The sequence below is a fragment of the Pseudoalteromonas marina genome, assembly GCF_000238335.3.
GTDB classification, from domain to species: Bacteria; Pseudomonadota; Gammaproteobacteria; order Enterobacterales; family Alteromonadaceae; genus Pseudoalteromonas; species Pseudoalteromonas marina.
Map to the genome: position 1 here is coordinate 692059 of NZ_AHCB03000005.1, position 115343 is coordinate 807401.

107 protein-coding genes, 1 tRNA gene and 1 other RNA gene (2 of these 109 only partly in view) are annotated in these 115343 nt (G+C 40.0%); 62 read left to right on the forward strand and 47 right to left on the reverse strand.

Translation table 11 applies throughout. The features are described from left to right. The 4 genes in view from PMAN_RS03275 to PMAN_RS03290 are tightly spaced (at most 9 nt apart) and all read left to right on the forward strand, a layout consistent with a single transcriptional unit that may run on beyond the window. Window positions 1-469, forward strand: partial view of a PilW family protein gene (locus PMAN_RS03275; protein WP_010555935.1) — the 3' end only. The gene continues 539 nt to the left of window position 1, outside the view; 469 of the gene's 1008 nt are visible here — the last part of the coding sequence; its start codon lies beyond the left edge, outside the window; its stop codon occupies window positions 467-469. After that, window positions 457-960 carry a hypothetical protein gene (locus PMAN_RS03280; protein WP_010555936.1) on the forward strand — a complete coding sequence of 168 codons (504 nt, stop codon included), beginning with the start codon at window positions 457-459 and terminating at the stop codon, window positions 958-960. The genes PMAN_RS03275 and PMAN_RS03280 overlap by 13 nt, the downstream gene beginning before the upstream one ends. Before the next feature lies 1 nt (window position 961). Beyond that, on the forward strand, window positions 962-4213 hold the full coding sequence (locus PMAN_RS03285) for a PilC/PilY family type IV pilus protein (protein WP_010555937.1): 3252 nt from the start codon (window positions 962-964) through the stop codon (window positions 4211-4213). Window positions 4214-4222: 9 nt separating this feature from the next. Further along, the gene (locus PMAN_RS03290; RefSeq protein WP_006792787.1) at window positions 4223-4639 is read left to right on the forward strand and encodes a type IV pilin protein; all 417 of its coding nucleotides are present in this window, start codon (window positions 4223-4225) and stop codon (window positions 4637-4639) included. Window positions 4640-4641: 2 nt separating this feature from the next. Here PMAN_RS03290 and PMAN_RS03295 read toward each other — a convergent pair whose 3' ends face one another. Beyond that, the gene (locus tag PMAN_RS03295; protein WP_033034931.1) at window positions 4642-5169 is read right to left on the reverse strand and encodes a GspH/FimT family pseudopilin; all 528 of its coding nucleotides are present in this window, start codon (window positions 5167-5169) and stop codon (window positions 4642-4644) included. A gap of 78 nt (window positions 5170-5247) precedes the next feature. Continuing rightward, entirely contained in the window at window positions 5248-5799 is a 552-nt protein-coding gene (locus PMAN_RS03300) for a GspH/FimT family pseudopilin (RefSeq protein WP_008132542.1), read from the reverse strand. A 159-nt stretch (window positions 5800-5958) separates the two neighbouring features. On the opposite strand from PMAN_RS03300, the gene glnB reads away from it, so the two are divergent. Next, window positions 5959-6297 (forward strand): nitrogen regulatory protein P-II, encoded by a 339-nt coding sequence (gene glnB, locus PMAN_RS03305; protein WP_006792790.1) that lies wholly within the window; start codon window positions 5959-5961, stop codon window positions 6295-6297. A 56-nt stretch (window positions 6298-6353) separates the two neighbouring features. Here the strand turns inward: glnB and PMAN_RS03310 are convergent, their stop codons facing one another. Next, window positions 6354-7118 (reverse strand): outer membrane protein assembly factor BamD, encoded by a 765-nt coding sequence (locus PMAN_RS03310; protein ID WP_006792791.1) that lies wholly within the window; start codon window positions 7116-7118, stop codon window positions 6354-6356. Window positions 7119-7259: 141 nt separating this feature from the next. Between PMAN_RS03310 and rluD the strand changes: the two genes are divergently transcribed. The 3 genes from rluD (at window position 7260) to clpB (ending at window position 11642) form a co-directional block, all read left to right on the forward strand. Continuing rightward, window positions 7260-8237 carry a 23S rRNA pseudouridine(1911/1915/1917) synthase RluD gene (gene rluD, locus PMAN_RS03315; protein WP_006792792.1) on the forward strand — a complete coding sequence of 326 codons (978 nt, stop codon included), beginning with the start codon at window positions 7260-7262 and terminating at the stop codon, window positions 8235-8237. Next, window positions 8237-8968, forward strand: a complete 732-nt coding sequence (gene pgeF / locus PMAN_RS03320; RefSeq protein ID WP_010555939.1) for a peptidoglycan editing factor PgeF — start codon at window positions 8237-8239, stop codon at window positions 8966-8968. Before rluD ends, pgeF begins: the two co-directional genes overlap by 1 nt. Window positions 8969-9065: 97 nt before the next feature. Then, entirely contained in the window at window positions 9066-11642 is a 2577-nt protein-coding gene (gene clpB, locus PMAN_RS03325; protein WP_006792794.1) for an ATP-dependent chaperone ClpB, read from the forward strand. Between the two features lie 64 nt (window positions 11643-11706). On the opposite strand, the gene PMAN_RS03330 is transcribed toward clpB, so the two are convergent. Next, window positions 11707-13254, reverse strand: a complete 1548-nt coding sequence (locus PMAN_RS03330) for a methyl-accepting chemotaxis protein (protein WP_010555940.1) — start codon at window positions 13252-13254, stop codon at window positions 11707-11709. A gap of 441 nt (window positions 13255-13695) precedes the next feature. Between PMAN_RS03330 and gshA the strand changes: the two genes are divergently transcribed. Beyond that, the gene (gshA, locus tag PMAN_RS03335; RefSeq protein WP_010555941.1) at window positions 13696-15273 is read left to right on the forward strand and encodes a glutamate--cysteine ligase; all 1578 of its coding nucleotides are present in this window, start codon (window positions 13696-13698) and stop codon (window positions 15271-15273) included. A gap of 133 nt (window positions 15274-15406) precedes the next feature. Then, a complete protein-coding gene (locus PMAN_RS03340; protein ID WP_010555942.1) occupies window positions 15407-16021 on the forward strand; it encodes a transglycosylase SLT domain-containing protein in 615 nt (204 codons plus the stop codon). A 43-nt stretch (window positions 16022-16064) separates the two neighbouring features. Here the strand turns inward: PMAN_RS03340 and PMAN_RS03345 are convergent, their stop codons facing one another. Together PMAN_RS03345 and PMAN_RS03350 are read right to left on the reverse strand one after the other, a co-directional pair. After that, the gene (locus PMAN_RS03345; RefSeq protein WP_008132535.1) at window positions 16065-17336 is read right to left on the reverse strand and encodes an HlyC/CorC family transporter; all 1272 of its coding nucleotides are present in this window, start codon (window positions 17334-17336) and stop codon (window positions 16065-16067) included. Between the two features lie 61 nt (window positions 17337-17397). Continuing rightward, window positions 17398-18204, reverse strand: coding sequence for a cytochrome C assembly family protein (locus PMAN_RS03350; protein WP_006792799.1), 807 nt, complete (start codon window positions 18202-18204; stop codon window positions 17398-17400). Between the two features lie 249 nt (window positions 18205-18453). Here PMAN_RS03350 and ffh point away from each other — a divergent pair, with 249 nt between their 5' ends. From ffh to tyrA, 6 genes are all read left to right on the forward strand, one after another. Next, window positions 18454-19833, forward strand: a complete 1380-nt coding sequence (ffh, locus tag PMAN_RS03355) for a signal recognition particle protein (RefSeq protein WP_006792800.1) — start codon at window positions 18454-18456, stop codon at window positions 19831-19833. Window positions 19834-20093: 260 nt separating this feature from the next. After that, entirely contained in the window at window positions 20094-20342 is a 249-nt protein-coding gene (gene rpsP / locus PMAN_RS03360; protein ID WP_006792801.1) for a 30S ribosomal protein S16, read from the forward strand. Between the two features lie 17 nt (window positions 20343-20359). Beyond that, entirely contained in the window at window positions 20360-20896 is a 537-nt protein-coding gene (rimM, locus tag PMAN_RS03365) for a ribosome maturation factor RimM (protein ID WP_006792802.1), read from the forward strand. After that, on the forward strand, window positions 20896-21663 hold the full coding sequence (trmD, locus tag PMAN_RS03370) for a tRNA (guanosine(37)-N1)-methyltransferase TrmD (RefSeq protein WP_033019178.1): 768 nt from the start codon (window positions 20896-20898) through the stop codon (window positions 21661-21663). The genes rimM and trmD overlap by 1 nt, the downstream gene beginning before the upstream one ends. 33 nt (window positions 21664-21696) lie before the next feature. After that, window positions 21697-22056 carry a 50S ribosomal protein L19 gene (rplS, locus tag PMAN_RS03375; protein WP_008132530.1) on the forward strand — a complete coding sequence of 120 codons (360 nt, stop codon included), beginning with the start codon at window positions 21697-21699 and terminating at the stop codon, window positions 22054-22056. Between the two features lie 445 nt (window positions 22057-22501). Then, the gene (gene tyrA, locus PMAN_RS03380; RefSeq protein ID WP_006794677.1) at window positions 22502-23635 is read left to right on the forward strand and encodes a bifunctional chorismate mutase/prephenate dehydrogenase; all 1134 of its coding nucleotides are present in this window, start codon (window positions 22502-22504) and stop codon (window positions 23633-23635) included. Window positions 23636-23696: 61 nt separating this feature from the next. Here the strand turns inward: tyrA and PMAN_RS03385 are convergent, their stop codons facing one another. Continuing rightward, window positions 23697-24854, reverse strand: coding sequence for a chorismate mutase (locus PMAN_RS03385; protein ID WP_008132528.1), 1158 nt, complete (start codon window positions 24852-24854; stop codon window positions 23697-23699). Window positions 24855-25213: 359 nt separating this feature from the next. On the opposite strand from PMAN_RS03385, the gene PMAN_RS03390 reads away from it, so the two are divergent. Next, a complete protein-coding gene (locus tag PMAN_RS03390) occupies window positions 25214-28225 on the forward strand; it encodes a bifunctional diguanylate cyclase/phosphodiesterase (protein ID WP_010555943.1) in 3012 nt (1003 codons plus the stop codon). A gap of 15 nt (window positions 28226-28240) precedes the next feature. On the opposite strand, the gene PMAN_RS03395 is transcribed toward PMAN_RS03390, so the two are convergent. After that, window positions 28241-28570 (reverse strand): SUI1 family translation initiation factor, encoded by a 330-nt coding sequence (locus PMAN_RS03395; protein ID WP_010555944.1) that lies wholly within the window; start codon window positions 28568-28570, stop codon window positions 28241-28243. A 134-nt stretch (window positions 28571-28704) separates the two neighbouring features. Between PMAN_RS03395 and PMAN_RS03400 the strand changes: the two genes are divergently transcribed. From PMAN_RS03400 to PMAN_RS03415, 4 genes are all read left to right on the forward strand, one after another. Beyond that, window positions 28705-29010, forward strand: a complete 306-nt coding sequence (locus PMAN_RS03400; protein WP_006794681.1) for an STAS domain-containing protein — start codon at window positions 28705-28707, stop codon at window positions 29008-29010. Next, on the forward strand, window positions 29010-30662 hold the full coding sequence (locus PMAN_RS03405) for a fused response regulator/phosphatase (RefSeq protein ID WP_010555945.1): 1653 nt from the start codon (window positions 29010-29012) through the stop codon (window positions 30660-30662). Before PMAN_RS03400 ends, PMAN_RS03405 begins: the two co-directional genes overlap by 1 nt. Window positions 30663-30718: 56 nt before the next feature. Then, entirely contained in the window at window positions 30719-31378 is a 660-nt protein-coding gene (locus PMAN_RS03410) for a GAF domain-containing protein (protein WP_033034933.1), read from the forward strand. An 80-nt stretch (window positions 31379-31458) separates the two neighbouring features. Beyond that, entirely contained in the window at window positions 31459-32649 is a 1191-nt protein-coding gene (locus PMAN_RS03415; protein WP_006794684.1) for an amino acid aminotransferase, read from the forward strand. An 86-nt stretch (window positions 32650-32735) separates the two neighbouring features. Here the strand turns inward: PMAN_RS03415 and PMAN_RS03420 are convergent, their stop codons facing one another. Continuing rightward, window positions 32736-33941 (reverse strand): aromatic amino acid transport family protein, encoded by a 1206-nt coding sequence (locus tag PMAN_RS03420; RefSeq protein WP_010555947.1) that lies wholly within the window; start codon window positions 33939-33941, stop codon window positions 32736-32738. 326 nt (window positions 33942-34267) lie between these two features. Here PMAN_RS03420 and PMAN_RS03425 point away from each other — a divergent pair, with 326 nt between their 5' ends. Continuing rightward, window positions 34268-35155, forward strand: a complete 888-nt coding sequence (locus PMAN_RS03425) for a DMT family transporter (RefSeq protein ID WP_010555948.1) — start codon at window positions 34268-34270, stop codon at window positions 35153-35155. A 98-nt stretch (window positions 35156-35253) separates the two neighbouring features. Here the strand turns inward: PMAN_RS03425 and PMAN_RS03430 are convergent, their stop codons facing one another. Then, entirely contained in the window at window positions 35254-36132 is an 879-nt protein-coding gene (locus PMAN_RS03430; RefSeq protein WP_006794687.1) for a flagellar protein MotY, read from the reverse strand. A 205-nt stretch (window positions 36133-36337) separates the two neighbouring features. Between PMAN_RS03430 and rnt the strand changes: the two genes are divergently transcribed. Continuing rightward, entirely contained in the window at window positions 36338-37021 is a 684-nt protein-coding gene (rnt, locus tag PMAN_RS03435; RefSeq protein WP_010555949.1) for a ribonuclease T, read from the forward strand. Here the strand turns inward: rnt and PMAN_RS03440 are convergent. After that, window positions 37005-38630, reverse strand: coding sequence for a DUF342 domain-containing protein (locus PMAN_RS03440; RefSeq protein WP_006794689.1), 1626 nt, complete (start codon window positions 38628-38630; stop codon window positions 37005-37007). The two genes, rnt and PMAN_RS03440, sit on opposite strands and share 17 nt — an antisense overlap. Window positions 38631-38897: 267 nt before the next feature. On the opposite strand from PMAN_RS03440, the gene ssrA reads away from it, so the two are divergent. After that, window positions 38898-39254, forward strand: a transfer-messenger RNA (tmRNA) gene (gene ssrA / locus PMAN_RS03445). A gap of 95 nt (window positions 39255-39349) precedes the next feature. Here the strand turns inward: ssrA and PMAN_RS03450 are convergent. From PMAN_RS03450 to mnmC, 4 genes are all read right to left on the reverse strand, one after another. Then, complete coding sequence (locus tag PMAN_RS03450) at window positions 39350-40408, reverse strand: hypothetical protein (RefSeq protein WP_010555950.1); 1059 nt, start codon at window positions 40406-40408, stop codon at window positions 39350-39352. Window positions 40409-40879: 471 nt separating this feature from the next. Then, window positions 40880-41515, reverse strand: coding sequence for an SDR family oxidoreductase (locus PMAN_RS03455; RefSeq protein WP_010555951.1), 636 nt, complete (start codon window positions 41513-41515; stop codon window positions 40880-40882). Window positions 41516-41687: 172 nt separating this feature from the next. Further along, the gene (locus tag PMAN_RS03460; protein ID WP_006793328.1) at window positions 41688-42017 is read right to left on the reverse strand and encodes a hypothetical protein; all 330 of its coding nucleotides are present in this window, start codon (window positions 42015-42017) and stop codon (window positions 41688-41690) included. A gap of 59 nt (window positions 42018-42076) precedes the next feature. Beyond that, window positions 42077-44086, reverse strand: a complete 2010-nt coding sequence (gene mnmC / locus PMAN_RS03465; protein WP_010555952.1) for a bifunctional tRNA (5-methylaminomethyl-2-thiouridine)(34)-methyltransferase MnmC2/FAD-dependent 5-carboxymethylaminomethyl-2-thiouridine(34) oxidoreductase MnmC1 — start codon at window positions 44084-44086, stop codon at window positions 42077-42079. A 178-nt stretch (window positions 44087-44264) separates the two neighbouring features. Between mnmC and fabB the strand changes: the two genes are divergently transcribed. Then, a complete protein-coding gene (gene fabB, locus PMAN_RS03470; RefSeq protein WP_010555953.1) occupies window positions 44265-45476 on the forward strand; it encodes a beta-ketoacyl-ACP synthase I in 1212 nt (403 codons plus the stop codon). A 70-nt stretch (window positions 45477-45546) separates the two neighbouring features. Here fabB and PMAN_RS03475 read toward each other — a convergent pair whose 3' ends face one another. Next, on the reverse strand, window positions 45547-45915 hold the full coding sequence (locus PMAN_RS03475) for a hypothetical protein (RefSeq protein WP_006793331.1): 369 nt from the start codon (window positions 45913-45915) through the stop codon (window positions 45547-45549). A gap of 50 nt (window positions 45916-45965) precedes the next feature. Here PMAN_RS03475 and PMAN_RS03480 point away from each other — a divergent pair, with 50 nt between their 5' ends. Beyond that, the gene (locus PMAN_RS03480) at window positions 45966-46511 is read left to right on the forward strand and encodes a GNAT family N-acetyltransferase (protein WP_033034936.1); all 546 of its coding nucleotides are present in this window, start codon (window positions 45966-45968) and stop codon (window positions 46509-46511) included. A 139-nt stretch (window positions 46512-46650) separates the two neighbouring features. Beyond that, entirely contained in the window at window positions 46651-48324 is a 1674-nt protein-coding gene (gene ggt, locus PMAN_RS03485; protein WP_010555955.1) for a gamma-glutamyltransferase, read from the forward strand. Between the two features lie 64 nt (window positions 48325-48388). On the opposite strand, the gene PMAN_RS03490 is transcribed toward ggt, so the two are convergent. Genes PMAN_RS03490 through PMAN_RS03525 form a run of 8 tightly spaced genes read right to left on the reverse strand, consistent with a single transcriptional unit; the run spans window position 48389 to window position 56618 of the window. Continuing rightward, on the reverse strand, window positions 48389-49141 hold the full coding sequence (locus PMAN_RS03490) for a DUF3379 family protein (protein WP_006793334.1): 753 nt from the start codon (window positions 49139-49141) through the stop codon (window positions 48389-48391). After that, window positions 49141-49698, reverse strand: a complete 558-nt coding sequence (locus PMAN_RS03495; RefSeq protein ID WP_021032391.1) for a sigma-70 family RNA polymerase sigma factor — start codon at window positions 49696-49698, stop codon at window positions 49141-49143. Before PMAN_RS03495 ends, PMAN_RS03490 begins: the two co-directional genes overlap by 1 nt. A 60-nt stretch (window positions 49699-49758) precedes the next feature. After that, window positions 49759-51414 carry a BatD family protein gene (locus PMAN_RS03500; RefSeq protein WP_010555956.1) on the reverse strand — a complete coding sequence of 552 codons (1656 nt, stop codon included), beginning with the start codon at window positions 51412-51414 and terminating at the stop codon, window positions 49759-49761. Continuing rightward, complete coding sequence (locus tag PMAN_RS03505) at window positions 51408-53297, reverse strand: VWA domain-containing protein (RefSeq protein WP_010555957.1); 1890 nt, start codon at window positions 53295-53297, stop codon at window positions 51408-51410. Before PMAN_RS03505 ends, PMAN_RS03500 begins: the two co-directional genes overlap by 7 nt. Next, window positions 53297-54283, reverse strand: coding sequence for a vWA domain-containing protein (locus PMAN_RS03510; protein ID WP_010555958.1), 987 nt, complete (start codon window positions 54281-54283; stop codon window positions 53297-53299). The genes PMAN_RS03505 and PMAN_RS03510 overlap by 1 nt, the downstream gene beginning before the upstream one ends. Beyond that, window positions 54276-54710 carry a DUF4381 domain-containing protein gene (locus PMAN_RS03515; RefSeq protein ID WP_010555959.1) on the reverse strand — a complete coding sequence of 145 codons (435 nt, stop codon included), beginning with the start codon at window positions 54708-54710 and terminating at the stop codon, window positions 54276-54278. Before PMAN_RS03515 ends, PMAN_RS03510 begins: the two co-directional genes overlap by 8 nt. Before the next feature lie 3 nt (window positions 54711-54713). After that, entirely contained in the window at window positions 54714-55658 is a 945-nt protein-coding gene (locus tag PMAN_RS03520) for a DUF58 domain-containing protein (RefSeq protein WP_010555960.1), read from the reverse strand. A gap of 3 nt (window positions 55659-55661) precedes the next feature. Beyond that, on the reverse strand, window positions 55662-56618 hold the full coding sequence (locus PMAN_RS03525) for an AAA family ATPase (RefSeq protein WP_010555961.1): 957 nt from the start codon (window positions 56616-56618) through the stop codon (window positions 55662-55664). Window positions 56619-56924: 306 nt separating this feature from the next. Between PMAN_RS03525 and fadI the strand changes: the two genes are divergently transcribed. Then, window positions 56925-58235, forward strand: coding sequence for an acetyl-CoA C-acyltransferase FadI (gene fadI / locus PMAN_RS03530; protein WP_006793342.1), 1311 nt, complete (start codon window positions 56925-56927; stop codon window positions 58233-58235). Then, entirely contained in the window at window positions 58235-60454 is a 2220-nt protein-coding gene (fadJ, locus tag PMAN_RS03535) for a fatty acid oxidation complex subunit alpha FadJ (protein ID WP_010555962.1), read from the forward strand. The genes fadI and fadJ overlap by 1 nt, the downstream gene beginning before the upstream one ends. A gap of 84 nt (window positions 60455-60538) precedes the next feature. Here fadJ and PMAN_RS03540 read toward each other — a convergent pair whose 3' ends face one another. Then, window positions 60539-60934 (reverse strand): MmcQ/YjbR family DNA-binding protein, encoded by a 396-nt coding sequence (locus tag PMAN_RS03540; RefSeq protein ID WP_006793344.1) that lies wholly within the window; start codon window positions 60932-60934, stop codon window positions 60539-60541. A 194-nt stretch (window positions 60935-61128) separates the two neighbouring features. Here PMAN_RS03540 and efpL point away from each other — a divergent pair, with 194 nt between their 5' ends. Together efpL and PMAN_RS19100 are read left to right on the forward strand one after the other, a co-directional pair. Continuing rightward, entirely contained in the window at window positions 61129-61701 is a 573-nt protein-coding gene (efpL, locus tag PMAN_RS03545; protein ID WP_006793345.1) for an elongation factor P-like protein EfpL, read from the forward strand. A gap of 403 nt (window positions 61702-62104) precedes the next feature. Next, window positions 62105-62299, forward strand: a complete 195-nt coding sequence (locus PMAN_RS19100; RefSeq protein WP_010555963.1) for a hypothetical protein — start codon at window positions 62105-62107, stop codon at window positions 62297-62299. Here PMAN_RS19100 and PMAN_RS03550 read toward each other — a convergent pair. Both PMAN_RS03550 and PMAN_RS03555 read right to left on the reverse strand, forming a co-directional pair. Beyond that, a complete protein-coding gene (locus PMAN_RS03550; protein WP_010555964.1) occupies window positions 62296-64554 on the reverse strand; it encodes a putative bifunctional diguanylate cyclase/phosphodiesterase in 2259 nt (752 codons plus the stop codon). The two genes, PMAN_RS19100 and PMAN_RS03550, sit on opposite strands and share 4 nt — an antisense overlap. A 53-nt stretch (window positions 64555-64607) precedes the next feature. Beyond that, a complete protein-coding gene (locus PMAN_RS03555) occupies window positions 64608-67331 on the reverse strand; it encodes an insulinase family protein (protein WP_010555965.1) in 2724 nt (907 codons plus the stop codon). Between the two features lie 190 nt (window positions 67332-67521). On the opposite strand from PMAN_RS03555, the gene sixA reads away from it, so the two are divergent. Genes sixA through PMAN_RS03570 form a run of 3 tightly spaced genes read left to right on the forward strand, consistent with a single transcriptional unit; the run spans window position 67522 to window position 69104 of the window. Beyond that, window positions 67522-67992, forward strand: a complete 471-nt coding sequence (sixA, locus tag PMAN_RS03560; RefSeq protein ID WP_010555966.1) for a phosphohistidine phosphatase SixA — start codon at window positions 67522-67524, stop codon at window positions 67990-67992. Between the two features lie 14 nt (window positions 67993-68006). Beyond that, entirely contained in the window at window positions 68007-68360 is a 354-nt protein-coding gene (locus PMAN_RS03565) for a RidA family protein (RefSeq protein WP_010555967.1), read from the forward strand. Between the two features lie 6 nt (window positions 68361-68366). Then, the gene (locus PMAN_RS03570) at window positions 68367-69104 is read left to right on the forward strand and encodes an SDR family oxidoreductase (RefSeq protein WP_010555968.1); all 738 of its coding nucleotides are present in this window, start codon (window positions 68367-68369) and stop codon (window positions 69102-69104) included. 1 nt (window position 69105) lies between these two features. On the opposite strand, the gene PMAN_RS03575 is transcribed toward PMAN_RS03570, so the two are convergent. Continuing rightward, entirely contained in the window at window positions 69106-70035 is a 930-nt protein-coding gene (locus PMAN_RS03575) for an AEC family transporter (RefSeq protein WP_010555969.1), read from the reverse strand. Window positions 70036-70062: 27 nt separating this feature from the next. Continuing rightward, window positions 70063-70620: an endonuclease SmrB gene (smrB, locus tag PMAN_RS03580; protein ID WP_006793353.1), complete on the reverse strand. Its 558-nt coding sequence runs from the start codon at window positions 70618-70620 to the stop codon at window positions 70063-70065. 152 nt (window positions 70621-70772) lie between these two features. On the opposite strand from smrB, the gene prmB reads away from it, so the two are divergent. From prmB to PMAN_RS03620, 8 genes are all read left to right on the forward strand, one after another. After that, window positions 70773-71708 carry a 50S ribosomal protein L3 N(5)-glutamine methyltransferase gene (gene prmB, locus PMAN_RS03585; RefSeq protein WP_010555970.1) on the forward strand — a complete coding sequence of 312 codons (936 nt, stop codon included), beginning with the start codon at window positions 70773-70775 and terminating at the stop codon, window positions 71706-71708. Between the two features lie 103 nt (window positions 71709-71811). Beyond that, window positions 71812-72909, forward strand: coding sequence for a chorismate synthase (gene aroC / locus PMAN_RS03590; RefSeq protein WP_010555971.1), 1098 nt, complete (start codon window positions 71812-71814; stop codon window positions 72907-72909). A 121-nt stretch (window positions 72910-73030) separates the two neighbouring features. Beyond that, complete coding sequence (locus tag PMAN_RS03595) at window positions 73031-73423, forward strand: DUF4112 domain-containing protein (RefSeq protein WP_010555972.1); 393 nt, start codon at window positions 73031-73033, stop codon at window positions 73421-73423. Between the two features lie 68 nt (window positions 73424-73491). Further along, the gene (locus PMAN_RS03600) at window positions 73492-74145 is read left to right on the forward strand and encodes a glutathione S-transferase family protein (RefSeq protein WP_008126950.1); all 654 of its coding nucleotides are present in this window, start codon (window positions 73492-73494) and stop codon (window positions 74143-74145) included. Window positions 74146-74246: 101 nt separating this feature from the next. Next, complete coding sequence (locus PMAN_RS03605) at window positions 74247-74801, forward strand: elongation factor P hydroxylase (RefSeq protein WP_010555973.1); 555 nt, start codon at window positions 74247-74249, stop codon at window positions 74799-74801. Next, window positions 74791-75954, forward strand: a complete 1164-nt coding sequence (locus PMAN_RS03610) for an ATP-NAD kinase family protein (protein WP_010555974.1) — start codon at window positions 74791-74793, stop codon at window positions 75952-75954. The genes PMAN_RS03605 and PMAN_RS03610 overlap by 11 nt, the downstream gene beginning before the upstream one ends. Further along, window positions 75951-76226 (forward strand): YfcL family protein, encoded by a 276-nt coding sequence (locus PMAN_RS03615; RefSeq protein WP_006793362.1) that lies wholly within the window; start codon window positions 75951-75953, stop codon window positions 76224-76226. The genes PMAN_RS03610 and PMAN_RS03615 overlap by 4 nt, the downstream gene beginning before the upstream one ends. Before the next feature lie 145 nt (window positions 76227-76371). Next, window positions 76372-77928: an AbgT family transporter gene (locus tag PMAN_RS03620; protein WP_006793363.1), complete on the forward strand. Its 1557-nt coding sequence runs from the start codon at window positions 76372-76374 to the stop codon at window positions 77926-77928. A gap of 229 nt (window positions 77929-78157) precedes the next feature. Here PMAN_RS03620 and PMAN_RS03625 read toward each other — a convergent pair whose 3' ends face one another. The 3 genes from PMAN_RS03625 to PMAN_RS03635 form a co-directional block, all read right to left on the reverse strand. Continuing rightward, on the reverse strand, window positions 78158-79960 hold the full coding sequence (locus PMAN_RS03625; protein WP_006793364.1) for a DEAD/DEAH box helicase: 1803 nt from the start codon (window positions 79958-79960) through the stop codon (window positions 78158-78160). 159 nt (window positions 79961-80119) lie between these two features. Continuing rightward, window positions 80120-80383: a GrxA family glutaredoxin gene (locus tag PMAN_RS03630; RefSeq protein WP_010555975.1), complete on the reverse strand. Its 264-nt coding sequence runs from the start codon at window positions 80381-80383 to the stop codon at window positions 80120-80122. Window positions 80384-80591: 208 nt separating this feature from the next. After that, the gene (locus PMAN_RS03635) at window positions 80592-81005 is read right to left on the reverse strand and encodes a TlpA family protein disulfide reductase (RefSeq protein ID WP_010555976.1); all 414 of its coding nucleotides are present in this window, start codon (window positions 81003-81005) and stop codon (window positions 80592-80594) included. Between the two features lie 300 nt (window positions 81006-81305). Between PMAN_RS03635 and PMAN_RS03640 the strand changes: the two genes are divergently transcribed. Beyond that, complete coding sequence (locus PMAN_RS03640) at window positions 81306-81833, forward strand: redoxin family protein (protein WP_010555977.1); 528 nt, start codon at window positions 81306-81308, stop codon at window positions 81831-81833. Window positions 81834-82142: 309 nt separating this feature from the next. Next, window positions 82143-82589, forward strand: a complete 447-nt coding sequence (locus PMAN_RS03645) for an Hsp20 family protein (RefSeq protein ID WP_010555978.1) — start codon at window positions 82143-82145, stop codon at window positions 82587-82589. Window positions 82590-82656: 67 nt separating this feature from the next. On the opposite strand, the gene PMAN_RS03650 is transcribed toward PMAN_RS03645, so the two are convergent. Both PMAN_RS03650 and PMAN_RS03655 read right to left on the reverse strand, forming a co-directional pair. Beyond that, window positions 82657-84213 carry a cryptochrome/photolyase family protein gene (locus tag PMAN_RS03650; protein WP_010555979.1) on the reverse strand — a complete coding sequence of 519 codons (1557 nt, stop codon included), beginning with the start codon at window positions 84211-84213 and terminating at the stop codon, window positions 82657-82659. A 164-nt stretch (window positions 84214-84377) separates the two neighbouring features. After that, the gene (locus PMAN_RS03655) at window positions 84378-84839 is read right to left on the reverse strand and encodes a globin (protein WP_010555980.1); all 462 of its coding nucleotides are present in this window, start codon (window positions 84837-84839) and stop codon (window positions 84378-84380) included. Between the two features lie 392 nt (window positions 84840-85231). On the opposite strand from PMAN_RS03655, the gene PMAN_RS03660 reads away from it, so the two are divergent. The 17 genes from PMAN_RS03660 (at window position 85232) to PMAN_RS03740 (ending at window position 103224) form a co-directional block, all read left to right on the forward strand. Then, window positions 85232-85308: transfer RNA gene (locus tag PMAN_RS03660), tRNA-Met, on the forward strand. Window positions 85309-85590: 282 nt separating this feature from the next. Beyond that, window positions 85591-86046: a ribosome maturation factor RimP gene (gene rimP / locus PMAN_RS03665; RefSeq protein WP_006793371.1), complete on the forward strand. Its 456-nt coding sequence runs from the start codon at window positions 85591-85593 to the stop codon at window positions 86044-86046. A 39-nt stretch (window positions 86047-86085) separates the two neighbouring features. Further along, a complete protein-coding gene (nusA, locus tag PMAN_RS03670; RefSeq protein ID WP_006793372.1) occupies window positions 86086-87585 on the forward strand; it encodes a transcription termination factor NusA in 1500 nt (499 codons plus the stop codon). 25 nt (window positions 87586-87610) lie between these two features. Further along, on the forward strand, window positions 87611-90268 hold the full coding sequence (gene infB, locus PMAN_RS03675; RefSeq protein WP_006793373.1) for a translation initiation factor IF-2: 2658 nt from the start codon (window positions 87611-87613) through the stop codon (window positions 90266-90268). A gap of 109 nt (window positions 90269-90377) precedes the next feature. Continuing rightward, the gene (rbfA, locus tag PMAN_RS03680; protein WP_006793374.1) at window positions 90378-90824 is read left to right on the forward strand and encodes a 30S ribosome-binding factor RbfA; all 447 of its coding nucleotides are present in this window, start codon (window positions 90378-90380) and stop codon (window positions 90822-90824) included. Window positions 90825-90838: 14 nt separating this feature from the next. Continuing rightward, on the forward strand, window positions 90839-91783 hold the full coding sequence (gene truB / locus PMAN_RS03685) for a tRNA pseudouridine(55) synthase TruB (protein WP_010555981.1): 945 nt from the start codon (window positions 90839-90841) through the stop codon (window positions 91781-91783). Between the two features lie 109 nt (window positions 91784-91892). Next, window positions 91893-92162, forward strand: a complete 270-nt coding sequence (gene rpsO / locus PMAN_RS03690; RefSeq protein WP_006793376.1) for a 30S ribosomal protein S15 — start codon at window positions 91893-91895, stop codon at window positions 92160-92162. A 330-nt stretch (window positions 92163-92492) separates the two neighbouring features. Further along, window positions 92493-94619, forward strand: a complete 2127-nt coding sequence (gene pnp, locus PMAN_RS03695; RefSeq protein ID WP_010555982.1) for a polyribonucleotide nucleotidyltransferase — start codon at window positions 92493-92495, stop codon at window positions 94617-94619. A 209-nt stretch (window positions 94620-94828) separates the two neighbouring features. Further along, the gene (gene nlpI, locus PMAN_RS03700; RefSeq protein ID WP_010555983.1) at window positions 94829-95707 is read left to right on the forward strand and encodes a lipoprotein NlpI; all 879 of its coding nucleotides are present in this window, start codon (window positions 94829-94831) and stop codon (window positions 95705-95707) included. 1 nt (window position 95708) lies between these two features. Next, complete coding sequence (locus PMAN_RS03705) at window positions 95709-96818, forward strand: hypothetical protein (protein WP_010555984.1); 1110 nt, start codon at window positions 95709-95711, stop codon at window positions 96816-96818. A gap of 200 nt (window positions 96819-97018) precedes the next feature. After that, window positions 97019-99811, forward strand: a complete 2793-nt coding sequence (locus PMAN_RS03710) for a monovalent cation/H+ antiporter subunit A (RefSeq protein WP_033025209.1) — start codon at window positions 97019-97021, stop codon at window positions 99809-99811. Then, window positions 99811-100164: a Na+/H+ antiporter subunit C gene (locus PMAN_RS03715; RefSeq protein WP_006793383.1), complete on the forward strand. Its 354-nt coding sequence runs from the start codon at window positions 99811-99813 to the stop codon at window positions 100162-100164. The genes PMAN_RS03710 and PMAN_RS03715 overlap by 1 nt, the downstream gene beginning before the upstream one ends. Then, the gene (locus tag PMAN_RS03720; RefSeq protein ID WP_010555985.1) at window positions 100161-101678 is read left to right on the forward strand and encodes a monovalent cation/H+ antiporter subunit D; all 1518 of its coding nucleotides are present in this window, start codon (window positions 100161-100163) and stop codon (window positions 101676-101678) included. The genes PMAN_RS03715 and PMAN_RS03720 overlap by 4 nt, the downstream gene beginning before the upstream one ends. Then, window positions 101678-102214, forward strand: coding sequence for a Na+/H+ antiporter subunit E (locus PMAN_RS03725; RefSeq protein ID WP_006793385.1), 537 nt, complete (start codon window positions 101678-101680; stop codon window positions 102212-102214). Before PMAN_RS03720 ends, PMAN_RS03725 begins: the two co-directional genes overlap by 1 nt. Continuing rightward, the gene (locus tag PMAN_RS03730) at window positions 102208-102477 is read left to right on the forward strand and encodes a K+/H+ antiporter subunit F (protein WP_006793386.1); all 270 of its coding nucleotides are present in this window, start codon (window positions 102208-102210) and stop codon (window positions 102475-102477) included. Before PMAN_RS03725 ends, PMAN_RS03730 begins: the two co-directional genes overlap by 7 nt. 9 nt (window positions 102478-102486) lie before the next feature. Next, the gene (locus PMAN_RS03735; protein WP_006793387.1) at window positions 102487-102819 is read left to right on the forward strand and encodes a Na+/H+ antiporter subunit G; all 333 of its coding nucleotides are present in this window, start codon (window positions 102487-102489) and stop codon (window positions 102817-102819) included. A gap of 189 nt (window positions 102820-103008) precedes the next feature. After that, on the forward strand, window positions 103009-103224 hold the full coding sequence (locus tag PMAN_RS03740; protein WP_008128120.1) for a TIGR02450 family Trp-rich protein: 216 nt from the start codon (window positions 103009-103011) through the stop codon (window positions 103222-103224). A gap of 156 nt (window positions 103225-103380) precedes the next feature. Here the strand turns inward: PMAN_RS03740 and PMAN_RS03745 are convergent, their stop codons facing one another. Continuing rightward, complete coding sequence (locus tag PMAN_RS03745) at window positions 103381-103623, reverse strand: RNA recognition motif domain-containing protein (protein ID WP_006793389.1); 243 nt, start codon at window positions 103621-103623, stop codon at window positions 103381-103383. 220 nt (window positions 103624-103843) lie between these two features. Here PMAN_RS03745 and PMAN_RS03750 point away from each other — a divergent pair, with 220 nt between their 5' ends. Next, window positions 103844-105121: a VCBS domain-containing protein gene (locus tag PMAN_RS03750; RefSeq protein ID WP_033034973.1), complete on the forward strand. Its 1278-nt coding sequence runs from the start codon at window positions 103844-103846 to the stop codon at window positions 105119-105121. 84 nt (window positions 105122-105205) lie between these two features. On the opposite strand, the gene lipA is transcribed toward PMAN_RS03750, so the two are convergent. From lipA to PMAN_RS03810, 12 genes are all read right to left on the reverse strand, one after another. After that, window positions 105206-106171 carry a lipoyl synthase gene (lipA, locus tag PMAN_RS03755; protein WP_010555987.1) on the reverse strand — a complete coding sequence of 322 codons (966 nt, stop codon included), beginning with the start codon at window positions 106169-106171 and terminating at the stop codon, window positions 105206-105208. Continuing rightward, a complete protein-coding gene (gene lipB, locus PMAN_RS03760) occupies window positions 106168-106821 on the reverse strand; it encodes a lipoyl(octanoyl) transferase LipB (protein ID WP_010555988.1) in 654 nt (217 codons plus the stop codon). The genes lipA and lipB overlap by 4 nt, the downstream gene beginning before the upstream one ends. 19 nt (window positions 106822-106840) lie before the next feature. Next, window positions 106841-107119, reverse strand: a complete 279-nt coding sequence (ybeD, locus tag PMAN_RS03765) for a DUF493 family protein YbeD (protein ID WP_006793392.1) — start codon at window positions 107117-107119, stop codon at window positions 106841-106843. 169 nt (window positions 107120-107288) lie between these two features. Continuing rightward, the gene (locus PMAN_RS03770; RefSeq protein ID WP_008128128.1) at window positions 107289-108452 is read right to left on the reverse strand and encodes a serine hydrolase; all 1164 of its coding nucleotides are present in this window, start codon (window positions 108450-108452) and stop codon (window positions 107289-107291) included. Between the two features lie 100 nt (window positions 108453-108552). Further along, window positions 108553-109317: a septal ring lytic transglycosylase RlpA family protein gene (locus PMAN_RS03775; protein ID WP_033034943.1), complete on the reverse strand. Its 765-nt coding sequence runs from the start codon at window positions 109315-109317 to the stop codon at window positions 108553-108555. Next, window positions 109317-110423 (reverse strand): rod shape-determining protein RodA, encoded by a 1107-nt coding sequence (rodA, locus tag PMAN_RS03780; RefSeq protein ID WP_006793395.1) that lies wholly within the window; start codon window positions 110421-110423, stop codon window positions 109317-109319. The genes PMAN_RS03775 and rodA overlap by 1 nt, the downstream gene beginning before the upstream one ends. Then, the gene (gene mrdA, locus PMAN_RS03785; RefSeq protein ID WP_010555990.1) at window positions 110420-112300 is read right to left on the reverse strand and encodes a penicillin-binding protein 2; all 1881 of its coding nucleotides are present in this window, start codon (window positions 112298-112300) and stop codon (window positions 110420-110422) included. The genes rodA and mrdA overlap by 4 nt, the downstream gene beginning before the upstream one ends. Before the next feature lie 9 nt (window positions 112301-112309). Beyond that, a complete protein-coding gene (gene rlmH, locus PMAN_RS03790) occupies window positions 112310-112780 on the reverse strand; it encodes a 23S rRNA (pseudouridine(1915)-N(3))-methyltransferase RlmH (RefSeq protein ID WP_002958522.1) in 471 nt (156 codons plus the stop codon). A 37-nt stretch (window positions 112781-112817) separates the two neighbouring features. Next, a complete protein-coding gene (gene rsfS, locus PMAN_RS03795; RefSeq protein WP_010555991.1) occupies window positions 112818-113135 on the reverse strand; it encodes a ribosome silencing factor in 318 nt (105 codons plus the stop codon). 55 nt (window positions 113136-113190) lie between these two features. Continuing rightward, window positions 113191-113826: a nicotinate-nucleotide adenylyltransferase gene (gene nadD, locus PMAN_RS03800; RefSeq protein ID WP_010555992.1), complete on the reverse strand. Its 636-nt coding sequence runs from the start codon at window positions 113824-113826 to the stop codon at window positions 113191-113193. A gap of 24 nt (window positions 113827-113850) precedes the next feature. Next, a complete protein-coding gene (gene holA / locus PMAN_RS03805; RefSeq protein WP_010555993.1) occupies window positions 113851-114888 on the reverse strand; it encodes a DNA polymerase III subunit delta in 1038 nt (345 codons plus the stop codon). After that, window positions 114888-115343 carry the 3' portion of an LPS-assembly lipoprotein LptE gene (locus PMAN_RS03810; protein WP_006793400.1) on the reverse strand. It continues 36 nt past the right edge of the window, so 456 of the gene's 492 nt are visible here — the last part of the coding sequence; the start codon falls outside the window, past its right edge — the gene reads right to left on this strand; the stop codon is at window positions 114888-114890. The genes holA and PMAN_RS03810 overlap by 1 nt, the downstream gene beginning before the upstream one ends.

The window sequence follows — 115343 nt, forward strand, 5'->3', positions numbered from 1 at the left end:
TGGTGCGCTAAATATTAATGCAACGGTTTGGCCTTATAGCCACCACGTTTATTACATTTCAGAGCAAACGTACAAAGTTAATAATAAAAATATTACTGTTCCCGCATTGATGAGAAAACGCTTGGTGGGGGCTAATATTTCTACAGAGACAATAATGGAAGGCGTAGAAAATATGCGCTTTGTTTTTGGCCTCGATACAAATAACGACAGCCGCATTGATACCTATAAAAGTATCGGCGATATGGAACATTCAGACTGGGAAGACCGAAAGGGTATTTTAACTGTTCAAGTATTCTTATTGATAAGAGCTTTACAAGAAGACCCCGGGCTTAAATTAAAGAATCAAACATATACCTTGGGCGAAGACGATAATAAGCGCCAGTTAACATTTAATGACAGTTACAGACGCACCGTATTTACTACCACAATTCGATTAAACAACGTTGGATCAAACTTATGGCGTATTTAAAAAACTCACCTAACAAACAGCAGGGTGTTGTGCTCATTACTGCATTAATTATGGTAATAGCCGTCACTGGTATTGCTGTAACACTGATGAGTAGCAGCAGTATTGACGTTAAAATTACAAATGCAGCGCAAGAACGAGAAGTCGCTGAAAACGAACTTATTGGTGAAGTTCAAAGAATGATTTCTGATGAGGCTAACAAAGGGGCTGCAAACCAGTTTTTTTTAACACCCGATGAAGTCTCACACCATTCTGGAGACAACGGTGAAGGTATGACAATTGCAACGCACGGCGATATGCAAAGTAAAATGATTAACTTAAATCAAGGTGCACTTGATTTAGAATGCCCAAGGCGCTTTAACTTCACAGCGGGTATATCGTGCAACATGGTACAAGTTGCTACTACCGTTGAATATGGATCTAAAGCAAAGCATTCACTCACAATTGTGACAGGTGTAGCACAAGAAATGGCTAGTATGAGTAAGGGAATTTAAGATGAATTTTAAATTAAACAAAGTGCTAGCGGCATTACTTGGTTTAGCGGTCAGTACAACGGCAAGCGCAGAAGACATTGAGTTATATGTAAACCATGATGTGGACCTTGATGAAAAACCCCGTGTTTTACTCATTTTCGATACCTCCGGAAGTATGGCTTTTTCATCTACTAATGGCAATGACTGTGGTTTTAATGAAAGTACTAATTTATTCATTCATTGTCCTGATAGCCGTCTATCAGCTGCAAAAACTGCAATGAAAAAAGTAGTTAATGATAATGAAGAGATTGACTTTGGTTTAATGCGTTTTGTGGGGACATCGGGGGGCTATGTTGTTGAAGGTATAGGGAGTCCGCATTCCGACATAACCTCATCAATTGATAGGTTGCCTGCCGATGGTGGTACGCCCTTATCTGAAACTCTTTGGGAAGCATATCTTTACATTACAGGCGGTAGTTTAGAATACGCAGAACCAGTAGAACGATCAAATAGAGATACGTCAATAGAAAACGAGGTATTAACTGGAAGAGAGCTTGTCCGACGGTGTAATAGAGGAGGAAGACGGTGCTGGAATGAATGGCAAAATACGTATAGCTACAATTATATTTCTCCTTTTGCCGACTCAACAGCTGAGGCAAAACGTTGTGATAACTCAGTAAACATTATCTATATGACCGATGGTGATCCTTCTCCTAGGTATGTGTTTGATCGTTGGGGAAGGCGTTATATCAATGAAAATAGCGATAACGCTAGTGATAGTTCAATAAGTGACGCCCATAATGATTTTTTCAACACGCCCTTAGTTGAGAGTGATTATGTTTATAATAATTACCTGCACCAATTGGCTAAGATAATTCACGGTACTAGTGATACAACAGTTGATTTGTATCCATCAACGCCTGATATTCATGAAACTGGGCGCCTATATACGATAGGCTTTGGTTCAGGTATGAGTGAGGATGGACAAGAATTATTGCGTCAAGCCGCTCAATTAGGTGGTGGTGAAAATTTACCGGCCAGTACACCAGATCAACTTTCGGCATCATTAAACAGCGCAATTTCTCGCATTCGAGAGGTAAACGATAGTTTTTCATCTCCTTCAGTGGCCAGTAATAATGTAGACCAAACAAGAAGCCGTGACGCTATTTATTTTGCAATGTTTTATCCAGAAACTAATACTCGTTGGGGCGGCAATTTAAAAAAATTAAAAGTGTCTGGGAGCCAAATTGTTGACTCTACAGGAGCCAACGCACTTGACTCAAATGGTTTAATTGATACGGATGCAAAAACTTTCTGGTTACCTTCTGGGCAATCAGCGGACGGTAACCTTGTTGCGCAGGGCGGTGTTAATTATCACTTAAGTAGTTTAACAGGCAGTGATTTGGAAAACCGCCGTAAAATATATACTGATAAGCAAGGAGATATTGTCAGGTTTACTTCATCTAAAGTTAATGAAGTTTTAGACTTAGTTCCAGATAACTCTATTTTATTATCGGATTCTGATATCAAATGGACTATGGGAATAGACGTTGATGATGAAGATAGTGACAACAGTACTACAGATCAAAGGCAAAATATTTTTGGCGACCCGCTTCATTCTAAACCTGTTGCATTAGATTACGGTAATAATGATATTCGTATTCTAATTGGCACTAATGCCGGTTTCTTACATATGTTTAAGGATGATGATGTTAATAACACAGTAAGTGAAAGCTGGGCTTTTATTCCCTCTGAACTTTACGACATAATAAAACCCTTACGCACCAAAGAAACGGGTAAGAAATATGGCATGGATGGCCCTATAAGCGTTTACTTTAATAACAAAAGCTTAAACAGCGATGGGTTAAATGATGGAATTATTGACGCCAGTGGAGACGATAAAGTATGGGCGTTTGCGGGTATGCGTCGCGGTGGAGAAAACTACTATGCGCTTGATATTACCAACCCAGATGAGCCTAAAAAACTGTGGGATAACCCAATTGAAGGCGGTAAAGGTCAATTTCAAGAGCTGGGGCAAACATGGTCTAAGCCGCAGATTGCTTATATTAAAGCATTTGGTGATAAACCATTACTTGTATTTGGAGCAGGATACGACACAAATAAAGACGCGGTTATTAAAAGTGAAGATAGTGTAGGCCGAGGCATATACATTGTTGAGGCCGAAACCGGTAAACGAGTGTGGGCATTAACGCCTAACATTAATGGGTTTAAGGGCAAACACAGCATTGCTGCAAATATTACTACGTTAGATTCTGACTATGACGGCTATATAGACAGAATATACGCAGCCGATACAGGCGGTGATGTGTGGCGTATAGATATGCCAGGCACAAATACCAATGATTTTAGTCATTTTAAACTGGCAGAACTTGGCAGTAACAAAGCAACAGAAGACAGACGCTTTTTTTACAAGCCACTTGTTGCGCGTACTATTTACAGTAAAGTTTCAGAAACGACGGTTAACGGTAAAAAAGTGATTACACGTTTGGATACACCGTATGATGCAATAGTTATAGGCAGTGGTAACCGCTCTAAACCAACTGGTACAAATGAGCAAGACCAACTCTTTATGATAAGAGATGAAAATACAGTTACACAAACGTTTAAAACTAACGCACCAGACACCATTAAACCAGATGATTTAATGCTGATGAATTCAGACCCGTTTGGTAATGCACTTGATGATGTGGACGATTTTGTAGACTTAGAAATAGATTTAGCAAAATTCAATGGCTGGCGTTATGAGTTAGGCACAGGAGAGAAATCGCTTGCCGCTTCAACGGTAGTGGGTGGTGTTGCGTACTTTACTAGCTTTACTCCGGCGTCAGATTCATCAACAGAAAACCAATGTTCGCTTAGTGGCGGGGGAGGCTCATTGTATGCTTTCCACCTGCATTACGGTACAAAAGTGTATGACGACCTAAAATTTTCAACCAGTTACGATGTACCAGATACACCGCAACTTTACTTTGGAGAAGGTCCTTCATGTGCGGATGGTAATGGCGATGGTAAGTGTGATGACAATCCAACATTATCTGTAACACAAGAAAGTCAATTTTACCTTATTGGACCGGGTATAAAAGGGGAAAATGCACAAAACCCAATGAAGCCAGTGGAGATCACAGGCCCAGGTTTAAATGTGGTTGATGGTAAAGTGCAGCTTGTTAACCCTGATAATACATTAGGCTTTGGATTTAGAACGCAGCAAACGTATATCTATAAGCGTGAAGAAAATGATGAAGTTGGAAATTAAGGACCAAAAATGAATAAGCAACGTGGATTTACCTTGATTGAGCTGATGATAGCGGTGGCTATTGTTGGCATTATAGCGGCGGTTGCAGTGCCCAATTATACTGAATATGTAAAACGGGCATCAAGAGCGGAAGCTGCTGCAGCACTTTTGGATACGGCTAATAAGCAAGAGCAGTTTTTTGTTGATAACCGTGAATACACAGAAACATTTGCAGACTTAGGACTTCAAGATAAAACCGAAAATGGACATTTTGAATTATCCATTGATGTCGTCGATGGTAATGCATTTACAATAAAAGCAAAGCCAATAGCTGGTGCTGTAAAAGGTGATAACGACTGCAAGGAGTTATCTGTTACCGATACAGGTCTAAAAGGCGCTAAAGGTGCTAAAGGTAACTCAGATATTGACTATTGCTGGGGCCGTTGAGTTTAATTTTTTTGACACTTATCGGTTGATTTAATTCTTATTCTGCCAGTTTGGCTCACCGACAAAGCCAACCCTTCGAGGTTGGCTTTTTCATTTGGGCAGTAAACAAACGTCCCATTTTGAAAGCCGTTTAATGAGCCATCAGGGCGAAACGTGATTGCAGTGCGAGGGTATTCAAGCGCATCAGCCTCATTTATTCTTTCAAAGGTACTAAGTAACAATTCATCGTCATCTAATGTTGTTGATTTATCTAGATCGATAAACAAAGACATTTGACCATCCCATTCATCTTTTGAGCATTCGCCTTCGTTTAACGAGCAAAGAGTAACGTAAGTACTATTTTCAATTGCGTAAAGTCGACCATAATTGATAGTTCGGTGCAGAAGGTTAACGTGGTTCTCTAGCCGGTTTTTTGCTAGAAATTCTGGGTAGTACCACATAGAGATTTGACTGATAATGCTTACAACAGCGAGTGTAAGCATTAATTCAAGAAGCGTGATTCCTTTACATTTCGATATTGATAACCTCATCCCTGAAGTCCTAAATTGATTATCTTTTAATTTAGTTTAGTAAATGAATAAAATATGACAAGCTAAATTGATTGTTTTTTAACCGCAGGTTTTTGCACTATCACCTAAATAAAACGCCGTACCAGATTGAGAAACGCTGAGTGCTTTATTGTTATCTGTGCCGTTGTTAGGACAAAAAACAAACTCTCCTGGGTTTGTTGTAATTCGACCACTGGTATTAAACCGTAGCCGCCTTGAGTTACCTGTAAATTTAACTTTATCTTCCAGGCTAATTTTTTCCATAACGCGTAATAATGAGTCGGTGGATTTGTTGTAGTGGCCACTGTTATCAGAGTCGATAAAAACAATAATAATTTTATTCCTATCCCATCGGTTTCGGCATTGCATATTATCGTTTTGGTTTTTTACTTCACCATGTTGCGCTGCACATATTACAACTATTTCATCGGTGCTTGCAGCTTGAGAACGCGCGTAGCTAATGTTTCTTTTCAGCTCAAGTAAAAAGTTTTCAGCACGGTTTTCTTCTAACATGTCGCTACTATTCCAAAAAGCGATAGATGCTATAATGCCAACAATTGCGACGGTTACCATTAATTCTAAAAGTGTGAATCCTGATTGTTTAATCTTCATAACGATCTCATTTACAGCTAATTTTTATATTACGATTCTTATATGGCCAAAATTATATCATGGCTGATTAATTTATCACCGTAATTCAATTGCTTTGTTTGCTATGAACCTTATGATTGTCTAAAATCGTGGCATCTAAGGCTTTAAAAAGTAATTAATATGAAAAAAATAGAAGCAATTATAAAACCGTTTAAACTTGATGATGTACGCGAGGCGCTGTCAGAGGTGGGCATTAACGGCATGACCGTGAGTGAAGTAAAAGGCTTTGGTCGTCAAAAAGGGCACACTGAGCTTTATCGTGGTGCTGAATATATGGTTGATTTTTTGCCAAAAGTGAAGCTTGATATAGTACTTGCTGACGAAAGTGTAGATCGCGCGATTGAAGTTATTGTTAAAACTGCACAAACCGGAAAAATTGGTGACGGTAAAATATTTGTCACTGAGGTTGAGCGTGTAGTTCGTATTCGTACCGCAGAAGAAGACGAAGACGCAATCTAATTTAAGCTTAAATAGCTTAGGCAGTAAAAAGGCGCTTTAAAGCGCCTTTTTTGTATTTACTGTGTTCTTTTATTCAGCGCTTGTGCTTTTTTAGCGTTTTGACTTAATTCGGTTAAACCTAATTTTTCATAGCTTTTTTGCATCATATCAAGGGCTGCATTTAAATAACTACTTTGCGAGTAGTGTTCAACTACAAATTTACCACGGTTAGCAGCTGCTAAGTACGCTTCGCGCTCATAGTAGTATGTAGCTACTTTTAGCTCGTAACGTGCCATTCGGTTTAATAACCATACTAAACGACGTTTTGCTTCTGGTGCGTAACCGCTTTGTGGAAAACGTTTTACAAGCGTTGATAAATCAGTAAAAGCAACGCGGGTTCTGTTCGCATCCCTGTCTGCTCTATCAATACCAAAGTATTCTTGGAACGCGTTTTTGTCTGCTTTAATATTTACCAAACCACGCATGTAATACATGTAATCTAGATCTTTATGATTTGGATTCAAACGGATAAAACGGTCAATGGTTGCTAATGCTTGTTCAGTGTTACCCGACTGGTAATGAGCATACACTAAATCCATTTGCACTTGTTTTGAAAATGGCCCAAATGGGTAGCGCGAATCAATCGCTGATAAAAGCTCAATTGCACGGGCATATAAACCTGAATCTAGTGTTTCTTTTGCATCTTCGTATAAAGCTTGTGCTGATCTATTTGGTACACGTTGAATGTCTTCTTGGTCAGGTGCTGACGAACAGGCACCTAAACTAAGTACCGAAACTGAAAAAACGATGGCAAATGCACGTTTCCCTATTTTATTTATCATTTTATTTGTTACCTTCGATGTCTTCGGCTAGGCCAAGTCGGTAAAACCGAGTAAACTATACGTATTATATTATGCTTTTATTAAAAGCGATTCTAACCCAGTCGAGCAAAGCTTGCACTGGTAAATTGGGTAAAGTTACGAATGACAGAGCAAATTTCTCTTCAAGCCGAGGTTCCAACCGACTTAGGTGGTAAACGTCTAGACCAAGTATTAGCGCAATTGTTCCCTGATTATTCACGTTCACGTATAAAAACTTGGATTTTGGATGATAAAATCACCGTTGATGGCGAAATATTAAACACACCGCGTACAAAACTGTTAGGCGGTGAAGTGTTAAATGTTGAAACAACCATTGAAGCACCGCGTGAATACCTTGCACAAAATATCGACTTAAACATTGTTTATGAAGATGACCATATTTTAGTTATTAATAAACCTATGGGATTAGTGGTTCATCCTGGTGCTGGTAACCCAGATGGCACAGTGCTTAATGCATTATTACACCATTACCCTGACATTATTAATGTGCCACGAGCAGGTATTGTGCACCGCTTAGATAAAGATACAACAGGTTTAATGGTTGTTGCTAAAACAATTCAAGCGCAAACACACCTTGTTAAGGCACTACAAAAGCGTGAAAACTTCACTCGTGAATACGAAGCGCTTTGTAACGGCACTATGACAGCGGGTGGTATGGTTGAAAAACCAATTGGTCGCCATGCAACACAGCGTACTCATATGGCTGTACATGAAATGGGTAAGCCTGCCATTACTCATTACCGTGTTGCTGAAAAATTTCGTGCGCATACGCGTTTGCGCTTGCGTTTAGAAACAGGCCGTACTCACCAAATTCGTGTACACATGGCTTATTTGAACCACCCATTAATTGGTGATCAGTCATACAACGGTCGTCCGCGTCCACCAAAGGGTGCAACACCGCAATTGTTTGAACTGCTTAGAAGTTTTAAACGCCAAGCGTTACATGCGGTAAAACTAAGTATTGCGCATCCAATCACGGGCGAAATGATGACGTGGCAAGCACCTATTCCAGATGATATGGTAGAAATGACGTTAGCACTTCGTGAAGATACTCAGGCTAACCCAGATATAGATAGATAATGCAGTTGCTATCAGCAACATGGCAAAGCCTTCATAATGTGAGTACCCTCAGTACCACACGTGAAGGCGGCGTATCAAAGGCACCCTATAACAGTTTAAATTTGGGGCTTCATGTTAATGATAGCCAAGCTAACGTTTTAAAAAATCGCTCAGTATTAAATAACTTCCTTCCAAATCCAGCTATCTGGCTAAATCAAATTCACAGCGCAGATGTAATTACAGTTGATCAGCAGTTTGATTTTAATAAATTACATAATGCCGATGCACTCTATACGCGCCTAGTTGATCAACCTTTGGCTATAATGACTGCCGATTGCCTACCTATATTGCTTGCAAGTAATGATGGGACTGAGGTAGCAGCTATTCACGGCGGCTGGCGAGGGCTAAAGCAAGGTATTATTCAAAATGCACTTAAATGCTTTAACGCTAAACCAGAAAATATATATGCTTGGCTTGGTCCGGCAATAGGGCCGGATCAGTTTGAGGTTGGTGTAGAGGTTTTTGAAGCATTTAATAATCAATCGCCTTTATTCTCAGATGCATTCAAGCCGCATCTCAATAACAAGTATTATGCTGATATATACGGTATAGCGCGTACTTTATTATCGCAGTTAGGGGTAATAACTATTGCTGGTGGTGAGTACTGTACAGTTTCTCAATCACATTTATTTTTCTCTTATAGAAGAGATGGGCAAACAGGGCGAATGGCTAGTTTGATCTGGCGCAAGTAATTAAACATTTAGCGAATATATTTTCTTTCGTACCTTGAACAAATCGTGCAACATACCCATTTATTAATCAATTAGATTTTTTAATAGGTAACCCCTCATGCGTTTAGATAGATTTACAAGTAAATTTCAATCTGCGCTTTCTGATGCGCAATCACTTGCCCTTGGCCGCGATCATCAATTTATTGAACCCGTTCACCTAATGTATGCACTCCTCCAACAGAGTGGTTCAAGCGTTCGTGCCTTGTTTGCTCAAACAGGTGTAAGTGCCGATGAGCTTAATACAAAGTTATCCCAAGAAATAGAAAAGCTATTCAAAGTTGAAGGGGTTGGGGGCGATGTACAGTTATCTAATAATATGGCTACGCTTATAAATTTATGTGATAAGTACGCTCAAAAGCGCAAAGATAAATTTATTTCTAGTGAGTTATTTGTTCTTGCTGCGTGTGATGACAAAGGCCCGCTTGGGGATATTTTGAGATCGCTTAATATCACTGCAACAAAAATAGAAAGCGCCATAAAAGCAATCCGTGGGGGTCAAAAAGTTGATGATCCGAATGCGGAAGAAACGCGCCAAGCTTTAGAAAAATATACGATTGATTTAACCGAGCGTGCAGAGCAAGGCAAGCTTGACCCCGTTATAGGTCGAGACGACGAAATACGCCGTACTATCCAGGTATTACAGCGCAGAACTAAAAACAACCCGGTACTTATTGGCGAGCCTGGGGTGGGTAAAACCGCCATAGCAGAAGGCTTAGCGCAGCGTATTATTAATGGTGAAGTACCAGAGGGATTAAAAAATAAACGTGTATTGTCACTTGATTTAGGAGCCTTGGTTGCTGGTGCTAAATTTAGAGGTGAATTTGAAGAGCGTTTAAAATCGGTTTTAAACGAGTTGGCTAAAGAAGAAGGCCAAGTCATCTTATTTATTGATGAAATTCATACCATTGTAGGTGCAGGTAAAAGCGATGGCGCAATGGATGCAGGCAATATGCTTAAGCCAGCGCTCGCACGTGGCGAGCTGCATTGTGTAGGGGCAACCACACTAGACGAATACCGTAAATACATAGAAAAAGATGCAGCCCTTGAGCGCCGTTTTCAAAAAGTATTAATCGAAGAGCCTTCAGTTGAAGACACTATTGCAATATTGCGTGGTTTAAAAGAACGTTATGAACTGCACCACTCAGTTGAAATCACCGACCCTGCAATTGTTGCTGCCGCGCAGTTATCGCATCGTTATATTAGCGACCGCCAGCTTCCCGATAAAGCAATAGATTTAATTGATGAAGCAGGTTCTTCTATTCGTTTGCAAATTGATTCGAAGCCTGAGTCATTGGACAAGCTTGAACGCCGCATTATTCAGTTAAAACTTGAAGATAATGCTCTCGCTAAAGAAAAAGATGAGGCAAGTCAAAAGCGCCGCAGTGAAATGCAAGAGCTTATAACCGATCTTGACGGCCAATACCGCGAACTCGATGAAATTTGGAATGCAGAAAAAGCATCACTGCAAGGTACGCAAGTAATTAAAGCTGAGCTTGAGCAAGCTCGGCTCGACTTAGACGTTGCTCGCAGAGCAAGTGATTTACAGCGCATGTCTGAGTTGCAATATGGTCGTATACCCGAGCTTGAACGCAAATTAGACTTAGCGTCACAAGCCGAAATGCAAGACATGACGCTGCTTAAAAACCAAGTAGGCGAAGATGAAATTGCAGAGATACTCTCTCGTTGGACTGGTATTCCAGTGTCACGCATGCTGCAAGGTGAACGTGAAAAACTGCTGCAAATGGAAGATAGATTGCACAGTAAAGTAATAGGGCAAGACGAGGCAGTTGTTGCGGTGTCTAACGCTATTCGTCGCTCCCGAGCAGGGCTTGCTGATCCAAACCGACCGATTGGCTCATTTTTGTTTTTAGGGCCAACAGGCGTAGGTAAAACAGAGCTTACAAAAGCCCTTGCTGGGTTTATGTTTGACACAGAAGATGCCATGGTGCGTATCGATATGTCTGAGTTTATGGAAAAACATTCTGTTGCCCGTTTAGTAGGTGCGCCTCCTGGGTACGTAGGGTATGAAGAAGGGGGCTACTTAACAGAAGCTGTTCGCCGTAAGCCATACTCGGTCATATTGCTTGATGAAATAGAAAAAGCACACCCTGACGTGTTCAATATTTTATTACAAGTACTTGATGATGGTAGGCTAACCGACGGACAAGGGCGTACTGTTGATTTTAAAAATACCGTAATCATCATGACCTCAAATTTAGGTTCAGATATTATTCAAGAGCAGGCGGGTAATAATGATTACGCAACACTTAAATCAAAAGTAATGGATGTATTGATCAGTGAATTCAGACCTGAGTTTATAAACCGCATTGACGAAACCGTGGTATTTCATCCGCTAGCGAATCAGCACATTAAAGAGATTGCTGATATTCAGTTAATGAAGTTACGTGAACGTTTAACTGAGATGGGGTACTTACTAGAAATTAGCGATGCGGCGCTCGATACTATTGCTGCAAGTGGGTTTGATCCTGTATACGGCGCACGTCCATTAAAGCGGGCCATTCAACAAACAATTGAAAATCCGTTGGCGCAAAAGTTACTTAATGGTGATTATATTCCGGGATGTGTCATTGTTATTGATGCTGGCAGTGATGGGTTAGTATTTACTAGCCGGTAAATAATTATAAAAACCGCTTAGTTGCCTATCTCCTGAAACTAAGCGGTTTTTTAACCTATAATGTTTATACTTTAAAAGTTAATAGCAAGTCATTTACTTTTCGTGAGCCTTCAACCAGTTCTGCTGCACCTTTAGCTACTTCAAAGCTTAAACTCAAATTGTTATCGCCAAAGGCTTTAATATCAGTCACATTGTTGCTGATATCGTTACTTACCATTTGTTGCTCTTCTGCTGCAGACGATATTTGAATGGCTAAATGCGATATTTCACTAATTTGAGAAAAGATACCTTCTAGCTCCACTTGCGTTTTTTCTGTGGTAATTACGCAATTATCGGCTTGCTCTTTTGTGTCTTGCATCACTTTTGACCAGCTAAATAAAGTATCTTGTATTTCTTTTATTGAGCTGTGAATTTGTGTTGTAGCACTTTGTGTACGAGACGATAAAGTTCTTACTTCATCGGCAACGACAGCAAACCCTCTGCCATGCTCACCCGCTCTAGCTGCTTCTATTGCTGCGTTAAGTGCAAGTAGGTTTGTTTGATCTGCAATGCCTTCTATTTCACTCATTACCTGACCAATCTTATCAGCTTCTGAGGCCAAGCTACTTGCGGTGGTTGCTGCATGCTCAACTTGCACTGCTAGTTCAGAAATCATATTACTATTATCAGCAATGTGTATTTTGATTTCAGAGCAACTGCTATGCGTTGCGTTTACTTTATCTGCCGTTTCAGCAGTGTTTACTGAAATTTCGCCAATGGTCGATCCCATTTGAGTCATGGCAGATGCAATCTGTTCCAAGCGCTCACCCTGAGAAGCAATTCCTTGCTCTGTAAGTGTTGATTGTTTGTCTAAATTAGTCGCAATACTATTAAAGCTAAGAGTTGAGTCTTTCATACGCCCAAGAACAGTTCGTAACTTGGCATTTAGCAGTTGTTCTTTGAAGTCACTAACGCTATGGGCTGTGGTGCCGCTGTAAATATAGCGAGAAACAGAGTCCGATTTAGCTTTATGCTCACGCAATATTTTTGGGGTTGCAACAAGCTCATCGTAATTTAGGGCGATTACCAATATACAAACAATAACGTTAAGTAAAGCAATGGCTATTGGAGCAAATACTAAAGAGCTTATTAACCAAAGTAACACACACGCTATGGTGATACTCTGCCTAACTCCAGTTTGTTCGCGAATACTGAACAATGATTTATTAGCATTAAGGGTGTTGTATAAGCTTTGCGCTTTATTTTTGAGTGCTTGACTCGGTTTTGTTCTTACTGATTGGTAGCCAACCAGCTGGCCATGTTCAAAAATTGGCGTAACAAAAGCGTCAACCCAATAGTAACGGCCATCTTTACAGCGATTTTTTACCATGCCGCGCCAAGAGTGACCTTGTTTTAATGTTTCCCACATTTCTTTGAACGCTGCTTTAGGCATATCTGGGTGGCGAACTATATTATGGTTTTTGCCAACAAGCTCTTGTATTGAGTAACCAGCAACTGTACAAAATTCTGTATTAGCGTAGGTAATAACACCGCGTAAATCGGTTGTTGAAACAAGCTCTTGTGACTCATCAAAATGAACTTCTTCATTAATTAGTGTTTTATTACTGTGCATTGCATTCACTATCATCCTTTTTAATTAACTGAAGTATATTCAGTTATTTACACAAAGCAAAATTAAAGCTCGATTATGTTTATATTGACGATGAATTGAATGCTTTATTGATCTATATCAAGATTTCTGTGGTTAATAACGTCAGCGAAATAAAATTGAATTCTTTAATCGAAATAACAGGTCTCCTATCCGCATTGGTTTAATGCTTCATTGCATACCGTGTTATTAGTAAATACCTTCGTAAAGCAATTGTATAAAGTAAATAGCAATGGCAAGATTACAACATAATTTTACGAAGATAGTTAAATCAAGCGTATGCTCAAATTAGGGATTTTAAGACTAATTGAAAAAACTAAGTGGTTCTTAACAATTTAATCTTGAGTAATCGGTAATTAGCCCCCATAACCGTATGATTACGCCACGTGGCCCGAGGAAATATTTTTGACAACACAAGATCTAACAAATGCGCTTAACGCGTTATCGACTGGTGAACACCAAAACGCAATTAAAGGCATTAAACGTGGCATTGAACGAGAGTCGCTAAGAATACAAAGCAACGGTGCTATATCTCCTACAGGTCATCCTAAAGGGGTAGGGAGTGCACTAACCAATGGTCATATAACGACTGACTTTTCTGAATCTTTACTTGAATTTATTACACCGGTTAGCGAGTCATCAACGCAAACATTAAAGCAGCTGCGCGATCTTCAAAAGTTCACGCTTGAAAATATGGGTGACGAACTGCTTTGGCCTATCAGTATGCCGTGCTTCATCAACCACCAAGACGATATCGTACTTGCTCAGTTTGGTAGCTCGAATATAGGCAAAATGAAGACGCTTTACCGTGAAGGGCTAAAAAATCGATACGGGAGTATGATGCAGGCTATTGCTGGCGTGCATTTTAATATCTCTTTTCCAGAGTCACTTTGGAAGTCTCTGCACTCGTTAAAGCAAAGTAATGCGAGCTTGCAGGATTTTATATCTGATGGTTATTTATCGCTGATAAGAAACTTCAAACGCGAGCTGTGGCTTATTAGTTATATGTTTGGCGCATCGCCTGCCCTGTGTAACTCATTTTTGCAGGGTCGTAAAACAGATTTACCGTTTAAAAAATTAGGTAAAGGTACCTTGTACTTAGAGGTCGGCACTGCATTGCGTTTAGGTAACTTAGGTTACACAAACAGCGCACAATCGTCCTTGCGTGTCATGTATAACTCGCTTGATGAATATGTTGCTGGTTTGAAAAAGGCCATCAATACGCCATCAGATATATACAGCGACATTGACGACTACACTAGCGAACAGCCAAAACAGTTAAATAAAAATATTCTGCAAATAGAAAATGAATTTTATTCGCCAATTCGCCCTAAACGTAATGCGAACAGTGGTGAGACGCCAACAGATGCACTATTGAGAGCGGGTATAGAATATGTTGAAATTCGTGCTCTAGATGTAAACCCATTTAGTGAAGTGGGTATCGATATAGAGCAAATTCACTTTTTAGATGTATTTTTAACGTATTGCTTATTAAAAGATTCACCAAACATGGATTGGAAAGAACAGGCTCGCAGTACTGAAAATTTAGATGCGGTTGTAAATCAGGGGAGAGAGCAAGGGTTGATGCTCAACGATAATAATACTCCGCGTAGCCTGCAATCTTGGGGGAATCAAATATTTGCTCAATTGACTGATGTTGCAAAATGGATGGATAAAGCTTACGGCGTAAGTTATTACTCTGAAACAATTGAGCGAATGAGTATGTGGGTTAATGATCCTTCGCTTACTTACTCTGGGCGATATGTAGCAAAATTAAAAGAGTCAGGTTTAGACAATGGTCACTTTGCCTTAGACTTAGCAAACCAGTATAAGCAAAGCCACATAGACACAGATTACAGTGAGTTTTTAAAGCCGTGGCTCGAGCAGCAAGTTGAGCAGTCAAATGAAGCGCAGCGTAATATAGAAAATGCAGATGCGCAGTCGTTTACAGCGTTTTTAGATGAGTATTTTCATAAAAACTGATACCCAACATGCACAAAAAAAACGCAGCCTAATATGGCTGCGTAAATAATATTCAGGGATGAAACAATGCTATACGGCTGCATTAATCACTACGACCGACACTTCTTATAAAAGTTCAGTGAGAACACAAAAAATGAACAAAAAAGCACTTATTTTATCTCTCACTCTCGCTTTATCCCTTGCCGGGTGTGCTACAGCGCCACCTAAACAGCCAAATGATCTTTGCAAAATTTTTGAAGAAAAGCCTGATTGGTATTTTGATGCAAAAGACGCGCAAGACAAGTGGGGCTCTCCGAAACATGTACTCATGAGCATGATGTATCAAGAAAGTTCGTTTAAGCACGATGCAGCTCCGCCTATGGAATATTTTTTATGGATTATACCAACAGGTAGAGCAAGCTCAGCCTACGGTTATTCACAAGCTAAAACGCCTACTTGGGCTGATTACGTTCGTGAAACAGGTAACAGCGGGGCAGATAGGGATGACTTTGATGATGCAATCGACTTTATGGCGTGGTTTGTTTATAAAACGCATAAAGTAAACGGCATTTCAAAATGGGATGCTTACGCTCAATATCTTAATTATCATGAAGGCTGGGGCGGATATAAACGTGGCACATATAAGAAGAAAAAATGGTTAATGAGCGTAGCCAACAAAGTAAAAAATAGAGCAAGTCGTTATGGCACGCAATTAAAGCGATGTGAAGATGAGCTCGATAAAGGCTGGTTAGAGCGGTTATTTACTTAATCGCACAACAGCGTGAATAAGGAGCCTTATGGCTCCTTATTTGTTATTGACGAGTACGTTTTTTAGGTTGTATTTTAACCTGTTTAATCATGTTTTCTTTTACTTCGAGTACTTCTAATGGGTATCCCGCAATACGTAAACTGATATTTGCGTCAGGAATATCTTCTAAATATTCAACAATTAAGCCGCTTAATGTTTTAGGGCCATCAAGAGGAAAGTCCCATTCCATTTCTTTATTTAAGTCACGGACGTTTGCGCCACCATCTACAATAAACGAGCCATCAGGTTGCGTTGTCACTTCTTCACTTGGCGTACGTGTTTGAGTGGTCGTGAAATCGCCCACCACCTCTTCTAAAATGTCTTCAAGGGTCACTAGGCCTTGAATATCGCCGTATTCATCAACAACTATGCCAATTCGCTCTTTTGATTGTTGAAACTTAAACAGTTGTGTATTTAACGATGTGCCTTCGGGGATAAAGTAAATTTCGCGAACTGCACGCAATAGTGAAGGTTTATCAAATTGCTCTTTTGTTAAAAGTCGCAGCGCATCACGTGAGTGAATAAAACCGACTGCATCATCAATATTATCGCGATACAACAAAACACGTGTATGTTGCGCATGTGTTAGCTGGCGGCTAATTACTTTCCAATCGTCGTTTATATCAATCGCCACAATTTCGTTACGTGGAATCATAATATCTTCAACAGTAACTTGTTCTAGATCTAAGATAGAAGTCAGCATGCTTTGGTGACGAGCAGGTAATAAAGCACCTGATTCGTTCACGACTGTTTTTAATTCTTCTTTGCTCATGCTGTGCTCATCGATTTGAGCTGCACTAATACCAAATAAACGTAATATGCCGTTAGTTAGCCAGTTAACAACTACAACAAACGGAAACATGATTTTCAGCAAGCCTTTAAGTATCACTGAGCTTGGAAAGGCTACTTTTTCAGGGTAAAGGGCTGCGAGTGTTTTAGGTGTTACTTCAGCAAATATAAGCACAACCAAGGTAAGTACACCAGTTGCTATTGCGATACCTAAATCACCGTATAGGCGGATACCTATAATAGTGGCAACTTGAGCTGCGGCTATATTTACTAGGTTGTTACCAATTAAAATGAGGCCAATAAGCCTATCGGGACGGCTAAGTAATTTACTGACTCGTTTAGCTGCGCGGTGATCTTGCTTTGCAAGATGTCGCAGGCGTATACGATTGATTGACATAATCCCAGTTTCAGAACCAGAAAAATAAGCAGAAAAAAGTACCAATAATCCTAATGTGATAAACAGGGTACTTGTCGATATGTCGTCCAACGATGGATCCTTTTTTTATAAATCAATGCGTATTAAGCTAGAGTGAGCAACTAGAGTCAAGTTAAAACTTGTTTAGTACGACTTCTTGTACAAAACGGCTGCCAAAATAAGCTAATGTGAGGACAAATGCTGCAACCATGATGGTAATTACCACAGGTTTACCACGCCAGCCTTGTTTAATATGGCCAAGAGCGACTACAACAAAAATAGCCCATGCCACCAACGAAAGTATGGTTTTATGGATAAACTCTTTGGCAAACATGCCATCGAGAAATACAAATCCGCACACGAGTGCAATTGTAAGCAGCGCAGTACCAAGATTAAGCAGTTGATAAAGCTGGCGCTCAACAACCATCAACGGAGGTAAATGGCTATGCACAATGGCGAGGTCTTTGCGCTTAAGGCGTTTATCTATAAAGTAAAATTGCACGCCGTATAAGGTTGCAATTATTAATATACAGTAAGCGAGTAAGGAAAGTGATATATGGGCAACCAAACCAAGCTCAACATCTATACTTTGCAACAATATATGATGGGGTATGAATAAGCTTGCAACAGATAAAAGCGCTGCAAAGCCATACACTACGGGCAATAATAAAGTGGCTGGAAATTTTAAGGAGACAGCTGTTACAGACACAACAATAACCCAACAGGTTAGCAGTGCGACATTTACAATGCTTAGATCTTGACCGTCAGAACGAAACACCGAGTTCACCAATAACAACATATGCGCCAATATAGCGACGGTACTCAAGATAACAGTTACTTTTTGGTTTGGGCCTTGTTTATGAAAAAGCCGTGAAAGCACGTGTGACGTCGCTAACACATAAAATAAACTGGTGATAATAGTTAAACTGATGATCAGCATTTTGCTTGGGCCACTTAATTTGAGTCAAAAAATCCTTGCAAGTACAAACGCATTGTATTTTATAGCAACGCAAATGAATAGACCTTAAAAAAGAAACTTAATTCACCGCACTTGAACACTGTATTGTCCACCACTATTTACGGTATACTGTTTTTAATTCAAATTTAATAATATCAATGTCATTAGTCGAGCTGGTAGCTAAATCGGCTGAGTAATTAAATTGGTATAACGTTTTATCGGAACCGATACATGTTTGAGAATCTCCAAGAACGATTAGGTAAAACCTTAAAAAATATCAGTGGCCGTGGCCGCCTAACAGAAGACAACATTAAAGATACTCTTCGCGAAGTGCGCATGGCCTTTTTGGAAGCCGATGTGGCTTTGCCAGTTGTTCGCGATTTTGTAAAGCAAGTTAAAGAACGTGCAGTGGGTGTTGAGGTAACTAAAAGCTTAACGCCTGGGCAAGTGTTTGTAAAAATTGTGCGTGAAGAGCTTGAAAAAGCGATGGGCGAAGCAAACGAAGAGCTGAGCTTAAACGCACAACCGCCAGCAGTTGTTATGATGGCTGGTTTGCAAGGTGCCGGTAAAACGACCAGTGTTGGTAAACTTGCTAAGTTTTTAAAAGAGCGCAAGAAAAAATCAGTGCTTGTTGTTAGTGCCGATGTTTATCGTCCTGCAGCAATAAAACAGCTTGAAACGTTAGCCACAGAAGTTGATGTAGATTTCTTTCCAAGTGATATTTCACAAAAGCCTGTTGATATTGCTACTGCGGCTATTACACACGCTAAAAAGAAATTTATTGATGTTGTATTAGTTGATACAGCGGGTCGCTTGCATGTGGATAGCGACATGATGGATGAAATTAAAGATCTTCATTCAGCTATCAACCCAATTGAAACATTATTTGTTGTTGATGCTATGACGGGTCAAGATGCGGCAAATACTGCAAAAGCATTTGACGAAGCTCTGCCACTTACTGGTGTGATATTAACTAAAACAGATGGTGACGCCCGAGGCGGTGCTGCTTTATCTATTCGTCATATTACAGGTAAACCCATTAAGTTTATGGGTGTGGGTGAACGTACAGACGCACTTGAACCTTTCCACCCTGACCGAATAGCATCGCGAATTTTAGGCATGGGTGATGTACTTTCATTAATCGAAGAAGTCGAAATGAAAGTGGATAAAGAGCAAGCTGCCAAAGTTGCCGAAAAAGTATTTAAAGGCGCAGGCTTTACGCTGGATGACTTTGCTGACCAGTTAAAGCAAATGAAAAATATGGGCGGCATGATGTCGATGCTTGATAAACTTCCTGGGATGTCTAATTTACCTGACGCGGTAAAAGGTCAGATGGGTGATAAAACCTTCATTCAAATGGAGGCTATCATCAGCTCTATGACAAAACAGGAGCGAGCTCGTCCTGAAATCATTAAAGGGTCGCGTAAAAAACGTATTGCAGCAGGTTCTGGCACACAGGTACAAGAGATCAATAAGTTGCTTAAACAATTTACGCAGATGCAAAAAATGATGAAAAAAATGAAAGGCAAAGGCGGGATGCAAAAAATGATGCGCGGTATGAAAGGCATGTTGCCACCGGGCATGATGGGCGGCGGCGGTCCAAAATTTTAGATTTTTAGTAAGCGTTGCACTTTAATTAATCACAGCGCATACAAAAAAGGAGCAAATTGCTCCTTTTTTGTTGAATAATTTATGCACTCTGTACTGCATTAACTCTAATTTTTAGCCTAGATCACGGTTTAACCTACTAAACTGGCTTTTTGCTTCACTTCTTACTTGCGTTATTGCTAAAAACTCGTACAATTCACCGGCTCCCCATACTGGGGAGTAAATCTTATTAATGAAAACAGTCAATCTATTTAGAGGACGGTATGGTAACTATTCGTTTGCAACGTGGTGGCGCTAAAAAACGCCCTTTCTATCAAATTGTGGTTGCGGATAGCCGTTTCTCGCGTGACGGTCGCTTCATCGAGAAAGTTGGTTTCTTTAACCCAATCGCTTCGGGTCAGGAAGAAAAACTTCGCTTAGATTTATCTCGTGTAGATCACTGGGTAGGTCAAGGCGCAGGTCTTTCAGATCGTGTAGCTAAATTAGTTAAAGACGCTCGTAAAGCGGCTTAATAGGCGTAAGTGTAACCATGAGTCAAGAGAACACCTCATCAATAATTGTCGTAGGAAAGCTCGGCGCCCCTTATGGTATAAAGGGCTGGCTTAAGGTACATTCATTTACTGATGATCCCGCAGGGATCTTCGATTTCAGCCCGTGGTTGATAGGGCAACAAGGTAAATGGCAGTCCTTAGAAGTGGTCGACTGGCGTCGCCACAACAAAGGCTTTATCGCTAAATTTGCGCAAGTAAACGATCGAGACGAAGCAATGGCTTATACCCATGCAGAAATCTCAATGGATGCAACGCAATTACCAGAACTACCGCAAGGTGAGTTCTATTGGCGAGATCTCATTGGCATGTCGGTTGTAACTGATAAAGGTTATAACTTAGGCACTGTTGATGACTTGATGGAGACAGGGTCAAATGATGTACTGGTTGTGAAAGCAAACAGTAAAGATGCATTTGGTCAATCGGAGCGTTTAATACCTTTTTTAACCGATTCAGTTATCAAAGATGTTAAATACGACGTAAAAGAAATTACCGTAGACTGGGATCCTGGGTTTTAATGACTCAAACTAGTTCATTGTGGGTTGGGGTGATAAGCCTTTTCCCGGACATGTTTGACGCAATTACCCAACAAGGGGTTACTGGTCGCGCAGTAAAAAATGGGTTAATTAATTTTAACTGCTGGAATCCACGTGACTATGCTTTAGATAAGCACAGAACTGTGGATGATCGTCCTTACGGGGGCGGACCAGGTATGTTAATGATGGTTAAACCATTGGAAAAAGCTATTCTTGACGCTAAAAAAGCGGCAGGTGATGGTGCTAAAGTAATTTATATGTCCCCACAAGGGCGCAAGCTTGATCAGCAAGGGGCTAGCGAACTCGCTAACTCTGACAAACTGATTTTGATTGCCGGTCGATATGAAGGTATAGATGAGAGAATAATAGAGTCATACGTTGACGAAGAATGGTCAATTGGTGATTTTATTTTGAGTGGTGGTGAACTACCTGCCATGACATTAATTGACGCAGTAGCGCGATTGGTGCCTGGCGTGTTAGGTCATAACCAATCAGCAGAGCAAGATTCATTTTCGGATGGCTTGCTAGATTGCCCTCACTACACACGACCAGAAACATTGGACGACAAACAAGTTCCTGCTGTATTACTCAGTGGTAATCACCAAGCAATAGCAAGGTGGCGGCTTAAGCAGTCATTAGGCAGAACTTGGATACGACGTCCTGACTTGTTGCATAACCTAGCTCTGACTGAGGAGCAAGCGGTATTACTCGCAGAATTTCAGCAAGAGTACCAAAAAGCTTGTGGCTAGAAGACAGTTACACCTAGGAAAGTGAGAAACATAATGGCAAAAGTAAACCAAAATATTATTAAAGCGCTTGAAGAAGAGCAGCTTAAAACAGACGTACCTGCATTTGGCCCTGGTGATACAGTGGTTGTACAGGTAAAAGTAAAAGAAGGTGCTAAAGAGCGTCTACAGGCCTTTGAAGGTGTTGTAATCGCTAAGCGTAATCGTGGTCTTCACTCAGCATTCACAGTTCGTAAAATCTCGAACGGTGAAGGTGTTGAGCGTGTATTCCAAACGCACAGCCCTCTTATCGATAGCGTAACAGTTAAGCGTCGCGGTGCAGTTCGCCGTGCTAAGCTTTACTACTTACGTGAGCGTTCTGGTAAATCTGCACGTATTAGAGAAAAACTTAACTAATACGCGCTGTTTATCAACGCAAAAAACGGGTTGCAGTCTTCGGATTGCAACCCGTTTTCGTTTTTAAGCGGTCTAGATTTTTATTGTAATGTTGAGTGGCGCAGGCAATATTACATATTTGAAATAAATTGACTTAAAACGCGTTTCTCTTTTTATTTACTGCAGCTTAGGTTTAAAACTTTTTTATTGTTTTTACGCAATGAGTTTATCGATATTTAGCTCACTACAAAAAACTAAAGACTCATTGATCATTCCCTACAAAAGCTTCTGAAATGTTGCCCATAATCTGACTGATAACATAAATTCACCGTTGGTTTTAACCTTGCTATATGCGATCAGCCCTTTTAACGTCTAACGTATCCTGTTAGTATTTATCGTATTGATTAGTTTACTTTTATGTAAATATAAATTTACGAAATTTGATTTTTTCAAGGTGGGATTGGACGTGGCAAATATAAGTGATTTGGCCCAACTAAGACAAGGTATAGATGAATGCGATGCGCAGCTTGTTGCCTTATTAGCTAAACGCAATGGTATTACCCAAAAAATTGGTGAAATCAAACAGCAAACAGGTGCGCCTTTACATGCACCAGAGCGTGAAGCTGAATTACTAGCTGCTAGGCGCCAAGAAGCGATTAATCAAAATGTAAGTCCCGATCTAGTGGAAGATATTCTCAGGCGGATGATGCGTGAAGCATATCAAAACCAACAGGCTAAGTTAGCGTGTGCAGCGCCATCACTTTCACCTATTGTTATTGTGGGCGGTCAAGGGGCGATGGGGCAGTTATTTGCCCAACAATTTATGCGCTCAGGTTATGACGTCAAAATATTAGATAAAGAGCAGCAAGATGATGCCCAAAGCATTTTAACCGGTGCAAAACTGGTCATGATCAGTGTACCTATTAATGCCTTAGAGTCTGTAGTTGCTAAACTACCAAAACTAGATGATGACTGTTTGCTCGTAGATATTACATCAGTAAAGCAATCGCCAATTAAAGCATTAAAAGCAGCTCATAGTGGTCCAGTTGTTGGTTTACACCCTATGTTTGGGCCTGATATTTCACATTGGGTAAAACAAACGGTAGTTGTATGTGAGGGCAGAGAGCATAAGGCGGCAAAAGGGCTATTAGAGCAGTTACAAGTGTGGGGGTGTCAGCTTGTAGAGCTAGATGCTAAAAAACACGATGAAGCCATGCAAATAATTCAGGTAATGCGACATTTAACAACGTTTGTTTATGGGCAGTTTTTAGCAAAGCAAAGCCATACTTTAGCAGAGTTACGAAGTTGCTCGTCGCCGATATATCAATTAGAGCTAATGATGGTAGGGCGTTTGTTTGCGCAATCACCTGAGCTTTATTCCGATATAATGTTGGCTCAGTTTGATGACGTTGAAAGTTTGTTAGCTCAATACCAAGATACCTTTGCACAAACGCTTGAAAAGCTTAGGGTAGGTGATAAAGCAGCCTTAATGGAGGCATTTGCAGATGCTAAATCATATTTTTCAGACTCAACTGCGCATTTTTTAACACAAAGCCGCAGTTTACTTAATAAAGCGAATGACGCTAAGGTGCTCGACTAGCTTTACATTCAAATAAATGTAAAGGGGGCACATTTTGTGCCTCCTTTTGAATAGCCTATATTTAAGTATTCACACTAACAGCTTGTAATGTTTCACTTTGGTAGCAACCTAATATGCGCACATATTGGGTATGTTCTTTAAGTTCCTCTAGCGCTTCTTTTACTTGGGTATCAGCCAAGTTTGCTTCTAAATCAACATAAAACACTTCTTCCCATGGGTTGCCAGGGGTAGGGCGTGATTCCAGTTTTACCAAGTTTATTTTGTGTTGCTTGAAAATCATCAGTGCATCAGCAAGTGAGCCGGCTTGTTGTTTGGTCGACATGATCAAGCTGGTCTTCGTAGGTATTTGATTCGACACATGCAAAGGCTTACGCGCTACGACTATAAAGCGGCTGTGGTTTTCGCTTTGATTAGCTAAGTTTGATTTAATAACTTCAAGGCCTACATTTTTACCAGCTTGAGCGGAGCCAATTGCAGCACTATTTGGTGTGCTGAGCGCAGATTGAAGTGCTGAAGATGTTGAGTCACATGTTTCATGTTGCAAATCCCCTAACCCTTGTAAAAAGCGGCTACATTGTGCGAAGGGTTGTGGATGAGCAAATACTTTTGTGAGCTGTTCAAGTTGTGTATCAGGTTTAGCTAATAAGCAATGCTCAACACTGTGTGTCACTTCACCAACAATAGATACTTGTGCGTGTTGTAGTAAATCAAATACTTCGTTAATACTGCCTGAGCTGGTATTTTCAATAGGAAGTAATCCAAAGTCTGCTTGCCCGCTTTCTACCTTGGAGGTGATTTCTTCAAACGATGAACATCCAATTTCAACGAGTTTGCCGGGGCGACGGCTAAAGTACTTATGGCAAGCAAGTTGGCTATATGAGCCTTGCCCACCTAAATAAGTAACACGGTGTGTTTCGCTTAATGCATCAGGGTTTAGGTTTTTTTGCAGCATTGCTTGCTGGTGTAATACGGAGTCTTCTAGGATTGTTTGAAAAACATTGTTTACATAATACGCATCTAAGCCAAGTGACTTGCCATAACCAATTAATTTTTCTAGTAGTGCTAGTTCACGGGCTTCATCACGAATAGGCTTGTTATTTGCAATTTTATATTCAACAACACCATGACTAATACGGCGCCGTTTAGCTAAGAGTACGAGTAAGTCAGAGTCTATTTCATTTATATCATGTCTTAATGTGTTTAATACATCGTTGGTCATTTTGGGGTTCCTCATTCCAAAAGTCATCTGCGTAAATGCAGCATATACAAAAAAGCCTCCCGGTTGGGAGGCTTTACTATTCGATTGATTTATCTCACAAACAGGCCAGCCTCTTTTATATAAAGAAGCTAAAAAAAGAAAAAATAATGCGAGAATAAAATATGTTCATGCAGTTAATGTATGGAGAGTTAGGGGTAATGTCAATAACATACTTTACTAAGATAGTGCTTAAGTATTGATTATTTCAACTTTTGTAATTTTTTTATAAAGTTTACAAAAAATTTATAATAATGAATTTGAATCTGGTATATTTCATTAACAGCTAAATAATAACAACTATTAATAATTAAGGTTGGCTTGTGCTATATAGACGCCCTCCATCGCGTTTTGGAATAAACTCTTTAAGTGTGAAATTGTCGTTACTCATATCCTCAATTTGTTTAATTGCGGGTGTTTGTGCTGCCTTTTTTATGCTTAAATCTGAGGAAAAGCAGCTGGTTTTTGAAGAGCACGAAGTACTAAAAAGCTCGACCGATTTATTAGTAAGGCAATTTAAAGAACGAATAGAAACAAAAGTTAATATTGCCAAGCAGGCTAACAACATAGTTAATGAGCAGTTATTTCAAAAAAACTCCCCAATTGATCTAACCAGTAAAGCGCAACTACAGTTTAATAGTGATGGCACTATTCGAAGCGCTTCATCGGATGGTTTATCTGCCGCGTTTTTACCACAAGAAAAGTTCACACCTTTTTACAAACAGTTATTTAATAACTCTGAAGCACTATGGGATGTTATTTCACCAACATTGGTTTATGACTTCTACAATTTTTACCTTATAACCAATGATGACTTTATCAGAATATCGCCACCTAATTGGGCGTTAAATGCTCCTGCTGATTTTCGAGTAAGCGGTGGTTCAACTTATAAGTATGTTCGCGAAAGTTTAGGCAACTCTGTAGAACCTGAATGGTCAAAGGTTTACTACGATAGAGTATGGCATGATTGGGTGATCAGTTTACTGGTCCCTATTTATTCGAATAATGAATTTATAGGGGTTACAGGCAGTGATATTACGCTTAATAAACTCGTGTCTTTTCTACCTATAGGAGACAAAGAAAAAAACTTACTTGTTTTTGATAGTAAAGGCCAATTATTAGCCCACCCAGATTTGAGTACTTCATTACTTGCTGAATACGGAAAAAATAATAAAAAAGTGGCTATGGACGAGTTTGTAAACCCTCAGCTCAAGTCAATTATTAGTGAGGCAATTGCGACAAAGCTTCCAGAATATGCAAGTTCTTTTTTACAAAATGACGAGGCTCACTTAATCAATATTCAAAAAATTGATCAGCTAGATTGGTACATAGGGGTTTATAAAAAGCGTTCTTCTACATTGTCTGCTCTGCAAGATTTGAAACTTAAGTTTTTTGGTCTTTTTATTCTTTACGCTATTTTAGTTGCCTTGTTATTGCATCAAGCCTTGCAGCATCTTGTGTTACGCCGATTGCATTCACTTGTTTATGCGGTATCGAGCTTTGGTCAGGGTAAACTAGATACTCAATTTCCAGAAGAGAATAAAGACGAAATTGGTACGCTTAACGGTTCGTTTAAAGATATGTCGGTTGAAATTCGTAAATTAATTGATGGACTTAACCAGCGAATAACTGAAAAAGAAATAGCCGAAAAAGCAGCTAATCGATTATCAAAAGCAGTCGCTTTCTCTGGCACAGGTGTTGTTATAACTGACGAGAACTTTGTTATCGAATACGTTAACCCCAAAATGTTAGAGATGACAGGTTATCCAGAAAGTCATTTCACTCGAGCGCCACTTTTAAATATTATTGCGTCTGATATGGCTATTTTGGTCGAAGATATTGATATAGACCTACGTAGTCGTAACTATTGGCGCGGTGATACGTTAATTGAAAGCAAAGATAAACAGCCTATTTGGGTTTCATTGAGCGTTTCACCGATACGAGAGGAAGGCGGTAATATCACAAGTTATGTTGCTTCCGCACAAGATATCTCGTTTGTTAAAGAAAGCCAGCGCAAAATGGAACAGCTCGCTTATTTTGACACGCTAACAGGTTTAGCAAACAGAACCTTCTTCAGAATGCAGTTGCGCAAATCTCTTGCGCTTGCAGAACGTGGTCATTATGCCTTTTCACTTTTTTACTTTGATTTAGATGAATTTAAGCGAATTAATGACACCCTTGGACATGACGCAGGCGATCAATTATTAATACAGGTCGCGAATAGACTTAAGAAGCGCCTAAGATCGGAAGATACAATTGCACGTTTAGGTGGCGATGAGTTTGCAGTATTACTCAGTGGAATTGAAAGCCAAGAACACGCAACCGATGTGGCAAATACAATCCAACAAACGCTTAATATGCCTATTATGCTAGGAAATAACGAGGTAATTATAAGCGCGAGTATTGGTATTACTATGGCGCCATATGACAGCCTCGAAGAAGATCAGCTTCTGAAACACGCGGATTTAGCAATGTATGAGGCCAAAGAGAAAGGGCGTAATACGTTCCACTTTTATAGCCAAGAGTTAAATGCAGCCGCAAATGAGCGCTTATTTATAGAAAACGAACTGCGTATTGCGTTAAAAGAAGAGCAATTTGTGGTTTATTATCAGCCGCAGATAGATAGTCGTACTCAAAAGGTTGTAGGATACGAGTCATTATTGAGATGGTTCCACCCAACAGAAGGTCTAATACCGCCAGATAAGTTTATTCCTGTAGCTGAGGCGACAGGGCTTATTGTTGAATTAGGTGAGTGGGTATTACAGGAGTCATGTAATTTCGTTGTGAGATTGACAGAGCAAAACCGTGAAAATAACGTATCGATTAACTTATCTGCTCGCCAATTTAAAGATTCGAATCTTGTGCCGACCCTAAGTAAGATGATTATTACATCGGGCGTATCGGCTAAACGATTACATTTAGAGTTAACTGAAAGCATGTTGATGGGGAACGTAGAGGCTGCTATTGCTCAACTTCATGAGCTAAAAGCACTAGGTATTTCTATTTCAATCGATGATTTTGGAACAGGGTATTCTTCGCTTAGTTATTTAAAACGTTTTCCGGTAGATATACTCAAAATAGATCGTTCATTTGTGCAAGATATCCCAGAAGATAGCAATGATATGGAGATTACAGCCGCTATTATAGCAATGGCTCAAAAGCTTAATTTAGATGTGGTTGCTGAAGGGGTAGAAACCATAGAGCAAGTTGAGTTTTTACAAAACAACAACTGTTTTATAGTGCAAGGGTACTATTACAGCCGCCCAATTCCTGAGTCTGATTTACCAGACTTATATTTAAAGCTGGGTGAAGTACCATTTAAAAAAGTAATGTAGTTTTATAATTGCGGGTTAACCACCCGCAATTTTCACTTTAAACTTCAAGCCCTCTAAAATTGCTTTTAACTTATCTCGGTCATCGCCTTGGACTTCTATAACACCTTCTTTTACAGCGCCACCTTGGCCCATTTTACTTTTTATTGTTTTAGCTAACTTTTTTAAGTCATGTTCTTTTGGGTCTATGCCAACAACAAGCATTACGCCTTTACCTTTACGGCCTTTTGTTTGACGCTCAATACGAACAAACCCATCTTTGAAAAGCTTAATATCAAGCTCTTTTTCTGGTTTTGGCTGGTCAATGCGTCCAGTGCTTGTTGAATATACTAAGTGACTATCTGTCATGGTTTACCTTATTCAGTCAAAATGTATTAAATAATGGCGTAAATAATAGCAAATTTGCTGTTGTGTGTTTTTCTTTTTGCTAAATACTTTTAACAGGTTATATTTAATCAAAGATACATTTAACGGAGAAATCGATGAATTTAACTACCCGTACATCAGCCGATGGAAAAGCGCTAACAATACAAATAAAGGGAAAGTTTGACTTTAATTTAGTGCAGTCTTTTCGCCAAGCCTATGCTCAGATAGACAGTAGCACTAACAAAGTGATTGTAGATTTAAGAGAAACTGACTATATGGATAGTTCTGCACTAGGCATGCTTTTAAATATGAAAAAAACATTAGAAGATAAAGTGACTGTGTTTGAAATCACTAATTGCCAGCCACAGCTGAAAAAAATATTACAAATATCGCGCTTCGATAAGAAATTTGATATTAGCTAATGTCAGCACACGTTCTTATTGTCGATGATCAGGCATTAAACCGTATTTTATTAAGTCAAATGCTCAAAGATGAAGGTTATCAGGTATCGATGGCCTTCAACGGCCAAGAAGCAATTAAAGTCCTTGAGCATAAAGCCATAGACATTGTGTTACTCGATGTAATAATGCCGGTTATGGATGGTTTTGAGACAGCCAAAATAATAAAAAATAAATACAGTGAAGTTTATTTACCTATTATTTTTATTACTTCGTTAGACGACAAAGCAAGTTTTGAAAAATGTTTAGAAGTCGGCGGGGATGACTTTATCCACAAGCCATTTGATAAAGTTATTCTTCACGCAAAAATTAAAGCTCATAGAAGAACTCGTGAGCTAAGCAAAAAAGCCAACCAACAAAAGCAACTACTCGAGTATCACCACAATCAAATTGAACGTGAACACGAAATAGTGGAACACATATTTAATAATTCGCTCGAGAATCAAGATGATTTTAAGCAACATCTAGATTTTAATTTGTCGCCAGCGTCCATGTTTAATGGAGACATGTTTTTAGTTGCGCAAAGTCCAATAGGTAACTTGTATTGTATGCTGGGTGACTTTACTGGGCATGGCTTGGCAGCTGCTATAGGTGCGCTACCTGTCTCTCGCGCATTTTATACAATGGTAAATAAAGGTAAGGCCGTTAATGATATTGCCTTTGAGCTAAATACACTTCTTTACAACCTGTTACCGGGGCATATGTTTTGCGCGGCTACCATTGTTGAGCTCAGTGCGTCAGGAAAAAGTATATCAGCGTGGCTTGGTGGCTTACCCGATGCATATTTGATCAATACTAAAGGTAATATAGAAAAGACATTAGAGTCTCAACACATGGCATTGGGTATATTAGACAAACATGAATTTGAGTACGATTTAATACATTTTGAAGTAAATAGTGATACACGTTTAGTTTTTGCTACCGACGGCATAACAGAAACCACTAATAAGCAGGACGAGTTTTTTGCTGAAGAACGCTTTATAGCATCATTAAAAAGTAAGCCCATGATCTCTTGTGAAGATATAATTGCTGATGTAAGTGATTTTGCGCAGGGCTTACAACAACAAGATGATGTAAGCATTGTCTTGCTTAACTGTTTGCCTTTGCAGGTGGAAGAAAAGCCGAGAGAGCCTTTTTCAACGCTTGCCTTCAATTTGTCATTAAGCCTTAATTCAAAGCAAATTAAGCAAACCGATCCTGTCTACGATATTGTCAATATTCTTAGTCGTATTGAGGGATTAAATGATCATCGCTCAAACATTTTTTTACTCCTTTCTGAAGCTTATAACAATTCACTTGATCATGGTGTTTTAGGATTAGACTCCGCAATAAAGCTGCAAGAAGACGGTTTTTTTAAGTTTTATGAAATGCGTGAGAAAGCCATAAGTGAGTTAAAAGATGCCATGATCATTATTGATATACGCTACTGCCCAGAAACACTCAGTTTGTATTTTATCATTTGTGATTCGGGGAGGGGGTTCAGTAGCCAATCAAATGATGAAATGAGTGGCAATAATGAATTTGGGCGTGGTCTTTCACTGCTTGAAGAAATTGCAGAAAAAGTCACATATAACGCCAGTGGTAACCAAGTAGAAATGTCCTATAAGTTGATCTAGCTCTGTGAAAATATCCATGCTATCATTTCTGGCAACTTAGATGTATGGATGGCCAAATGATTTCTTCTTATTTAACGCAAGCGCAGTTGCGCGTTAATGCAACCTTAATTACAGCCGAGCTTGAAAAGCTTGAACACTATTTAGCGCATACATCTTTGCCAGAAACGCGTTGGCAGTATCAAATACCTGAATTAGGTGAAGGCGGAGCGTGTAGCTTATTTGGTTACTTGCAAGATGAGCCTTTTAACCTTGCTGATTTTATAAATAACAATAGTAATACCAATAGCAAGCTTGCACAGCTGCAAAGTATTGTTAACTATGTTCACGCGCAAACGGGTGTTGACTGGTATGGTATTTATCAATCAACAGACACTGACGAAGGTAAGCAACTTTTAAAGCTTGCTTATCATGGTGTACCTAGCCGCCCTCTATTTCCGCTTACAGAGGACTTTGCTGCAGGAAGCAATAATGTTCAAGTGGCGTTATCACAAAAAGGTCGCATTATTAATAATGTAGAGAAGTATTTAGCACAAGGTGGAGAGTATTATACCTGTGACCCTAAAGTTAAATCTGAAGTATGTTTGCCTTTATTTAATGCCCAAAATGAGTGTGTAGGTATTATTGATGCTGAAGCATTTGATAATGACTTTTTTGATGACAAAGTTTTGGCCATTTTAATTGCGTGTTGTATTAAAATTCCTCACTCACTCGTGTAAATAACACTAGTCAACGTGATGTGCTTTTATGTTAAGCTAAGCTTAATTGCTAACCCATAAATATAGATAAGAGATAGCCCATGTTCTCAGTATTAAAACCATTACCAACCGATCCTATTCTTGGCCTTATGGCGGCCTATAAAAAAGATACAAACCCTAATAAAATTGATTTAGGTGTGGGTGTTTATAAAGATGAGCACGGTAATACACCTGTATTAAACGCAGTGAAGAAAGCAGAAGCATTTCGCTTAGAAAATGAAACAAGCAAATCTTATATTGGCTTAGCAGGTAACTTAGACTACTGTCAAAAAATGGAACAGCTATTACTTGGTGAGCACCAAGCATTATTAGCAAATCGCGTGCGTACAGCACAAGCACCAGGTGGTACAGGTGCACTTCGTGTTGCTGCTGAGTTTATTAAGCGTTGTAATACAGATGCAACTGTATGGGTTACTACACCTACTTGGGCAAACCACATTAGTTTATTTGAAGCTGCGGGTTTAACCGTAAAAGAATACCCGTACTACGACTACGAGAATAAAGACCTGCTATTTGATGAGATGATCAATACCCTTAAGCAAGTACCAAAGGGTGATGTAGTGCTATTACACGCATGCTGTCATAACCCAAGTGGCATGGATTTAAACGAAGCTCAGTGGAACACAGTAGCAGAGCTTGCTAAAGAAGTTGGCTTTACACCATTAGTAGATATAGCTTACCAAGGCTTTGGCTCTTCACTAGAAGAAGATGCACGCGGACTTCGTATTTTAGCTGATGCCGTTGAAGAGTTAATTATTTGCTCATCGTGCTCTAAAAACTTTGGTTTATATCGTGAGCGTATCGGTGCATGTTCATTAATTGCAAAAGACAGTGCGACAGCTGATGTGTCAAACTCAGTAATGTTAAGTGTGGTACGTAGCATTTATTCAATGCCTCCGGCACATGGTGCTGATATTGTTAACACTATTTTAAGCAGTACAGAGCTTACGCAAATGTGGCATGCTGAACTTGATGAAATGCGTACGCGTATTAATGGCCTTCGTAGTTTAATTAAAGAAAGCCTAGCATCAAAAGACATAGCGCAAGACTTTTCATTTATTGAACGTCAACACGGTATGTTTTCGTTCTTGGGTATTAATAAAGAGCAAATTGAGCGATTACAAAAAGAGTACGGCATATACATTGTTGGCTCAAGTCGTGTCAACGTTGCCGGTGTTAGCAAAGCAAATCTTGATTACTTTGCAAATGCAGTTGCTGACGTTTGTAAATAAACGTAGCTAATATAAAAAAACCGCAATCCATTAATCACGGTGTGCGGTTTTTTATTAACTAAATTTTGGTATTACAAAAGCAAGCTTTAACCAATTGCAGGTATAAATCCACTCATTTGCATAAATTGCGCAGTAATTATTAGCACACCACATAACGCTGCAATCAATAGCCCTATACTTCCACTGCGTACTTTATAACCAGTGTTGGTACTGGTTGAGGCACGTTGTTTATAAACCATAGTAACAGGTAAAAATACAGCCAGTACAACTAAAGCTATGGCGGCATAGCCAAGGGCCATTATAAAGCCTTGCGGGTAAAAAAGAGCAAATCCTAAAGGCGGTATAAATGTAATAAGCGCTGTTATAACACGGCCTTGGTTGTTATCTCCTTGTTTAAATGCATCAGCAAAAAAATCAAATAAACCTAAGCTTACACCTAAAAATGAAGTCGCTAACGCTAAATCAGCAAATAATTCCACCGCTATAGATACATTTGAATTATGTGCAATACTTGCAACACTGGCTACAAAACCACTTAAGCCCTCACTATTGAGTAAATCGCTTTGGCTCATAATACCTTGGCTTAATAGTTGCCAAAATATGTAAATCACCAAGGGCAATGCTGCGCCTGCAATCATCACTTTACGCAGAACTTTTACGTCAAGACCTACGTATTTAACAATTGATGGGATAGAGCCGTGAAAACCAAAAGATGTAAATACCACAGGAATTGCCGATAATATTAGCCCTTGCTCAACGGGCATTTCGAGCAAGTGCTTTGATTGTACATAGGGCGTAAGCATATAAAATAGGCTAGCTAAAACAATCACCTTGATTGAAAAGAGTATTCTATTAAATTTATCTACCTTGCTAGTCCCTAGTGTAACCACGCTTGCAATAATGACCGCCAAAATAACGGAGCCAAATTGGGGGGCAATTTCTAATTCAAATCCAAGATTGATTCGCTCTTGAAGCTGAGCACCACCGCCTGCGATATAAGCTGCACATAAAGCATAAAATAAAAACACCATTGAAAAATTGGCAATGTATTGACCGCGCTTCCCAAGCCAGCGTTTAGCAAGTGTATTTAACGTTGCATCACGAGGGGCAAACTGATGTAGCTCTAGCATCAGCAAGGCGGTGTAAGTCATTAATATCCAGCTTGCAACAATGAGTGCAAGTGCAGTCATAAAGCCTAAACCAGCAGAAGCGATAGGTAAAGCAAGCATACCTGCACCAATAGTGGTACCAGCTACAATTAACATGCTACCTGTTGTTTTATTTTTGAGCACTTAATTACCTTAATTATTATTAATTTACACGCACCATATAACTAGAACGGTAAAACTCAAATAGTTTTGTTATAAATGGTATTAAATAAAATGTAACTTACATTTTACAGCTGTATATTTAAGCATTATTTAATCTTTAATATGATTAAATATCTATTCATAAACCCTTTACAGCGTATAATTTTATTACTAGATATTGAGCGTTTATATCTTAAGATTAAACTGACAGTTAAGTACGTGTACTGTAACTAATTTATTTATACGCTTAGCTGGTTTTTTCCCTTAAAACCCACTCGCTTTATTTTTAACTTACAAAGGAATGGCACGTGCCTGTTAAGGTTTCTTATTTTTTAATGGTTCTTATATGGTCCACCACACCGCTGGGTATTGTGTGGAGTAGTGAGAGTGTTTCGCCATCACTAGCGGTGTTAATGCGTATGCTCGTTGGGCTATTCATTGGTGCGCTTGTTGTTGCAGTCACTAATGTAAGAGTGCCATGGAGTAAACAAGCTTGCCTACTCTATGCTTACTCAAGCATTGGTATTTTTGGTGGCATGTTATTGAGTTATATGGCGGCTAGAACAGTGCCTTCTGGCATTATTTCACTTATGTTTGGATTGGCACCTATTTTATCGGGATTGCTTGCTCAACAGCTATTAAACGAGCCTAAATTTAGTTTAATAAAACTCATTGCTTTAGCAAGTGCGTTAGTCGGACTTTATTTTGTAAGCTATAACCAAGTACAAAACTCACAAACTCAGGGGCTTGGGCTTGTATATGTGTCTATGGCTGTATGCTTTTTTAGCTTAAGCGGTGTGATGATAAAGCGGGTGAAAATTGCAATTCACCCTATGGCCACAACATTTGGTGCACTAGTATTTGTAACGCCATTATTTTTTATTGCGTGGTGGGTGCTTGATGGTGAGCTTAATATACAAAACTGGAATTTAAGGTCGCTTTGGGCAATTGGTTATTTAGGACTATTTGGGTCGTTAATAGGGGCATTAGCATATTTTCATGTTTTACAAAACTTAAACGCGAGCACCGTTGCGTTAACAACACTTATTACACCTAGCTTTGCAATAGGGTTAGGTGCGTGGCTTAATAACGAGCCACTATGTAAAGAGCTAATAATTGGCGCTGCTATTATTGTAATTAGTTTAGGCTTTTTTCAATTTGGTGATAAATACTTAAAAACTAAAAGTAAGCGCTAGGGTGTGTTTAACTTTGTGGCTTGAAGCCTGTTTAATCGAGGGGCGGTTAATTAAATCACGGCGCAAAGTTTGTAACCTCGTAAATTAAGTAAAATCCCCTACATCTTAGCTATTTGAATGACCAAACGGCGGTTTTTATCGCGGCCTAAAATATTATCGTTGGTGTCTACAAAGCGTTTTTCACCAAACCCCGTTGTTTTTACTTTATTTTCATCCACACCTAAGCTCACCATATAATCTTTTATCGCTTTTGCACGCTTACGAGATAGGTCTAAGTTGTTCCAACGACCGCCATAACTGTCGGTATAAGAATCAATACTAATGGACTCAATGGTTGAATCGTTTTTTAGATACTCAGCAATTTTATCAAGGCGTTGCTGGGATGACTTAGTTAACTTACTGCTATTAGATTGATAGTTCATCACTGTAAACGAAATATCCTCAAAGCTGTAAGGTAATAGTTCGTCACGGCATTGCAAAAAGGCCCAATAGGCTTGCTTAAAGTTTACACTTGAAATACCAACGGCAATTTTATCGGCACTATTTTGCCAGTCTTGGTAATAAAAAGTGGGGTAAAACCCTTTTTCAAGTTCTGTAAGCATTTCCCAAGCAGTTTGATTACCGAGTTCACCATCAAACTTTTTAAGTAGTTTCATATTTGCTATGTCGCGTGCTGGCAGCCCAGAGCGCCAAGAAGGAGGAACTGCTTTAAGCCCTGCAATGGCGTAATTTTCAGGGCGAACAACCATATCTAAATTGAAAGTTAGGTTTTTATTTTTACTCGCCGATGCTTTAAAAATAGCCTCGCCATAGTAAGGTACCTCATGGTTCAACTGACATTGCAAACGTGTTGTTTTAACCACTTCCCAATTTGAACTGTCTTGATTTGCAGAGTAATTACGCATGGCCGCATGTGCACTGACGCTCAATAGCGCAGAGCTAATACTAACGCTCATTAATAATAACTTTAATTTCATCAAAGACTCCCCGTAAACCCGACACGCCAAAAATTTGGCTTTGTTCAGTACTACCATATTATATAGCAGTTAACACTTAGCTAGTATCACTTAAAGCAAGTTGTATGCCTAAAATTATAGGAATAAATAATAGGAAAAAGTCCCTAGCCGAACGGCACCTACTTTTGACATAATAGAAGGCTTATACCTACAAACCAAGAATACTATGGCAAATACTGAGCAAACCCTTTTCGCAAAACGCTTTCGTGGCTTTTTTCCTGTTGTTATTGATGTTGAAACTGCTGGTTTTAACAAAGAGACAGATGCATTACTTGAAATTGCAGTCTCTGTTTTAAAAATGGATGATGACGGGTTGCTTAGCATAGATCAAACAGTGCATTTTCACGTTGAGCCGTTCGAAGGCGCAAATATTGAGCAAGCAGCAATTGAGTTTAACGGCATTGACCCATTTTCGCCATTACGAGGTGCAGTCGCAGAAGAAGACGCTATCAAAGAGATTTGTAAGGTCGTGCGTAAAGCGCAAAAGGCAGCAGGGTGCCAGCGTTCTGTTATTGTGGCGCATAACGCTGCGTTTGATCATGGCTTTTTAAATGCGGCTATTGAGCGCAATAATATAAAGCGCACACCGTTTCATCCATTTGTCAGCTTTGATACAACAACGTTAGCAGGGCTTGCTTTAGGTCAAACAGTATTAGCTAAGGCTTGTCGTGCGGCTGGAATTGAATTTGATAACAGTCAAGCACACTCGGCACTTTACGACACAGAACGCACCGCTGAATTATATTGTTTAATTGTAAACCGTTGGCAAGAGTTAGGCGGTTGGCCACTTGCGCCACTCGATGAGAGTGGCGATGATGAAGCCGCCAAGGAACCTAAAACGACTGAGTAATTTTACCCTCAGATAATCTTACGAAGTGGGGGGGATAAATACGCGAAAACTGTTTTGTTTCTTTTGCTATTTTAAGCTCCACACCAGGGTGCATTAATTCGTTCACTTTTAAGCGGCTAGAAGCTAATAGCTGGGCTATTTTTCTTTTTACGAGTGCTTTTTGTTGCTTAACATGACGAGAGCGGGCATTTACTTGCTTTTCGTTAGCAGTAATTTTATCAGTAAATTGCTTGCGCTGAGCAGGGTTAGTTATTTTCTCTGCTTTAGTTCGCGCATTTTTTAAATCCAGTAATTTAGTACTTAATACCTTTTCAAAGTCGTTAATTTGGCTTTGCTTATCACGCAGTTCAAACCAATTTTGTGCTAAAAATACACGCGTTTTAGTACCAGCAGGCGCACCTAATTCACCTGTTTCAATACGCATTGCATCAAATATATTACCACCTATAATTTTGCCACGAGGGTTATCGGCTTTGCCAACACGTATTAAACGTTTAGCTGTTAGATCACAATGTAATACTTGGCGCTCTATGAATAAGCTTTGTTCAGTTTTAATATCACAATATTGAGCATAGCCTATAGAAATTGTACGCTTGGCTGAAATACGACAAGTAAATGCTTCCTCGCTTTCACGATTTCGGCCTATGGCACCTAATACAATAGTTACAGCACTTTCGCTTTGCACAATCCCTGATTCAACAAAGCCTAAAACAGTAATGTCACCTTTCGCTTTTACTCGCATTCCGTCTTTTATATCGCCACTAATAATTACACTGCCGTCAAAATCAATGTGGCCTGTACTTACATCTACATTATCGAAACATAAAACGTCGTCAACGCGCATTCCACGTGGCAGCGCAACAGGAACGCCTTTGCAATCTGCAATCAGTAAATTAGGGTTTGTTGGGTCTATTTTTGTCCCTTCAAAGGGTTGTAGTTCAAGTTCTTTTCCTGGCGAAGCAGGGATAATATCGCCAAACACCGTGTATCCGTCTTCACCCTGGGTGGCGGCTATACGTTGCATAAGAGGAGTGCCCGGTTTAACAGTAATAATAGCCCCAAGATCTTTCATATCAACTTTACCGCCAGCGGTTGCTTGCGGGCTTAAAACGCGATCTTGTGCTGTTGAACAAAGGCGAACAAATTTAGCATCGCTACCTTCTTTTGGATTGCGGCCATGGGCTACAATAGCGCTATATGCCACACCTGAAGCTTTTTCAAACTGTTGGCCTAAAAAACTATCAAGCGCACGCGGACTAATCCCTTTTTTTACACCTGCTTGGCTAAGCGCCTCTTGCGCATCTTCCATTGTTAGCAGTGATCCACCTTTAGCTGTAGTAATAGTGGCCTCTGCAACCATATTCTTTTCATCAATATTAATAGCGATAGTGGCATCCACTGCTTTAGCAATCACCAAAGATACTTCTTTGTGGTTTTTAGAAGGCGCAAAAAGTTTCCCGATATTAGCTGTAATAGTTTCATACTCGCCAAATTCAGATTGTTCAAACATTTCAATTAATTGAGTGCTTGTGACCGGAAAACCGCTATCAATAGGATGTTTAATTAAAGAAACACACCCTGTATTTTTATCTAATGAAAAAACCGACATTTTAAATCCCTACTTCTTATGCCTGTTATTATTCTTAACCTTTACAGTTACAACTAAACCTTTAGCACTAGCTGGCTAATCCCTTATTTGAACACAGGTTTACCATATTGTTAAGTAAATGTTTACTGTAGCTAATACATTATTGCTAATTTGGTTGCTAAATATGCAGTTAGCCTGTGTAAATCAAATAAAGCGTTATTAAGCCTTGAGTATCATCACTTTACTCAGTTATACTGCTTGCACGCTCTGAATGAGTTTACTAATTCAGGGGCTGATTAGGATTCGACGGAATTCAAGAAGCCCAAGGTGCATGTCGAGGTGCGGTTTGCCTCGTAAAAAAGCCGCAATCTAAAGTAATCGCAAACGACGATAACTACTCTCTAGCAGCTTAGGCTGGCTAGCGCTCCTTCCATGTATTCTTGTGGACTGGATTCTGGAGTGTCACCCTAACACCTGATCGCGATGGAAACCCTGGCCGGGGTTGAAGCGTTAAAACTAAGCGGCCTCGCCTTTACTTACCGTGTTTGTCCGGGATTTAAAGGTTAATTAAATGACAATACTAAACATGTAGTACCGACGGTCGAGGCTTTTCGGACGGGGGTTCAAATCCCCCCAGCTCCACCAATAACGGTTTTTAAATTCGTTTGTTTAAAAACCCTAAAAAACCCGCAACTTGAGCAATCAAGTTGCGGGTTTTTTTATGTGGTTAATAAAAGCTATTATGATTCTCTTATTGTGCGTAGCTTCATTTTTATCACAATGATCATTAATATAAGTAGTGATAAAACACTAATTGATAGCGTTAAGTTAATTACGGCGTTGTTGGGCTGATTAACTTTAGGGTGTGCGTTTCCATTTTGCTGCTGCCTAATATAACGCTGGCTTATCCAGTCTACGGCGTTGATCCATTGTACTTTATTAGGATCTGTATTATTGAGTGTACTCATTGTATGTGCGTCATTATTTAAACTTTTTGCTAAATTAATGAGTTGCAACCAAAACGCATTTTTCTCACCTAAGTCGTCTATTTCTTGCAGGCGAAGGTTTAATTTTTCTCCTCCCATTTTTTCAATATTAGGCTGCTTTACACTGTCGGCATAGCTATTAATTAATAGAGAAAACCGATTGAACTGCTCGCTATCGTGGCTTTGCTGTGCATTATTATTGGCACTCAAATTCGTTTTTTGTTGATTACTAACTGCCTTTTGCTCAGTTATGTACTGTTTGTAATCTTGGTAGGTTAAGCCTGTTAACGTGTTACTTTGTGATTCACTCATTGTATTTGAAAGCAAATTATAGCTAAGAGTAAGGCCCGTAATTGTCATAACTAACAGGGCTATATAGCAAAGATAGAGTAGGCTTTTTAGTGAAGATCGCTGTAGCTTTACTTTGTCGTTTTTGTAACGCGTAATTATAGTTTGTATAGAATTAGTTTTTTTCTGCAGTAGTGTACGTTTTGAATTAGACGTTTTATGTTCTTCTGCATCATCATGTTTTGTTAATTTTTTTAACGCTAAAGGATACTGCTTTGCTGTAAGAGCGGTAGATTGATGCAGTTCAACTCGTGTTATTAAGCCCATTTTTTTTAGTGACGATTCTGCTTTAACGGCTTCAATACTCGTTAGATCTTTTTTTAATGCGTAAGATTTACCATCAAACAACTTTATAGCAATAGTGTGGGGAATATTTAAAAATTGGCTAAGTTGTTTTTGTACCAATGAAATATTGGCATGTTGGTGTAGTTGGCCATTAAAAATAATTTTAAATGTAGCGCTCACTTTAATTCCTTTGTTTTCATTTCCCTTAAGGAGCTTTTTTTATCTATATACATAACATAAACTTAACAGATTAAGGCCCTGTTTTCTATATTCCTCACTAATGATTTTTTATTAATAATTTAATGTGCTTAAACTTAATACAGTAAAGTGACTTTACGAGAAGGAAATTTGAAAGGTGGAGGGATAATAGATTACGTTTAGGTCACAGAGCGCTGCTCACTTGAGGCTTATCGTCAAGGGATTCTATTGCTAATTTATTAACTCTCACAGGCAATGCTTTGGTTTGCAGTTGTTGACGTGGTTAGAGGGTAAATTGTTTGGGGTAGCCTTATGGCTGTTGTGGCGTATCTAAATGATTTGTTCTTTTTGAATTAAATATTAGCAGCTTGTTTTGAGTGTCAGCTGTTTAGTTAACTTGCTAATAGTTGAAAGTGTTGCCCCATTAACGCTTTTGTTAATGGAGCACTTTGGCTATTTAACCGCAGATTTAATGGCAGTATCACCGTCAAAAAGTTCAAAAATACGGTTCTTTTCAAACGAATTGGTTGCGATATGCAGCAGTGCATTGGCTACATTTTCACGACTAATTTTAGCCTTATCTTGGTCATCAGGGCGCTGTGTTGTCACTTTCATTGATGCGCTTTCATCAGTGAGCGTACCCGGGCGAACAATGGTGTAATTTAAACCACTACTGGCAAGGTGTTCATCGGCCATGTGCTTGGCAACTAAGTATGGTTTTAAATCACTTTCTATTGCGTCAGGGTTATCTGCACCTATTGAGCTGACCATAATAAAGTGCTTAACGTTATTGTTTTTTGCGTAATTAGCCGCTTTTGCTGCAGCCCATAGATCAATTAATAGTGTTTTGTCGTCGCCGGTGCTTCCACCAGAACCAGCCGCAAAAATTACTTGATCACAACCTTTAATAGCTTCACTAAAATCACCTTCTAAATCTTGCTCTACAATATTTAAAAACGGGCTTTCTAAATCACTTAGCTTAGTTTTATCACGAACAAGGGCGGTAACATTTTGTTCGTTCTTAAGTAATAACTCCGTTGTCATTTTACCAATTTGACCACTAGCGCCAATAATTAAGGTCTTACTCATAATTAACTCCTTTCACTTGTTAGTAAATGTATTTGCTTACAAGTAGACCTTGGGCTTAAAAATTGTTTTTAAAGGGCAAAAATAGACATTAACGTATTAATTTTAAAAAACATTTAATATAAAAAGAGTACCTTAACTGAGTATGAAAATGAGTAGTTATATTTGTGTTTTTCTATAATATTTTTTCAATCATTATACTCACTTCGGTCACATAGTTACGGTGGTATAAGCTAATACGTACTTTACGATTTTGGTAATTGTAATAAAGGGTGCGGTAGTTTTCACTGCCGGTTATCTTCAATGGGTCACCTAATTGTTGCTGATAAAAGTCTGTAATGGAGGAAATAGACTGCGTTAAATACCCAGTTTTAACAAGTGGGTATTCATCTGTTACTTCCATAGTTGTTACAAACTCATCTGGCACTGCAATATCAATAACATTTATGGCAAGTGTTTTAAAAGAGGTAAACAATAACAGCGATAGTATAATTAATTTTTTCATTGTGACTCTTTAAGTTCCTTTTATTAAGAACAGTTTACCCAAATAGTGGGCTTTGTCATTTATATTTTATTACGAATTAAATCTCTTACAATAAAGCGAGCGGGGTGTATAGCTTGGCTTACTCGCTCGCTGAGTGGGCGCGGCTCGTTTGCTAAGCAGCTAATAAAATGTTCAGCACACAGTGGTGCGCTGCACAAGGCACGAGCTCCAAAGCCCGTAAAAATATGTAGCCCTTGTTGAGGGTGATTGAGAGGCAAATATTGATAACGCTTACCCAATCTCAGGTTTGCAAATGCATTTGTAAAATCGCTTTGTTCACACCATTGCCCAGCCATTGGCAAGTGGTCGATGAATGTGCACCTTACTGCTGCTTTTGCAGAGCTTACTTTTCCTAACGTTGTAGCAAAGTCGCTATGATCGTAAAAGTTTATGAGTTGAGCACGGTTAGTGTGGTTATCCTCATCTGAAACATGGCGACTTTTACTGTTTTTATCAAATGTAGCGCCCATGCAATGATGGTCTAAATAAGCTGGTGTAAAGTAGCCTTTATGGCAAAGTACCGTTTTAAGCTTTCGAGATTCAGGACTTGCTTGAACATGCGATACTTGCCCGCGCACGCCTACAATAGGAAGTGATTTTGTTTGCTCAAATGTGTCGCTGTGCTCACCTGTGCAAATAATAACATCGCTAAATGGGCCAAACTGTTGATTATTGCTTGTTAAAACCCAGCCGTTTGCTGTTTTTTCTATGTTTACTATATTGCAATTAAAGTGGCTGTTGTGGGGCATTAGCTTATTGGCCGCGCCTAGCATTGCATTAACGAGTTGTGGTGGATTAACCCAGCCACCTTGTTCAAAATAAACACCAGGGTACCCAGTTTGAACGCCGGCTATTTCATCGCCTTGCTCTGCGGTTACGTTTTGCATAAGTTGCTTTGGCCAAAGTTGCTTTTGAGCAAGGTTTTTGTGTTTATCAGCAAGGGGCTTTTTTACTGCATGTTGCAAAACACCACACCATTGATGATCAAAGCTAAATCCATCATTTAATAATTGCTGGTAAACGCGCTTTGCGTATAAAAAACTATGCGCAAAAAGTTCACTATGCGGTGAATCTTTAGCTTGTAAATGAGGGTACACCGCGCCTTGCACATTATGTGACGCGCCCATGGCTGGCTGCGGGTCTTTGCAGAATAATTCAGCGTTTATACCGCGTTTAGCAAGGCTGTATAAAATACAACTACTGGCTATACCGCCACCAATAATAGCGACGTTATTAAGTTTACTATCGTCTTGATTAAAGTAAGGGGGGGCTGATTGAGCCGTGTTTGCATGTGGTATTTGGCCTATTAGCATGTCTCTTTTTTTGCCAAAGCCTTTGGTTTTAATTGTATCAAACCCGGCTTTTATTAAACCACGGCGCACAAAACCTGCAGCTGTAAACGTAGCTAGAGTTGCCTTTGCTTTTGAAATGTCAGCCATGCTATTAAATAAGCTTTGCTGCCACATTTCAGGGTTTTTGCTTGGGGCAAACCCATCTAAATACCAGGCATCTACAATCCCTGTTTGTGGGTAGCTCATTGTATTAATAGACGCGAGTGCATCGCCAAAATATAAGTCGAGGACAACACGTCCGTTGTCAAACTCAAGTCGGTGACACCCTTGTAAATTAATAGGGTAATGGTTGACGAGTTTTTCACTTAATTTTTGTAATGAAGGCCACGCTTGAAGCGCTTTACTTAAATCGTTAACTTTTAATGGGTATTTTTCAAACGAAATAAAGTGAAGGCGTTTTACACCTTTATCTAATTGATTTTGTGGTTGTTGACGTGCAATATGATCGTTAAAGTGTTGCCATGTATTTAAAAAATTTAACCCAGTACCAAATCCTGTCTCTGCTATTACAAAGTGGGGTTGGTCATGAGTTTGTAATCGAGTTTCTATATTATTTTGCTCATAAAACACATAATGCGATTCGGCAAGACCGTCGTCATTCGAAAAATAAATATCACCAAAGTCATCAGCAAATGGTGTACCTAAATCGTTAAAGTGTATATGTGCGTTTTTAATCATAATTTTTAAATTTACAAAATATATTTTTCATTATTTTACGGGTTTTCTTTGTAATAGTCTGGCGTTATTTATAAGCTAGCAGTTCAGAGTACAAGTGTACGCTAGAAAGCTGACCACTTAAGTGATTAAATTCGCGTAAAATAAAACGCAATTAAGTATTAAGCTAAGGGAATCACCCATGAGAAGAGCCGTAATTACCGGTATCGGTGTTGTATCAAGCATTGGTAACAACAAAGAAGAAGTTTTAGAGTCATTAAAAACAGGTAAAAGTGGTATCGCTTTCAACCAAGAGTTTGCTGACTACAACTTGCGCAGCAACGTATCAGGTAAAATTGATATAAACGTTAAAGACCATGTTGACCGCAAAGCAATGCGCTTTATGGGTGATGCTGCTGCGTACTCTTACATTTCGATGACTCAAGCAATTGAAGACTCAGGGTTATCAGAAGAGCAAGTCTCAAACGAGCGCACGGGTATTATAGTTGGCTCTGGTGGTGGTTCATCTAAATGGCAAGTAGAAGCCGCCGATATTTTGCGTGAAAAAGGCGTAAAGCGTGTAGGCCCTTACATGGTGCCTCGCACTATGGCCAGTACAACTTCAGCATGTTTAGCGACTCCTTTTAAAATAAAAGGGGTTAATTATTCAATTAGTTCTGCATGTGCTACGTCGGCGCATTGTATTGGTAATGCGGTTGAACAAATTCAACTTGGCAAGCAAGACGTTGTGTTTGCTGGTGGCGGTGAAGAACTTCACTGGACGCTTGCAATGGAATTTGACGCAATGGGTGCACTCTCTACTAAATACAACGAAACACCAGAAAAAGCATCGCGCACATATGATGCTAACCGTGATGGTTTTGTTATTTCTGGCGGTGGTGGCATTGTAGTCGTAGAAGAGCTAGAGCATGCATTAGCACGCGGTGCGCATATTTACGCTGAAATAGTAGGGTATGGTGCTACATCTGATGGGTACGATATGGTTGCTCCATCGGGTGAGGGTGCTGCACGTTGTATGCGTCAAGCAATGCAAAATGTAGACTGCATTGATTATCTTAACACGCATGGCACATCAACACCTGTTGGTGATGTTAAAGAGCTTGGTGCAATTCAAGACGTATTTGGTGGTAACTCGCCCATGATCAGTGCGACTAAGGCAATGACGGGTCATGCCCTAGGGGCTGCCGGTGTGCATGAAGCCATTTTCTCTTTGTTAATGCTTGAGCATGGTTTTGTAGCACCTTCAATTAATGTTGATGAATTAGACGAGCAAGCTGTAGGTTTAGATATTGTTACTGAACGCAAAGATGTAGAGCTAAATACAGTGATGTCTAACAGCTTTGGCTTTGGTGGTACAAACGCCACTTTGGTAATGAGCAAATACAAAGCTTAATTACCTACATTTGTTTTTTCGGTAAAAAAAAGGTAAGCCACAATGGCTTACCTTTTTATTATAAAGGGAGTTATTCCCCCTTACTGTGTTCTTCGCGAGCTTGCTCAATTTCGTCTGCAATTTCTTGGGCTTTTTGCTTGGTTTTTTCTGTTAATTCACCTGCGGCTTCTTTACTTTTTATCCATGCATCGATAGCAATTTCCTTACCATCGTCGTACATGTCTAAGCCCATGGCTTTGCTTTGTTGAAGTAACTCGTTTAACGACTCATCATTTTTAAGATCGTGTGTTGTTTCTTTTACTTCATTCCAGGCATCACCTAGTTTTTCTTGCATTTGAGCGCTTTTTTCTTTTGTTTCTTCTTTTACTTCTTTAGCGTCTTCACAACCGGTTAAAGTAATTAAAGTGCCTAATAATGCTAAACCTGCTAATTTGTTCATATGCTATCTCCTCAAGAGATTAATAGTTAATTCCAGATAATTATAGAGTAATGAAAATGAACGTTCCCGTAACAGAGCGGTTAAAGTTTAAATTAATGAACGAGCATGATTGGCAACAACTATATGAGCTTGATCAAGACCCTGCAGTAATGCAATTTTTAACGCGTGGTGTGCCTACAAGTAAAAAACAAATTAGAGATGAGGGGATACCGCGTATGCTTGCATACCGCAATGCTAAAAAGGGTTGGGGGCTTTGGTCTGTGACAACTAAAGACACCAATACATTTATTGGTTGGGTCCTTTTAAGACCTATGGATTTTTTTAGTGAACAACCAAACTTTAGTGATATTGAAATTGGTTGGCGCTTTAAACAAATAAGCTGGGGGCTGGGATATGCAACTGAAGCCGCGAGAGCATTATGCGCAGAGCTCACCAAACAGCCTGATGTTAATTATATTAGTGCCAGTGCGTTAGCAGATAATATAAGTTCTATAAAAGTAATGAAAAAGCTTGGACTAACGTTTGTCAAATCTTACACGCATACTGATGAGCAGGGTGACTTACCTGCTGTTTTATATTCTAAGCGCCTAAAGTAAGACTAAAATCTGCACCTACAAGGATTGACCTAGCCATAAATGCTGTGCATAAATATGGGAAGGTTATACTGCTTATTATTTTTAACTTAACTTTTAAGTGAAACTTCCAACAACTAAAACAATAATTTAAGGACGTTATATGGGCTTATTTTTTTCGCCAACCAAGCTAGTGATAACGAGTGTACTTGTGTTTCAATTCAGTGCATTTCATGTAGCAGCCAAGCAAGTTGCGCAAAGTGCTGTTGCTATGCCTGACTCGTACAGTGCTGATACGGCTAAAAATATATTAGAGCTGGGCGGAAATGCCGTAGACGCAGCTATAGCAGCACAGTTTGTATTGGCTGTAACCCTGCCTGAAGCTGGTAACATTGGTGGCGGCGGATTTATGCTGATCCAAAAAGATGGCAAAAGTGATTTTATAGATTACCGAGAAACGGCTCCAAGCGATGCACACCGAGACATGTACTTAGACGAACAAGGCAATGTAATACCTAATAGATCTATTTATGGCATACACGCAAGTGGTGTACCTGGCAGTGTTGCGGGTATGTGGTTAGCTCATAAAAAACACGGTACTGTAGAATGGAAAAAATTAGTACAACCTGCCGTTACTTTAGCTGAGCAAGGTTTTATTGTGCCACCAAAATTGGCGCAAGGGGTTAGTAATTACATAAGCTATTTAAACGAGCAACAAATAGATGTTAACTTCGAAAAATATTTTGCTGGTTTAAAAGCCAATGAAAAATTTGCACAACCTGAGCTGGCAAAAACATTAAAGCGAATTCGCGATGATGGACAAGCAGGGTTTTATGAAGGCGAAACAGCCAATATTATCGAAAAATTTATGCGTAAGCATGGCGGTATTATTACCAAAGCTGATTTAAAAAACTATACGGCTAAGTCGCGCACACCATTAAAAGCAAGTTGGAACGGGTATGAAGTGCTTACTTCGCCGCCACCCAGTTCAGGCGGTATTGCAATTTTACAATGGCTAAAAATGTATGAACTGCAAAAACTAAATAATGAAGTGGCTCATAATTCGTCGTCTTACGTGCATTTGCTTTCTGAAATAGGTAAACGCGTGTTTGCAGACCGAGCAGAGTACTTAGGTGATCCTGACTTTTTTGATGTGCCAGTAAACGCATTACTCAATGAATTATATTTAAAAAAGCGTATGGCTGATATTTCATTAACCGCGATTTCAACAACCGAAAAAATAAAGCCCGGACTGAAAGAAAGTGAACAAACCACACATTTTTCTATTGTTGATAAAATGGGGAATGCCGTAGCAAATACCACAACTATAAACTTAGGGTTTGGTAGTGGGGTTGTAGTTGAAGGCGCCGGGTTTATTTTAAATGATGAAATGGACGACTTTAGCGCAAAACCGGGTGTTATGAATGCGTTTGGTGCGTTAGGTGGTAAAGCTAATGAAATACAGCCACATAAACGTATGCTTAGCTCCATGACACCGACCATTTTATTAAAGGATAACACAGTAAAAATGGTAACCGGCTCACCTGGTGGTACAACGATTATTAGCTCGGTTTACCAGTCAATTTTAAATGCAATAGAGTTTAATATGAGTGCAGAGCAGGTGGTTAACGTGCCTCGCTTTCATCATCAGCTGTGGCCTAAAAACGTTATACGTGTTCACGAAGGGTTAAATGATGCGGTAAGAGTAGAGCTTCAAAAAATGGGTTACACAATTGACGAGCGCCACTTTGGTGACATGCATGTGATTATTAATAAAGATGGGGAATTAGATGCTGCGTCTGAAAATTCAGGAAGAGGTAAATCAATCGTTTTTTAACTAATTAAAATTAGATTTAAAAAACCGCTTAGTATGTACTAAGCGGTTTTTTATTTACTATGGCTTAGAGCCAGCGAATTGCGTTGGTTACTCGCTCGTTATAGGTATCTAGTGGTGCACCCACACTGGCAACCAAAATGGTATCGGCCTGCGACCCGCGATTGATTTGGCCTTCAAAGCGCTCATCTTGGAAATGATCATTTCCCAAACCAAACGATTTATTTTCTGAAGGTACAATAAATACCGTCATTGGACCAAAGTCCGATTCAAAAATTAAATGTAAGCCTCTTTCCCCTTTAAAATCACAAAACATAGCGTAAGTTATATCGCCAGGAAGCTCATCTATGTGACCACCAAGTACGGCCAGTTTGTCATTGACACTTTGAAGGCTGATAGGGGATTTTTTATCAAGGGCATTTATTTCGTAGTACACATGCGCAAGTGCATGCTCGCCCGCTTCGTGGCCAATATGCTGCTCTGAGCTGAAAAAGAACGCACTCACTGCGACCATGAATGATGCCGCTAAGGCAAGGTGCACACGGTCAAACTTAAAACGCGATTTAGCGTCAACAACATTGGTGCCAGCAGCTTGCTCTTCTTGTAAGGCTTTTTCTTTTAACGATGTATTTAAAATAATACGATCAGCTAAGTTATCAGGCACAGGTATATCGAGTGCATCTTGAAGGTGTTGATCAAATTCTTTCATTTCGGTAATAAAACTTTGTCGCTCAGGGTTGCTCTGGGCAAACTCCATAAGTTCCTTATCTATATCGTTTGGTTGCGCAATAGTGCGGCGACGAAACTCAAGTTCATCCATTATTTTGATGCCCCTTTAAGTTGTTCATCATCACGGCTTAAAGCCTCTTTAAGTTGGTTTCTAGCACGGTATAAACGAGTCATTACCGTGTTTTTATTTAAATCGAGTATGTCGGCAATTTCCTCGCCGGTGCACCCCATTACGACCTGTAATAATAGTGGCTCTCTGTATTCGTCAGATAGCAATCCAATTTGTCGTTGAATAACGGTTTGTTCCATTTCATCATCAAGTGAGTGGCTGGTTTCATCAACTAGCGTATCGTTTTCTACATCACTGTAATCAAACTGTTTACGTTCAAATCGTCGTGCGTTTTCTCTGCGTAAAATAGTCAGTAACCACGGTTTTGCTGCTTTTTGATCGAGTAAAGAATCAAGTGAGCGCCAAGCGCGCAAAAATGTCTCTTGTACTAAATCATCAGCTATGTGCGGATCACGGCACAACCAGTATGCAAAGCGGTAAAGCTCTTTATTATAAACGTGAACTAAGGCTTCATAACGTTTTTGTTTCTCTGCCATATCGATTAAGACCTGATTATTTGATTTTTTATTTCCCAGCATAAGCACTTTTTTACTACTATATTTTTATTTAATGAAAAAAGACTCATACGTAACTTTATTTTAGCTATAAAGGTCTTTTAATACAGTTTGTTGCGAATTTGATGCTTGAGCTTGCTCACTCTCAAGTATTTTTATAATAGCACCAAGGTCACTGTTTGTAGCTTTATTTCCATACAATTGCGCTTGTAATTGAATTACCTCAGTACTCAACTGTGAGTTATTAATCTGTCGGCATAACTCATCAATAGCGCCGGTATCCTGTTTGGTTATTTGTACAGCGTAATTATTTAGCTCATTGTAAAAGGCCTTAACATCACCTGCTTTTTGTATGTTCAACAGCTTTTTTAAACTTGGCTGGCTGCGTGGAGTAGGTAATGGCTTCACTTTTTCAATGGTATTTATATTAGAACGGGTAACCCAATAAAAAATTGCAGTGCCAATCCATAAAATATATCCCAGTAAAGCAACAGGAATAAGCCATAGTGGCGTGTAGCTGCGAGCAGTTTGCATTTGGGCTGATGTATTAGCGTCAGCTTTAGTTTCATCAACGGGTGTGTTCTCAATACTTTGCTCTGTATTTACAGGGGTATTAACAACGGTGCTGCTTGGCGTTACAGTAATTTTACGCGCTGGGAGCGTGGCAAAACTAATACGGTTAATTTTAGTATTGAACCAAGGTAATTTAATTTCAGGTAAGGTGTAAGTGCCCGGTGTTTGTGGCAATAATGCATACGATGCAGTTTGTTGCGAAACAACACGCCCATTTCTTACTGCGTTGTTGTTCTCTTTTTGATCAGGGTAGCTACGGATCCCATTTATTGTTGGCATTTCTATATCTGGGAGTTGCTCTTTGGTGACGCCAAGCGCTGTAAGTGTAATTGTACGAGTTATAGGTGTACCGACTTCAATGGTGTCATCACTTGGTTGCCATTCTTCACCAAGGTTTACCAGCTCACTGGGCAACCATGCTCCTTTGTAATCACTGGGAATAGGTTTAATTTCTATTTGTTGGTCTTCGCCAATTGCAGATACTTCCAACTGGCGATAATTTTGTTGCACTCGGCCCTGAAATACGGGGGCAGCAATAGTATAAGGACCACTTTTTTGGGGTTGAATCAAATACTCTCGAGTAATAACTAGGTAGCGTTTACCATCAACTAATTCGTAACTTTCTGTCTGTTTACCTAGTTGTGTTAGCTGTGCATCTTCCATGCTCGGTGTGCTTAAACTACCATCAAGTAACTCTTTAGCTAAGTATAGTTTTAGTGTGTAAACGCCTGCTTCTTGCACATAAAGTGAATTGCTAGAAAGTGATGTTTTTACAAAAATGTCGTTATTATTGTCAGCGTTTGCAGCACGTTTTGTCACGGTTAAATCAATTGGCTGCGAGCTTAATCCACTTACCGTAAATGAGGGGATAGTGTACTGCCCCTCTGTGCGGGTCATTAATTTAACGCTCCACGTAGTTTGTTTATTAATGCTACCGTTTATGATGTTAGTTCGCGTACTTAAACTTGTTGGGCCGACTACAAAATCTTTCAGCAGTACAGACGTATCGGGTTGTTCACCTTTCACGTTATCGTCTACTGATATATTGAGCATAAAAAACTCCCCCGCCAAAACAGGGTTTTTATCTACGCTCGCTTGAAGTTTTGTCGCTGCGAACGAGGGGATCGCGCATAGTAGCAATAAACAGCAAAATAATCGCATTACCATGATTTTTCTACTCCTGTAGGGCGGCGTTGATATTGTCTTTTTTGGGCTTCGAGTTGCATTTTATTCCGTAGTAAAATTGCCGGGTCGTCCGGTACTTTTCTGAGTAACTGATTAAGCTGCTGGGCTTTTTCTTTTTCTTCATTTGTAAGCTCACTGGCTTGTGCTTGCATTGCCTGTTGTTGCGCTTTTTGTTTTTGCTCGTCGCTAACGGGTTGCTCACTCATTGCTTGCGATTGGGGCTGTTGCTGGTCAGGCTGTTCAGCGTTTTTATTTTCGCTTTGTTCGCTTTGTGGTTGTGCTTGCATATCAGGTTTATTTTGCTCCTCTGATTGCTCACCGGTTTGCCCTTGCTGATCTTCAGAGGGTTCAGACTCTTGCTCTGATTTTTCGCTCGCATCGCTCTGGCTTTGGTTTTCACCTTTTGCCGAGTCGTTTTGCTCATTATTTTGTTGCTCTTGCCCAGATTGTTCGTTATTGGGTTGTTGGTTTTCTTGATTTTGAGATTCATCACCACTTTGTTCTTGCTGGTTTTGCTGTTCTTGTTGATTCAACAGCTGCTCAACTAAGGCTTGGTTATCTGCGGCTTGACTAAAATCACTTTGCAGCGTTTGAGCATGCTTATAAGCGTTTATGGCCTCTTCAAGTTTGCCCGCTTTGGCAAGTGCATTGCCATAGTTATAGTAACCTGTGGCGGACTTATCTTGACCAAATGCATCTAAAGCGGCGTTATAATTGCCTTGTTTGTAAAGCGCTGCGCCTTTTAATTGGTTTGACTTCGCGTTAGCGGCTTTGTCGTATTCTTCATTTTTATAGGCGGTGAGAGCCCGTTGGTCTGTATTTTTTAATAGTGTAGGGAGCTCCAATGCATACGCGTTTTGCTGAGGTAAAAAGGTAAGCAACAAAACCGCGCCTAAAAAGGCAGAGCGCCTGAATAAATACAAACCAAATGGTAACAAGAGCAAAAGCCCGTAAATACCGGCATCAATACGCCACAGTGCTTGGCTTTGTGTTTCATCTTTTAATAACTCACTATTAGCCATTGGCGAAAACGTATTTATGTCGCTATTACTTGGTTGATAGCGTGCAAATTTCCCGCCACTGCGCGTTGCTAAGCTTTTTAGTTGTGAAATATTTATAGTCGGGACCACAATTTGACCGTACCGGTCTTTTAAAAAACCACCTTCAGGTAACTTTATAGGCGCACCTTGCTCTGACCCGACACCATAAATGTTGAGTCTAAATGTTGTGTTATTTATAAAGCTTGTTACATCGCTTTGTTCTTCTTGTTCTATACCATCGGTTATTAAAATAATATCGCCATCAATATAACCTGCCTGATTTAATAACTCTTTTGCCATATCTAGGCCAGCTAAAACATTAGAGCCTTTGTCGGGCATTATATCGGGGCTTAAGCTTGGAATTAAATTGCTGAGTGTTGTGGCATCATTGGTTAGTGGCGATATGGTATACGCAGTGCCAGCATAAGCAACTAGCGCGGTGTCACCTTCTTTAAAAAGCTCAATCATATCAAGGGATTTAAAACGAGCTTGCGTTAACCTGTTTGGTAAAATGTCGGTGCTGTACATTGAATAAGACATATCCATAACGATGACACGAGCACTTTTGCTTTGAAAAACGGGTACCTGTTTTTTTTCAAAGCTTGGGCCTGCACTGAATAAAACCCCTAAACTGCAAAATACAGCTATCAGCCAAAGTGGTTGGCTGGCTTTTGTGTTGGTATCACTGATGACAAATTGGGCTAAGTGCGATGCAATTAATTGCACGTCTGTGGTTTTTTTATGCTTAATTAACGCTACAAAAAATAGGCCAATTGCAGGTATAAGCAGCCATAAAATGGCAGGGCGAATAAATTCAAAATCCATTAGTTTGGCTCCTTTAATGCGCGCAATGTACTTAGCATCACGTTTAAGCTAATTAGTAAAATGGCAATAAGTAGCGGGTAATAAAATAATGAGCTTTGTGGGCGAAAGGTTTTTTCGTCCGCACTAATGGGCTCTAGCTTATCAAGCTCTGCGTAAATCTGTTTGAGGCCCGCTACATCCTTGGCTCTAAAGTAAAGGCCGCCGGTATCGTCAGCTATATTTTTTAGTAGGCGCTCATCTAAATTACTTCCGCCTGAGCCACCCATATTAAATAGGCTAAAGCCACGTGGGTTATCAGAGCCGACACCTATGGTATAGACTTTAATGCCCTCTTCCCGGGCGAGTAATAATGCGTCGTCAGGGTTTAGGTTACCTGCAGTATTTTGCCCGTCGGTTAATAGCACGACGATTCGGTTGCTGTCTTCTTTACTTGCAAAACGTTTAACCGATAAACCAAGTGCATCGCCAATAGCTGTAGCGCGGCCAACTAAACCTATTTGTGCTTCGTTAAGCATTTTAGTTACCGTTTTTAAATCGCGCGTTAAAGGTGTTTGTAAAAACGCCGTATCGCCAAACAAAATAAGTCCAAGTCTGTCGCCAGTGCGTTGTTCTATAAAGTCGCTAAGTACTGCTTTTACCATTGTTAAGCGGTCAACATATTGACCATTGTAGGCCATATCCTGTTCGGTCATCGAGCCAGATAAATCCACCGCAAGCATGATATCTCGGCCTTCATTTGGCAACAAAATAGGCTCGTCTAACCACGTGGGGTTAGCAGCTGCGCTGACAAGTAATAACCAAAGTAGCCATTCAAATAACGATAAACGACGTGATCGAGGTTCAATACTTTGATTACTCAAGCTGTGCTGAGCAAACCCCGGAATTCGTAAGCGAGTATTGTTAGTACTTGCTGCTGGCTTTAGTAATAAAAGCAGTAAAGGTAACGGAAGGAGCAAAAAAAGCCATGGCCAACTAAATTCAAACATATAGCGGCTCCTTTACTTTAAAGTTTTTGATTGCTTGTCGAAATTTTTCACTTAAATCGACATTGTTATTTTCGCTACTGTACAAGCTTAAAATTTCTTGCTCAGTAAACGTGAGTCCACTGAGTGTATTAAGGGTTTCACACCACTGCTTTGTAGGTTGTGTGGCAAGGTGCTTACCGTAATATTCAACAACCAGGCGTTTTAAAATAATATGTAAATGCTGGGGGGATTGCTCTTGTTGACTTAATGATACGGCATAACGTTTTGCTTTTTTAAATTGGTACGCTTTATAAAATGCATACACACCGGTTAAAAGCGTAATGCAAAGTAGAGCAATAATAACCCACCAAGCAGGGGCGAGTGGCCACCAATCAACTTGGTTAGGTGCTATTACATCGTGCAGGCCATCGAGTGGATTGGTTTGCATGGTTTATTTTCTCACAAGCTGCAGTTCAAGTGGTTCGGCTGCATTGAACGATATTAAATTAAGACCCGATTTAGTTAAGCGAGTAAGGCGCTTATTGAATGTATCTTCTGCATTTTTAGCAAAGCGCGCTCTAAAGGCATTATCCATTAGTGGCAAAGCAATATCTTGGCCATTTGTACTAACGCTTACAGTATTTTTATAAGCCGGTAATTGATGTTCAAATGGATCGCTAATATGACACCCAATAAGCTCGCAATGACGGCTAAGAATTTCAAGCTGTTTGAAGCTTGCATCGTCAAGAGAACTAAAATCTGATACCAAATACACTAAGCTACCTGGCTTTGCCAAATGATTAAGTCGCTTTAGGTTATCACTAAAGTTATTGTGGGCTTTTGCATCTATTCCCCCAAGGGCTTGCTGGTGGTTAGCACATAAATTGTGACAAAGCTTTAATACGGCTTTTTCTCGCGCGCTGGGTTTGAGCTCTAAATGAGCGTGCTGATTAAATACAATGCCGCCAATTCTGTCGCCACGCTGGCAGGCAGACCATGCAACTAAAGCACTAATGTGCGCAGCTTGCACTGACTTAAGCAAGAGCTTTGAGCCAAATAACATCGAGTTTGAAAAATCGGTAAATACAAATACAGGACGTTCTTTTTCTTCTTGAAAAAGTTTTGTATGGGTTTCGCCTGTCCGCGCTGTAACTCGCCAGTCAATTGAACGAATGTCGTCACCTTGCTGGTAATGGCGAACTTCGGCAAATTCCATACCACGGCCTTTATGCGGTGCAAGATATTGCCCTGCTAAAGTATTTTTAATTTTAACCTTAGGAGCAAGCTCAAGCAGTTGCGCTTTGGCTTTGTAATACATCAGCTCTTTTAGTGCTAAATTAACACCGTGGCTATGGCTTTGTTTCAGCCATACCTGAGGGTCTAATTGTTTATGCATAAATTAAGGTACAGCTACCAGTTCTACAATTCGGCTAATTACTTGATCTTTAGTAATACCATCGGCTTGGGCTTCGTAGCTCAAAATAATGCGATGGCGTAGTACATTATGAACAACCGCTTGTATGTCGTCAGGGGCTACAAAGTCGCGGCCCTGTAACCATGCAAGAGCACGTGCACATTTATCGAGCGCGATAGTGGCACGAGGGCTGGCGCCAAATTCAATCCAGCGGCCTAGTTGTTCATCTAATTGCGCGCCTTCTCGCGTAGCAATTATAAGTTGAACCAAATACTGCTCAAGAGGCTCGGCTAAGTACAAACCTAAAATTGCTTGGCGGGCAGCAAATAAATCGCTTTGGCTAATTTTTTGTAAAACAGCTTGTTGCTCTTTTAATGCTTCACCGCGCGTTAGGCGTAAAATGTCTAGCTCGTGCTCGGCGCCCGGATAACCAATACTTAAATGTAATAAAAAGCGGTCAAGCTGTGCTTCTGGCAGCGGGTAAGTACCTTCTTGCTCTAGCGGATTTTGAGTGGCCATTACTAAAAATAAGTCGCTAAGCGGATAGGTGTTTTTTCCTACCGTTACTTGGCGCTCAGCCATGGCCTCTAGTAATGCTGATTGTACTTTTGCTGGGGCACGGTTTATTTCATCAGCCAAAATAAGGTTATGAAATAAAGGGCCTTTCTCAAACACAAACTCGCTTGTTTGTTGGCGGTAAATATCGGTGCCAGTTACATCAGCCGGTAATAAATCGGGTGTAAACTGGACACGTTGAAACGAACCTTCAATCCCTTTTGCAAGCGCATTTACTGCGCGTGTTTTTGCAAGCCCTGGTGGGCCTTCAACTAATAAGTGGCCGTCAGCTAAAATAGCAATAAGTAGTGCTTGAGTAAGCTCTGGCTGGCCAATGATTTGTGTATCTAAGTACGTTTTTAATTGTGAAAATGCGTTAGCTGCCATAATAAGTGGACTGTCCTCGTCAGCTGGGTTAGTACCTAAATGGGTTAGGTTGCAAATACTGACCTATTTATAAGGTTTATAATAGGGTAACTCAAGAGTTAGACTGTATTTTTTAAAATAGTTCGTTATTTTTTAACGGTTTTTAGCGTACCACAAATCTTTGTAAATGCGTTTAAAAAAGCCTATTGTGTGATATGTAAACATGACTACTTTGTATAAATTTCAGTTTATCTATTGGCTTTAGCACACGGGTTGTTTAGAATCGAGGAAAACAAACAGGTCAGACCTGTCAGCGGGAGAGCATAAATGTCTGAGCAAAACATACTAAAAACACCAAAGGGTGATCGTATTGCCATTGTAAGTGGCCTTCGTACACCGTTTGCAAAACAAGCAACAGCATTCCACCATGTACCAGCACTTGATATGGGTAAATTAGTGGTTAACGAAATGCTTGAGCGATTAAATTTCGACAAGTCAGAAATCGATCAACTTGTATTTGGTCAAGTAGTACAAATGCCAGAAGCGCCAAATATTGCGCGTGAAATTGTACTTGGTACAGGCATGCCAGTTGGTGTTGATGCTTATTCTGTGTCACGTGCATGTGCTACCAGCTTTCAGGCAATTGCTAACGTAGCTGAGTCTATTATGGCGGGCTCTGTGAGTGTAGGTATTGCCGGTGGTGCCGATTCGTCGTCTGTATTACCTATTGGCGTAAGTAAAAAATTGGCAGGTAGCTTAGTTGATTTAAACAAAGCGCGTACTTTAGGGCAACGCTTACAAATTTTTTCAAAGCTGCGCTTAAAAGATTTAATGCCAGTACCGCCTGCAGTTGCAGAGTACTCAACAGGCCTTTCAATGGGTCAAACTGCTGAGCAAATGGCTAAAACACATAATATTAGCCGTGAAGACCAAGATGCATTAGCACATCGTTCACATTCACTTGCTACCCAAGCATGGGCTGATGGCAAGTTAAAAGATGAAGTTATGACGGCACATTTACCGCCATACAAAAGCTTTATTGAAGAAGATAACAATATCCGTAAAAATTCGACAGTTGAAGGTTACGCAAAGCTTAAGCCTGTGTTTGACCGTCAACATGGTTCGGTTACAGCCGCAAATGCAACACCACTTACAGATGGTGCCGCTGCGGTATTAATGATGAACGAAAGTAAAGCACGCGCGCTTGGTTACGAAATTTTGGGTTACGTACGTAGCTTTGCGTTTTCTGCAATTGGTGTGGAGCAAGACATGTTAATGGGTCCTGCGCATTCAACACCTATCGCATTAGACAGAGCGGGTATTACCCTTGCTGATTTAGATTTAATTGAAATGCATGAGGCATTTGCATCGCAAGCCCTTGCGAACATGAAGATGTTTGCTTCAGACAAGTTTGCGCAAGAAAAGCTAGGTCGTAGTAAAGCAATTGGCGAAATTAACATGGATAAGTTTAACGTGAATGGCGGTTCGCTTGCATATGGTCACCCATTTGCAGCAACAGGTGCTCGCTTAATTACACAAAGCTTAAACGAGCTTAAACGTCGTGGTGGCGGTTTAGCATTAACAACAGCATGTGCTGCTGGTGGTTTAGGTGCAGCCTTTGTATTGGAGAGCGCGTAATGACAGATTCAGTATTTAATTTAGCGGTAGACGAAAATAAAATTGCCGTTGTAACGATTGACGTGCCGGGTGAAAAAATGAATACCCTGCGTGACTCGTTTGCAGACGATTTAAAAGCATTACTTACGCAAGCACAAGAACATGCTGTTAAGGGCATGGTTTTTATCAGCGGTAAAAGCGATAACTTTATTGCAGGCGCTGACGTAAAGATGCTTGATAGCGTAGAAAAACGTGAAGATGCACTTGCTATTAGCGAGCTGTGTCATCAAGCTTTTTTTGATATGAAAAAACTACCATACACTACAGTAAGTGCCATTCATGGCGCTGCGCTTGGTGGTGGTTTAGAGTTTGCATTAGCGTGTGATTACCGTGTTGGTACAGATAGCGATTTAACTAAAATTGGCTTACCTGAGGTTCAACTAGGTTTATTACCAGGTGGCGGTGGTACGCAGCGTTTAACTAAAATAGTGGGTATTCAAAAAGCACTTGAATGGATGCTAACTGGTAAGCAAATTCGTCCTAAGCAGGCAAAAAAAGCCGGTGTTTTAGATGATTGCGTACCGCAAAGCGTACTTTTAAAAGTGGCAAAAGAGTTTGCTGCCAAGAAAAAGCCTCAAACTAAAGAGCCAAAGCTCGATAAAGTAAGCAAGCTATTAGAGTCAAACCCATTTGGTCGTAACTTTATCTTTAAAAAAGCAAAAGAAAACGTACTGAAAAAAACGGGCGGCCATTACCCAGCGCCATTGGCTATTATAAAAGCAGTACGAGCGAGCGTTGAGCTTGATGAGCTTAAAGCATATAAAACCGAGGCAGAAGGGTTTGCAACGCTTGTTATGAGTGAGCAATCTAAAGCGCTTCGTGGTTTATTTTTTGCAACCACCGAAATGAAAAAAGAGTGGCGCAACGATGACGCGCCAGCAGTGACTAAAACTGCCGTGTTAGGTGGCGGGCTGATGGGCGCTGGTATTGCCCATGTAAGTGCTGTAAAAGCGAAAGTGCCTGTTCGTATTAAAGATGTCGCAGAGCAAGGCATTAGCAATGCGATGAACTACACCTACAAAATTCTTGATAAGCGCCTTAAGCGCCGCATTATGTCTAAAGCAGATATGCAGTTAACAATGAACCGTATCACCGGTACAACTGACTACAGTGGCTTTAAACACATTGATTTAGTTATTGAAGCGGTATTTGAAGACTTAGCACTTAAGCAAGGTATGGTTGCAGACGTAGAACAGCAATGCCAAGAGAATACAATTTTTGCGAGTAATACGTCATCGTTGCCTATTTCTCAGATTGCGGCAAATGCTACACGTCCTGAAAACGTAATTGGCTTGCATTACTTCTCTCCAGTAGAAAAAATGCCACTGGTTGAAATTATTCCGCACGAAGGCACGTCTCAAGAGACAATTGCACGTGTTGTTAATTTTGCGCGTAAGCAGGGTAAAACGCCAATTGTTGTTAAAGACATGGCAGGTTTTTATGTAAACCGCATACTTGCACCTTACTTAAATGAAGCGGCTAACTTAATGCTTGCTGGTGAGCCAATTGAAAAAATTGATGCAGCCCTTGTTGAGTTTGGTTTCCCAGTAGGTCCGCTTGCATTACTTGACGAAGTAGGTATTGATATTGGCTCTAAGATCGCACCTATTCTTGAAAAAGAATTAGGAGAGCGCTTTAAAGGACCTGATGCCTTTTCACGTATGATTGATTCAAAACGCCTTGGCCGTAAAACGGGTCGTGGTTTTTATGATTACGAGAAAAAAGGCAAAAAAGTTGACGAGTCAGTGTACGAGTTGCTGGGTGTAACGCCTAATTCACGTTTAAACAAAAGTGAAATTGCTCAGCGTTGTGTAGCGCAAATGCTTAATGAAGCTGCGCGTTGTTTAGATGAGGGCATTATTGCAAGCCCACGTGATGGTGATATTGGCGCTATTTTTGGTATTGGCTTCCCGCCATTCCTAGGTGGTCCATTTAGCTACATGGATAAACTCGGTACGAGCAAAGTAAGTTCGGATATGTCTACGCTTGCTAATAGCAACGCTATATTTGCACCCTGTGAGTCGTTAGTATCAATGGCTGAGTCAGGTGAAACGTTTTATGGCGAGAAGCCAACACAAAACGAAACTGTTGCTGAAGTAGTAAAGCTAGAAACATCAGAGCAAGAAGCAGACGTTGTGCCTGAAGAGCAATCAGACGTTGCTAAAGATGACACTAAATAACGTTTAGCACGTATTAAAAAACCGCATTTTATATGCGGTTTTTTTGTGTCCTAACTAGGCTAAGTAACAGGCTTATAAGTAAGCTTAATCAGCATTTAAATGTTGCGCTATCATGTTACGGTCTTTTTCAGGCATGTTTTCCACGACTAAATTAAACGAATTATCAATCATGCGTTCAATTTCACCTTGGGGGATTGAACCGTCTAAAATAACCGTATTCCACAAACGCTTATTCATGTGGTAGCCGGGGATAACCGCGGGGAAAATATCGCGTAACGAAAGTGCCTCATCGGGATCACACTTTAAATTAAGCCACCAAATCACTTCACCGTTTTCGTTTGTTTCACCATCGTTACCAACAGCAAGTGTGGCGAACATTTTATGATTCACTTTATAGACATCAACCTCTTGAGCAAATGGTTTTGTAACCAACACAAGTGGCTTTTTGATTAAATACTCATGTACTTTTATTTGATCCATGATCCATTCCTTGAAGTCATACTAGGTAGATACACCATAGCAGTTTTTTAATGAATTGATTATATGTATTTTAGTATAAATATAGATTTTACAAGTCAATACAAGGTATAAGCCGTTTTAGCTCACTTTATTGTTGAACAAAGTTCAGTTCGTGGTATGTTTCTGGCAATTAAAAAAAATAATAGGATTTACACATGCCAAAGGCGAGTGAAGTAAAAAAAGGCACAGCTATTGAGTTTAATGGTCGTGTATTAGTAGTAAAAGATATTGTGCGCTCGGTTCCTCAAGGCCGTGCTGGTGGAAGCTTATACCGTATGCGTTTATACGATGTAGTAACCGGTGGCAAGGTTGATGAAACGTTTAAAGACAGCGATATGCTAACGCTTGCTGACTTAATTCGTCGTGAGGCTATGCTGTCGTACATAGATGGCGACGAATACGTGTTTATGGATAGCGAAGACTACACGCCGTATAACTTGAATAAAGATGCCATTAGTGAAGAAATTTTGTTTATCAATGAAGAAACCCAAGGGGTGCACGTTATTGTCATTGATGGAGCGCCAGTAGGGCTTGATTTACCTTCAAGCGTTGAGCTTGTTGTAGAAGAAACTGATCCATCTATTAAGGGCGCTTCAGCCAGTGCTCGTTCAAAACCAGCACGCATGTCTACTGGTTTGAATATATCTGTTCCTGAGCATATTTCAACGGGCGATCGCATTCGTATCAATACGGTTGAAAACAAATTTATGGGGCGTGCTGAAAAGTAGCGCTCATCAAATTATTAATTAAATTAAAAAGCTGCGGTTTAGCTAGGGTCTGTTAATCCTTCAAGGTTAAATTTGCAGCTGTCTGTTTGGTATGTAGGTAAGGCAGAGCCTATGTAGTGTGGTTATTCCCCATCAACTGGCGATAACGTCGCATTAATACTAAACAGCTGCAGCCCAAAGGGTTCTTGCTAAGGACTATTGACTCTTTGTTACCCAGTTTTTACTTAATCTACTAGGTTACAAACCTCGCGCCGCGATTAAATAGCCGCTGATTTGAACAAAATTTAATCTCAAAGATCAACAGCCCTAAATACGCTGCCTTTTTGTTAAAGGTGTATTGCTTTAAATTTAATCGAAGAAACGCTAAACTGAGCGCCAATTTAATTAGATAAGGTATGTGGTTTTGTGGTTTGTTTTACTTAGCAGTTTGTTTATCCCGCTTATGTACTTAGACACAATACAAAAAGGAATGCCCGTAAAGCGCTGGCTTGTGCTCAGTGCGCTGCTTGGCCCTTTGGCTTGGTTTTTATTTAACGTGCATTACAGGCGAGCCTGGCTGAGATATGTCGGTGTTAATACCTGCATGTGGCGCGCTTAGCTTATAGACGCCACATTACTTTTTTTAGAGCTAATTAAGCTTGGCGTTGCTTTACTTTGTTGTTGTTTTAAAAACTCAGTAAATTCGTCTTTAGATAACGGCTTTGAGTAATAATAACCTTGTACCGTTTCGCAATTAAGCGTTTTTAAAATGTCTATTTGATGTGCTTGTTCTACGCCTTCGGCAACGACATGCAAGTCAAGGTTGTGAGCAATCGTGACGATTGAATCGACCATATTTCGGCCGCGCTCGTTTTTCATATCATCAATAAATGCTTTGTCTACTTTTAGTGTATTTAGCGGAAACTGTTTTAAATAAGCCAAAGAAGAATACCCAGTACCAAAGTCGTCCATGGCTAAATGAATACCTCGGGCGCTTAACGAGCGCATAATATTAATGGCTTCGTTTGGATCATCCATTACTGTGCCTTCAGTGATCTCTAATTCTAAAAAGTACGATGGCAAAGCATTTTTTTGCAAAATAATATCAATACGCGACGTTAAATCAGGAAGGCTAAATTGTTTAGCAGACAAGTTAACAGCAACGCGCCCATTAAACAGTCCATCGTCCAGCCATTTTTTTACATCGCGACAGGCTTTGTTTAGAACAACTTCACCAATATCTATTATTTGACCTGTTTCTTCAGCAATAGGGATAAATACGCCCGGACTTATTATTCCTTTTTTAGGAGTAATAAAGCGGACTAACGCTTCCATGCCTGTTAACTTGCCCGTGCGTATATTCATTTTTGGCTGATAGTAGACTTCAAAGTGATCTTCTTTCAAACCAAAGCGCATTAGGTTTTCAATTTGTAAGCGTTTAACTGCTTGGCGGTTCATGGTGTCGTTAAAAAACAGGTAGCTGTTACCTTTCTTTTTAGCATGATACATTGCCGTATCGGCATTTTTAAGTAGTACCTCGGGTGTGTTTCCATCTTCAGGAAACAAAACAATACCAACGCTTGAGGTAATAGCCAGCTCGTGCCCTGCCATTTTAAATGGGGTGGAAATAGCCGCTAAAAACTGTTTTGCAGTGCGAGTGATTACATGAAGGTCGTTCGTATTTGACATTACAAGTGCAAATTCATCGCCTCCCAAACGATAAAACACATCGTTTTCGCGGGTGAGTTTATTTAATCGCATAGCAAGCTTTGCCAGTAAACTATCACCTAGTTGATGACCTAATGAGTCGTTTATTTTTTTAAAGTTATCTAAATCAAAAACAAGTAATGCATGGTGAGCGTCTTGCTGAACCAGTTTATGTAAGTTAGTAAAAAATAAATTACGGTTAGGCAGGCTTGTGGTGCGATCTCGATTTGATAAATTATGCAGCTGCGACTCTGCTTTTTTTCGCTCTGTTAAATCGGAATAAACAACCACGTAGTTAGTAATTTGGTTTTGCTCGTTTTTAATTTCATCAATTGATATTTCTATTGGCAGCAATACACGCTCATTATTGCGCAGTTTAATTTCTTGCTGAATATGCTCAGTTTGGCGCACTACATCGATAATGTTTTCAACGTAACTTGTATCGTATCCAGGCAAATTAAAATCTTTATTTAGGTATTGTTCGCGCATACCACCAAATAACGTTAAAAAACTGGGATTTATATCGACTAATTTAAAGTTCTTATCGTAAATTGCCAGCGCATCAGTAAACGACTCAACACATTTAGCAAACAGATTTAATCGTTCTTCGGTTGATTTTAACTGTGAAATATCGCGAACAGTGCCTGTCATTCTGAGCGGGGCTAGATTTGCATCTTTTTCAATAACCTTGCCGCGGTCAAGCACCCAATGCCACTTGCCAAATGTATCTTTAATTCGGTATGTGGCTTCAAAAAAAACGCTTTGCTCTGCAAAATGTTTTTTTAGTAGATGCTCAACATGAGGAATATCTTGTGGGTGTATAAGTCCTTTATTTGGTGGGAAACCCATAATAGTGGGGGAGTTCATCATGTATTTATCGTTAATACGAATAACTTCGCCTGTTTTTATATTCCAATCCCACAAGGTGTCACCACTGCCTTCAACGGTACTTTTTAAACGTTTTTCAGAGAGGCGAAGTTGGCGACGAGAGCGCCTAAGCTTGTATATAACAAATAATAGGTATGGCAAAGCGAGCGCAATAATAGCGCTCGACAATAACAGCAGAGTGTCTGAATTGTATTTAAATGAAGACTCAAATGCGTAAGTATCAAACGAGTAAGCAAGTAATACAGCGAATAGGTTTAGTTTTATTGTTTTTATTATCATTTTTTATTACTACTAATTTACTAATGACAATTTAAAACAAGGACATTCAAGAGTCAAAGAGAATGCGAGTAAACCGGTGTTTTTTGAGATTTATTAACTTTAGCGTTACTTAAAAGCTCGTATCTTGGCCTATCTTCATCAAAAAGTACCAGAGCATAATCTTTAATTTCTTGTAGAGTCAGCATGTTAAGTGCACAAAGCAATCGTTTTTGCATATCAAAATTATGATCTCTGTTACCTATGGCAAGCCATAAGCGTTGTGATCGCAAACGTAAGTTTTTATCTTTTTCTGCAATATGCGTTTTTAAACCATGCTTTTGTTGCTGCCAGCTATGCTCGTCTAGCTCATTGATATTACTTAAATATTGATTCACAAAGTGAGTATGGCGATGTAGCAAGGTTTTTGAGTCAAATTTAGGGGACTGTATATAAAAAGCAATGCCTGCCCGGGTGTTAAAAGGCGCGTAACCCGCACCAACCAAATAACCTAATTGTTGTGTTGTGCGCAACTCGTTAAAGTAGTCTTGGTTCATTAAATGATTTAACGCCATCATTTTAACTTTTTCGTTCACGTCATTGGTTTGTGCCTGGTAATACACAACCATGGCATGATCGTTACACGGTAACTCAATTTCATAACGTGTTGCTTTTTTTATTTCAAATAAAGGGCGTCTTAAATCGTCGATAGTTGTGGCATTCTGCAAATGTGCAGCCACCTTTTTTTGAAATTCTAAAGCATGATTTTCTTGCCAGTTACCATGTAAAAAAGACTCCACATGTAACGCCTTAAAAAAGTCTTGTCTAAATTCATTAAATTGCTGAAAACTTGTTGCTTTTAACGCTTCTGCTAAATCGTTAGGCTGTGGATTCCAAGGCATTAGTTTTGCACCTAAAATACTAAACAACTCACTAACAGGTTTGTTTTGGTTGCTGTTACGCCAATGCCTAACAAGTTGTTTTTTATACTCGGCAAAGCGCTTTGCACATATATCTACATTAAATAACGCATCTAAAAGTTCATCGACGAGTTCTAATTGGCTCGATGATAACCCTGCAGTATGTAGTGTAAGTCCCCCTTGGTGGGAGGTTAAATGATAACTTAAACCAGCCAGTTCTGCTGGGTAAAACTGCTCGCCAACACTATCCATAAATAAATCGGTAAATAAGCGTGTTAGCGCCATGTGCTTTACGTCTTTTACCGCAAAGTCAGAGTCCATAGCTAAATAAAAATGACCTTTCGCTACTCTAAATGTGCTGTCTTGTTTAAACCAAAAATCAAACCCCGGTTCTTTTACTAAAAGTGTGGGTTGCTCTTGGGGCTTTTCTATTTCGAAAAGCTCAACCTCTTTAGTGAGATATGGGTTTGCAGTGGGTAGGTACATATCTTTAAGTGGTTTATTGATATCACTAAGGGCATCAAGCCAACTAGGTGATACTTTTTCTACTTTATAGGGTGTGTTGTACCACGCAGTTTTATGCTCGGGTTCTACGTCAGGGTGAATGAGTACAATACGCATATTGTTAGGTTTTAACCATTGCATCGCCATTTCGTGCGTTGCTTTATTAAAGCCTTCCATTAGGTAGTCACCTTGTACATAGTTGCATTCGTCATAATGCTGCATATTGATGCTCAAACTACTTACCCAATCAATAAGTCGTGATTTTTCTTGGTTATCAAACGCAATTTGTAAAAGATTTTTTTTGTCTTGATATAAGCGGGGCAGCTTTTCTGTGTTGGCATTAATTAAACATATGTACTCAAAAAGCATTTCGATAATATCTTCAAAATATTCTATACCCTCATCGGTAAGCGCCATGCTGACATTAAAATCTTTAAAATTACTGCCGTTAATGCCCCCTCCCGCTGAAAGGGCATTTATCCAACCTTGCTCTTTTAAAATAGAATACAGTGAGCCTTGTCCTTCATAACCGAGTAAATGTGCAATAAAACTTACGGTTTTATGTCGGTAAAAGTCATCAATATTAGGCATGGCAAAACTAACGATTAGTTTTTGCATGTGTTTGTGTGGCTCTATGTGTAAAATTTTCCCTAGGTCTTGTTTTCGATAAAGTGGCTCGCTGATCTCAGGTTTTACAGATGCTTTATTTCCTAAAACTTGGCTAAAGTGAGCTTTTACCCAGGTTTGAAGAGTGTCTAGCTTTTCGTTTGCACATACTACTAATGTCATCCATTGTGCTTGGTAATGCTCATTAAAAAAGTCACAAAGTTCGTCGCTAATGCAGCGTTCTCTGTCTGCGAGTGTTTGCAGGTTACCAACAGAAAACTTAGCGAAAGGATGTGCAGGGTTAACCGTTTCTTTATGGGCCTGATAAATGCGACGGGCATCGTCCTTAATTTTTAATTTAAATTCTGCATCTATGGCATTACGTTCTTTTTCTGTCTCATTAGCACTTAACAGTGGGGCAATAAAAAAGCGGCTAAATTGTAGTAATGCGTGTTCAAACTCTTGATTGTTTATATCAAAAAAGTAGCAGCTGTGTTCTGTACCGGTCCATGCATTTGTGTTTCCGCCTGCTTGCGAAACAAAATTATTAAAACTTCCAGAATCTGGAAATTGGTCTGTGCCTAAAAAAAGCATGTGCTCTAAAAAGTGAGCAAGACCTTGCCTATCAGCAGGATCGTCAAAGTGGCCAGCATTTACAGCCATTGATGCTGCAGCCTTTGTTGAATCTTTATCTTGCACAAGCAATACTTTTAGACCATTGTCCAGTGTAAGGGCGCGGTATGCTCTATTATCATTGCGGCTGATATTCAAATGATGCTCCTGAAACTAAACGTTTACTTGATAACAACAGAGGATAACTTCAGGGCAGCAAGGGTGTGCTAAAAGATTTACCTGAATGTCGTGAAAGAACTATTTTAGAAAAAACAAGTTTATGTTGTTAATATAGCTGACAAGTGAGCAAACTGGCTACTGTTTATATTCTTTAATCGGTTGATTTTTTATGAAAACAATCTTAATAATGCGCCACGGCGAAGCTGCACCTATGCAGGCCGATGATGCGGCAAGAAATTTAACCCAAGTGGGTCATTTAGAAGCAAAAAAAATGGGGCGGTGGCTTGCCAATACGCAAAAACCGGATGCATTGTTAGTTAGCCCTTACGTACGAGCTCAACAAACAGCAAATGGGGTCGCTGAAAGCATCACGTTTAAATATAGCGAAACGTGTGCCGATATTACCCCGGAAGGCAAACCGCATGTTGCAGCTGATTACCTTGAAACACTCATCCAAATGCACCCCGAGTGTAATAGTTGGTTAATTGTAGCGCACATGCCAATAGTGAGCTATTTGGTTGATCAGCTTTGCCCTGGAAACATGCCTATATTTAATACAGGTGCTGTGGCTGTCATTCATTACAACGAAAATACGAATCGTAGCGAATATATAAATATAAACGCTCCTGCCGATTTATAAATTAAGAGACTAATATGGCCATTGAACGTCTTCAAACCGGTGCGCGAATGAGCCGCATTGTAAAGCACAACGGTACTGTGTATTTGTGTGGACAGGTATGCGCTGATGCTGAAAAGGGAATAACAGAGCAAACGCAAACCATGCTCGATAAAGTAGAAGCATTGCTAGATGAGGCTGGTAGCTCAAAAAAGCATATGTTAAGCGCAACAATTTATGTAAAAAGTATGGAATATTTTGCCGACATGAATGCTGTGTGGGATGCATGGGTACCAGAAGGTTATGCACCGGCACGCGCCTGTGTAGAAGCTAAAATGGCGCGCGATGCGCTATTGGTCGAAATTTCGGTAGTGGCAGCGCTAAAGGACTAATTTTGTATGAACAAAGCGCGGGTGGTACTTATAACCGGTTCTAGCCGAGGTATAGGGGCAGCCACCGCTGTTTATTTTGCGCGCCACGGATATGATGTATGTATTAACTATAAGACCCATTTAACTCAAGCAGAATACGTTGCCGATAGAGTAAGAAGTTATGGTGTACGAGCCGAACTAGTAAGGGCCGATGTATCTCAAGAGAGCGATGTTAACGATTTATTTTCACGTATAGATAAAGTATTTGGCCGGCTCGACGTGCTTGTAAATAATGCCGGTGTGCTTAAACCTCAAATGCCGCTGCTAAACATGGACGCAAAGCGAATTAACGAATTACTCACTACAAACATTACCAGCACATTTATATGTAGCCGAGAAGCCATAAAGCGTATGTTGCCCGGTAGCAGTATTGTTAATGTGTCATCGGTAGCGGCTAAAACAGGTTCACCTAATGAATACATTGATTATGCAGCGACAAAGGGCGCTATTGATACATTGACCATTGGTCTCGCCAAAGAGGTTGCTTGTAAAGGCGTGCGCGTTAATTGTGTTAGGCCAGGCCTTATTTACACTGATATGCACACAGATGGTGGTGAAGAGGGGCGGGTAGAACGGCTTAAAAGTAATCTTCCTCTACGTAGGGGTGGGCAACCTGAAGAAGTGGCTGCTGCAATATACTTTTTAGCCTCACATTCTACTTCATTTACTACAGGCACTTTTATTGATGTAGCTGGTGGCTTATAAATTAAAGTAAAACCGCTAACCAAAACGTTAAACTCACTACACTTAAGATAGTAGATAGCACCACCGCTCCTGCAAGCGTTGCTTCATGTTGTTTAATTTGACTCGCTATTAAATAGGCGTTTACGCCAACAGGTGAGGCACTTAATAAAACTAGTACGGTTAGTATTTGCGGGTCGAGCTTAAATATATACGACCCAATAAATAGTACGCCTGCCGGCAATATAATAATTTTTAAAATCGAGGCAATTAAAGCAGGTTGCCAGTTTGCTGCTATTTTATAAAACGCTAGGTTTGCGCCCAATACAAATAGCGCACAGGCTATTGCAGGGGTTGCTAATAATGCCAAACTGTCCGTTAAGTTTTTAAATAATACAATGCCCGAAACGTTAATGATTAAGCCACAACCAATACTTAAAACAATAGGGTTAAGCACCATGCTTTTGCCAAACTGTGACCACGAGAACGAACTGCTATTGCCCTTTGCCCCAATTAAATAGGTCAGTGCAAATAATAAAGTGCTGTGGAAGGTGATGATCATAAAAGCAATGGCTATTTTCTCTTTGCCCAGCGATGCAATAATGATAGGAATACCTACCAACACCATGTTTGAGTAACTAGCCGCAAGACCGAATACGCCGTGTTTTTGGTAATTTTTACTATTATTTTTATTCAAATAAAATCGGTCGACTAAAATACCTAATCCAAAAATACACAACGCCGGGATATAAAAACTTAAAAATGCAGAAAGACTAATGCTTTGCTTTAAGTCTATTTGCGACATATTCAATAATAAAAAAGCCGGCAAACTTATGTAAAAAGTAAATTTACTCAGCCCTGTAATGTGCTGTTTGTTAAAAAACGAAAGCCGGCAACAGCCATAACCCAATGCGACAATGAATATAAGTGGAAAAATAATAGAAACAATATGCACGTAATTACTTCCTAGTAATATGTTGGGTTAGCGTCTAAATTCATCGCTTTGTGGTAAGTTTATCAAAATAAGTACCGCGCCTTTACCGCCGTATTCAAGTGGCGCTTGATGCATTGCAATTACGTCTGGGTGCTGAACTAGGTACTGAGGAATTTTATGTTTAAGTATGCCACCACCAATTCCGTGCACAACACACGCACAATAATAATGTTGTTTTTTACATTCGTGAATGAGTCCTGCTAATTCATCTTTAGCAATTTCTTTGTTTAAGCCATGCAAATCAAGCGTTAAATCAGGTGCAAAGTCGCCTCGTCGTAATTGCTTAGGTAAATAAGTGTCGTGCCCTTCTTTTACATAATGGACAGTACCGTGGGTGTCTATATCGGGAATATATTCATCTGAGAAATAAAATTCAGATTGAGCCTGCTTTTTTTGCTGGGCAAATTGCTTTGCTTGTGACACCTTAGGCTTTGTATCAAAACGATGAGTATCTTGTTTAAATACTTTAGCGCCTGTGATCGTTTGGCGAAATAAGTCTATGTCGTCATTGCTTAGGGACGATGGTGATGGAGAGTCTTTTTTCATAACAATTACCTAAACAAAAAAACGTAAAAACGCAGCGCAAAAGGCGGTACAATACTTAAATGAGAGGCAATTGTAATTTGCTAAGCCAATATAGGCAATGCAATCGTCTTAAAGACTCAAAACAGTCAGTAAGCTAATACAGGTAAAAATATATGAGCGATTTACAAATTGAAGAAGCAACACTCGAAGAAGCTGTTGCAGAACTGTCAACTTTACATGACTGGTTACGTTGGACTACAAGCCAATTTGCAAGTAGTAGTATATTTTTTGGACACGGAACAGATAACGCGTGGGATGAAGCTGTGAGCCTGCTTTTACCAGCGCTTAGCTTACCCGTTGATGCACCAAAAGAATTAATGCATGCGCGTTTAACAAGTACAGAAAAAAACCGACTAGCGAGTCTTATTGCTGAGCGTATAAACGACTGCACTCCAGTTCCTTATTTAACTAACATTGCATGGTTTGCAGGTATGCCGTTTTACGTAGATGAACGTGTACTAATTCCTCGTTCACCATTTGCAGAACTTATTAGCAATCGTTTTACGCCTTGGCTTGTTGAGCCAAACTCGGTAAATCGTATTTTAGATTTATGTACAGGGTCAGGTTGTATAGCCATCGCACTTGCACAAGCATTTAAGCAAGCGCAAGTAGATGCTGTTGATATTTCGTATGAAGCGCTTGAAGTAACTGATATCAACATTAATGACTACATGTTAAGTGATCGAGTACTGCCTATCCAATCAGATGTATTTAGTGGCGTAGAAGGCCAAAAGTACGACTTAATTGTGGCTAATCCACCGTATGTGGATGCTGAAGACATGGCAGACTTACCGCGCGAATTTCATCATGAGCCAGAGCTAGGCCTTGCATCAGGGCACGATGGTCTTGATGTAACGCGTACTATTTTAAGCGAAGCCAGCAATCATCTAACCGATAACGGTTTGTTATTTGTAGAAGTGGGGAACTCTATGGTACATATGGATGCTTTATATCCAAATGCGCCATTTGAATGGATTGAGTTTGAGCAAGGTGGTTTAGGCGTATTTGTTATTAGCAAAAAACAGCTAGATGAGTATTTTTCAAAATAACACGATTTGCTTTAGGTTAATATGAGCTAACTTAAACGTAATTGAATACATGGCTGGGCATATTAGCCCAGCTAATGGTCGTCATTAGGAATGAGGAAAGTTAATGGCAGGTAATAGCATTGGACAGTTATTTAAAGTGTCCACTTTTGGAGAGAGTCATGGCGTTGCTTTAGGCGGCGTTGTTGACGGTACTCCCGCAGGTCTTGAATTAACAGAGGCCGACTTACAAATAGATTTAGATCGCCGCAAACCAGGCCAAAGCCGATATACCACGCAGCGCCGCGAGAGCGATCAAATAAAAATATTAGCAGGCGTTTTTGAAGGTAAAACAACGGGTACAAGTATTGGTTTATTAATCGAAAATACCGATCAACGTTCACAAGATTACGGCAAAATTAAAGACGTGTTTCGCCCAGGCCATGGTGATTACAGCTATTGGCACAAATATGGCCTTCGTGATTATCGCGGAGGTGGCCGTTCGTCTGCACGTGAAACCGCAATACGCGTAGCAGCTGGCGCCATTGCTAAAAAATATTTAAAGCAATTTCATGGTATTGAAGTAAAAGCATGCTTAAGCCAACTAGGTCCTATTAAAGCAGAAAGTTACGATTGGGAAGAAGTTGAAAACAACTTGTTCTTTTTTCCTGATGTAAGCAAGCTAGAAGCGCTCGATGAATATATGCGTGACCTAAAAAAACAAGGTGACTCAGTAGGCGCTAAAGTTAAGGTAATGGCAAGCAATGTACCTGTAGGGTTAGGTGAGCCTGTCTTTGATCGCCTTGATGCGGAGCTTGCGCATTCATTAATGAGCATTAATGCAGTTAAAGGTGTTGAAATTGGTGATGGCTTTGACGTTGTTGAACAAAAAGGCTCAGAGCATCGTGATGAACTAACACCTGAAGGGTTTACTTCAAACCATGCTGGTGGTGTGCTTGCAGGTATTTCTACAGGGCAAGACATAGTAGCGTCTATTGCATTAAAACCGACGTCAAGTATTACTATCCCTGGTAAGAGCATTAATACAAGCAACGAAGCGGTTGAGATGATCACCAAAGGTCGTCACGATCCGTGTGTGGGCATTCGAGCAATACCTATTGCTGAGGCTATGATGGCTATTACATTAATGGACCATTTACTGCGCCAGCGCGGGCAAAACCCGCATGTAAACCACGAACACGGGCCTATTAACGGCTCTGTATAATGGTTTGAATTTAGTCACTATAAAAGCGCGTTTTTCGCGCTTTTTGTTTATGTAAAATAGTTAATGTAGTTTAAGGCGCAGTTCAACTTTACCGTTATATAATTTTCCATAGAGGTAAATTATGCAGAATTCAATTCAAACACACAGTAAATACGCTAAACAAAAAGCAACCCTTGCGCGCCTTGCGCGTTTTAGCCAATTAACCGACAGTAGTATTCGTTTTCCTTTCACAAACTTTAGGTTTGGTATTGAGGCGGTGATTGGTTTTGTGCCCGTTGTAGGGGATGTGATAGGGCTTATTTTATCTAGTTACGTATTATTTGAGGCTCAAAAGTTAGGTATTAGCTGGCATGTTAAACTGCGGATAATTATTAATATGCTGATAGATTTTTTTATCGGATCAATCCCTCTTTTTGGCGATATATTTGATGCGTTTTTTAAAGCTAATACCCGAAATACACACATACTTAAAAAGCATATTACTAAGCAACTAAATAAAAACAGTAACGGGTAATTTTTAGTATTTATTTTGCGGTTAATTAATGTACAGTTGAGAAGTTCGTTTTTAACAAGGAATAGGTAATGGAATTATTTATCGGCAATAAAAACTACTCAAGCTGGTCATTGCGCGCATGGTACTTAATGAGCAAATTTGAATTGGAGTTTGATGAAATTCAGCTTGTACTCGATACCCCAGACTTTTACAGCGAGTTAAAAAAACATTTTACAGTTCAAAAGGTACCCGCATTAATTGATGGTGATTTACACGTTTGGGACTCACTTGCTATTTGTGAATACATTAACGATGCGTACCTTTCGCAAGTTGCCTGGCCTAAATACGTAACGCAGCGTGCAACTGCACGAGCTTTAAGCGCTGAAATGCACTCAGGCTTTATGGCGCTTAGAAGTGAAATGCCAATGAATATAAGGGCAAAGCGAAAAATTACACTTTCAGATGATGCTAAAAAAGACATCGCCCGCATCGACGACATATTTGCTAAACAGCAAGAAATTTACCCAAACCAGTGGATGTTTGGCGATTTTAGTATTGTTGATGCTATGTATGCCCCCATTGTACTGCGATTGAAAACTTATCAGGTAACCCTGTCTAAAGCCGCTAATAGTTATTGCCAACATGTATTAGCATGCCCTGTATTACAAAGCTGGATAACTCAAGCACTGCAAGAAACCGATATTGTTGATGCAGATGAAGCCGGGGTTGATGTAAAAATATAGGTCAGTAAGCGACTTTTACTTTAGCTATAAAAGCCCGTACAATTCGTCTCGTTTTTAGTGCGCCAAAAGGCGCTTTAACCGAGACGAATTAGTCGTATTATATGCATCAAATCGCTGATCTTATTTCTATTTTCGAAAACACATTTTACAAAAGCCATAATACAAGGCTGATCAAAGGTGATTGTGAGCCCGTGTACCTTCCCGCAACACAAGACACCCCTTATCATCAAATTGTGTTTGCACATGGTTTTTATGCCAGTGCCTTGCATGAAATAGCTCATTGGCTGGTCGCGGGCATTGATCGTCGACAACAAGAAGATTACGGCTATTGGTATTGCCCCGATGGCCGCGATAAACACCAGCAGGCTGAGTTCGAAAGTGTAGAAGTCAAGCCACAAGCCATTGAATGGCTATTAAGCACTGCAGCGGGTTTTCCCTTTAATGTATCGGTAGATAATTTAAATGGTGAGCAAACATGTCGTTTTGATTTTCAAAAGCGGGTTCACCAGCGCGTGCTTACGTTGATTGAAAGTGGTTTTAATGCACGAACTCAATCATTATTAATCGCGCTTACTCGTTTTTATCACACACCATGGCCAATGACTGCAAATCAGTTTGATTGGCAACACCCTCAGGAGTTTTGTGATGCAGTTTAAATTAGGTTTAATTATAAACCCTGTAGCAGGATTAGGCGGAAGTGTCGCCCTCAAGGGAAGCGATGGGGCGCAAACCGCAGCAAAAGCGATTGAGCTAGGTGCACAACCTAAAGCAAATAGCCGTACTAAAGCCGCACTAGAAATACTGTTACCGTATAAAGAGCAGCTTGTTATTTATACCGTAAATGGCGAAATGGGCGAACAAACAGCAAAAGCTTTAGGTTTTAATGTTGAAGTTGTATACAACACAGACGCAGTAACAACGCCGGATGATACCGAGAGTGCCGCACAGGTGTTAAAAAATGCCGATGTAGATTTAGTTCTATTTGCAGGTGGCGATGGCACCGCACGTAATATTTGCCATGCCATTGAAGATACTGTCCCAGTGCTTGGCATTCCTGCCGGATGTAAAATCCACTCTGGCGTATATGCCATTACACCAAAAGCTGCCGGGCGAGTTGTTGAAATGCTCGTAAAAGGCGAGTTAGTGACGTTAGCTGATGCCGATGTAATGGATATTGACGAAGACGCATTTAGGAAGGGCACAGTAAAAGCTAAACGCTTTGGCGAAATGCAAATACCCAGTGAAGTACGTTATGTACAAGCTGTAAAAAATGGCGGTAAAGAAACAGACGAATTAGTACTTTCAGATATAGCCGCTTACGTTGTGAGCGAAATGGACGAAGACACACTTTACATTATGGGTAGTGGTTCAACAGTCGAAGCTATAATGGAAGAAATGGGCCTTGAAAATACTTTGTTGGGTGTTGATTTAATAAAAGATCAAACACTTGTAGGCCAAGACCTAACAGCCGCCGACTTACTTGAACTTACCCATAAGAAAAAGACCAAACTTGTGATCACTTTAATTGGTGGGCAGGGGCATATTTTTGGTCGCGGAAATCAGCAGCTAAGCCCTGCGCTTATCCGCGCTATTGGCAAAGAGAATATTATTGTTGTTGCAACAAAAACCAAGCTACAGGCATTGAATAACCGCCCGTTAATTTGCGATACAGGCGACAACGAACTAGACGACGAATTAACAGGTTACATAAAAGTAACCACCGGATTTAACGACCATATTATGTATGCAGTAGGGCACCAATACCAAGATGAAACGGGTGCTATACAAAATCAGGAGATAAACAAATGACCTTAGTAAACTATATTGACGCGGCTCAACAGTATTATGATGATTTAGTTATCAAAGCAACGGATGACGAATTATTTGCAGGCGGCTACTTACGTGGTCATTTTGATCTTGCTGTAGGCTATGCTGAAGTTGAGCAACTTACTATCAGTATTGAGCAGTTAAACGAAACAGTAGAGCAAAGTCTTGTAAAAGCGTACCGTAACGGAGAACTTAACGAAGAAGACAAGGCACTAGTTGTTCGCTTATGGGAAGAAGTTAAAGCACTCGCGTAGTAACCAAATGAACAAAAAAAGCACGATTATCTTTGGTAATCGTGCTTTTTTTGTTTAACGTTCCTAAAATAGCTTTTTACGTTAATTTACTGTTGCGTATTAATGCGATATTGTTACTTAAATAAATTTTAATGAGCGAAATACAATGAGTAATAATCAAGATGCTTTACCTTCAGGAGTTGTTGCGCGCTTCTTGAATGTAGTTGAGCGGGTTGGTAATAAGCTACCTGATCCAGCAATTATATTTTTGTTTGCTATGTTATTAATATGGGGTTTGTCGTGGTGGTTTTCTGGCGTAAGTTTTGATGCAATTGATCCGCGTACAGGCGAAGCAATTATAATAAACAACATGCTTGCAAGCGATTCGTTGGCCACTTTTTTATCTTCAATGGTAAAAACATTTACCGGCTTTGCTCCTTTAGGCGTAGTACTTGTGGCTATGTTAGGTGTTGGTGTCGCTGAGCACTCAGGCTTTATTAATACAGGCCTCAAGCTGATGTTAAAAGTAACGCCTAAAAAGCTGTTAACACCGTCAATTATTTTAGTTGCTATTGTAAGCCATACAGCCACGGACGCAGGTTACGTGCTTGTGATACCGTTAGCTGGCGTAATCTTTTATGCAGCAGGAAGGCACCCATTAGCGGGTATTGCAGCGGCGTTTGCCGGTGTAAGTGGTGGCTTTGGCGCCAACTTTATTCCATCTGGAATAGACCCATTACTCCAAAGTTTTACACAAAGTGCTGCCCATATTATTAATCCTGATATGTCGATAAATCCATTAAATAATTGGGCGTTTGCATCAGCATCAAGCATGTTTATTGTATTACTGGGTTGGTATATTACCGATAAGATTATTGAACCTCGTTTACAAAATACGCCACTTGATGGAAACAGTGAAGACTTACCTGTTTTTGAAGATGCGCGTAGCGATGAAAAGCGCGCATTCTTCATAGCAAGCAGCGTAATGATTGCAGGCATTGCTTTACTCGCTTACGTGTCTGCGCCGGTAGATTCAGCCATGCGTAGTAGCGATGGCTCCTTAACTAATTTCCGTTCACCTTTGATGCAATCTATTGTGCCGTTGATCTTTTTGTTATTTTGGATCCCAGGCGCAGTATATGGCTTTACAGTAGGTACATTTAAAAGCTCTAAAGATATGATAGATGCCATGAGCAAGGCAATGGGCGGTATGGCTTACTACATTGTTATGGCATTCTTTTGTGCGTTATTTATTGCTGCCTTTAGCAAATCTAACTTAGGGGCATTACTTGCAATCGAAGGGGCGCAGTTATTAAAAGCCATGGCACTTCCAAGTTCGGTAACGGTGGTAGGTATTATATTTTTAACCGCATTCGTTAATTTATTTGTTGGCTCTAGCTCGGCCAAGTGGGCATTACTAGGGCCGGTATTTGTGCCTATGTTAATGCAATTGGGTATTTCACCTGATTTAACGCAAGCGGCTTATCGTGTTGGTGATTCTAGCTCTAATATTATTACACCGCTTATGCCTTACTTCCCATTAGTTGTGGTTTATTGTCAAAAGTACGTTAAAAGTACGGGAATTGGTACGCTAATAGCGATGATGCTGCCATACTCGGTTGCATTTTTAATAGGTTGGAGCTTGTTTCTACTCGGTTATTGGGCATTGGGTATTCCGCTAGGGTTAGATGCAAGTTACGTTTATCCAGCAGTAGCGCCTTAACATAGAGCATTCGGTACAATACAGTAAAAGCCTCACTATTAATAAAGTAGTGGGGCTTTTTAGTTTTAATTGAATGATTTACACAGAAGTTTATAGTCGCTGTGCTTTGAAGATAATCATGGCTTGAGGTTGTGAGGTACGCAGAACAGCTTGAACCATTACTTAAATTTTAGACACAAAAAAACCTTGGCACTTTCATACCAAGGTTTTTTTATTAAAGAACTGTTGCTTACTTAGCGGTAAAGCTAACTGGGCGACGTTCTTTACGAGGTCCGCTACGCTTATCACCGCGTGGGCCATCGTTACGTTTTCTATCACCAGATGGGCGTTCGCCACGTGGTTCAGCTGGGCCTTGATCCTGTGTAATTGTCATACCCATTGGGCGTTTACAAATAAACACTTTTTGGAAATGATCTAGTACATCTTTAGGCATGTTTTGTGGTAACTGAACAGTGCTGTGTTGATCGTGTAAACGAATGTCACCAATAAACTTACTTGAGATATCAGCTTCGTTAGCAATTGCGCCAACAATATTCTTAACCTGAACACCATGCTCACGACCTACTTCGATACGGTAAGTATCCATAGGGCCTGCATCACGGCTGTTACGCTCGCGCGGTTTACGTTCAGAACGTTCACCACCACGTTCGTTACGACGTCCGCGATCACCACGGTCATTACGTGAATTGCGTTCATTACGCTCACGTGGTTGAATCTTAACTTCTTCAACTTTAATTGGCGACTGTTGCTGTGCCAAACACAGTAAAGCACCCGCTAAGTTTTCAAGAGGAAGGTCAAGCTTTTCAGCCATGTTAGTAGCCACTTCGTTAAAGAACGTAATGTCTTTGTTTTCAAGCGCAATACTTAATTTTGCTTGTAACGCAGCGATACGTTTTTCTTCAACAACTTTAGCTGTTGGTAATTCAACCTGAGCAATTTCAGACTTAGTATGACGAATGATATTTTTAAGTAAGTAACGTTCGTTATGCTTAACAAATAAAATTGCTTTACCAGTACGACCTGCACGACCTGTACGACCAATACGGTGAACGTAGGCTTCAGAATCTTGTGGAATGTCGTAGTTGATAACTAAGCTTAAACGGTCTACATCGAGACCACGAGCTGCTACGTCAGTTGCAATAACAACGTTCAGCATGCCACTTTTTAAGCGGTCAACAGTGCGTTCACGTGCTTGCTGGTTCATGTCACCATTAAGCGGAGCTGCAGAGAAACCTTCGCGCTCTAATAATTCAGCAAGTTGAACGGTATCGTTACGTGTACGTACGAAAACAATAGCACCTTCGTATTGCTCAGCTTCTAAAAAGCGAACAATCGCTTTGTTTTTATGTACGCTTGCGTTCCAAAACACTTGCTCAACAGACGATACTGTCGAGTTACGCGCAGAAATATGAACCTGTTCAGGGTTATTCATATATTTGCTGCTGATGTTTTGAATTTGCTTAGGCATGGTCGCAGAGAAAAGACATGTTTGCTTTTCGCGCGGTGTTTTTTCCATGATGTTTTCAACATCATCGATAAAGCCCATACGTAACATTTCATCGGCTTCATCAAGTACAAGTGCTTGAAGAGCATCAAACTTGATAGTGCCACGGTTAATATGATCGATTAATCGACCCGGAGTAGCAACAATGATTTGAGCGCCACGACGAAGTGCGCTTAATTGAATGCTGTAGCTTTGGCCACCGTATAGTGCTAATACTTCAACACCACGAGTACCTTTTGCATATTGTTCAAATGCCTCAGCAACTTGGATCGCAAGCTCACGTGTAGGTGTGAGTACAAGGATCTGTGGCTGTTTCACAGACGGGTCAATATTGTTTAGTAACGGCAGTGCAAATGCTGCGGTTTTACCTGTACCCGTTTGTGCTAGTCCCAGTACGTCCTTTCTTTCTAGCAATAACGGTATACATTGAGCTTGGATTTCAGATGGTGTCTTGTAACCCAACTCTTCAACTGCCTTCAAAATTGCAGGAGAAAGATTTAGAGATTCAAACGTGACTGGTTCTGACATTAATACGCCTCAACGAATTTAAAGAGGCGCGCATTATATAGGATTAGCGAGGCAAATGCTTGTATAAATTAAAACTAATTTGTATGTGCTTGATGTTGGTTGAAATTTAACCAGTTCAATTGTGGGATTATTGAACTGGTTAACAAATTTAATGCACGACTACTTGTACAAGCCTAGGTTTTCTTTTGCATAAGCTTCAAATTCGGTAAAACCGCCAATGTGACTTTGATCAACAAAAATTTGCGGGACAGTAGGGCAAGGTTTACCTGCTGACTTTTCTAAATCGGCTTTGCTTATGCCTTCTTTTATGATGTCGATGTAACGAAATTTAAAATCATCGCGCTCGTTGGCAAGTTGCTCTGCAACATCTTTGGCACGAACACAAAATGGGCAGCCTTCACGGCCAAAAATTACTGTAAGCATAGTGCTCTCCTTTATTTGATTGAATTTAGTTTAAATGATTAAAAAATATAATAAAGCGCAAAAAAGTGATTGTGCCATTCTATTATTGCGATGAACATTAATTTGACCGAGTCATGAACGGCATAATTCACCACGTCCTTGCCGCTATTCCTAATTGGGTTGAATAGCCCATTGCGTGTGCTGTTATCTGTAAATTTGCATTTATTACTTAGTAAGTTGGAAAAGCGCTTACTTTATAATTTGATTGGGTATATTGATTACCAAGAAGTATGGGCATACTTAGGTTTAAGTCATCAATAAATTGAGTAACTTGTTGCTCATTTTTATAATCAAGGGCAATACCAATTACATTAATGTCTGAGTTTATTAAGGTGCTTTGTAAGTTGGGCATGCTGTAGCGGCATATTGTGCACCAAGGAGCAAAGAAATACACAATGGTTGTTCTCCCTTCAAGCTCTGCAATACTAAATCTTTCGTTATTTTTATTTAAAATAGGCAAGTTAAAATAAGGGGCAGGAGTGTGGCTTGTTTCAAGTAAATTACGCGTTTGGTAGGCACTTGCTAAGTAAAACACGAGTATTGCTAAACTTAAATTTATTAACGTGCTACGTATTAATGCCATTGATTTTATCTGACCTATTTATAATTAAAAGCCAACCCTAACATAAATGCTAAGCAGCCACTGTTATTTGATAGGCAGAGCTTTAGCGTTTGCTTGTGTATCAAGCCCAGTTGCTAATAAAGCCTGTGTTAAAGTTTCACTGCTTTACACAAATAAGGCCTTTAGCTAATAAGGTCTGCTGATTACGTTAGAAATTTTCTGATTACATTTTAATGGTTGAATTTATAACTTTAACCCTAAGCTCTATATTTGAGACGAACATATAGAATATGTTTTTTAACTGCAAAGGAGATCAAGATCATGAGCAATTATTTACAACCAGCAATGAAAATGCCTTCACTTAAAGTTAAAGATGATGAGAACAACCTTGCTGATGTGTCGGCTCGACAGACAGATTTACCTTGGAAAATGATAGTAATCTATCGCGGAAAGCATTGTCCATTATGTACTAAACAACTTAATGCACTTGCTAAAATGAGTGATAAATTTAAAGATGCAGGGGTAGAGATTGCCGCTGTTAGTGGTGACAGTCACGCACAATTAACAGAGCATCTAAACGATTTACACGTTAATTTTCCTCTTTATAGTGGGTTATCATTAGCTCAAATGACTGATTTAGGCCTGTATATTAGTGAACCACGCAGTGAAAAAGAAACCGATCACCCATTTGCTGAACCTGCTATTTTTGTAATTAACGAGCATGATCAAATTCAGATACTAGATAAATCAAATGCACCTTTTTCCCGCCCTGATTTAAATGATTTATTGGCTGGCATTGAATTTATTCGCGAAAACGATTATCCAATTCGTGGCACATTAACACACTAATTAGCGATGAATACTCAGCGCTAATCTACAATACTGAACAACCATTTTGAGGCATTAAAAGCATTTGACTTTTTAATGCCTCAAAATGGGTTACTAATTTCACTAGTTTATAAAATGAGGAATTTTTTTAAATATTTTAATTTATTTACTTGAAAACATTTTTACCGTCCATATATAGTTTAGTAGGACGCCTGATGGGTCCTAAACTAAACTTAAACAATTGAAATTTATATTATTAATTTATATTTGTTAGCGCTTGTTCAAATGAAAAGTGCAAACAAAATATCGCTTAAATATGAGGATATTATTATGCGTACAGTAGACTTATCACCACTTTATCGTTCATTCATTGGATTTGATCATTTAGCGTCTTTAATGGATGCTGCGGCGAATACAGACAAACAGCCGAGCTTTCCTCCTTACAACATTGAAGCACTCGATCAAGACAGATACCAAATCACTATGGCTGTTGCCGGATTTAGCGACAACGAGCTAAGCATTGAGTCAGAAAATAACACATTAAAAGTAGCGGGTATAAAAGCTAATAAAGATGAAAACAAAGAACGTAAGTTTATTCATCAAGGAATTGCAGAACGCAATTTCGAGCGAAAGTTCCAGCTAGGTGACCATGTTAAAGTCCTTGGCGCCGACTTAGCAAACGGCTTACTTACTATAGAGCTTAAGCGCGAAATACCTGAAGCATTAAAACCACGCAAAATTGAGATTGGCCAAGGACGCTTACTAGAAGATAGCTAATCTGGTTATTAACAACATTTTTTTCCCCTGATTATTTAGCCGCCTCTTTTGAGGCGGCTTTTTTGTGTCATAAAGACTCAATGTTATTTATGTAGTGTGTAGCTTGATTAAGTGTGTCTTCGCGTAAATCATCGCTTTGCTTGTCCCAATTTCTATAAACCATGCCTATGCGTGGGTTTTTCTCTAGTTTTTCGCGGTGTGTTTTCATAAAACGCCAATATAAACTGTTCAGTGGGCAAGCTTTATCCCCCACTTTTTGTTTCACGTCGTATTGACAATTTTTGCAGTAGTCGCTCATTTTATTGACGTAATTACCACTTGCAGCATAAGGTTTAGTAGCAATAATTCCATCGTCTGCAAATTGGCTCATTCCACGTGTGTTAGGCATTTCAACCCACTCAATGGCATCTATATAGACACCTAAGTACCAGTTATCAACTTCGTCAGGTTTTATTCCGCTGAGTAAACAAAAGTTACCAATGATCATCAAGCGCTGTATATGATGAGCGTAGGCAGTATCTAAGCTTTGCTTTAATGAGTGGCTCAAACAGTTCATTTTTGTATTACCATCCCAAAAATATTGAGGGAGCTTATTATTGGCTTTTAGTTGATTTTTAGTCGCGTAGTCGGGCATGTTTACCCAATAAACAGCACGAACGTATTCTCGCCAACCGAGTATTTGCCTGGTAAACCCTTCAACTTGTGAAAGAGATATTTCGTCAGGCCGTTGCTCGAATTCAGATATTACACGTTTGATTACATACAAGGGGTGAAGCAGTTTAGTGTTTAGGGCAAAAGAGAGCCTGCTATGGTAAAGACTGGTATTGTCTTTACTTTGATCTGTCATTGCATCCTGAAACTTACCAAAATTGACAAGTAAATGCTCACAAAAGTATTCAAGGGATTCTTTGGCTTGCTTACGTGACGTAGACCATTCGAGTTTTCCTTCTTTAATTTCTCCAAAGTAAGCGATGTTGTGTTTTTTTAAACGAGCGAGGATATGACTTACATCGTTTTTAAATAATTTAGGCTCTGGGATAGATTTTAAGTCTTGCTTAGAGAATTTATTGCGGTTATTACTGTCGTAGTTCCATTTACCGCCAGCTGGCTTATCGTCTTCCATTAATAAATCATATCGTTTACGCATAGCACGATAAAAGTGCTCCATGGTCACGTGCTTATCTTTTTTGAATCGATCTTTAATATCGTTAAAGGGCAGTAAAAAATGCTCTGAGTCATATGCTGATACATTTATTTCGGATGATTGTTCAAAATCAGCTAATTGCGATTTTAACCTAAATTCGTCTGGGTATAAGTATTCTATGCAGGAGCAGTTATATTCCTTAACAACACGATTTAGTAGTGCGGGTAGGTGTTCATCTTCGTGTGTGTCGTCTAGGGTTAAGTGCAGTACATTGAAACCTGCAGATTTTAACGCAGTTGCAAAGTTTTCCATCGCATTAAAAAAAGCACAAAGCTTTTGCACATGGTGTTTAACGTAATTGGTTTCTTGTTTTAATTCTGCGATAAGGTAGAGAGCATCGTCCTCTTTACTTTTAAACCAAGAATGAGAAGGATTGAGTTGATCGCCTAAAATGAGTCTTAAGGTTTTGTAAGTCGCCATGATTAAACCAAAATTGAAATTTGTACGAGGGTGTCTGCTTAATCGATCGCTGTAACTTTAATAACAAATTGTATAATTTGAGCTTTATTTAAATATTCGCTAATGAGTGTATAAACACTCATCAAGCATCAAATTTGATATGAGTAGGCTCAATTAAAAGCGCCTTAGTTATTATTGCTTTGCTTTTGCTTAGAAAGTTGGGTTAAGCACACCACGTTAGAGACGTTAAACAGCGTATCATTCGTATAGCGTTCAAAGTAAGTAAGCACTTTGCGCCATGCTAAATGACTTTCTTCATTAAAAAACCGACCTAAATGCTCAACTAATGTTACATAAAATATATCAGTCAGAGGTTTAATATCACTCTGCTGAATATTTAATTTTTTTAAAAACTGTAAGTGATGGCTCAGAAATGGCGCAACCGATGATGGATTATCAATATTTTTGATTATGCGCTCTAAGGTACAATATAAAATATAACTTTTTTCGTTAAACTGTTCAGCTGTTAGCGTCTTCATCGAAATATCTGACTCTACAAGCTTTCTATGAAAACGAGCGGTAAATGCATGAAAGTTTGGTTTTATGATGCCAATACTTTTTAATAAAACAGATTTATGTGAATTCATCAGAGCCTCACAGAAGATTAAAAACTTATTTTTATTATTTTTATTATTATAGCTCGCGTAACAAAAATTACACGTTTTTTGATATAAAAGTATTAATTCATTGATAACTTTTTGAGTTCTATTGTTTTTTTAAATAAAAGTGAGAGTAGTTATTAATTCCATTATTGCGATTTCACTAGGCTTAACTAGCAAATGATTAGCCGTTTAAAATAGGTTTATACCCATAATAGGTATAATGTTTTATTTCCTTACATCTGATTTGAACTGTATTTCCAAAGTTATTGGTTATTATGGTTGCTAATTATCCCCAACATCCCTATAATAGCGGCCATTGTTTAGTCTGTTTTAAAACAACTAACAGCGATGTTAAATCAAGGTTTGATATCTATTGGCGCGGGATGGAGCAGCCTGGTAGCTCGTCGGGCTCATAACCCGAAGGTCGTCGGTTCAAATCCGGCTCCCGCAACCAATTCTACTAATAAGTGAAAACTTATTATTTTATATCGCGCATTCTATGTAATGCGCGTTTTGCGTTTAAGCTAATGTAGTTTAATTTGGTCAGTTACTGACTCGCAACCAAGCTCGGCCCTAGGCCACACAGTTTTATGCTTTATTGGTGTGACGCCCCGCTTGGTTCGGGGCGTTGTTGTATCTGCACCTTTCTTAATTTATGGCGGTTGTCATTAAATTAAAATTTAAACTCAGTATTTTAGGGCTATAAGCCCTTTTTTTGTTTGTATGGAGGATTTTCGTGACAAAACTTGAACAAGATTTAGTAACCATGTTAACGCCTGCGGTAGAAATGTTAGGCTTTGAGTTACATGGTCTTGAATTTGTACAAGCGGGTCGCCATTCTACCTTAAGAGTATATATTGCTCATGAGGATGGGATCTCAGTTGATAACTGTGCGGACGCTAGTCGCCAAATTAGTGCGATTTTAGATGTCGAAGACCCAATTACAAATGAATATGATTTGGAAGTGTCGTCTCCTGGTGTTGATCGTCCATTATTCAAACAAGATCACTACGAGCAGGCGCAAGGAGAGGAAGTACGCGTGCGTACTAAACTTCCACAAGACGGTCGTCGAAATTTTAAAGGCGACTTAATAGCAGTTAGCAGCGATATGATCACACTATCTAGTGATGGTGTAGAGCATTTGATCATGCTTAGTAATATAGAACGTGCGAATTTAATCGCAAAGTTTTAAATTCGAGTGCGAAGGAATAGGGCAAGCGAGGCATTACCCATGGCAAAAGAGATATTATTGGTTGCTGAAGCCGTTTCCAATGAGAAAGCGGTTCCAAAAGAAAAGATTTTTGAAGCATTAGAGTTCGCATTAGCGACTGCGACAAAGAAAAAACACGATGGTGAAATTGAAGTACGTGTATCAATTGACCGTAAAACAGGTGATTACGATACGTTCCGCCGCTGGCAGATTGCTGAAGTATTAGAGGATGGTTCATTAGAAAATCCTTACAGCGAAATAACATTAGAAGCTGCGCAGGTTGAAGAGCCTGACTTACAGCTAGGTGATTTTGTTGAAGAGCAAATTGATTCAATCAAATTTGACCGCATCACAACACAAATGGCTAAACAAGTAATCGTACAAAAAGTACGTGAAGCTGAGCGCGCTTTAGTTGTTGACGCATATAAAGACCAAGTGGGTGAGTTAGTAACAGGTGTTGTTAAAAAAGCAACGCGTGATTCAATCGTACTTGATTTAGGCAACAACGCTGAAGCAGTTATTTACCGTGATGACATGCTACCACGCGAAAACTTCCGTCCAGGCGACCGTATCCGTGGTCTTTTATACGAAGTTAAGCCAGAAGCACGCGGCGCACAGTTATTTGTAACGCGTTCTAAGCCAGAAATGCTGATGGAATTATTCCGCATTGAGGTGCCAGAAATTGGCGAAGAAATGATTGAACTTCGCGCTGCTGCACGTGATCCAGGTTCGCGCGCTAAAATTGCTGTTAAGTCAAACGACAAGCGCATTGATCCAATTGGTGCATGTGTTGGTATGCGTGGAGCTCGTGTTCAAGCTGTTTCGTCTGAACTTGGTGGTGAGCGTGTTGATATCGTTCTTTACGATGACAACCCTGCACAATTTGTTATCAATGCAATGTCGCCAGCTGAGGTTGCTTCAATAGTATTAGATGAAGACACTCATTCGATGGATATCGCTGTAGAAGCCGATAATCTAGCACAAGCGATTGGTCGTAATGGTCAAAATGTTCGTTTAGCAAGCCAGTTAACTGGTTGGGAACTAAACGTTATGACTGTTGACGAGATGCGTACTAAAAATGAAGCAGAATCAGATAAGTTACTTAACTTATTTACTGAAAATTTAGATATCGATGATGAGTTTGCAACCTTACTTATCAACGAAGGTTTCTCAACACTTGAAGAAGTGGCGTACGTGCCAGCCTCTGAGTTTTTAGAAATTGACGGTCTTGACGAAGAAACGGTGGATGTTTTACGTTCACGCGCTAAAGATGCATTAACAACTAAAGCACTTAAAACGGAAGAAAGCTTAGAAGGCGCAGAGCCAGCTGAAGACTTACTTGCGCTTGAAGGCTTAGAGCGTCATCTAGCATTTGTAATGGCAAGTAAAGGTGTTGTAACACTTGAAGACTTGGCTGAGCAAGGTATTGACGAGCTAGTCGATATCACAGAGCTTTCATCTGAACAAGCAGGTGAGCTGATTATGGCTGCACGAAACATTTGTTGGTTTGCAGACGAGTAATTTATTAACGGAGGTATTACACACTATGGCAGAAGTAAATGTTGAAAAACTAGCCGGCGATATAGGTACAACTGTTGATAAATTGCTACAGCAATTTTCGCAAGCGGGTATCACTAAGCAGGCAACTGATAATGTAACTGAAGCTGAAAAAGCAACGTTACTTGATCATTTAAGCAAATCACATGGCGGCACGGGCTCTGAAGGCCCTGCACGCATGACTTTACAGCGTAAGAGCAAAAGCACATTAAATGTGACTGGCTCTACAGGTAAAGCGAAGGCGGTTCAGGTTGAAGTTCGCAAAACACGTACATACGTGAAGAAAAGCGCGATGGAACAAGAGCAAGAGCAACAACGCTTAGCCGCTGAAGAAAAAGCCCGTCTTGAAGAGCAGCAAAAAGCTGAACAAGCTGCAGCTGAGTTAAAGGCAAAACAAGAGGCAGAACGTAAAGCGAAAGAAGACGCTGATCGTAAAGCCAAAGAAGAAGCTAAACGTAAAGCAGACGCTGAACGTAAAGCGAAACAAAAGCAGATGACCCCAGAGCAAAGTGCTAAGTCTGAGAAAGATCGCATCGAAGCTGAGCGTCTGCAAAAAGAAGCAGAAGAGGCCGCATTGAAGAAAGCTGAAGAAGAAGCGAAACGTCAGGCAGAAGAAGCAAGAAAACTAGCTGAAGAAAACTCGGCTCGTTGGAAGAAAGAAGAGGAAGAGCGTAAGAAGCGTGAAGAAACAGCAGATCACCACCTTACGACTTCAACTTACGCACGTGAAGCAGAAGATGTAGCTGATGCTCGTGAAGAGCAAGGCTCTCGCCGTGCTAAGAAAAAGAAAAAAGCGCCAGCAAAAGATAAGTTTGCAGCGTCTAAGGGTAAAAAAGGTAAGCTAAAAGCACCGGCATCATTACAGCATGGTTTCCAAAAACCAACAGCTGATGTAAAAAATGAAGTACGTATTAGTGAAACAATTACAGTTGCTGAGCTTGCATCACGCATGGCTGTTAAAGGCGCTGAAGTTGTAAAAACAATGATGAAAATGGGTGACATGGTTACAATTAACCAAGTTATTGACCAAGAAACTGCGCAACTTGTAGCAGAAGAAATGGGCCATAAAGTTATCATCGTTAAAGAAAACGAATTAGAGCAAACAGTACTTAACGACCGCCATGAAGATGGTAAGTCAGAGCCTCGTGCTCCAGTTGTTACTGTAATGGGTCACGTTGACCATGGTAAAACATCAACGCTTGATTACATTCGTTCAGCAAAAGTTGCTTCAGGCGAAGCCGGTGGTATTACGCAGCATATTGGTGCATACCATGTTGAAACAAATGGCAACATGATCACATTTTTAGATACTCCGGGTCACGCCGCGTTTACATCAATGCGTGCTCGTGGTGCTAAAGCAACTGATATTGTAATCCTAGTAGTTGCAGCCGATGATGGTGTAATGCCACAGACTAAAGAAGCGGTACAGCATGCTCGCGCAGCGGGTGTTCCTTTAATCATTGCTGTGAACAAAATGGATAAAGAAGGCGCAGATCCAGATCGCGTTAAGAACGAGCTAGCACAGCTTGACGTTATCCCAGAAGAATGGGGCGGCGACACGCAGTACGTTCATATCTCAGCTAAAACAGGCTTGGGTATTGATGAACTACTTGAAGCAGTACTTATGCAATCTGAGCTATTAGAACTAACTGCACCAAGTCAAGGTATGGCTGCAGGTGTTGTAATTGAATCACGTCTTGATAAAGGTCGTGGTCCAGTAGCGTCTATCCTTGTTCAGTCAGGTACACTTAACCAAGGTGACATTGTATTATGTGGTCTTGAGTATGGCCGTGTTCGTGCTATGCGCGATGAAAACGGTAAAGATATCAAGTCTGCAGGTCCTTCTATTCCAGTAGAGATTTTAGGTCTATCTGGTATCCCTGCAGCCGGTGATGAAGCAACGGTAGTTAAAGACGAGCGTAAAGCACGTGAAGTTGCATTATACCGTCAAGGTAAATTCCGTGATGTTAAATTAGCGCGCCAGCAAAAAGCGAAACTTGAAAACATGTTCACTAACATGGCTGAAGGTGACGTTTCTGAAGTTAACGTGGTACTTAAAGCAGACGTTCAAGGTTCTATCGAAGCGATTTCTGATTCACTAACTAAGCTTTCTACTGACGAAGTAAAAGTGAAGATTGTGGGATCAGGCGTTGGTGGAATCACAGAAACAGATGCAACGCTTGCTGCGGCGTCTAACGCGATTGTTGTTGGCTTTAACGTTCGTGCTGATGCATCTGCACGCAAAGTGATTGATTCTGAGAACCTAGACTTACGCTACTACAGCGTTATTTACGCCTTAATTGAAGAAGTTAAGCAAGCGATGTCAGGTATGCTTGCACCAGAATTTAAGCAAGAAATTATTGGTCTTGCTCAGGTTCGTGACGTGTTCAAATCACCAAAAATTGGCGCAATTGCTGGTTGTATGGTAACTGAAGGTGTTATTAAGCGCAGCGCGCCTATCCGTGTACTACGTGATAACGTGGTTATATACGAAGGCGAACTTGAATCACTTCGTCGCTTTAAAGACGATGTGCAAGAAGTGCGTAATGGTATGGAATGTGGTATCGGTGTTAAGAACTACAATGACGTACGTGTTGGTGACCAAATCGAAGTATTTGAAACAGTTGAAGTACAACGTACTTTATAACTGTTAGCTCACTAAACAAATAAATGGGGGCTTAGCCCCCATTTGTGTATCTATTACTTAATTAGCTTATTATTAAATTTCAATAAGTTACATTTTTAGGACAAGTTTCATGAGAGAATTTTCTCGCACTGATCGTGTTGGCCAGCAAATCCAAAAAGAAATTGCTGTGATTTTACAACGCGAAATTAAAGATCCGCGCTTAGGCATGGTGACAGTGTCTGCGGTAGAAGTATCGCGCGATTTATCTTATGCAAAAATTTTCATCACTGTGTTTAACACAAAAGATGAAGATGCAGCAAAGCAAAGCGCAAAAGTACTTAACGAAGCTACGGGCTATATTCGTTCGCTTTTAGGCAAACGTATTCGTGCTCGTATTATGCCAGAGCTAAAGTTTGTGGTTGATAATTCATTAATGGAAGGGATGCGTATCTCTAACTTAGTGGACACAATCATCAGAGAAGATAACGCAAAACACGTCAATGAAGACGATAGTAGTGTTGATGATGCGTCGAACTCAGGTGACAACATTAAGCAAGCAGATGATAAAGATAGCTAAGAAGGCATATAGCGATGGCAAGACGCAGTAAAGGCCGTCCAATAGACGGGATTTTGTTGTTAGATAAACCCAAAGGTATTTCGTCAAACAAGGCATTACAGCAAGCAAAAGGTATCTATTTTGCCCAAAAGGCGGGGCACACAGGTGCACTCGATCCGCTTGCTACCGGTATGCTGCCAATCTGTTTTGGTGAAGCGACTAAGTTTACTCAGTTTTTACTTGATACCGATAAAACCTATGTTGTGCGTGCTAAGTTAGGTGAAAGAACAACAACATCAGACTCTGATGGTGAAATAGTTCAGACGCGAGATGTAAACGTAACTGTTGATCAATTAAAGCAAGAAATTTCAGCGTTTTTAGGTGAATCTGATCAGTATCCATCGATGTACTCTGCGCTTAAGTACGAAGGGAAACCTTTGTATAAATATGCGCGTGAAGGGATTGAAGTTCCTCGAAAATGCAGAAAAATAAATGTATTTAGCCTAACGCTTGATGAGTTTGATGAAGCGAATAATGAAGTACAAATGACAGCTCACGTTTCTAAAGGGACTTACATTCGTACTATTGTTGATGACTTAGGTGAAAACTTAGGCTGTGGTGCCCATGTGATCATGCTTCACCGCTCGGCTGTTGGCCATTACCCCGCAGATAAAATGGTATCTATAGAGCAGTTAGAATCGTTATTAGCTAAAGCAAAAGACGAAGAAACCGTTCCGTCAACTTACCTTGACGAACTGCTTTTGCCAATGGACACCGCTCTAGTTGATTTACCGGTTGTGGAAATCACTAAAGAGCAGGGTGTTTCATTTAGCCATGGGCAAGCTGTAGTTCTTGGTAAAGAATTACCTGATGGTGCAATAAAGGTATTAGCCGATGGTGTGTTTATAGGCACAGGCGAGAAAAACCCTGATGGCCATTTAAAATCAAAACGCGGTCTATCAAACCAGCAGGCAGAGTAAAGTTTAACTTGTAGTTATTATTATACTTGGTAGAATACGCCCGCTTAATCGTTTTGGCTGAATTAGTGATCGGCTGAGACACCTTTTAAATTTAATTTTTGGAGTTACTATGTCACTAAGCAATCAAGAAAAAATCGATATCATTGCTAAATTCGCACGTGCTGAAGGCGACACTGGTTCACCTGAAGTACAAGTAGCATTACTTACTTTTGATATCAACAAGCTTCAAGGTCACTTTGCTGATCACAAGCATGACTTCCACTCACGTCGTGGTCTGCTTCGTAAAGTAAGCACTCGCCGTAAATTGCTTGATTACCTTAAAGGTAAAGATATCTCGCGTTATACTGCACTAATCAAAGAACTTGGCCTACGTCGCTAAGAACTTGATTACGAGAAAAGGAGCTTTTTAGCTCCTTTTTTTGTGCCTGAAATTTAACAAATTACATCGCAAAGTCACCTTTAAAGCTATCTGTAGTCGCTCTCATTAATTCGAGCCAATCAGATGCCAAACACACAAACTAAAACTGTTTGCTGGACTCGCATTTTTACGTGGCTTTGGTATATACTGTGCGCGTAGATAAAAAGGTTTATCTACGGTTATTAACATCATTGCCAATTGTAGTACTTAATTGATTTCCAACTGAATACAATTATGTACTGTAATTGGTACTTTGATGGAACACTTATTTAGATTTAAAGGATATTTTAAGTGCAAGCAATTATAAAAGAATTTCAACTAGGTCAACACACTGTAACCCTAGAAACAGGTGCAATCGCACGTCAAGCAGACGGCGCAGTACTAGCAAGCATTGGCGATACGTCAGTACTAGTAACGGTTGTTGGTAAGCGTGAAGCACAGCCAGGTCAAGACTTCTTCCCACTAACAGTTAACTACCAAGAGCGTATGTACGCTGCAGGTCGCATCCCAGGTGGTTTCCTTAAGCGTGAAGGTCGTCCTAACGATGGCGAAACACTAATTGCACGTCTTATTGACCGTCCAATTCGTCCACTTTTCCCAAATGGTTTTGTAAACGAAGTACAAGTTATTGCAACTGTTGTATCTGTAAACCCAGAAATCCAACCTGATATGGTTGCGATGATTGGTACATCAGCAGCACTTGCTATCTCTGGCATCCCGTTCAGTGGTCCAATTGGTGCAGCTCGTGTTGGTTACATTGGTGGTGAATACGTTCTTAACCCAACGTTAAAAGAACTTGAAGAAAGCCAACTTGATTTAGTTGTTGCTGGTACTGACAACGCAGTACTTATGGTTGAATCAGAAGCAGACGTACTTGCTGAAGACGTAATGCTAGGCGCGGTTGTATACGGCCATGAGCAATCACAGTCTATCATCAATGCTATTAACGAATTTAAAGCAGAAGCAGGCAAGCCTACTTGGGATTGGACTGCACCTGAGAAAAACGTATCTCTTGAAGAGAAAGTAGCTGAACTTGCTGCTGATAAAGTAGGCGAAGCTTACCGTATTACTGATAAAGTAGCGCGTAAAGAAGCACTTGGCGTAGCTAAAGATGCAGTTATCGAAGCACTTTCAAGCGAGCTTGCTGAAGGCGAAACGCTTGATAAGCAAGAAGTGGGTAAAGTATTCGGTTCACTTGAGAAGAAAATTGTTCGTGGCCGTATCGCTGCAGGCGAAAAACGTATCGATGGTCGCGAACCAGATATGATCCGTGCACTAGACGTAATGACTGGCGTATTACCGCGTACTCACGGTTCTGCTATCTTCACACGTGGTGAAACACAAGCATTAGTAACAGCAACGCTTGGTACAGAACGTGATTCACAGTTAATCGACGATTTAACGGGCACGCACAAAAACCACTTTATGCTTAACTACAACTTCCCTCCATTCTGTGTAGGTGAAACTGGTTTTGTTGGTTCTCCTAAGCGTCGTGAAATTGGCCACGGTAACCTAGCTAAGCGTGGTATCCAAGCAGTAATGCCAACATTGACTGACTTCCCATATTCAATTCGTGTTGTATCTGAAATCACTGAATCAAACGGTTCATCTTCAATGGCGTCTGTGTGTGGTACATCACTAGCACTTATGAACGCGGGTGTTCCAATTAAAGCTTCTGTTGCAGGTATTGCGATGGGTCTAGTTAAAGAAGACGAGAAATTCGTTGTTCTTTCTGACATCTTAGGTGATGAAGATCATTTAGGTGACATGGACTTTAAAGTAGCAGGTACTACTAACGGTATTACTGCATTGCAAATGGATATCAAGATTGAAGGTATCACACAAGAAATCATGCAAATTGCGCTTAAACAAGCAAAAGCAGCACGTTTACACATATTAGAAGTGATGGACGAAGCGATTTCTGCTCCTTCTGAAGAGCTTTCAATGTTTGCTCCGCGCATTTACACAATGAAAATTCCACAGAAGAAAATTGCTGAAGTTATTGGTAAAGGTGGCGCTACTATTCGTCAACTTACTGAAGAAACAGGCACAACAATTGAAATCGGTGATGACGGTACAATTAAAATTGCCGCTACTGACGGTGAAAGCGCTGCAAATGCAATCAGCCGTATTGAGCAATTAACAGCAGAACTTGAAGTAGGTACTATCTACGAAGGTAAAGTTGTACGTATTGTAGATTTCGGTGCGTTTGTAAATATTCTTCCTGGTAAAGATGGTTTAGTGCATATTTCTCAAATTAGCACAGAGCGCGTTAATAACGTTGCTGATCACCTTAGCGAAGGTCAAGAAGTTAAAGTTAAAGTGCTAGAAGTAGACCGTCAAGGCCGTGTACGTCTTAGTATTAAAGAAGCAATGGAATCAGCTGCACCAGCGGCAGATGCGTCAACTGACGCTTAATTGCTAATACTCAATCCAGATATTTTCTGGATAATATAAAAGGGGGCTGTTTAGCCCCTTTTTTTATGCTTTAATGAGGGACTTGAATTTAAACAAAGATTATTCAAGGAAGCTAAATTTCTTGCGATGATACATAGTGTATGTGCAACTATGAACCAAATCACTCGTCGTCAGTCATAATGCTACCAACCTTGGTATTAAGGATTTTAATGATTTTCAAACACATTGCTTTGGCGTCTTTTGCTATTTTGTCTTTAAGCGCTTGCCAAACAACAACCCAATCAGAATCAGCACCTGTAGTAAACGTGCCTTTCACTGCGCCCTTAGCGTCTGATTTTCGCAGTGAAATAGCTATCGCACGTTATTCAGAATTACTTAATAGAGCTGATTTAACGCCAGAGCAACAAGCAAAGTTATATTACGACCGCGGAGTGCTGTTCGATAGTTTAGGCATGACCACTTTATCGCGCATTGACTTTAACCGTGCGGTAAAACTTAAGCCTGACTTAGCTGAGGTGTATAATTTTTTAGGTATTCAACACACATTAATGCAGCAATATGAAAAAGCGTACGAGCTTTTTGACTCTGCGTTAGAGCTAGATGAAGAACACGAATACGCTTACTTGAACCGCGGTATTGCGCTTTATTATGGCGATAGGCCCAGTATTGCAAAAACAGACTTCAGTCAATTTTTAGCGCGTTCTCCTAATGACCCTTATCGCGTATTGTGGGTGTATTTAGCACAAGCTAAATTAGACAAAGATTCAGCAGTTGCTGAACTAAAAACTAACTCTAAAGCGCTTGATGACTCGCAATGGGCATATCAGTTAATCTCACTTTTTGCGGGTGATATGAGTGAACATACATTTTTATCTGGTGTAAGCGATGGCGTTAAGTCAGAGCAAGAATATGCCCAACGTTTGTGCGAAGCTTATTTTTACTTAGCAAAGCTACACCAAGCAGCGGGTGATACCTATGTTGCCGCTGATTATTTTAGATTGGCACTATCTACTAATGTACATGAGTTCATAGAATATAAATATGCTCGCTTAGAGCTTGAACTTTTAATGGAAGCAGACGCAAGTTAGTGTGTTAAGAACAACATTAGCATTACTTTTTAGCTTGTTGGTTGCAGGGTCGAGCAACAGCTATGGTGGTATTGGCTTTTGGCAGGTTTTAAATGCCAAAGCCGAACCGCTACAATTATATTGGCAGTTTCCTCGCTACTTTTTAGCAAATATAAATAAACTGCCTAAAAAGACTCTTGGCTTGCTTGCTAGGCATCACATACCTTCTGCTCAATACGAGTATTCTTTACACCTGATCAAAAAAGACCAAGCTGAAGCAGCGAAGTTATTTTGGCGACTTAGTTTACCAAAAATAAGTAATTTTCAGCTTGCCAAGTTAGCCCAGCAATTACTTGTTAATAAGCAATGGGACGATCTTAAATTTTTAAACACGTTAGGCTACCTAGAGCCTGGTTTTGTATTAAATCACCTTAACTTACACAATGGTGTTATTCACACACAGATCCCCGAACCATTTTTACACTCATTGGACTTTTTATCGTTAAATTCTACTATTACGGTAAATAGAAAATGCCAGTTTAATGTTTTAACGATGAGCGATCATCGAAGTGGACTTTATAAGTTATCGGCATTAATCAAAACTTATAATAAAAATCCGGAGCCAAGACAGGACACTTTTTGCTTTAGTAAGCCCGTGTATGTGGGTGGTGCTTTAAAGTGCAATAATAGCATGAGCGAAGCGGCTAATTGTGATTGGCAATCTACTTTAATAAATAAACAATTTTTAAGAAAATTTGATTTTGTTGTAATGATGCCCAAACATGGAAGTGCTAATGTTAGCCGAGGAATTATGCAATTAAATTCAGATGCCAATTATGGGATTTTCTTGCATGAGCTAATGCACTTTAATGGCTTTGAAGATGAGTATGTTTTACCCAAAGCTAAGCAGGCTTGGTTGTGTAAAATGAGAGGCTTAGTTGCTCCTAACTTGTATATTGCACAAAAAGATGAAAAATCACCAAAAGGTTGGCATAGAAGTAAAAGCTGCCAGAGTGGCGGTGTAGCCTACAAACCAAGTAAAGACTGGTCAATTCTAGAATATCAACAGATAAAGCTCTCTGATCAATACAGGGCCCTTTGGTTAGCACATATAGATAAAATTAAGCGTTAATATGTCTATAACCATTGGTTTTTAAGTCCCTATTTTCTCACTTAAAATTAACTCAACATGCTTCGCTTTTTATAGACAAAATATCTGTTATTGAGTATAACTATTACCATTAATGTCGTTTAAAAACAGGCAGTAAAAGCATCACTTAATGTATAAAAGTGGCGCCCTGATAAACTTATGATTATAAAAGGCCCTACATTATGACTTTGCTCTGGATACCCTTGTTATCCTTGATTGGCAGTGTTATTTCTGCATTCACAGGCAAACTTTCTCGCAATCAAAGTACATTTGCTACTGTGCTTGCACCGTTAACCGCTTTGGGGATTACTTTATACCATGCACCAGCGGTTCTTGCCGGTGAAACTATCCGCTATTCCTTAGCGTGGATCCCCTCTATTGGTCTAGATTTATCGCTTCGTATAGACGGTTTAAGCCTCTTGTTTATGTTTATGATATTAGGCATTGGTTTGCTTGTTATTGTATATACACGTTATTACCTCAGCGCCAATGACTCAATGGCTAAGCTTTATAGCTACTTAATGTTATTTATGACTGCAATGCTAGGCATTGTTATGTCTAATAACGTTATACAGCTATGGCTATTTTGGGAATTGACCAGTATCAGTTCTTTTTTATTGATAAGTTATTGGTGGCATAAATCTGAAGCGCGTAAGGGCGCGCGAATGGCTTTAGCCGTAACGGGTGCGGGTGGTTTAGCACTACTTGGCGGGTTAATGTTACTAGGTGATATTGTTGGCAGTTATGACTTAGATGTTATTTTGGCAAGTAAAGCCATTATTCAATCCCATGATTTATACGAGTTAGCACTTGTTTTAGTATTGCTGGGTGCATTTACTAAATCAGCTCAGTTTCCGTTTCATTTTTGGTTACCTCACGCTATGGCTGCACCTACGCCCGTTAGCGCTTACTTGCACTCAGCAACGATGGTTAAAGCCGGTATCTTTTTACTTGCGCGCTTTTATCCAGCTTTAGCTGGAACCGAAATGTGGTTTTTATTAGTTGGTTTAACTGGTTTAGCTACATTGTTATTTGGTGCTTATATAGCGTTATTTAAACACGATTTAAAGGGGTTACTTGCGTATTCGACAATCAGCCATTTAGGTTTGATCACGCTATTGCTTGGCCTTGATACCGAGCTTGCAACGGTTGCAGCCATATTTCATATAATTAACCACGCCACATTTAAAGCGTCGTTATTTATGGCTACCGGTATTATTGACCATGAAACAGGCACACGTGATATGCGTAAACTCAATGGTATGTGGCGGTTTATGCCTTATACCGCGACTCTTGCAATGGTTGCTGCTGCAGCTATGGCGGGTGTACCTCTACTCAATGGTTTCTTATCTAAAGAAATGTTTTTTGCCGAAACACTACATCAGCAAGTACTTGGCTCTATGTCATGGTTAATACCGGTACTTGCAACGGTGGCAGGTGCATTTGCAGTCGCCTATTCAGCACGCTTTATTCACGATGTATTTTTTAACGGCGACCCAATAGACTTGCCTAGAACACCGCATGAACCGCCACGTTATATGCGTGTGCCAATAGAAATACTGGTTGTGCTGTGTATTTTGGTGGGTATTTTCCCAAGCTTTACTGTTGATAGTATTTTATCTGCGGCGTCATTAGCGGTGTTGGGGGAAGCTATGCCAGAGTACAAGTTAACAATTTGGCATGGTTTTAATCTACCGTTACTGATGAGTGCAATGGCCGTTGTAGGTGGTTTGTTTATTTACGTGAATCGCAAATATTTATTTCAATTTCAGGCATCACTTCCCACACTTAATGCTAAAAAAACCTTTGAACGTGCAGTGCTGAGTGTAGTTGCATGGTGTCAGAGTAAGATCAACAGCACTGAAAATGGTTCTTTACAGCGCTATTTGGTTATTATGCTGGGTGTCGTTTTACTTTGTGCCGGTTGGCCATTATTTGAAATGCAACAATTAGCTGGCAGTATGCCGCGCACACCTGTTGATGTGCATAACGCAATTGGTGCTGGTTTATTAATAATTGGCGCAATAGCCACCGTTATTTGGCACAGGTCGAGAATGGTCGCACTGTTGATGCTGTCTATTGTAGGCTTAATGGTGTCGGTTTTATTCACTCGTTTTTCTGCGCCAGATTTAGCGTTAACTCAGCTTACTGTTGAGGTGGCCACTATTATATTGCTTATGCTTGCGTTGTTCTTTTTACCTCAGCATACGCCTAAAGAGTCTAGCTCGTTGCGAGTACTGCGCGACTTAGGAATCGCCTCTACTATTGGTGTAGTGGTTGCGAGTATTTGTTATGCGATATTAACGCGTCCGTTAAATTCTATTTCTGATTACTTTGTCGCTAATGCCAAAACAGGTGGTGGCGGTACAAACGTGGTTAACGTTATTTTGGTCGACTTTAGGGGATTTGACACCCTAGGTGAAATAACGGTACTGGGTATAGCTGCATTAGGTATATTTAAAGTGCTTTCACGTATCCCATTATTTATGCCTGCCAGTGATAGCGAAGGACGTCCATGGGCGCGTGAGCGTTACCCAATATTACTTGCAAGTATTTCACAAAGCTTATTGCCGTTGGCGTTGTTAGTATCAGCGTATATATTCTTGCGTGGTCACAACTTACCAGGTGGTGGTTTTATTGCTGGTTTGGTTACGTCAATTGCTTTCATATTGCAGTACATGGCACATGGCTCTAACTGGATCACCGAGCGTTTTGACATCAACTACCGTAAAATTATTGCCTCGGGGATTGGTATCGCTATGTTTACCGGTGTAGGTAGCTGGTTCTTCGGTCGGCCATTTTTAACCACGTGGTTTGATTACTTTGATATTCCGTTTGTAGGTAAAACAGAGCTTGCTAGTGCAATTGTGTTTGACCTTGGCGTGTACCTCACCGTAGTAGGTGCAACATTAATGATTTTAGCTAGTTTGGGTAATATGACTTCCGATGCCCCTAAAAAAGAGGTGAATATTTAATGGAGCTATTATACGCATCGTGCGTTGGTGTATTAGTTAGCTGCGGTATATTTTTACTGTTGAGAGCACGGACGTTTCCTGTAGTGCTGGGTCTTACCATGATCTCGTATGCAGTAAACTTATTTTTATTTTCATCGGGGCGTTTAACTATAAATAAAGCAGTGGTACTTGGTACCGGAGCAGATTACGCCGATCCACTTCCTCAAGCCTTGGTTTTAACCGCAATTGTAATTGGTTTTGCAATGACAGCATTTGTGGTTATTTTGGCTATTCGTGGACGTGCTGATTTAGGGAGCGATCATGTTGATGGAAGCCCAGTTAAATCAGCTGCTGTAGTTAAGGAGCAAAAATGATTCAACATTTAGCATCCTTACCTATTTTATTACCTATGCTTGCAGCGGTTATTTTGTTACTTCCACCGTGTGGTAAAAGTGTAAAAATTCGCCGTTACGCATCAAATGCTATGGCGCTTGTTACGTTTGCCGTTAGTGTGTTTTTATTAATGCATATTTACAATACGGGTATCAGTGTTTATGCCATTGGTGATTGGTCGGCCCCTTTTGGGATAGTACTTGTGGCCGACAATTTATCAACATTACTCGTAGCGCTAACCTCGTTTTTAGGACTTGGGGCCATTTTATATGGCAGTGCTGGCGATGATGAAAAAGGGAGCTTTTATCACCCCCTAGTTCATTTTTTAGTATTGGGTGTTAACGGCGCTTTTTTAACGGGGGATTTGTTTAACCTGTTTGTATTTTTTGAAGTTTTACTTATTGCATCGTATGCATTACTTATGCACGGTGGCGACAAACAAAACACACGTGCAGCGCTACAGTATGTCATTTTAAATTTAGTGGGCTCAAGTGTATTTTTAATAGGTTTAGGTATTTTATATGGCGTATTAGGTACATTGAATATAGCTGATATGGCGCAAAAGGTATCACAGCTTAATGGTGACGATGTATTTATTGCTAAAGCCGGTGGTTTATTACTACTTATTGTATTTGCTTTAAAAGGCGCATTATTGCCCCTGCATTTATGGCTTCCAAATACCTATGCAAGCGCTAAACCTGTTGTTGCAGCCTTATTTGCTATTATGACTAAGGTGGGCGTTTATGCCATGCTGCGTGTTTACACCGTTATATTTGGTGAACAGGCGGGTGCACTTGAGCACATGGTACAACCTTGGCTTTGGGGATTAGCAATTGCCACTATTATCGTCGGTGCCATGGGCGCAATAGCCGCGCAAGACTTGCGTAAGTTAACTGCTAACTTAGTGTTAGTGTCGGTAGGTACATTAGTTGCGCTAGTGGCTTTACAAAATGTAAATGCAACGGCTGCATTATTGTATTACCTAGTGCATTCAACATTAGTGAGTGCCGCGTTATTTTTATTAGCCGACTTAATTACTAAGCAACGTGGTAAAGTCGCTGACAGGCTTGTTGGTGGGCGTGCAGTTAAACAGCCGCTTTTACTTGGAGCATGTTTTGTTGTTGCCGCTTTAACTGTGGTAGGTATGCCGCCTTTATCTGGCTTTGTTGGTAAAATATGGATACTAAAATCGACTTTAAATAGTGAGCAGGCCTTAGTATTTTGGCCCGTTTATTTAATAACAAGCTTTGCATTGTTAGTTGCACTTTCTCGTGCGGGTACAAGCTTGTTTTGGGAAAGAAAAGATAAACGCAGCGAAAGCCCAGACTGCGCTGATGCAAACCCATTACAAGTTACGGTAATTATAGGGTTACTCGCATGTTCGCCATTATTAGTTATTTTTGGCGGGCCGATTAGCGAATACATGGTAGGTGCTGCTACGCAATTACATGATATTAGCGGTGGCATAAATGCTGTACTAAAAGGAGGCATGTAATGAGACTGCAAGCCCGTTTTCGTTGGTTACCAACACCATTTCGTAGCTTATTTTTGTTTATAGTATGGTTGTTGCTCAATAATAGTGTGTCGGTTGGTCATATTGTACTGGCAACATTTTTTGCTATTTTTATTCCTATTTTAAGCTTCTCGTTTAGAGACCCTCAGCCGCTTATATTAAAGCCAGGGCTAGCTCTAAAACAATTTTTAATTGTACTTTACGATATTATTGTAGCTAACTTACAGGTTGCGTTATTAATTGTTGGGCCTTCCAAAAAATTACGCCCCGCATTTATTAAAGTCCCCTTAGACTTAACACACGATATGCCGATTACAATTTTAGCAAGCAGTGTGTCGTTAACACCCGGTACTGTAAGTGCTGAGGTGTACCCTATTCCTGAATCGTTAGCACAGGGCGAGGAAATGACACAGCGTTATTTGCTCATACATGTACTTGACCTTGATAACGAAGCCGAGCTTATCAAGCATATTAAAAAGCGTTACGAAGCTCCACTAAAGGAGATATTTCAATGTTAGATACCGTATTACTTATCGTTTTTGCCATGATAGGGCTCTCTTTATTACTTAATTTGTGGCGCCTTATTATAGGGCCTTCGATTCCTGATAGAGTTTTAGCCCTTGATACTATGTATATTAATGTTATTGCACTTATTGTTTTATACAGCATAAGTATGGGAACAGGCTTGTATTTTGAGGCTGCATTGCTGATAGCCATGTTAGGGTTTGTAAGCACTGTTGCGGTGTGTAAGTATTTACTACGTGGCGATATAATTGAATAGGGTGGCAAGATGATTAGCGAGTGGGTTGTATCAATTTTATTGTTATTTGGCGGCACGTTTATTTTAATTGGCTCGTTAGGCTTATTAAAACTGCCCGATTTTTTTATGCGTTTACATGGCCCAACAAAGGCCACCACTTTAGGTATGGCAAGTATATTAATTGCCGCCATGGTATTTTTTGCAAACTCTGAAACGGGTTTAAGTGTTAAGGAAATATTGATTACTATATTTCTATTAATTACCGCCCCAATAAGTGGCTATATGTTAATTAAGTCGGCTATTCATCACAAACTTAAGCCAAAAGAGGGCACAAAAGGCCTAGATAATATTGAGGATGATTAAGCTTTATTAATTATTACACTATCTGGGTAGTGTAATACCAATGAGCGTTCTTAAACCGAATAAAGAAATTTATTCGGTTTTTTGTTATTAGAGAAGTCGTTAACGCTTTTATTTAAGAGTGATTAATTGAGCTTGAAAACATAATTGCACGTATTAAGCCTTACAAATTGACAAGAAACTTTAAATTTTATGAATAACATAAACCCAAAAAAATTACTCAATAGCAAATGGACTGCAACGCCTGCCATTAATAAAGAAAAGCATTTTGTAATTGTGGAGGTAGAGTACGATGAAGATGCTAACGTGATAGCGTGTGTTACTGAGTCTGTGTTTTCTAAAAACCAATACCCCATTAGTTGGCGCGATCTTAAAAACACAGAAAAATGGCGTCAAGGCTGGAAATAATTTTAATTAATTTATATAAATCAATAGATTGAACTTTAAATATATAGTTAAAGTAGTTTAAAACCATCAATTTTAGGGAAGATGAGATTGATAAAAAGTAATACCAACAATAAAAAACCAGCATTTAGCTGGTTTAAAAATGTGTTTAGCTAACAGCTATTTTTCATCTGCGTATTTTACGCGAATCTTACTTTTATCAACGGTTAATTGATTAAGTGCTTTAATAGCGCTTTTGCTTTCAATATCGTTTGGCATTTCTACAAAGGCAAATCCTTTAGATTGGCCGGTTTCTTTATCGAGTACTAAGTTACAGGTAGTCACTTTGCCGTGCGCTGAAAACAATGTACGAAGATCTTGCTCTGATGTAGTGCGAGATAAGTTACGAACTAATAATTTCATATTTAACCTAAATAATGGTATCGGTTAGATTATCTCAAGTAACTTGGTTTTAACCTAATTATATTTTTAGCATCGTTACTTCTATTAGTTTAAAACACTTAACTAGCCCTAAAAGCGAATAATGAGTTATTGGTAATAAATAACTAGTTATTAAAATTAATAATTGGTAAGTTATATTTTTAAAAGTTTACTTACCATTAATGTGTTGGGCTGGTTTGTTATGTCGATATTTCGTTTGAGTGTATTAAATATCTATACTGTGTGCTTTTTAAGTTTTTCATTATTGGGCTGTGGGAGTTCAAGTTCGAAAAATGAGTTAGTCAGCACTGAGCTGTCGGTACAATCTGCCGCAATTATCAGTGGGGAAATATCAGCAAATATAGAAAGCAATCGTCAAAGTGCAGTTGTGGGTGAGCTTTCTATAACAGATGAGCAAGCTGGTGAGGCGGTGTTTATTACTCAGACGAGCAGTCAAACACGTTATGGTATATTTAATCTTTCAAGCAATGGTAGTTGGTCTTACACCTTGGACCTCGCTGACACAAACGTTACCGCATTAGATATAGGTGACACATTACTTGATGAAATAGTAATTAGCTCTGCGGATGGCACTAAAGCGACAATAAGCATTACCGTTGTTGGCGTAGTACAGCCAGATAATTTTGTAGTAAGCGATGAAACAACCCTAAATGCTGATGGCGTTAATTTAGGCCTCAGCGCTTATACGTTAATAGAAACTGTATTTAGTGAAGGCTCAATTGAATCGCCTGATATGTATAGCGGGAATCATGAAGGTGTTATACATATAGTGGAAGATACAGACGATATTATAGGTAATCACTTTGTATTTTTAGCTCATCGCGATGAAGACCAAGATAAAGACAAAGGCCCGAGTGATCGTCAGCGTAACGAAATTAAGTCCTATGATAAATCACCCCCGGCAACGCTTGCTTTTGAAAATGAAACCGTACAATACAACTGGAAGTTTAAAGTAAGTAGTGAGCTTGAGTTAACGAGTAAATTCAGTCACTTTTTTCAAATAAAAGCCCGTAACGATACCAACGACAATACCAATGGCAACGACGATCAACCTATCATTACGCTCTCTGGTGCTCAAAAAAACAGTACAGGGAACCAGTTACAAGTAAGATATAGCGCAGGTTTTGATGAAAACGGTAACAGTACAGGGCTTGATAAAAACCTTTTAGAAACAGATTGGTCACTTATAACCGATGAGTGGATACAGGTTTTTGTTCAAGCCACATTTAGCGAGGAGGGGCAATTTGAGATGACCCTTACCCGCTTAAGCGACAATGAAGAGCTATTGAATATAAACGAGCAAAATATAGATATGTGGCGAGGCGTAAGCGATGATGACTTTGCACGCCCTAAATGGGGAATTTACCGCTCAATAGTAGAGACCGATAGCCTTCGCGCTGAAGAAGAGCAGGTACGATTTGCTGATTTTGTGATTAAGAAAGGTTCTTTAATAAAGTAATCGACATAATACAATTATAAAATCCACAAAAAAGCCCTTAGTAATTTAATTACCAAGGGCTTTTTTAATACATTTTAAAAGTAATTATTTTACTTCTTTACCGGCAGCTTGTTGGTCAGCGTGGTAGCTTGAACGAACGAATGGGCCAGAGGCTGCATGTGTAAAGCCAATTTCATCAGCGTACTCTTTCAACGCGTCAAATTCCGCTGGTGGCACGTAACGTTTAACTGGCAAGTGATGCTTAGAAGGCTGTAAGTATTGGCCAACGGTAAGCATGTCAACGTTATGAGCACGTAGATCACGAAGTACTTCTTCTATTTCGCTAATCTCTTCACCTAGACCAACCATTAAGCCAGACTTAGTTTTTACTTCTGGGTGTGCTTCTTTAAAACGACGAAGTAATTCTAACGACCATTTGTAATCGGCACCTGGGCGCGCAAGCTTGTACAAACGCGGTGCTGTTTCTAGGTTGTGGTTAAACACATCAGGCGGTGTCTCAATTAAAATTTCAAGAGCACGGTCCATACGGCCACGGAAATCGGGTACTAAAATTTCGATGGTAATGGTTGGGTTGTGCTTACGAATTTCACGGATACAATCGGCAAAGTGCTGTGCGCCGCCATCACGAAGATCATCACGGTCAACCGAAGTAATTACAACGTAGCTAAGCTTCATGTCTTTAATTGTTAGTGCAAGCTTTTCAGGCTCTGCTGCATCAGGTTTTAATGGGCGACCATGAGCAACATCACAAAATGGGCAACGACGCGTACAAATAGCACCTAAAATCATAAAGGTTGCTGTACCGTGGTTAAAGCACTCTGATAGGTTTGGGCACGATGCCTCTTCACATACTGAGTGTAAGCCGTGCTTACGCATGGCTTGTTTAATACCGTCAATACGCTCTGTTGACTTTGGTAAGCGAATTTTAAGCCACTCTGGCTTACGCAACATTTCAGTTTTTTCTGTTGGTAAAACTTTAACGGGGATCAACGCCATTTTTTCTGCGTCGCGTAGTTTTACACCTGGTTCCATTTTGACTGGTTTACTCATTCGTTTTCAAACCCTTCAGTATGCTTAACCTGTGCTGCATTAAGCTTTTTAATCATGTGTTTTACGAGTCCTTCACCTGCGCTTTGTAGGTTTTGAGGACCCTCTAATTCTTTTGTTTGCACCATATTCATACCGGCATAACCACACGGGTTGATGCGTAAAAATGGACTTAGGTCCATGTTAACATTTAATGCTAAGCCATGAAATGAGCAGCCGCGGCGAACTCTTAAACCTAATGATGCAATTTTGCTGTCGTTAACGTAAACACCAGGGGCGTCGGCTTTAGCGTATGCTTCAATATTGTATTCAGCAAGCGACTCTATAATGCACTCTTCGAGCCAAGTAACAAGTTCACGCACACCTATCTTTAAACGACGTAGGTTAAATAATACGTACATCATTTGTTGGCCAGGGCCGTGGTAGGTAACTTGGCCACCGCGATCAACTTTAATTACTTCAATGTCGCCAGGGGCAAGTAAATGCTCGTCTTTTCCTGCTTGGCCTTGAGTAAATACACTTTCGTGCTCTACAAGCCAAATTTCATCAGGGGTGTTTTCATCACGTGTATCGGTAAAGTCTTGCATTTTTTGCCAAATAGGCATGTAACGCTTGCGACCTAATTGGCGTACGATTAAAGTGTTTTCGCTCACATCAAATCTCAACTATGGCTTAAAGCATATGGCGTACGTCATCGATATTACTGATCACGTTGTAAATTTCTTCAATGTGTTTACCACTTGTAACCGTAGCTACTAGCGTAACAGACTCATAATTACCTTTACTGCTTGGTTTTACTTTTGGTGCGTAGTCGCCCGGAGCAATAGGTTGTAATTTTGCTAATATTTGATCTGTTAAATTAACGTTGGCTAAACCCATAATTTTAAATGTAAATGGGCAAGGGTACTCTAAGTACTCATCAAATTTAGTATTTTTAACTGGTTGAACCACGTTAGTGACTCCTCATACAAAAGTGTGAACTCTATGTAAAGCACGAAGCTTAATACAGATAGGCGTTTAGCAGTGATGCATATATGGGGCGCATTCTAGCATTTTTCAAGCAAAAAAAAACGCCTCACAATGGAGGCGCTTAAATTATATATACTTAGTCATTTACAAGTTATTGCATGATCTGTAAACGTAAGTAGTCATAAATTTTACTAAAGAAGCTGCCTTCTTCCACTTCTTCAAGTGTCACTAGTGGGTATTGCGCAATGTCTTCCCCTTCTAGTTGCAAGAATAAAGTGCCTACTTTAGTGCCTTTAGCTAATGGCGCTTCAAGGGTGTTGTCTAGCTCAAAGTTAGCTTTTAGGTTTTTATGCTGACCACGTGGAATAGTGATAGGTGTGTCTTCTAAAATACCTAACGATACATTTTCTTTGTTACCCATCCAAATGCGCTGCTCTGCAAAGCTGTCGCCCGCTTTGTAAGGTGTAATTGTTTCAAAAAAGCGAAAGCCGTAGTTAAGTAGTTTTTTGCTTTCTACTTTACGTGCACGCTCGCTTGAGGTGCCCATAACAACAGCAATTAAACGCATACCATTTTTAGTGGCTGATGTAACTAAGCTGTAGCCAGCTTCAGATGTGTGGCCTGTTTTTATACCATCTACGTCTAAGCTTTCATCCCATAATAGTGAGTTACGATTGTATTGCTTAATACCATTGTAGGTGTATGATTTTTCTTTATAAATAGCATACTCTTCAGGTACATCTCTGATAAGTGCGGCGCTTAGCGTGGCCATATCACGTGGTGTAGTATAGTGCTCATCAGTATCAAGGCCATGGCTATTAATAAAGTGGCTGTTAGTCATACCTAATTTAGCAGCGTGAGCATTCATTAAGTCGGCAAAAGCACTTTCACTGCCTGCTATGTGCTCAGACATAGCAACACAGGCGTCATTACCTGATTGAATAATAATGCCATGATTGAGCTCATCAACACTAATTTGCTTACCCACTTCGATAAACATTTTTGAAGATTCTGGGAAGTTTTTTGCCCATGCTTTTTCGCTAATTGTAACCATGTCGGTAGGGGCTATGTTACCAACTTTAATTTCTGTACCAATTACATAACTGGTCATCATTTTAGTTAAGCTTGCTGGCGCAAGTTTAGTATCGGCTTCGCCTTCAGCAATAACCTTACCTGTTGTAAAGTCTACTAAAAAATAACCCTTTGCATTAACTTGAGGTGGTGCCGGAATAATTTGGGCGCTGGCTGAAAATACGGCGGCTGAACAAACTAAGCCACATACACCTTTGAGGATTTTATGTTTAATTGATTTCATCATACTCATTAATGGTTAAAGTTAAAAATTCGCGTTACGCCATTCTATACCCAAACACCCCCGAGATGCGAGTGTGGTTAGGCTGGTTTGGGTATTTGTCTTACTGAGTGTAAAGCAAGAACGCGTTTTGAAATTGATTTTGTTTTAATTTTTTTAATATTTTTTCTGCATGTTGGGCGTTTTGTATTGGCCCCAAATGCAATCTGTAAATAGTGTCTTTTTTTACAATGTTTGTTGGTAATTTATATTGTTGGCGTAAGCGTTGTGCAAGGGCTTCAATATTTGCCAATGTACTGCCTGCAGCTACTTGAATATACGTTTTATTAGCAGCAGAATTCGAAAGCGTAACTGCTTCAAGCTTAACCTTTGCTGTACCGTGTGTATAGTAGCCTAGCTTGTATGCGGCCGCATATGACAGGTCGATAATTCTGTCATCATGAAAAGGCCCACGGTCGTTTACGCGTACAATTACTGACTTACCATTTTGCTTGTTTGTAACACGAACAAAACTAGGTAAAGGTAATGTTTTATGCGCTGCCGTCATGGCAAACATATCGTATATTTCACCGTTTGAAGTGTGATAACCGTGAAACTTTCTGCCGTACCACGATGCAATGCCTTCTTCTTTGTAACCCGTTTCGTCAAGCATTGGGGTGTAACGTTTACCTAGCACCTCGTAGGGTCGAGAAGCACTAGCACTTTTTTGCACCTCAGTAACAATAGCATCCTGCATTTCAAGCGCTGTGGGAGCTCTAAGAGGGGCTGAATCATGGCGCATATGGTAACGCCCACTCGAACCACTACTACAGGCACTGACAGTGATAGCGATTAAGATGATTATTAGAGTCTGAGCGAAACGTTGCATTATTTTAAAAGCATCCTTTTGTCTGTCGCAATCGACATAATAATACCAAAGCCGGCCATTAGCGTAATCATCGATGTGCCACCATAACTTATCAAGGGTAAGGGCACACCAACAACAGGTAGTAGTCCTGATACCATGCCAATATTTACAAATATATAAACAAAAAAAGTTAAAGTCAGTGCGCCAGCTAACAGCTTTCCAAATGCGTCTTGTGCATTTACTGCAATATATAAGCTGCGGCCAATTATAAACAAGTACAAGCTAAGTAAAACGCAGACACCAAATAAGCCAAACTCCTCACTTAATACCGAAAAAATAAAATCGGTATGCCGTTCAGGTAAAAACTCAAGTTGTGACTGTGTACCTTGCAACCAGCCTTTACCTTCGACACCGCCAGAACCAATGGCTATTTTAGATTGAATAATATGATAACCCGAGCCAAGAGGGTCGCTCTCCGGATCTAAAAATGTTAGTACGCGTTGTCGTTGATAAGCATGCATACCGTACTGCCAAAATGGCCATGCTGCTAAGGCAACCGCTGCACTTAAAAAGCTAATTAATCGCCAGCTCAAACCTGATAAAAAAAGTACAAATATGCCAGAGCTTGCAATCAGTATTGATGTTCCTAAGTCTGGTTGCTCTTTAATTAATAATGTTGGCAGCATTACTATCGCAAAGCCAAAAATTAAGTGTAGTGGTCGTGGTGGTAAATGTTTACGGCCAATATACCAAGCTACCATCATAGGTACTGCAAGCTTCATTAATTCAGAGGGTTGAAAGCGAGTTAACCCTAAATCAAGCCAACGTTGCGCGCCTTTAGAGCTCACACCAAATAACAACACACCAACCAGCATTAATAACCCAACGCAGTACATCGGTATAGTGAGTCTTTTCAGTGTCGCGGGAGGAATTTGTGCAAGTACTACCATGGCAATGATGGCCACACCCATCCGCGTCATGTGTCTTATCATCATCGCTGACTCTTGGCCACTTGCGCTGTACACAACCGTAATGCTTCCAGCCATCATAAGTAAAATGGCAATAAGTAAAGGCAAATCTAAATGCATGCGCATCCAAATAGAGCGCTTGTCATGCAGGGCGGTCATAGGGTGTTATTCCTTGCCAGTTCAACAGGGTTAGCTGCAAAGTAATAATCCATTAACTGTCTGGCAATAGGTGCGCCAACCGTGCTGCCACCACCATTATTTTCAACAACAATAGACACAACTATTTGAGGATTATTGTAAGGGGCAAACCCCACATAAATGGCATTATCGCGTTGTCGCTCTTTAAGTGATTCTGCATCGTACTTTTCACCTTGTGCAATGCTCACAACTTGTGCCGTGCCCGTTTTACCTGCAGGGTCGTAGTTTACGCCCTTAAACGCTTTGTGGGCGGTACCTGTGACTTTAGTTACGGTATTGTGCATAGCGTCTATGGCTATACGCCAATTGTCAGGATTGTTCAGAACTACAGGTGGCTTTTCTTCGTTATTTATTTGGGCCACATCGTCCTCTTTTTTTGCCACTTGCGCTAAGTGAGGAGGGTGGTTAATCCCTTTGTTAACAAGTATGTTAGTTGCATTAGCAATTTGAATGGGTGTGGCGGTCCAATACCCTTGGCCGATGCCTACAGAAATTGTATCGCCAGGCCACCAAGACTCTTTAAATCTGTTTTCTTTCCATTCTTTTGAAGGCAATATCGCGGTGGTTTCTTCGTGTATATCTATACCCGATAGGTCGCCAAAACCAAAATGCGCCATAAAATTACTAATTTTTGTAATGCCTAATCGGTACGCGGTATCGTAAAAGTACGTATCGCACGACTCTTCAATGGCTTTGTATACATCCACATGGCCATGCCCCCAACGTTTCCAGTCGCGCCATTTGTGCTCAACATTTCGTATTTCAAAAAAGCCCGGGTCCCACATGGTTGTTCCTTCCGTCACCATGTTTTCTTCAAGTGCTAAAATAGCCATATGCGGTTTAATGGTGGATGCTGGTGCGTATCGGCCTTGGGTAGCTCTATTAATGAGTGGGCGATCTGGGTTGAGAAGTGCTTTATAATTTTTACTGCTAATACCGTGTACAAATAAATTGGGGTCGTAGCTTGGGTTCGAATATAGCGCAAGTATACCGCCATCTTTTGCATCCATCACGACAACCGCACCGCGCATGTCTTTGAGTGCATGTTGGGCAATTTGTTGTAAGCCAATATCGAGCGTTAATACTAAATCACTACCTGGCTGTGGGGGAAGCATACTCAGGGTGCGGATAACACGACCACGGTTATTAACTTCTACACGTTGCGAACCGACTTGACCATGCAAGAGTTGCTCGTAGTATTTTTCAATACCGAGTTTGCCAATATCGTGGGTTGCACGATAGTTTGTGGCTTGGCCTTCTTGTTCGAGCTTGTTTAGCTCTTTTCGGTTTAGCTTTGCAACATAACCTAGGGCATGAGTAAGCGTGTCGCCGAATGGGTAATAACGTGCTAAACGGGCTTCGATACTAAAACCGGGAAATTTATGCTGGTTAACCGAAAAGGTAGCAACATCGGCTTCATCAAGGCGAGCTTTAAGTACTTGTGATTTAAAACGGCGCGTGTTTTTTATATCTTTTAAAAAATCTTGTTTTTCTTGTTCTGTAATAGTGATTAGTTGGCTTACTTGCTCAAGTGATTTTTCAAGGTTATCAACCTCCTCGGGGATCACCTCGAGATTATAAACGGGTTTGTTCTCAGCAAGCAGTACACCGTTTCGGTCGTAAATTAAACCGCGATTAGGTGCAATAGGAATAACTTTAATACGGTTGTCGTTGGAGCGGGTTTGATAATCTTGGTGGTCTTTTACTTGAATATTGTAAAGATTAGTAATTAAAACAGCTACTAACCCTAATACAAAAACAAAACCCACAAATGCACGCCGTGCAAACAAATTTGCTTCTGCGGAGTGATCGCGAATAGTGGGTCTTTGTTTTAGCATGGCAAGGCGTTACTCGCGATGATAGGGATGATTGTTATTTAAGCTCCAGCCCCTATATAGGCTTTCTGCAACAATAATTCGCACCAAAGGGTGTGGTAATGTTAGGTTCGATAACGACCATTTTTGCTCCGATGCAGCAATGCATTCTGGAGCAAGTCCTTCAGGGCCGCCAATAAGTAAACTTACATCGCGGCCATCGAGTTGCCATTTTTCCATGTTTTTAGCAAGTTGGTGAGTATCTAGCGCTTTGCCAGTGACTTCTAGCGTAACAATACGATTGCCTTTAGGAATAGCGGCTAATGTTTTTTCGCCTTCAATATGTAAAATACGCTTTATATCGGCATTTTTGCCACGTTTACCGGCGGGTATTTCAATTAGCTCTAAAGCCATATCCTTGGGAAAACGGCGCTGGTATTCAGCAAATCCCGTTTCTACCCACGCTGGCATTTTTGTACCAACAGCAATCATTTGTATTTTCACGAATAACTTCCAAGCGTTGCTTTTAACAAGTGGGTGGTTAGCCCCACAGTTTTTCTAGATCGTAATAGCTACGTGCTTCAGTTTGCATCACGTGTACAACCACATCGCCTAAATCAACCAGTGCCCATTCGCCGTCATTTTCGCCTTCATAGCCTAATGGCTCTGAATCTGCATGACGTGCTTCTTTTGCTAAGTGGTCGGCGATTGATTGAACGTGGCGTTTAGACGTGCCAGTACAAATTACCATGTAATCGGTAATGTCTGATTTATCAGTTACGTCCATGTCAACGATGTCACGCGCTTTCATATCGTCAATTTTATCCATTGCAAAGGCGAGTAGTTGTCTTGAATCCAAGGTTTTGTCTCAATTTAAAAATTTAATGGCGCGTATTTTAACACGCTAGGCATTTTTAAGCATCAATTTGATATAACTGATGCATTTGTATGTAATGACTCACGGCATCGGGTAATAGTTCATTCTTTTTGTTACTTTTTTTAAGATCATCACGAATAGAACTAGAAGCTGCATCAAGCATTTTACCCGGTAAAAAGTAAAGTTTACCACCTAAATGCTCTGTAATAAGAGCGGGGTCATCCACGAGGGCATGTTGCATGTAGTGTTTAAGCTCACCTGTTACCTGACAACTCTGCGCTGGTCGTTGATATACCACAATATGGCAAAGCTCAGTAATTGTTTGCCATTCAAACCACTTATTTAGTGAATTAAATGAATCCATTCCAATCAAAAATAAAATAGGTGTACTTGGGTACTCTTTACGCAGTTCTTGCAGGCTAAGTAATGAGTATGATGGGCCTGAACGATCTAGCTCTCTTAAATCGAGTGCAAAATGAGGGTACGGTTTAATAGCCGCATTGAGCATGTTAACACGATGTTCTGTGCTTATACCTGGTGCTGCTTTGTGGGCAGGTAGTGCGCAGGGCATAAAATACAATGTGCTTAAATTAAATGCGCTTACACATTGCTGAGCCATATTAATATGGCCTAAATGAACGGGGTCGAAGGTACCACCAAAAATAGCAATCATTTTTTTGTCCAACAGGTTAAGCAACTAATTAAGGCTGTGACACGGCATAGGAATATCGAGCGGTTGACAAAACTTAATACAAATATGTGCAAGTGCCTGATAAGGAGCAATTAAGTTGCCTTGTTTATAGCTTGCATCAAATAAAGCAATATCACTATTAATTTGCTCAAGTACAGTAATATTTAGGCGATTAACGGCATTTTGCACCGGCCCTTGCTGATTTTTCCAAATGGCATTTTGTTTAAATAAGCTGGCGATTGGCTCACCATTTAACAATCCCAATTGCACATTCATCAAGGTGTTGAGCTCTTTTGTAATCGCCCACAATATACTCACAACTTCAGTGTTGTCACTGGCTAATTTGTTTAAAACTTTAATGGCTTGTTTGGCATGACCATTTAATAAGGCATCGCTTAAATCAAAAATATCAAATTTGGCTTGATTTAATAGCCCTTGCATAACCAATTGCTGGGTAATAAGTGCGTTGCCATGCAGTAAGGAGAGCTTTTCAAGTTCCTGAAAACACGCTAAAAGGTTACCTTCTGTAGCATTGATAAGGCTTAATTTGGCATCATTTTGCATGTTAAGAGCCAAGCGTTGACATTGATCATCAAGCCACCGTTTTACGTGCGAGCCAGTCAGTGGGTAACAAGGTACAAATACACCTTGTTTGTCGAGCGCTTTAAACCAGGCACCGCGTTGTACTTCTTGGCTCGCTTTTGCACCTTTAATAATTAGTATCGTGTCGGGGTTAACAAGCTCAACGACACGCTTAAAGGTATTACTACCAATTACACCGGGCTTTTGCTGGTTTAGGTCAAACTCAATAATAGTGCGTGCACTAAATAACGACATGCTTTGATATTGCGCTATTATTTCCTGCCAATCAAACCCCTGCATTAAAGTAAATTTAATTACTTCATCAAAGCCTTGTGCTTTGGCAGTATCGCGAATTAGCTGAACACACTGTGCTTCTTGAAAAGGCTCTTCACCAAAAACTAAGTAAAAAGGTTTTAAGCCTTTGTTTAATTCGTTAGGTAATTGATTAGCGTAACAGCGCATTACAGTTGCGACAGCTCTCTAACAATACGACGACTTGCTTGCTTACGAATTTCGTTAATTAGCAGCTCTAGCTCTTTGGCTTTGGCAAGTGCGTTATCGGGGTCGTCTTGATAATTTCTATAAAGCTCAAAGCGTTTTTCTATAGCATCTTTATTGGGGTGTTTTAGAACATATGAAACGCCATAGGCAAGTTCGTATTCAGCAACCTGGCCATTTTTAAATAACGACAACGTTTGGCGTTCTATGGTTTCTTTACGTAAATACAGCTGCGCTACGTTTTTAGATGAAGAGGTAAGTTCAACTTCACTTGCTAACAGCTCTTTTTGTAGCTGTTCAAATAAAGCTGATTTTTCGTCATCACCAATTAGCGTAATGAGTTTTAGATTATCAGGCAGGCTTGACGCTTGCTTTAAGTGAAACCCACAACTAGATAACAAAAAACAGACTAGCGCTAA

What these genes read in the sequence shown, in the direction of transcription:
- PMAN_RS03280 (WP_010555936.1), top strand. Translation starts at nt 457, where the DNA reads ATGGCGTATTTAAAAAACTCACCTAACAAACAGCAGGGTGTTGTGCTC.
- PMAN_RS03285 (WP_010555937.1), top strand. Translation starts at nt 962, where the DNA reads ATGAATTTTAAATTAAACAAAGTGCTAGCGGCATTACTTGGTTTAGCG.
- PMAN_RS03290 (WP_006792787.1), top strand. Translation starts at nt 4,223, where the DNA reads ATGAATAAGCAACGTGGATTTACCTTGATTGAGCTGATGATAGCGGTG.
- PMAN_RS03295 (WP_033034931.1), bottom strand. Translation starts at nt 5,169, where the DNA reads ATGAGGTTATCAATATCGAAATGTAAAGGAATCACGCTTCTTGAATTA.
- PMAN_RS03300 (WP_008132542.1), bottom strand. Translation starts at nt 5,799, where the DNA reads ATGAAGATTAAACAATCAGGATTCACACTTTTAGAATTAATGGTAACC.
- glnB (WP_006792790.1), top strand. Translation starts at nt 5,959, where the DNA reads ATGAAAAAAATAGAAGCAATTATAAAACCGTTTAAACTTGATGATGTA.
- PMAN_RS03310 (WP_006792791.1), bottom strand. Translation starts at nt 7,118, where the DNA reads ATGATAAATAAAATAGGGAAACGTGCATTTGCCATCGTTTTTTCAGTT.
- rluD (WP_006792792.1), top strand. Translation starts at nt 7,260, where the DNA reads ATGACAGAGCAAATTTCTCTTCAAGCCGAGGTTCCAACCGACTTAGGT.
- pgeF (WP_010555939.1), top strand. Translation starts at nt 8,237, where the DNA reads ATGCAGTTGCTATCAGCAACATGGCAAAGCCTTCATAATGTGAGTACC.
- clpB (WP_006792794.1), top strand. Translation starts at nt 9,066, where the DNA reads ATGCGTTTAGATAGATTTACAAGTAAATTTCAATCTGCGCTTTCTGAT.
- PMAN_RS03330 (WP_010555940.1), bottom strand. Translation starts at nt 13,254, where the DNA reads ATGCACAGTAATAAAACACTAATTAATGAAGAAGTTCATTTTGATGAG.
- PMAN_RS03340 (WP_010555942.1), top strand. Translation starts at nt 15,407, where the DNA reads ATGAACAAAAAAGCACTTATTTTATCTCTCACTCTCGCTTTATCCCTT.
- PMAN_RS03350 (WP_006792799.1), bottom strand. Translation starts at nt 18,204, where the DNA reads ATGCTGATCATCAGTTTAACTATTATCACCAGTTTATTTTATGTGTTA.
- ffh (WP_006792800.1), top strand. Translation starts at nt 18,454, where the DNA reads ATGTTTGAGAATCTCCAAGAACGATTAGGTAAAACCTTAAAAAATATC.
- rpsP (WP_006792801.1), top strand. Translation starts at nt 20,094, where the DNA reads ATGGTAACTATTCGTTTGCAACGTGGTGGCGCTAAAAAACGCCCTTTC.
- rimM (WP_006792802.1), top strand. Translation starts at nt 20,360, where the DNA reads ATGAGTCAAGAGAACACCTCATCAATAATTGTCGTAGGAAAGCTCGGC.
- trmD (WP_033019178.1), top strand. Translation starts at nt 20,896, where the DNA reads ATGACTCAAACTAGTTCATTGTGGGTTGGGGTGATAAGCCTTTTCCCG.
- rplS (WP_008132530.1), top strand. Translation starts at nt 21,697, where the DNA reads ATGGCAAAAGTAAACCAAAATATTATTAAAGCGCTTGAAGAAGAGCAG.
- PMAN_RS03385 (WP_008132528.1), bottom strand. Translation starts at nt 24,854, where the DNA reads ATGACCAACGATGTATTAAACACATTAAGACATGATATAAATGAAATA.
- PMAN_RS03395 (WP_010555944.1), bottom strand. Translation starts at nt 28,570, where the DNA reads ATGACAGATAGTCACTTAGTATATTCAACAAGCACTGGACGCATTGAC.
- PMAN_RS03400 (WP_006794681.1), top strand. Translation starts at nt 28,705, where the DNA reads ATGAATTTAACTACCCGTACATCAGCCGATGGAAAAGCGCTAACAATA.
- PMAN_RS03405 (WP_010555945.1), top strand. Translation starts at nt 29,010, where the DNA reads ATGTCAGCACACGTTCTTATTGTCGATGATCAGGCATTAAACCGTATT.
- PMAN_RS03410 (WP_033034933.1), top strand. Translation starts at nt 30,719, where the DNA reads ATGATTTCTTCTTATTTAACGCAAGCGCAGTTGCGCGTTAATGCAACC.
- PMAN_RS03415 (WP_006794684.1), top strand. Translation starts at nt 31,459, where the DNA reads ATGTTCTCAGTATTAAAACCATTACCAACCGATCCTATTCTTGGCCTT.
- PMAN_RS03430 (WP_006794687.1), bottom strand. Translation starts at nt 36,132, where the DNA reads ATGAAATTAAAGTTATTATTAATGAGCGTTAGTATTAGCTCTGCGCTA.
- rnt (WP_010555949.1), top strand. Translation starts at nt 36,338, where the DNA reads ATGGCAAATACTGAGCAAACCCTTTTCGCAAAACGCTTTCGTGGCTTT.
- PMAN_RS03440 (WP_006794689.1), bottom strand. Translation starts at nt 38,630, where the DNA reads ATGTCGGTTTTTTCATTAGATAAAAATACAGGGTGTGTTTCTTTAATT.
- PMAN_RS03455 (WP_010555951.1), bottom strand. Translation starts at nt 41,515, where the DNA reads ATGAGTAAGACCTTAATTATTGGCGCTAGTGGTCAAATTGGTAAAATG.
- PMAN_RS03460 (WP_006793328.1), bottom strand. Translation starts at nt 42,017, where the DNA reads ATGAAAAAATTAATTATACTATCGCTGTTATTGTTTACCTCTTTTAAA.
- mnmC (WP_010555952.1), bottom strand. Translation starts at nt 44,086, where the DNA reads ATGATTAAAAACGCACATATACACTTTAACGATTTAGGTACACCATTT.
- fabB (WP_010555953.1), top strand. Translation starts at nt 44,265, where the DNA reads ATGAGAAGAGCCGTAATTACCGGTATCGGTGTTGTATCAAGCATTGGT.
- PMAN_RS03475 (WP_006793331.1), bottom strand. Translation starts at nt 45,915, where the DNA reads ATGAACAAATTAGCAGGTTTAGCATTATTAGGCACTTTAATTACTTTA.
- PMAN_RS03480 (WP_033034936.1), top strand. Translation starts at nt 45,966, where the DNA reads ATGAAAATGAACGTTCCCGTAACAGAGCGGTTAAAGTTTAAATTAATG.
- ggt (WP_010555955.1), top strand. Translation starts at nt 46,651, where the DNA reads ATGGGCTTATTTTTTTCGCCAACCAAGCTAGTGATAACGAGTGTACTT.
- PMAN_RS03490 (WP_006793334.1), bottom strand. Translation starts at nt 49,141, where the DNA reads ATGGATGAACTTGAGTTTCGTCGCCGCACTATTGCGCAACCAAACGAT.
- PMAN_RS03495 (WP_021032391.1), bottom strand. Translation starts at nt 49,698, where the DNA reads ATGCTGGGAAATAAAAAATCAAATAATCAGGTCTTAATCGATATGGCA.
- PMAN_RS03500 (WP_010555956.1), bottom strand. Translation starts at nt 51,414, where the DNA reads ATGGTAATGCGATTATTTTGCTGTTTATTGCTACTATGCGCGATCCCC.
- PMAN_RS03505 (WP_010555957.1), bottom strand. Translation starts at nt 53,297, where the DNA reads ATGGATTTTGAATTTATTCGCCCTGCCATTTTATGGCTGCTTATACCT.
- PMAN_RS03510 (WP_010555958.1), bottom strand. Translation starts at nt 54,283, where the DNA reads ATGTTTGAATTTAGTTGGCCATGGCTTTTTTTGCTCCTTCCGTTACCT.
- PMAN_RS03515 (WP_010555959.1), bottom strand. Translation starts at nt 54,710, where the DNA reads ATGCAAACCAATCCACTCGATGGCCTGCACGATGTAATAGCACCTAAC.
- PMAN_RS03520 (WP_010555960.1), bottom strand. Translation starts at nt 55,658, where the DNA reads ATGCATAAACAATTAGACCCTCAGGTATGGCTGAAACAAAGCCATAGC.
- PMAN_RS03525 (WP_010555961.1), bottom strand. Translation starts at nt 56,618, where the DNA reads ATGGCAGCTAACGCATTTTCACAATTAAAAACGTACTTAGATACACAA.
- fadI (WP_006793342.1), top strand. Translation starts at nt 56,925, where the DNA reads ATGTCTGAGCAAAACATACTAAAAACACCAAAGGGTGATCGTATTGCC.
- fadJ (WP_010555962.1), top strand. Translation starts at nt 58,235, where the DNA reads ATGACAGATTCAGTATTTAATTTAGCGGTAGACGAAAATAAAATTGCC.
- PMAN_RS03540 (WP_006793344.1), bottom strand. Translation starts at nt 60,934, where the DNA reads ATGGATCAAATAAAAGTACATGAGTATTTAATCAAAAAGCCACTTGTG.
- efpL (WP_006793345.1), top strand. Translation starts at nt 61,129, where the DNA reads ATGCCAAAGGCGAGTGAAGTAAAAAAAGGCACAGCTATTGAGTTTAAT.
- PMAN_RS03550 (WP_010555964.1), bottom strand. Translation starts at nt 64,554, where the DNA reads ATGATAATAAAAACAATAAAACTAAACCTATTCGCTGTATTACTTGCT.
- sixA (WP_010555966.1), top strand. Translation starts at nt 67,522, where the DNA reads ATGAAAACAATCTTAATAATGCGCCACGGCGAAGCTGCACCTATGCAG.
- PMAN_RS03565 (WP_010555967.1), top strand. Translation starts at nt 68,007, where the DNA reads ATGGCCATTGAACGTCTTCAAACCGGTGCGCGAATGAGCCGCATTGTA.
- PMAN_RS03570 (WP_010555968.1), top strand. Translation starts at nt 68,367, where the DNA reads ATGAACAAAGCGCGGGTGGTACTTATAACCGGTTCTAGCCGAGGTATA.
- smrB (WP_006793353.1), bottom strand. Translation starts at nt 70,620, where the DNA reads ATGAAAAAAGACTCTCCATCACCATCGTCCCTAAGCAATGACGACATA.
- prmB (WP_010555970.1), top strand. Translation starts at nt 70,773, where the DNA reads ATGAGCGATTTACAAATTGAAGAAGCAACACTCGAAGAAGCTGTTGCA.
- aroC (WP_010555971.1), top strand. Translation starts at nt 71,812, where the DNA reads ATGGCAGGTAATAGCATTGGACAGTTATTTAAAGTGTCCACTTTTGGA.
- PMAN_RS03595 (WP_010555972.1), top strand. Translation starts at nt 73,031, where the DNA reads ATGCAGAATTCAATTCAAACACACAGTAAATACGCTAAACAAAAAGCA.
- PMAN_RS03600 (WP_008126950.1), top strand. Translation starts at nt 73,492, where the DNA reads ATGGAATTATTTATCGGCAATAAAAACTACTCAAGCTGGTCATTGCGC.
- PMAN_RS03605 (WP_010555973.1), top strand. Translation starts at nt 74,247, where the DNA reads ATGCATCAAATCGCTGATCTTATTTCTATTTTCGAAAACACATTTTAC.
- PMAN_RS03610 (WP_010555974.1), top strand. Translation starts at nt 74,791, where the DNA reads ATGCAGTTTAAATTAGGTTTAATTATAAACCCTGTAGCAGGATTAGGC.
- PMAN_RS03615 (WP_006793362.1), top strand. Translation starts at nt 75,951, where the DNA reads ATGACCTTAGTAAACTATATTGACGCGGCTCAACAGTATTATGATGAT.
- PMAN_RS03620 (WP_006793363.1), top strand. Translation starts at nt 76,372, where the DNA reads ATGAGTAATAATCAAGATGCTTTACCTTCAGGAGTTGTTGCGCGCTTC.
- PMAN_RS03625 (WP_006793364.1), bottom strand. Translation starts at nt 79,960, where the DNA reads ATGTCAGAACCAGTCACGTTTGAATCTCTAAATCTTTCTCCTGCAATT.
- PMAN_RS03630 (WP_010555975.1), bottom strand. Translation starts at nt 80,383, where the DNA reads ATGCTTACAGTAATTTTTGGCCGTGAAGGCTGCCCATTTTGTGTTCGT.
- PMAN_RS03635 (WP_010555976.1), bottom strand. Translation starts at nt 81,005, where the DNA reads ATGGCATTAATACGTAGCACGTTAATAAATTTAAGTTTAGCAATACTC.
- PMAN_RS03640 (WP_010555977.1), top strand. Translation starts at nt 81,306, where the DNA reads ATGAGCAATTATTTACAACCAGCAATGAAAATGCCTTCACTTAAAGTT.
- PMAN_RS03645 (WP_010555978.1), top strand. Translation starts at nt 82,143, where the DNA reads ATGCGTACAGTAGACTTATCACCACTTTATCGTTCATTCATTGGATTT.
- PMAN_RS03650 (WP_010555979.1), bottom strand. Translation starts at nt 84,213, where the DNA reads ATGGCGACTTACAAAACCTTAAGACTCATTTTAGGCGATCAACTCAAT.
- PMAN_RS03655 (WP_010555980.1), bottom strand. Translation starts at nt 84,839, where the DNA reads ATGAATTCACATAAATCTGTTTTATTAAAAAGTATTGGCATCATAAAA.
- nusA (WP_006793372.1), top strand. Translation starts at nt 86,086, where the DNA reads ATGGCAAAAGAGATATTATTGGTTGCTGAAGCCGTTTCCAATGAGAAA.
- infB (WP_006793373.1), top strand. Translation starts at nt 87,611, where the DNA reads ATGGCAGAAGTAAATGTTGAAAAACTAGCCGGCGATATAGGTACAACT.
- rbfA (WP_006793374.1), top strand. Translation starts at nt 90,378, where the DNA reads ATGAGAGAATTTTCTCGCACTGATCGTGTTGGCCAGCAAATCCAAAAA.
- truB (WP_010555981.1), top strand. Translation starts at nt 90,839, where the DNA reads ATGGCAAGACGCAGTAAAGGCCGTCCAATAGACGGGATTTTGTTGTTA.
- rpsO (WP_006793376.1), top strand. Translation starts at nt 91,893, where the DNA reads ATGTCACTAAGCAATCAAGAAAAAATCGATATCATTGCTAAATTCGCA.
- nlpI (WP_010555983.1), top strand. Translation starts at nt 94,829, where the DNA reads ATGATTTTCAAACACATTGCTTTGGCGTCTTTTGCTATTTTGTCTTTA.
- PMAN_RS03710 (WP_033025209.1), top strand. Translation starts at nt 97,019, where the DNA reads ATGACTTTGCTCTGGATACCCTTGTTATCCTTGATTGGCAGTGTTATT.
- PMAN_RS03715 (WP_006793383.1), top strand. Translation starts at nt 99,811, where the DNA reads ATGGAGCTATTATACGCATCGTGCGTTGGTGTATTAGTTAGCTGCGGT.
- PMAN_RS03720 (WP_010555985.1), top strand. Translation starts at nt 100,161, where the DNA reads ATGATTCAACATTTAGCATCCTTACCTATTTTATTACCTATGCTTGCA.
- PMAN_RS03725 (WP_006793385.1), top strand. Translation starts at nt 101,678, where the DNA reads ATGAGACTGCAAGCCCGTTTTCGTTGGTTACCAACACCATTTCGTAGC.
- PMAN_RS03730 (WP_006793386.1), top strand. Translation starts at nt 102,208, where the DNA reads ATGTTAGATACCGTATTACTTATCGTTTTTGCCATGATAGGGCTCTCT.
- PMAN_RS03735 (WP_006793387.1), top strand. Translation starts at nt 102,487, where the DNA reads ATGATTAGCGAGTGGGTTGTATCAATTTTATTGTTATTTGGCGGCACG.
- PMAN_RS03740 (WP_008128120.1), top strand. Translation starts at nt 103,009, where the DNA reads ATGAATAACATAAACCCAAAAAAATTACTCAATAGCAAATGGACTGCA.
- PMAN_RS03745 (WP_006793389.1), bottom strand. Translation starts at nt 103,623, where the DNA reads ATGAAATTATTAGTTCGTAACTTATCTCGCACTACATCAGAGCAAGAT.
- PMAN_RS03750 (WP_033034973.1), top strand. Translation starts at nt 103,844, where the DNA reads ATGTCGATATTTCGTTTGAGTGTATTAAATATCTATACTGTGTGCTTT.
- lipA (WP_010555987.1), bottom strand. Translation starts at nt 106,171, where the DNA reads ATGAGTAAACCAGTCAAAATGGAACCAGGTGTAAAACTACGCGACGCA.
- PMAN_RS03770 (WP_008128128.1), bottom strand. Translation starts at nt 108,452, where the DNA reads ATGAAATCAATTAAACATAAAATCCTCAAAGGTGTATGTGGCTTAGTT.
- PMAN_RS03775 (WP_033034943.1), bottom strand. Translation starts at nt 109,317, where the DNA reads ATGCAACGTTTCGCTCAGACTCTAATAATCATCTTAATCGCTATCACT.
- rodA (WP_006793395.1), bottom strand. Translation starts at nt 110,423, where the DNA reads ATGACCGCCCTGCATGACAAGCGCTCTATTTGGATGCGCATGCATTTA.
- mrdA (WP_010555990.1), bottom strand. Translation starts at nt 112,300, where the DNA reads ATGCTAAAACAAAGACCCACTATTCGCGATCACTCCGCAGAAGCAAAT.
- nadD (WP_010555992.1), bottom strand. Translation starts at nt 113,826, where the DNA reads ATGATTGCTATTTTTGGTGGTACCTTCGACCCCGTTCATTTAGGCCAT.
- holA (WP_010555993.1), bottom strand. Translation starts at nt 114,888, where the DNA reads ATGCGCTGTTACGCTAATCAATTACCTAACGAATTAAACAAAGGCTTA.